Annotated in this window: 98 protein-coding genes, 4 tRNA genes, 2 pseudogenes and 5 CRISPR repeat arrays (2 of these 109 running past the window's edge); of the genes and pseudogenes, 44 read left to right on the top strand and 60 right to left on the bottom strand. The window is 68.3% G+C overall.

All coding sequences use genetic code 11. The features are described from left to right. From AB0A74_RS03245 to AB0A74_RS03235, 3 genes are all read right to left on the bottom strand, one after another. Positions 1-487: the beginning of a DUF4365 domain-containing protein gene (locus AB0A74_RS03245; RefSeq protein WP_358247247.1), read on the bottom strand. The gene continues 2,339 nt to the left of window position 1, outside the view; the window shows 487 of its 2,826 coding nt (coding positions 1-487); its start codon is at positions 485-487; its stop codon lies beyond the left edge, outside the window. A 272-nt stretch (positions 488-759) separates the two neighbouring features. Beyond that, positions 760-1,023 (bottom strand): integrase core domain-containing protein, encoded by a 264-nt coding sequence (locus AB0A74_RS03240; protein WP_358247246.1) that lies wholly within the window; start codon positions 1,021-1,023, stop codon positions 760-762. Continuing rightward, positions 1,020-1,574 carry a helix-turn-helix domain-containing protein gene (locus AB0A74_RS03235; RefSeq protein ID WP_358247245.1) on the bottom strand — a complete coding sequence of 185 codons (555 nt, stop codon included), beginning with the start codon at positions 1,572-1,574 and terminating at the stop codon, positions 1,020-1,022. The genes AB0A74_RS03240 and AB0A74_RS03235 overlap by 4 nt, the downstream gene beginning before the upstream one ends. A gap of 439 nt (positions 1,575-2,013) precedes the next feature. Between AB0A74_RS03235 and AB0A74_RS03230 the strand changes: the two genes are divergently transcribed. After that, the gene (locus tag AB0A74_RS03230; RefSeq protein ID WP_358247244.1) at positions 2,014-2,295 is read left to right on the top strand and encodes a hypothetical protein; all 282 of its coding nucleotides are present in this window, start codon (positions 2,014-2,016) and stop codon (positions 2,293-2,295) included. 21 nt (positions 2,296-2,316) lie between these two features. On the opposite strand, the gene AB0A74_RS03225 is transcribed toward AB0A74_RS03230, so the two are convergent. The 10 genes from AB0A74_RS03225 to AB0A74_RS03180 form a co-directional block, all read right to left on the bottom strand. Continuing rightward, positions 2,317-2,511: a hypothetical protein gene (locus tag AB0A74_RS03225; RefSeq protein WP_358247243.1), complete on the bottom strand. Its 195-nt coding sequence runs from the start codon at positions 2,509-2,511 to the stop codon at positions 2,317-2,319. A gap of 955 nt (positions 2,512-3,466) precedes the next feature. Then, the gene (locus AB0A74_RS03220; protein WP_358247242.1) at positions 3,467-3,970 is read right to left on the bottom strand and encodes a DUF4913 domain-containing protein; all 504 of its coding nucleotides are present in this window, start codon (positions 3,968-3,970) and stop codon (positions 3,467-3,469) included. Continuing rightward, positions 3,967-5,667: a TraM recognition domain-containing protein gene (locus tag AB0A74_RS03215; protein WP_358247241.1), complete on the bottom strand. Its 1,701-nt coding sequence runs from the start codon at positions 5,665-5,667 to the stop codon at positions 3,967-3,969. Before AB0A74_RS03215 ends, AB0A74_RS03220 begins: the two co-directional genes overlap by 4 nt. A 68-nt stretch (positions 5,668-5,735) precedes the next feature. Next, positions 5,736-7,133, bottom strand: coding sequence for a hypothetical protein (locus AB0A74_RS03210; protein ID WP_358247240.1), 1,398 nt, complete (start codon positions 7,131-7,133; stop codon positions 5,736-5,738). Beyond that, positions 7,130-8,641 (bottom strand): SCO6880 family protein, encoded by a 1,512-nt coding sequence (locus AB0A74_RS03205; RefSeq protein WP_358247239.1) that lies wholly within the window; start codon positions 8,639-8,641, stop codon positions 7,130-7,132. The genes AB0A74_RS03210 and AB0A74_RS03205 overlap by 4 nt, the downstream gene beginning before the upstream one ends. A gap of 4 nt (positions 8,642-8,645) precedes the next feature. Continuing rightward, positions 8,646-10,754, bottom strand: a complete 2,109-nt coding sequence (locus tag AB0A74_RS03200; RefSeq protein ID WP_358247238.1) for a hypothetical protein — start codon at positions 10,752-10,754, stop codon at positions 8,646-8,648. Next, positions 10,741-11,148, bottom strand: a complete 408-nt coding sequence (locus tag AB0A74_RS03195; RefSeq protein WP_358247237.1) for a hypothetical protein — start codon at positions 11,146-11,148, stop codon at positions 10,741-10,743. Before AB0A74_RS03195 ends, AB0A74_RS03200 begins: the two co-directional genes overlap by 14 nt. A gap of 211 nt (positions 11,149-11,359) precedes the next feature. Further along, on the bottom strand, positions 11,360-11,680 hold the full coding sequence (locus tag AB0A74_RS03190; RefSeq protein WP_358247236.1) for a hypothetical protein: 321 nt from the start codon (positions 11,678-11,680) through the stop codon (positions 11,360-11,362). A gap of 10 nt (positions 11,681-11,690) precedes the next feature. Then, the gene (locus tag AB0A74_RS03185; RefSeq protein ID WP_358247235.1) at positions 11,691-12,503 is read right to left on the bottom strand and encodes a hypothetical protein; all 813 of its coding nucleotides are present in this window, start codon (positions 12,501-12,503) and stop codon (positions 11,691-11,693) included. Positions 12,504-12,697: 194 nt separating this feature from the next. Then, positions 12,698-13,363: a hypothetical protein gene (locus AB0A74_RS03180; RefSeq protein WP_358247234.1), complete on the bottom strand. Its 666-nt coding sequence runs from the start codon at positions 13,361-13,363 to the stop codon at positions 12,698-12,700. 624 nt (positions 13,364-13,987) lie between these two features. On the opposite strand from AB0A74_RS03180, the gene AB0A74_RS03175 reads away from it, so the two are divergent. The 4 genes from AB0A74_RS03175 to AB0A74_RS03160 all read left to right on the top strand — a co-directional run bounded on the left by AB0A74_RS03175 (position 13,988) and on the right by AB0A74_RS03160 (position 25,198). Continuing rightward, positions 13,988-22,864, top strand: a complete 8,877-nt coding sequence (locus AB0A74_RS03175) for a LamG-like jellyroll fold domain-containing protein (RefSeq protein ID WP_358247233.1) — start codon at positions 13,988-13,990, stop codon at positions 22,862-22,864. A gap of 5 nt (positions 22,865-22,869) precedes the next feature. Continuing rightward, a complete protein-coding gene (locus tag AB0A74_RS03170) occupies positions 22,870-23,829 on the top strand; it encodes a hypothetical protein (protein ID WP_358247232.1) in 960 nt (319 codons plus the stop codon). An 834-nt stretch (positions 23,830-24,663) separates the two neighbouring features. Next, positions 24,664-24,915, top strand: a complete 252-nt coding sequence (locus AB0A74_RS03165; protein WP_358247231.1) for a hypothetical protein — start codon at positions 24,664-24,666, stop codon at positions 24,913-24,915. Positions 24,916-24,982: 67 nt separating this feature from the next. Continuing rightward, positions 24,983-25,198 carry a bacteriocin immunity protein gene (locus AB0A74_RS03160; protein ID WP_358247230.1) on the top strand — a complete coding sequence of 72 codons (216 nt, stop codon included), beginning with the start codon at positions 24,983-24,985 and terminating at the stop codon, positions 25,196-25,198. Between the two features lie 49 nt (positions 25,199-25,247). Here the strand turns inward: AB0A74_RS03160 and AB0A74_RS03155 are convergent, their stop codons facing one another. Further along, entirely contained in the window at positions 25,248-26,324 is a 1,077-nt protein-coding gene (locus AB0A74_RS03155; protein WP_358247229.1) for a C40 family peptidase, read from the bottom strand. A gap of 34 nt (positions 26,325-26,358) precedes the next feature. Next, positions 26,359-27,351, bottom strand: coding sequence for a glutaminyl-peptide cyclotransferase (locus AB0A74_RS03150; RefSeq protein WP_358247228.1), 993 nt, complete (start codon positions 27,349-27,351; stop codon positions 26,359-26,361). A 59-nt stretch (positions 27,352-27,410) separates the two neighbouring features. On the opposite strand from AB0A74_RS03150, the gene AB0A74_RS03145 reads away from it, so the two are divergent. The 4 genes from AB0A74_RS03145 (at position 27,411) to AB0A74_RS03130 (ending at position 32,534) form a co-directional block, all read left to right on the top strand. Next, positions 27,411-28,229 carry an inositol monophosphatase family protein gene (locus tag AB0A74_RS03145; protein ID WP_358247227.1) on the top strand — a complete coding sequence of 273 codons (819 nt, stop codon included), beginning with the start codon at positions 27,411-27,413 and terminating at the stop codon, positions 28,227-28,229. A gap of 16 nt (positions 28,230-28,245) precedes the next feature. Then, a complete protein-coding gene (locus AB0A74_RS03140; protein WP_358247226.1) occupies positions 28,246-28,785 on the top strand; it encodes a helix-turn-helix transcriptional regulator in 540 nt (179 codons plus the stop codon). 126 nt (positions 28,786-28,911) lie between these two features. Continuing rightward, positions 28,912-29,304 carry a helix-turn-helix domain-containing protein gene (locus AB0A74_RS03135; RefSeq protein WP_358247225.1) on the top strand — a complete coding sequence of 131 codons (393 nt, stop codon included), beginning with the start codon at positions 28,912-28,914 and terminating at the stop codon, positions 29,302-29,304. 244 nt (positions 29,305-29,548) lie between these two features. Then, positions 29,549-30,431: direct repeats of the CRISPR family, unit length 28 nt; unit sequence GGACCACCCCCGCGTGCGCGGGGAAGAC. Positions 30,432-31,241: 810 nt separating this feature from the next. After that, positions 31,242-32,534, top strand: coding sequence for a helix-turn-helix transcriptional regulator (locus AB0A74_RS03130; protein ID WP_358247224.1), 1,293 nt, complete (start codon positions 31,242-31,244; stop codon positions 32,532-32,534). Positions 32,535-32,553: 19 nt separating this feature from the next. On the opposite strand, the gene AB0A74_RS03125 is transcribed toward AB0A74_RS03130, so the two are convergent. The 7 genes and pseudogenes from AB0A74_RS03125 to AB0A74_RS03095 form a co-directional block, all read right to left on the bottom strand. Continuing rightward, entirely contained in the window at positions 32,554-33,207 is a 654-nt protein-coding gene (locus AB0A74_RS03125) for an HAD family hydrolase (RefSeq protein ID WP_358247223.1), read from the bottom strand. A 472-nt stretch (positions 33,208-33,679) separates the two neighbouring features. After that, positions 33,680-34,432: a CRISPR direct-repeat array (repeat unit 28 nt; unit sequence GGACCAGCCCCGCTCGCGCGGGGAAGAC). Between the two features lie 253 nt (positions 34,433-34,685). Continuing rightward, positions 34,686-35,042, bottom strand: a complete 357-nt coding sequence (locus AB0A74_RS03120) for a DUF6355 family natural product biosynthesis protein (RefSeq protein ID WP_358247222.1) — start codon at positions 35,040-35,042, stop codon at positions 34,686-34,688. An 88-nt stretch (positions 35,043-35,130) separates the two neighbouring features. Beyond that, on the bottom strand, positions 35,131-36,456 hold the full coding sequence (locus AB0A74_RS03115; protein WP_358247221.1) for an FAD-binding protein: 1,326 nt from the start codon (positions 36,454-36,456) through the stop codon (positions 35,131-35,133). Positions 36,457-36,480: 24 nt separating this feature from the next. Continuing rightward, positions 36,481-38,484, bottom strand: coding sequence for a tetratricopeptide repeat protein (locus tag AB0A74_RS03110; RefSeq protein ID WP_358247271.1), 2,004 nt, complete (start codon positions 38,482-38,484; stop codon positions 36,481-36,483). Positions 38,485-38,592: 108 nt separating this feature from the next. Next, a pseudogene (locus tag AB0A74_RS03105) lies at positions 38,593-38,784 on the bottom strand (helix-turn-helix transcriptional regulator); the annotation flags it as partial. A 348-nt stretch (positions 38,785-39,132) separates the two neighbouring features. Continuing rightward, positions 39,133-39,345: a DUF397 domain-containing protein gene (locus AB0A74_RS03100; protein WP_358247220.1), complete on the bottom strand. Its 213-nt coding sequence runs from the start codon at positions 39,343-39,345 to the stop codon at positions 39,133-39,135. 32 nt (positions 39,346-39,377) lie between these two features. Then, positions 39,378-40,244, bottom strand: coding sequence for a helix-turn-helix transcriptional regulator (locus tag AB0A74_RS03095; RefSeq protein ID WP_358247219.1), 867 nt, complete (start codon positions 40,242-40,244; stop codon positions 39,378-39,380). Positions 40,245-40,625: 381 nt separating this feature from the next. On the opposite strand from AB0A74_RS03095, the gene AB0A74_RS03090 reads away from it, so the two are divergent. The 5 genes from AB0A74_RS03090 to AB0A74_RS03070 all read left to right on the top strand — a co-directional run bounded on the left by AB0A74_RS03090 (position 40,626) and on the right by AB0A74_RS03070 (position 46,240). After that, entirely contained in the window at positions 40,626-40,910 is a 285-nt protein-coding gene (locus tag AB0A74_RS03090) for a zinc finger protein (protein WP_358247218.1), read from the top strand. Further along, complete coding sequence (locus AB0A74_RS03085) at positions 40,907-41,245, top strand: hypothetical protein (protein ID WP_358247217.1); 339 nt, start codon at positions 40,907-40,909, stop codon at positions 41,243-41,245. Before AB0A74_RS03090 ends, AB0A74_RS03085 begins: the two co-directional genes overlap by 4 nt. Before the next feature lie 192 nt (positions 41,246-41,437). Continuing rightward, a complete protein-coding gene (locus AB0A74_RS03080) occupies positions 41,438-41,926 on the top strand; it encodes a hypothetical protein (protein ID WP_358247216.1) in 489 nt (162 codons plus the stop codon). A 425-nt stretch (positions 41,927-42,351) separates the two neighbouring features. Then, a CRISPR array of direct repeats spans positions 42,352-43,232; the repeat unit is 28 nt; unit sequence GGACCACCCCCGCTCGCGCGGGGAAGAC. Positions 43,233-43,734: 502 nt separating this feature from the next. Then, positions 43,735-44,553, top strand: a complete 819-nt coding sequence (locus AB0A74_RS03075; protein WP_358247215.1) for a tetratricopeptide repeat protein — start codon at positions 43,735-43,737, stop codon at positions 44,551-44,553. A 604-nt stretch (positions 44,554-45,157) separates the two neighbouring features. Further along, positions 45,158-46,240, top strand: coding sequence for a VanZ family protein (locus tag AB0A74_RS03070; protein ID WP_358247270.1), 1,083 nt, complete (start codon positions 45,158-45,160; stop codon positions 46,238-46,240). 256 nt (positions 46,241-46,496) lie between these two features. Here the strand turns inward: AB0A74_RS03070 and AB0A74_RS03065 are convergent, their stop codons facing one another. Next, a complete protein-coding gene (locus AB0A74_RS03065; RefSeq protein ID WP_358247273.1) occupies positions 46,497-47,285 on the bottom strand; it encodes a hypothetical protein in 789 nt (262 codons plus the stop codon). Positions 47,286-48,207: 922 nt separating this feature from the next. Further along, a pseudogene (locus AB0A74_RS03060) lies at positions 48,208-48,864 on the bottom strand (caspase family protein); the annotation flags it as partial. Between the two features lie 226 nt (positions 48,865-49,090). Between AB0A74_RS03060 and AB0A74_RS03055 the strand changes: the two are divergent. Further along, positions 49,091-49,426, top strand: coding sequence for a hypothetical protein (locus AB0A74_RS03055; RefSeq protein WP_358247214.1), 336 nt, complete (start codon positions 49,091-49,093; stop codon positions 49,424-49,426). A 194-nt stretch (positions 49,427-49,620) separates the two neighbouring features. On the opposite strand, the gene AB0A74_RS03050 is transcribed toward AB0A74_RS03055, so the two are convergent. From AB0A74_RS03050 to AB0A74_RS03040, 3 genes are read right to left on the bottom strand one after another with little or no spacing between them, the layout of a single operon-like run. Then, positions 49,621-50,637 (bottom strand): trypsin-like peptidase domain-containing protein, encoded by a 1,017-nt coding sequence (locus AB0A74_RS03050; RefSeq protein WP_358247213.1) that lies wholly within the window; start codon positions 50,635-50,637, stop codon positions 49,621-49,623. After that, positions 50,634-55,325 carry a CHAT domain-containing protein gene (locus tag AB0A74_RS03045; RefSeq protein WP_358247212.1) on the bottom strand — a complete coding sequence of 1,564 codons (4,692 nt, stop codon included), beginning with the start codon at positions 55,323-55,325 and terminating at the stop codon, positions 50,634-50,636. The genes AB0A74_RS03050 and AB0A74_RS03045 overlap by 4 nt, the downstream gene beginning before the upstream one ends. Then, positions 55,322-56,398: an effector-associated domain EAD1-containing protein gene (locus AB0A74_RS03040; RefSeq protein WP_358247211.1), complete on the bottom strand. Its 1,077-nt coding sequence runs from the start codon at positions 56,396-56,398 to the stop codon at positions 55,322-55,324. Before AB0A74_RS03040 ends, AB0A74_RS03045 begins: the two co-directional genes overlap by 4 nt. Before the next feature lie 317 nt (positions 56,399-56,715). Beyond that, positions 56,716-58,956: direct repeats of the CRISPR family, unit length 28 nt; unit sequence GGACCACCCCCGCTCGCGCGGGGAAGAC. A gap of 340 nt (positions 58,957-59,296) precedes the next feature. On the opposite strand from AB0A74_RS03040, the gene AB0A74_RS03035 reads away from it, so the two are divergent. After that, the gene (locus AB0A74_RS03035; protein ID WP_358247210.1) at positions 59,297-59,566 is read left to right on the top strand and encodes a hypothetical protein; all 270 of its coding nucleotides are present in this window, start codon (positions 59,297-59,299) and stop codon (positions 59,564-59,566) included. Between the two features lie 17 nt (positions 59,567-59,583). Further along, positions 59,584-60,093, top strand: coding sequence for a flavoprotein (locus AB0A74_RS03030; protein WP_358247209.1), 510 nt, complete (start codon positions 59,584-59,586; stop codon positions 60,091-60,093). 3 nt (positions 60,094-60,096) lie between these two features. On the opposite strand, the gene AB0A74_RS03025 is transcribed toward AB0A74_RS03030, so the two are convergent. After that, entirely contained in the window at positions 60,097-60,459 is a 363-nt protein-coding gene (locus AB0A74_RS03025) for a helix-turn-helix transcriptional regulator (RefSeq protein WP_358247208.1), read from the bottom strand. Positions 60,460-60,986: 527 nt separating this feature from the next. On the opposite strand from AB0A74_RS03025, the gene AB0A74_RS03020 reads away from it, so the two are divergent. After that, positions 60,987-62,447: a ParB/Srx family N-terminal domain-containing protein gene (locus AB0A74_RS03020; protein ID WP_358247207.1), complete on the top strand. Its 1,461-nt coding sequence runs from the start codon at positions 60,987-60,989 to the stop codon at positions 62,445-62,447. Positions 62,448-62,521: 74 nt separating this feature from the next. Further along, entirely contained in the window at positions 62,522-63,496 is a 975-nt protein-coding gene (locus AB0A74_RS03015) for a DUF932 domain-containing protein (RefSeq protein WP_358247206.1), read from the top strand. 419 nt (positions 63,497-63,915) lie between these two features. Here AB0A74_RS03015 and AB0A74_RS03010 read toward each other — a convergent pair whose 3' ends face one another. The 3 genes from AB0A74_RS03010 to AB0A74_RS03000 form a co-directional block, all read right to left on the bottom strand. After that, positions 63,916-64,521: a hypothetical protein gene (locus tag AB0A74_RS03010; RefSeq protein ID WP_358247205.1), complete on the bottom strand. Its 606-nt coding sequence runs from the start codon at positions 64,519-64,521 to the stop codon at positions 63,916-63,918. Positions 64,522-64,533: 12 nt separating this feature from the next. Further along, positions 64,534-64,692, bottom strand: a complete 159-nt coding sequence (locus AB0A74_RS03005; protein WP_358247204.1) for a hypothetical protein — start codon at positions 64,690-64,692, stop codon at positions 64,534-64,536. A gap of 233 nt (positions 64,693-64,925) precedes the next feature. After that, the gene (locus AB0A74_RS03000; protein ID WP_358247203.1) at positions 64,926-65,054 is read right to left on the bottom strand and encodes a hypothetical protein; all 129 of its coding nucleotides are present in this window, start codon (positions 65,052-65,054) and stop codon (positions 64,926-64,928) included. Between AB0A74_RS03000 and AB0A74_RS02995 the strand changes: the two genes are divergently transcribed. The 8 genes from AB0A74_RS02995 (at position 65,053) to AB0A74_RS02960 (ending at position 72,988) form a co-directional block, all read left to right on the top strand. Continuing rightward, the gene (locus AB0A74_RS02995) at positions 65,053-65,955 is read left to right on the top strand and encodes a DNA-processing protein DprA (protein WP_358247202.1); all 903 of its coding nucleotides are present in this window, start codon (positions 65,053-65,055) and stop codon (positions 65,953-65,955) included. The two genes, AB0A74_RS03000 and AB0A74_RS02995, sit on opposite strands and share 2 nt — an antisense overlap. After that, the gene (locus AB0A74_RS02990) at positions 65,952-66,800 is read left to right on the top strand and encodes a bifunctional DNA primase/polymerase (protein ID WP_358247201.1); all 849 of its coding nucleotides are present in this window, start codon (positions 65,952-65,954) and stop codon (positions 66,798-66,800) included. Before AB0A74_RS02995 ends, AB0A74_RS02990 begins: the two co-directional genes overlap by 4 nt. A 159-nt stretch (positions 66,801-66,959) precedes the next feature. Continuing rightward, positions 66,960-68,447 carry an ATP-binding protein gene (locus tag AB0A74_RS02985; protein ID WP_358247200.1) on the top strand — a complete coding sequence of 496 codons (1,488 nt, stop codon included), beginning with the start codon at positions 66,960-66,962 and terminating at the stop codon, positions 68,445-68,447. Positions 68,448-68,480: 33 nt separating this feature from the next. After that, the gene (locus AB0A74_RS02980) at positions 68,481-69,476 is read left to right on the top strand and encodes a DUF4192 domain-containing protein (protein ID WP_358247199.1); all 996 of its coding nucleotides are present in this window, start codon (positions 68,481-68,483) and stop codon (positions 69,474-69,476) included. Positions 69,477-69,620: 144 nt separating this feature from the next. Further along, on the top strand, positions 69,621-69,806 hold the full coding sequence (locus AB0A74_RS02975) for a DUF4192 family protein (protein WP_358247198.1): 186 nt from the start codon (positions 69,621-69,623) through the stop codon (positions 69,804-69,806). Between the two features lie 233 nt (positions 69,807-70,039). Continuing rightward, positions 70,040-71,080 (top strand): DUF4192 domain-containing protein, encoded by a 1,041-nt coding sequence (locus tag AB0A74_RS02970; RefSeq protein ID WP_358247197.1) that lies wholly within the window; start codon positions 70,040-70,042, stop codon positions 71,078-71,080. Positions 71,081-71,125: 45 nt separating this feature from the next. Beyond that, entirely contained in the window at positions 71,126-71,551 is a 426-nt protein-coding gene (ssb, locus tag AB0A74_RS02965; protein ID WP_358247196.1) for a single-stranded DNA-binding protein, read from the top strand. A 486-nt stretch (positions 71,552-72,037) separates the two neighbouring features. Continuing rightward, on the top strand, positions 72,038-72,988 hold the full coding sequence (locus AB0A74_RS02960; RefSeq protein WP_358247195.1) for a hypothetical protein: 951 nt from the start codon (positions 72,038-72,040) through the stop codon (positions 72,986-72,988). A 230-nt stretch (positions 72,989-73,218) separates the two neighbouring features. On the opposite strand, the gene AB0A74_RS02955 is transcribed toward AB0A74_RS02960, so the two are convergent. Further along, on the bottom strand, positions 73,219-73,536 hold the full coding sequence (locus AB0A74_RS02955) for a hypothetical protein (protein ID WP_358247194.1): 318 nt from the start codon (positions 73,534-73,536) through the stop codon (positions 73,219-73,221). A 207-nt stretch (positions 73,537-73,743) separates the two neighbouring features. Between AB0A74_RS02955 and mobF the strand changes: the two genes are divergently transcribed. The 3 genes from mobF (at position 73,744) to AB0A74_RS02940 (ending at position 82,556) form a co-directional block, all read left to right on the top strand. Continuing rightward, positions 73,744-77,598 (top strand): MobF family relaxase, encoded by a 3,855-nt coding sequence (gene mobF, locus AB0A74_RS02950; RefSeq protein WP_358247193.1) that lies wholly within the window; start codon positions 73,744-73,746, stop codon positions 77,596-77,598. Positions 77,599-78,608: 1,010 nt separating this feature from the next. Next, positions 78,609-80,366: a CRISPR direct-repeat array (repeat unit 28 nt; unit sequence GGAACACCCCCGCTCGCGCGGGGAAGAC). A 396-nt stretch (positions 80,367-80,762) separates the two neighbouring features. After that, positions 80,763-81,116, top strand: coding sequence for a helix-turn-helix domain-containing protein (locus AB0A74_RS02945; RefSeq protein ID WP_358247192.1), 354 nt, complete (start codon positions 80,763-80,765; stop codon positions 81,114-81,116). A gap of 195 nt (positions 81,117-81,311) precedes the next feature. Then, positions 81,312-82,556 (top strand): tyrosine-type recombinase/integrase, encoded by a 1,245-nt coding sequence (locus AB0A74_RS02940; protein ID WP_358247269.1) that lies wholly within the window; start codon positions 81,312-81,314, stop codon positions 82,554-82,556. A gap of 17 nt (positions 82,557-82,573) precedes the next feature. On the opposite strand, the gene AB0A74_RS02935 is transcribed toward AB0A74_RS02940, so the two are convergent. The 4 genes from AB0A74_RS02935 to AB0A74_RS02920 form a co-directional block, all read right to left on the bottom strand. Then, positions 82,574-82,645 (bottom strand) — tRNA-Val (locus AB0A74_RS02935). 1 nt (position 82,646) lies between these two features. Continuing rightward, positions 82,647-82,718, bottom strand: a tRNA-Cys gene (locus AB0A74_RS02930). Between the two features lie 58 nt (positions 82,719-82,776). Then, positions 82,777-82,849 (bottom strand) — tRNA-Gly (locus tag AB0A74_RS02925). Positions 82,850-82,995: 146 nt separating this feature from the next. After that, positions 82,996-83,421 carry an SsgA family sporulation/cell division regulator gene (locus AB0A74_RS02920; RefSeq protein ID WP_073893954.1) on the bottom strand — a complete coding sequence of 142 codons (426 nt, stop codon included), beginning with the start codon at positions 83,419-83,421 and terminating at the stop codon, positions 82,996-82,998. 244 nt (positions 83,422-83,665) lie between these two features. Between AB0A74_RS02920 and AB0A74_RS02915 the strand changes: the two genes are divergently transcribed. The 4 genes from AB0A74_RS02915 to AB0A74_RS02900 all read left to right on the top strand — a co-directional run bounded on the left by AB0A74_RS02915 (position 83,666) and on the right by AB0A74_RS02900 (position 85,639). Next, complete coding sequence (locus AB0A74_RS02915; RefSeq protein ID WP_358247191.1) at positions 83,666-84,304, top strand: sigma-70 family RNA polymerase sigma factor; 639 nt, start codon at positions 83,666-83,668, stop codon at positions 84,302-84,304. A 56-nt stretch (positions 84,305-84,360) separates the two neighbouring features. Further along, positions 84,361-85,080, top strand: a complete 720-nt coding sequence (locus AB0A74_RS02910) for an anti-sigma factor (protein WP_358247190.1) — start codon at positions 84,361-84,363, stop codon at positions 85,078-85,080. Further along, positions 85,077-85,508 (top strand): TIGR02611 family protein, encoded by a 432-nt coding sequence (locus AB0A74_RS02905; RefSeq protein ID WP_358247189.1) that lies wholly within the window; start codon positions 85,077-85,079, stop codon positions 85,506-85,508. The genes AB0A74_RS02910 and AB0A74_RS02905 overlap by 4 nt, the downstream gene beginning before the upstream one ends. A gap of 59 nt (positions 85,509-85,567) precedes the next feature. Then, positions 85,568-85,639 (top strand) — tRNA-Val (locus tag AB0A74_RS02900). A 120-nt stretch (positions 85,640-85,759) separates the two neighbouring features. Here AB0A74_RS02900 and AB0A74_RS02895 read toward each other — a convergent pair. The 15 genes from AB0A74_RS02895 to AB0A74_RS02825 all read right to left on the bottom strand — a co-directional run bounded on the left by AB0A74_RS02895 (position 85,760) and on the right by AB0A74_RS02825 (position 97,829). Beyond that, positions 85,760-87,097: a tyrosine-type recombinase/integrase gene (locus tag AB0A74_RS02895; protein ID WP_358247188.1), complete on the bottom strand. Its 1,338-nt coding sequence runs from the start codon at positions 87,095-87,097 to the stop codon at positions 85,760-85,762. Then, entirely contained in the window at positions 87,094-87,282 is a 189-nt protein-coding gene (locus tag AB0A74_RS02890; RefSeq protein WP_358247187.1) for a helix-turn-helix domain-containing protein, read from the bottom strand. The genes AB0A74_RS02895 and AB0A74_RS02890 overlap by 4 nt, the downstream gene beginning before the upstream one ends. A gap of 264 nt (positions 87,283-87,546) precedes the next feature. After that, on the bottom strand, positions 87,547-89,136 hold the full coding sequence (locus tag AB0A74_RS02885) for a YfjI family protein (RefSeq protein WP_358247186.1): 1,590 nt from the start codon (positions 89,134-89,136) through the stop codon (positions 87,547-87,549). Between the two features lie 79 nt (positions 89,137-89,215). After that, complete coding sequence (locus AB0A74_RS02880) at positions 89,216-90,019, bottom strand: hypothetical protein (protein WP_358247185.1); 804 nt, start codon at positions 90,017-90,019, stop codon at positions 89,216-89,218. A gap of 68 nt (positions 90,020-90,087) precedes the next feature. Continuing rightward, the gene (locus tag AB0A74_RS02875) at positions 90,088-91,002 is read right to left on the bottom strand and encodes a bifunctional DNA primase/polymerase (protein ID WP_358247184.1); all 915 of its coding nucleotides are present in this window, start codon (positions 91,000-91,002) and stop codon (positions 90,088-90,090) included. 73 nt (positions 91,003-91,075) lie between these two features. Beyond that, complete coding sequence (locus tag AB0A74_RS02870; RefSeq protein ID WP_358247183.1) at positions 91,076-91,696, bottom strand: GGDEF domain-containing protein; 621 nt, start codon at positions 91,694-91,696, stop codon at positions 91,076-91,078. Between the two features lie 94 nt (positions 91,697-91,790). After that, entirely contained in the window at positions 91,791-92,219 is a 429-nt protein-coding gene (ssb, locus tag AB0A74_RS02865; RefSeq protein WP_358247182.1) for a single-stranded DNA-binding protein, read from the bottom strand. A 26-nt stretch (positions 92,220-92,245) separates the two neighbouring features. After that, positions 92,246-92,722 carry a hypothetical protein gene (locus AB0A74_RS02860; RefSeq protein WP_358247181.1) on the bottom strand — a complete coding sequence of 159 codons (477 nt, stop codon included), beginning with the start codon at positions 92,720-92,722 and terminating at the stop codon, positions 92,246-92,248. Between the two features lie 192 nt (positions 92,723-92,914). Continuing rightward, positions 92,915-93,328 carry a hypothetical protein gene (locus AB0A74_RS02855; RefSeq protein WP_358247180.1) on the bottom strand — a complete coding sequence of 138 codons (414 nt, stop codon included), beginning with the start codon at positions 93,326-93,328 and terminating at the stop codon, positions 92,915-92,917. A 63-nt stretch (positions 93,329-93,391) separates the two neighbouring features. Further along, positions 93,392-94,903, bottom strand: coding sequence for a hypothetical protein (locus tag AB0A74_RS02850; protein ID WP_358247179.1), 1,512 nt, complete (start codon positions 94,901-94,903; stop codon positions 93,392-93,394). Positions 94,904-94,959: 56 nt separating this feature from the next. After that, positions 94,960-95,301, bottom strand: a complete 342-nt coding sequence (locus AB0A74_RS02845) for a hypothetical protein (protein WP_309117771.1) — start codon at positions 95,299-95,301, stop codon at positions 94,960-94,962. Between the two features lie 86 nt (positions 95,302-95,387). Further along, the gene (locus AB0A74_RS02840) at positions 95,388-96,719 is read right to left on the bottom strand and encodes a hypothetical protein (protein WP_358247178.1); all 1,332 of its coding nucleotides are present in this window, start codon (positions 96,717-96,719) and stop codon (positions 95,388-95,390) included. Next, positions 96,716-96,976 (bottom strand): hypothetical protein, encoded by a 261-nt coding sequence (locus AB0A74_RS02835; RefSeq protein WP_358247177.1) that lies wholly within the window; start codon positions 96,974-96,976, stop codon positions 96,716-96,718. The genes AB0A74_RS02840 and AB0A74_RS02835 overlap by 4 nt, the downstream gene beginning before the upstream one ends. Beyond that, the gene (locus AB0A74_RS02830) at positions 96,976-97,554 is read right to left on the bottom strand and encodes a hypothetical protein (protein ID WP_358247176.1); all 579 of its coding nucleotides are present in this window, start codon (positions 97,552-97,554) and stop codon (positions 96,976-96,978) included. The genes AB0A74_RS02835 and AB0A74_RS02830 overlap by 1 nt, the downstream gene beginning before the upstream one ends. Further along, entirely contained in the window at positions 97,554-97,829 is a 276-nt protein-coding gene (locus AB0A74_RS02825) for a hypothetical protein (RefSeq protein WP_358247175.1), read from the bottom strand. The genes AB0A74_RS02830 and AB0A74_RS02825 overlap by 1 nt, the downstream gene beginning before the upstream one ends. A 101-nt stretch (positions 97,830-97,930) precedes the next feature. On the opposite strand from AB0A74_RS02825, the gene AB0A74_RS02820 reads away from it, so the two are divergent. The 5 genes from AB0A74_RS02820 to AB0A74_RS02800 all read left to right on the top strand — a co-directional run bounded on the left by AB0A74_RS02820 (position 97,931) and on the right by AB0A74_RS02800 (position 103,699). After that, on the top strand, positions 97,931-98,317 hold the full coding sequence (locus AB0A74_RS02820) for a winged helix-turn-helix domain-containing protein (RefSeq protein ID WP_358247174.1): 387 nt from the start codon (positions 97,931-97,933) through the stop codon (positions 98,315-98,317). A 313-nt stretch (positions 98,318-98,630) separates the two neighbouring features. Continuing rightward, on the top strand, positions 98,631-99,872 hold the full coding sequence (locus AB0A74_RS02815; protein ID WP_358247173.1) for a hypothetical protein: 1,242 nt from the start codon (positions 98,631-98,633) through the stop codon (positions 99,870-99,872). Positions 99,873-99,879: 7 nt separating this feature from the next. After that, positions 99,880-100,437 (top strand): NUDIX hydrolase, encoded by a 558-nt coding sequence (locus tag AB0A74_RS02810; protein WP_358247172.1) that lies wholly within the window; start codon positions 99,880-99,882, stop codon positions 100,435-100,437. A gap of 357 nt (positions 100,438-100,794) precedes the next feature. After that, the gene (locus tag AB0A74_RS02805; RefSeq protein ID WP_358247171.1) at positions 100,795-102,735 is read left to right on the top strand and encodes an ATP-binding protein; all 1,941 of its coding nucleotides are present in this window, start codon (positions 100,795-100,797) and stop codon (positions 102,733-102,735) included. Positions 102,736-103,351: 616 nt separating this feature from the next. After that, complete coding sequence (locus AB0A74_RS02800; RefSeq protein ID WP_358247170.1) at positions 103,352-103,699, top strand: hypothetical protein; 348 nt, start codon at positions 103,352-103,354, stop codon at positions 103,697-103,699. Positions 103,700-103,717: 18 nt separating this feature from the next. On the opposite strand, the gene AB0A74_RS02795 is transcribed toward AB0A74_RS02800, so the two are convergent. The 8 genes from AB0A74_RS02795 to AB0A74_RS02760 all read right to left on the bottom strand — a co-directional run bounded on the left by AB0A74_RS02795 (position 103,718) and on the right by AB0A74_RS02760 (position 109,486). Then, positions 103,718-104,770 carry a restriction endonuclease gene (locus AB0A74_RS02795; protein ID WP_358247169.1) on the bottom strand — a complete coding sequence of 351 codons (1,053 nt, stop codon included), beginning with the start codon at positions 104,768-104,770 and terminating at the stop codon, positions 103,718-103,720. A gap of 824 nt (positions 104,771-105,594) precedes the next feature. Continuing rightward, positions 105,595-106,344 (bottom strand): integrase core domain-containing protein, encoded by a 750-nt coding sequence (locus tag AB0A74_RS02790; RefSeq protein WP_358247168.1) that lies wholly within the window; start codon positions 106,342-106,344, stop codon positions 105,595-105,597. 117 nt (positions 106,345-106,461) lie between these two features. Next, complete coding sequence (locus AB0A74_RS02785; protein ID WP_358247167.1) at positions 106,462-106,665, bottom strand: hypothetical protein; 204 nt, start codon at positions 106,663-106,665, stop codon at positions 106,462-106,464. A gap of 102 nt (positions 106,666-106,767) precedes the next feature. Then, positions 106,768-107,190 carry a hypothetical protein gene (locus tag AB0A74_RS02780; RefSeq protein ID WP_358247166.1) on the bottom strand — a complete coding sequence of 141 codons (423 nt, stop codon included), beginning with the start codon at positions 107,188-107,190 and terminating at the stop codon, positions 106,768-106,770. Next, positions 107,187-108,377, bottom strand: a complete 1,191-nt coding sequence (locus AB0A74_RS02775; RefSeq protein WP_358247165.1) for an RHS repeat-associated core domain-containing protein — start codon at positions 108,375-108,377, stop codon at positions 107,187-107,189. The genes AB0A74_RS02780 and AB0A74_RS02775 overlap by 4 nt, the downstream gene beginning before the upstream one ends. Then, positions 108,374-108,736 carry a hypothetical protein gene (locus AB0A74_RS02770; protein ID WP_358247164.1) on the bottom strand — a complete coding sequence of 121 codons (363 nt, stop codon included), beginning with the start codon at positions 108,734-108,736 and terminating at the stop codon, positions 108,374-108,376. The genes AB0A74_RS02775 and AB0A74_RS02770 overlap by 4 nt, the downstream gene beginning before the upstream one ends. Then, a complete protein-coding gene (locus AB0A74_RS02765) occupies positions 108,733-109,038 on the bottom strand; it encodes a type VII secretion target (RefSeq protein ID WP_358247163.1) in 306 nt (101 codons plus the stop codon). The genes AB0A74_RS02770 and AB0A74_RS02765 overlap by 4 nt, the downstream gene beginning before the upstream one ends. A 4-nt stretch (positions 109,039-109,042) precedes the next feature. Further along, a complete protein-coding gene (locus AB0A74_RS02760; RefSeq protein WP_358247162.1) occupies positions 109,043-109,486 on the bottom strand; it encodes a YbaB/EbfC family nucleoid-associated protein in 444 nt (147 codons plus the stop codon). Positions 109,487-109,702: 216 nt separating this feature from the next. Here AB0A74_RS02760 and AB0A74_RS02755 point away from each other — a divergent pair, with 216 nt between their 5' ends. After that, positions 109,703-110,674 carry a hypothetical protein gene (locus AB0A74_RS02755; protein WP_358247161.1) on the top strand — a complete coding sequence of 324 codons (972 nt, stop codon included), beginning with the start codon at positions 109,703-109,705 and terminating at the stop codon, positions 110,672-110,674. 105 nt (positions 110,675-110,779) lie between these two features. Here the strand turns inward: AB0A74_RS02755 and AB0A74_RS02750 are convergent, their stop codons facing one another. Continuing rightward, entirely contained in the window at positions 110,780-111,754 is a 975-nt protein-coding gene (locus AB0A74_RS02750) for an SEFIR domain-containing protein (protein WP_358247160.1), read from the bottom strand. 314 nt (positions 111,755-112,068) lie between these two features. Between AB0A74_RS02750 and AB0A74_RS02745 the strand changes: the two genes are divergently transcribed. The 4 genes in view from AB0A74_RS02745 to AB0A74_RS02730 are tightly spaced (at most 59 nt apart) and all read left to right on the top strand, a layout consistent with a single transcriptional unit that may run on beyond the window. Further along, complete coding sequence (locus AB0A74_RS02745) at positions 112,069-112,683, top strand: TIR domain-containing protein (protein ID WP_358247159.1); 615 nt, start codon at positions 112,069-112,071, stop codon at positions 112,681-112,683. A 1-nt stretch (position 112,684) separates the two neighbouring features. Continuing rightward, positions 112,685-114,322: a CATRA system-associated protein gene (locus AB0A74_RS02740; protein WP_358247158.1), complete on the top strand. Its 1,638-nt coding sequence runs from the start codon at positions 112,685-112,687 to the stop codon at positions 114,320-114,322. Positions 114,323-114,381: 59 nt separating this feature from the next. Continuing rightward, the gene (locus AB0A74_RS02735; RefSeq protein ID WP_358247157.1) at positions 114,382-115,017 is read left to right on the top strand and encodes a hypothetical protein; all 636 of its coding nucleotides are present in this window, start codon (positions 114,382-114,384) and stop codon (positions 115,015-115,017) included. Then, on the top strand, positions 115,017-115,343 hold the 5' portion of the coding sequence (locus tag AB0A74_RS02730; RefSeq protein WP_358247156.1) for a DUF87 domain-containing protein. 2,748 nt of this gene lie beyond the right edge of the window; the window shows 327 of its 3,075 coding nt (coding positions 1-327); its start codon is at positions 115,017-115,019; its stop codon lies beyond the right edge, outside the window. Before AB0A74_RS02735 ends, AB0A74_RS02730 begins: the two co-directional genes overlap by 1 nt.

Raw genomic sequence — 115,343 nt, 5'->3', positions numbered from 1 at the left:
TGCCCTCCCACGTCACGGGCGGGCGAGTAGTGCCTGCCACGGCCAAAAGTGCGTCAAGATTGGACTGGTCGACCGTGTGCGCGCGCGGGATGAGGATTTTCACGCCTTTGCCCGTTGGGACCACCGTGTCCTGGGAGACGTGCTGCCAGTGCGAGAGACCGGTGTCGAGGTCATGGAGAACCAGCAGGTGAGGCGCGATGTGCCCCAACCAGTAGTCGACATGTTCGCGATCACGTTCGCGGAACCACCACCCGACAGGTTCGCCGTCGCCACCGGTCTCTGGCTCCTCGAAGAAGCTGCGACCGGTTTTCACCTGAGCCCCCACGATGAGGCCGAGGTCGAACCGGCGGTTGCGCACCAGCAGGAAGAGGTCGGTGCCCAGATCCGATCCGGGCGCGTCAGCAGATGGCCAGCCCAGCTGCATGAAGGCGCTGGCCACCGCCTTCTCACCCTTCTGGCCTATCTCGACTCTCTCGGGTTCGCGCACCCGTCAATTCAACATCACGCTGCGCCTGCGGAGAATCTGCCCGAACATCTGGGACCCGATGGTGGCGAACTTCCGGTAACCGTCGCCCGCGGCCGTCGGCGCAGATGATCAGGTCAAGGTTGCGGTTGCGGAGCCGGATCAGGTCAGTCGGCGAGGCCTCAGCGGGCCGTGATGGTATCGGCGGTTCGGCCGACCGTGCACAGGGTTGCGGCCACCCCGCGCTGCGAGCCGAGTAACCCGTCCTGTGCCGCTCGAAAAGTCATCGCTGCTGGTCAGGTCACATGTCTGTACTCATTGATGAGTCCGCCGAAGATGTGGGTCCGGAGCACTCTGCGGGCGTCGAGGTCGTGTGCCGTGGCGGGGTGCTGTTGGGCTTGGGGTGGTAGTTGGTGTCGTGCCTGGTGGGGTCGGTGTCGGTTGTAGTGGTCTTCGTAGGCTTTGAAGACTTGCCGTGCGTGGGCCTCTCCCGTGATCAGGATGTGGTCGAGAAGTTCGTGTCGGATGGTGCCGATGACCCGTTCGCAGTGGGCGTTCATCTGCGGTGCCTGCGGTGCGCTCTTAGTGATGCGGAGGTTGTCGGCCTGGAAGACGGCGTCGAACGTCTGGCTGTACTCCCGTCGCGGTCGCGGAGCAGGAAGCGCAGCGACTCCATGCGCGTTCCGAGGTCGGTGGCGAGGTTCCTGGCCTGCTGGATCGTCCATGTCTGTGTCGGGTGGGTGGTGACTCCGGTTATGTGCAGGCGTCTGGTGTCGTGTTCGAGGAACGCCAGGGCGTAGAGGCGTTTGCCGAGCATGGTGTCGAGGTGGAGGAAGTCGGCCGCGATGATGCCCTGGGCTTGAGCGGTGGGAAATTGTCGCCGGGTCGGGCCGGTGCGGCGTGGTGCCGGGTCGATGCCTGCGTCGTGCAGGATCCGCCAGACCGTCGAGTGGGCGATGTGGTGGCCGAGTCGGGCCGGTTCGCCCTGGATTCGGCGGTGACCCCATCGTGGGTTCTCCCTGGCGAGCCGCAGTGTGAGCGTCTTGATCGGCGCTCGTGTCGGTGGGCGTCCGGTGTGTCGGCGTGCGGAGTAGTCCCACTTGCGGGCCATGAGTTTGCGGTGCCAGGCGAGCTGAGCCAGTAGCCGGCGCGTTGTTTCGCCGAGGACCCCCGCCTGCGCGGGGAAGACGGTCCGCTCGGAAACGCACAGCAGGGCCGCGACGGACCACCCCCGCCTGCGCGGGGAAGACGGTGCTGCATGGGTCCTGCATGCCCCATGCAGCGGACCACCCCCCTGCGCGGGGAAGACCTCGTGGACGACGTCTACGACGCAAACGATGACGGACCACCCCCGCCTGCGCGGGGAAGACACACAGGTCGTCGACGAGGAGGACTTCGAGCCGGGACCACCCCCGCCTGCGCGGGGAAGACCACAACCTCGGCTACGAGAGCCAGGAGCTGTACGGACCACCCCCGCCTGCGCGGGGAAGACACTTCTTGACCAGCGACTTTACCGCGTCGGAGCTGCGTTTTGCATCGACTTGTTTCACGTGTTGGAGGCGATCCGCAGCTTGGGCGGCGCCGGGACGATGCTGATCCGGGCGACGTTCCTGCAGGACGCGACTCGTCTGTCTCGTCCTATGGTGGCTGTCGACAATAGTTTTTCATGTCCTCCCTTAGAGGAGGGCGGTCCGCAGGCCGATTGCGCGGTGGAGGCCGAATCTTCCGCAGACGGCGGTGCCGCTGCTCTGCGCGACATCGCCCGACAGCTCGCAGACGACCTCGATCATCAGTTCGGTATTCGAGCGTCAACGATCCCGGGCGTCCTCTGAAGCCACGAGCTTCGAGAACCGTCACGTCCTTCTGGCGACCTCGGCGGCATAGGCAGCCCGTGGGGCTCCTGCCCGGTCGCTCCATCGGGTCGCGATCGTGGTGCCGATGCCAAGCAGCTTGCTGAGAACGACGGCCGGGAGTTGGGAGCCGAGGTTCATCAGGGTGGTGTTGCGTCCGGCGCGGGCATGGATGTCCAGCCGCTGAAAACGGCGCATCAAGGCCCCTCGGACAGCGGTCGGTTTGGTCGGGAGCCGGGGAACAACCAGGGCAGGCGGTGGCCCTGCCGACGACGGCTTGCCCGCCTCGGGTGGCGGTGAGTCGCTGCATCAGCCTGTCGAGCGGTGATGGCAGGTCTAGCGGTGTGGTGCCGAGCAAGAGGCTCGTTCGGACTTCGATGTGGACGATCTGTTCTCGAGTGATGCGCGTGAGCTTGGAGAGCGTTTGGCCGTAGAGCAGGGACGGGAAGGCTGGCGACGCGGTTCTCGATCGGTGGGTCGCCGTAGTACAGGAGGCGGCGGACGACGGCCCATCGGTGGCCGTCCTCGATGCGACTGGCCCCGACGGCGCGCAGTGGTAGGGGGATCTCAACGTGGTGAGTGTGGCTGTTGCGGCTGATTCAGAGCAGGAACGGGCGGGCGTGCCGGGTGGTGCGGGGTTTCTCGGTCAGCCAGCGGCCGATGTCGCGTTGGGTGCAGGTGGCCAGGGTGTGGTGCTGTTGCCGCGTGGCCAGTTGGTCAGGGCGATGGCGGCGCGGACTTCGCTGCGGGCGTTTTTGGCCTGGCTGGTGGTGAGGTCGCGGCGTGCGGCGCGTGCGCGTAGCCGGCGCAGCGCGTGCAGACGGCGTTGGGCCACCCCGCTCGCGCGGGGAAGACTCCGGCGCGAACCGCTTGAGGAACTGGGTGGTGGGACCACCCCGCTCGCGCGGGGAAGACGGCTGGCTGCTGGCCTCGGTGCCGACGCTGGCGGGACCACCCCCGCCTGCGCGGGGAAGACACTTCTTGACCAGCGACTTTATCGCGCTGGCGCTGCGTTCTGCATCGACTTGTTTCATGTGTTGGACGCGACCTCATCGCCGACGATGTCGGCAACTTACGGCTCTGCAAATATCGCTGGTGGGGTTCTGGACGGCTTCCGCCTGCGTCATCAGGTCTGTGTTCCTGGGGTCGTCAGCTAGATGTGCTCATGGGTTGCCGGGACGGCTGTGGTGTCGGTGGGTGGTGTCCAGGGAGTGTGGTGGTTTTTGTCGATGCAGCGGCGGAGTGAGGTATTGGGTTCGGTGAGGCGGGAGAGGGTGGGCCAGAGGTAGTGGGTGCGGTAGTGGATGGGGGTGCTGGTAGGGCCTTGGGTGGCTTGGTAGGCGTCTTGCCAGGCGGCGAGGAGGGCGGTGAGGTCTTCGACCGTTCGGGTGTGGTGGGGCCAGCAGGGTGGGATGCGGTGGGTGGGGCCTAGTTCTTCGCGGGTGTTGAGGAGTTCCACGAAGTCGTGGAGCTGAGACCACAAGACCTCGGCGCGACTGGCGGGCATGTCGGTCCAGTCCCAGTCGCCTGGGCCGGTGCGGTCCTGGTGGCGGTTGAGGGACTCCATGGCGTCGAGGAGGTGGTCGACGGTGTCGGCGAGTTGCCGGTGTGCGGCGCGTAGTTCGGCCAGTTCGGTTGTGGGGTCGAGGGGTGTCATGAGGCTGCCGTTCGGCCCATGCGTTGCTCGGCTTGGTGTTTGAGGGCGAGCAATTCGGGGGCGTTGGGGTGTTCGTACCAAGCGTCGAGGTGGACGAGGGTGGCTGGGGTGTTGCGGTAGAGGAGAAGGGCTTGGCCGTCGGGGAGGGTGCGGAGTTGGTCGATTCGTAGGGCTCGTTCCCAGGTGTAGGTGGTGGAGCGGGTGCGGCGGTGGTCGCCGGTGTTGTGGCTGGTGGTGAGGCGTTGGGTGTCGCCGACTAGGCGGGAGAGGTCGTCGAGGGTGTCGGCTTCGGCTACGCCGCCGAGGATGAGGCGGGTGGTGGCGGAGTTCCAGATTTCTCGGGTTTGGTCTTTGCCCCAGCGTCTGTGGAGTTGGCCGAGGCCTTGGGTGGCGAGGATCATGTGGATGCCGCGTCCGCCGGAGTCGGAGACGAGTTGGCCGAGGTTTTCGGGGGCGGCGATGTTGCCTACTTCGTCCCAGGGGCAGCGCAGGGGTGGGTCGAGGCGTCCGTCGGGGTAGCGGGTCGCCAGCCGTTTGGCTTGGTGGTGGACGTGCAGGGCCAGGGCTGAGGCGAGTGGTCCGGCGGAGCCAACGCCGCCTTCGCTGATGATGTAGAGGGTTCCCTTGGAGCGGAGGAAGTTCTCGACGTCGAAGTGCTGGCCGTGGGGTGGGGAGCAGGCGTCGAGTAGGCGTGGGTTGTTGAGGGGGTCGAGGACGAGGTTGAGCGTTTGGGCGATGCCGCCGAGCATTTCGCCGGCGGTGTTGGTGGTGAGGTCTTGGAGGGTGTGGGCCCAGTGGGTGCTGGTGGGGGAGCGGTGGAGGAGGGCGATGGGTTCGTCGTCGGACCAGTGGGCGGCCCAGTCGAGGATGTCGCGCATGGTTTTGCGGCCGAGGGCGGCGGCGTGGAGCCAAGAGCGTAGGACGCGGGCGGCGGAGTCGGTGAAGAAGCTTGCGTTGGTGACGGTGCCGTCGAGGGGGCGGGCGGCGACGAGTTCGCGGGCGCGGCGGATGGCTTCGTCGGGGTGGTGGCAGCCGGTGATCGGGTTCCAGCGCAACGGTTCGGGCCAGCCGGTGACGTCTTCGGGGTCGAAGACGTGGACGGGGCCGTGTTGTGCGCGGATGCCGATGGTGGCGGCCAGGACGTCGCCTTTGGTGCTGGTGGTGACGACGGGGCCGGGGGCGTCGAGGACGCGGGGGATGATGCGACGGTTGGTTTTGCCTTGGCGGGTGCCGACCATGACCAGTTCGGCGTCTTCGTGTTGGCCGTAGAGGTCGATGCGATGGTGCACCGAGCGTCCCATGTGGACGGCGACTTCATGCATCGGTGCGCGGTGGGAGGTTTCGGCCAGTGAGGGGCGGGCTCGGTGTGCGCGGGCGCGGGCGGCTTTGGCTCCGAGCGTGCGTTGGAGTTGGCGTCGGGTGGCCAGGGTGGTGTCGTGGCGGAAGGACCGCGCGGCGAACACCACGAGGGACATGACGGTGGCGAGTACGAGCAGTTCGATGACGCTGGTGACGGTCCACCACAGGGCGGGGCTGGACTGGGGGTGTCCGAATGCCTGGCCGGGGTGGCTGGGGTCGCGCAGGAGAGCGGCGAGGGCGTGAGCCCAGCCGGTGGAGCGCCAGTGCCAGCCGTGGCCGTCGAGCCATGCGGTGAGCGCGCCGCCGAGTGCCAGGCCGGTTAGGAGGCCGGTGACCAAGAGGCCGAGTATGAGTAGGGCTGCGAGGGTGAGGAGTTGGTCGTCGCCGTGGGGGTCGCGTCGTTGGCTCATGGCGGTGTCCCGGTGGTGTCGCGCATGGTGTGGTCGGTGTCGATGAGGGGCCATTCGTGGCCGTCGCGCAGGACGACGTGGTCGACGAGGTAGGGCTTGTCGTTGACCTTCCACAGCGCGGTGCCCTGCTCCAGCAGGGGGAGCAGGGTGGCTTGGTTGTCGTCGAGTTGGAGTTCGGTGGCGGTCAGGGCGAGTTGGTCGGTGCGTTGGCGGTAGAGGATGCGGGTGCCGCAGTCGGCGAGTAGGGCGCGGCCGTAGTACTGGGTTTCGGGGGTGCCGCCGAGTAGGTCGGTGAGGCGGTGGCAGAGCAGGAGGGTGGCGTTGCCGGTGGCGCGGGAGACCTTTTGACCGGCGTTGGTGCGGGCCATCAGGGCGGGGTAGCGGTTGAGGCGCCAGGCTTCGTCGTAGACGGTGTAGCGGTGGCCGGGGCGGTGGGCGAAGGCGAGTTCGATGACCGCCTGGGTGGTGGCCATGACCAGGGCGACGGCGGTGTCGTTCGTGGTGACCCGGGAAATGTCGACGACGGTGGCGGTGTCGCGCCAGTCGAGTTGGTTGTCGGGGCGTGGGTCGTCCAGGAGGCCGGCGAGGCTGCCGCGGGTGAGGGCTCGTAGGGCGAGGCCGATGTCGTGGGTGCGGTGGCGCAGGGTGTCGGGGTCGAGGTGGTGGTGTTCGGCCATCGCGGGGGTGGGGTCGAGGAGTTGGTCGACCAGTAGGCCGAGGTGGATGGGGCGTAGGCGGTTCAGGTCACCGTCGACGTCGTGCCAGGCGGTGGCGGCGGTGAGTGCGGTTTCCAGGGCGGTGCGTTCGTCCATGGTCAGTGCGCGCTGGTCGGGGAGCAGGGTGCGGACGAGGGCGGCGAGGAGTTCTTCCCAGTGGGAGCGGACGATGGGCCACCACTGGGTGTCGGTGAGGTGTTCGGGTTTCGGGGGTAGGGCGAGGGCGTTGAGGCGGTGGGTCATGCCGGGGCCGAGGGTGAGGACGCGTCCGCCGAGTGCGTGGGCGACGGGGGTCCATTCGCCTCGGATGTCGCCGGGAACGGCGAAGCGGCGGCCGAAGGCGACTCCGCGGGTGCACAGGGTCTTGGCGAGGGCGGATTTGCCGCTGCCGATGACGCCGGCGATGAGGATGCCGGCGTCATGCAGCAGGCCTTCGGTGTAGAGGCGCCACGGGTCGAAGCAGAACGGGCTGCCGGAGAACCGTTCCTGCCCGATGTAGGTGCCCAGCGGTGGCAGGCCGACACCGGCGAGCCACGGGTACAGGCCGCGCAGCTGGGCGGTGGACTCCACGTGGGCGGGTAGGCGCATGCGGTGGGCGACGTGCCCGGAGCGGCGTCCGCGAGGTCCGAGCCAGGGACGGGGGACGCGGTCGGGCAGCACCCACGGATCGGTGGTCATCGCAGTCCCCGGGCGAGGGGGAGTGCGGCGGCCCAGAAGCCCTGGTCCTGTTCCCAGTGCAGGACGTGGGGTTCGACGCTGGATTCGTTGAGGGCGGCTTCGACGGTGCCGGCGTGGATCTCCAGCTCGTCGCGGGTGGCGGCGGTGGCGGTGACGAAGCCGAGGAAGCGGAAGTGGGCGAAGCCTTCGACGAGTTCAGCTTCACGGCGGGCGAGGTCTTCGGTTTCGCGACGGTCGGCGCGCTTGGTGCGGCGGTCGATGCGGCGGTTGAGGGTGTCGCGGGCGTCGTCGGCGCTGGCCTGGACGTCGATGCGGGTTTGGGCTTTGTGGGCGGGGAGGGGTTCGAAGACCAGGGACAGGGTGCGGCGGGTGGTCAGGCGCAGCAGGACGGGTTCGAGGAAGCCGACGGGGACGCCGGTGTCGGCGCGGGGCCATTCGGCGATCCACCAGGTGCGGTGCACGGCGTTGTCGGTGGCGTAAGTGGTGCGGGTGGTGGCGGTCGCCATCGGGTGACACATGACCGGGTCTACGCCGGAGGGCGCGCCATGGTCGCCGCCTTGCTGGTCGCCTTGGCCGCCGCCGCGCCGGTCGAGCATGGCGGTGGCGGTGGGGTCGAAGGCGGTGCGGATGACGTAGCCCAGGCCGCGTGGGGGTAGCCAGCCGCGGACGGTGAGCCCGGCGGCGCGCAGGCCGCGGGTGACGCGGGTGATCTCGGCGAACAGGACTGCCGCCGCGCCCTCGTCCCCGCCGCCGGCGGCCTTGATGCGGGCGGTGGCGCGGCGCGGGTCCAGGCGCAGCACGACGAAGGACTCGTGGCGTTGCGCGGTGCGGCCCTGAGCGGCGATCAGCTCCTCGTAGGCGGCGGTGGCGAGGCTGTGGTCGTGGGTGCCGTGGACTTTGAAGTCGCGGCGGACCGGGTCGCCGGATTCGGGGATGACCCGGTGCAGGATCTGGATGCGGGACAAGGGGCTGTCCGAGCGGCACAGCGAGTTGAGCACCGCGCCGAATCCGACCACGCGTTGGGCCTGTTCGCCGGAGTCGAGCAGGGCGAAGGTGTCGGCGCTGACCTCCAGGACCGCGACCATGCTGCCGTCGGAGAGGTCCTTGACCACGCCCAGGTCGCGAGACCGGTCCTCGCCGACCTGGTAGGTCAGGATGCGCAGCCGGGACAGGTCACCGGGCAGCCGGGGCCCGTCGAGGGTGGCTTCGTCGGGTCGGAGCCGGAACGGGCCGCCGCGGTACTCGTGTTCGCCGGTGGCGCGGACGAGCAGGCGGGCGAGCAGTATGGGCAGGAAGTCCACCAGCGGACGCCCGAACACCGGCAGCAACGCCACCGCCACCAGCACACCCGCCACACCCAACGGCACCACTTTGAGCACACCGGTGGTGTTGAGCCCGGCGACCGCGGTGAACAACGCCGCCACCAGGCACAGCAGTTGGGCCGAGGTCTTGCCCCACAGGACGCCGTCGCTGCGCCTCTTGGAGAACCGCACCCGGATCTCGGACATCTCGTCACCACCGTCCCTGGTTCTCAGCTGGGCCCAGCCGCCGTTGCGGCGGGGCAGGCTGGTGGTCGCCGTGCCGGGCAGACGTGTGGCTGGGGTAGGGCAGGTAGGGGAGTTGGTCGGGGTAGGGGCTGTCGATGGCGCCACCGGAGGTCACGCCGTCCATCGCCACCTGCCCACCCACCGCCACCACCACACCCGCGATCGCCGCATTCGCCAGCCCGGACCGCCGCTCGTCCTCGTCACGCCGCACCGACTCCACCTGCCCTGCGGGAACGTCGTCAGCGCGCCGCTGCGGCGGTGCCGAACCGGAGTTAGCCGACGCTGGTTGAGATGGGAGCACCGTCGTGGCGGACCGGTTCGCCGGGATGTCGCCCGAAGGTGCAGTCCCCTCGGCGCGAGACGGGACGGCCGAGGAGGTGCGGGTGGCCAGCATCGCCAACACGGTGGCGCTGCTCATCGCCATCGACCCCCGCCCCGCGCCCAGCACGTCACCGTCCAGCGGGAACCACTTGACCACCACGAACGGCGCGAACGCCGCCACCCCGAGCGTGCCCACCCCGATCAACAGATCCCCAAGGCCGCGTCCGGCGCCGATCCAACTCTCACCCAGCCGGAACACGACCACCGTCAACGGCTTGGCGATCACACACGCCCACAACACCGACAACCCCTTGCGCGGCCACTTCCGCAGCGCCCGCGGCCCCGCGCCACCGGCCAGCTGCAGCACCAACACCGCCACCGCCAGCACGATCGCGCCCTTGCGGAACACCAACAGCAGGTACGCCACCCCGGCGGCGACCGCGCCCACCAGGAACACCACCATCACCAGCAGCCACCCCGTGGTCTGCGTGATCTGGTCGGACCGCACGAGCTGGTGCATCAGCACGAAGAACCGCACGTACACGGCCTCGGAAGTCCCGGCGGTCTCGTCGGCGAACCAGTCCGCCACCCGATCGGAGACGAAGATCGCCAACGACACCAGCGTCAACCCGACCCCGAGCCCGAACGCCCACCGCACCACCCCCAACCCGCCCTCGGCCAGCTCCCGGGTGCGCATCCGCACCGCCGCGACCACCGCGTTGACCAGCAGGAACAGCAGCACGAGGTAGGCGCTCACCGTGCCCAGCGCACCCAGGATCGACCGCAACCCCGGTTCGTCGAAGTCCACGCCGGTCGGCTGCCGCAATGCGCCCAGGGTTAGTTCCAGGCCGGTGAGCATGGCGCGCGCCGCCGCCTCGGCCAGGCACTTGTCGAACTCGGTGGCGCAGTCCATCACGCCCCACAACTTCAGACCCGCCTCGACCACGCTCTTTCCGCCGCACAACGCCCCTAACGACGGCAGATGCCCCTGCGTGGCGCACAGCGCCTCCAGGCTGTCCCCGACCTTCCCCCAATCGACCACCGTGTCGCCGGGCGCGGTCGAGGTGCCCATCGGGACACCGTCCGCCACCGCACGCCCGGCCAGGTTCAACTCCGCCGCCGTCATCCCGGTCGGAAAGGACCGGCCGGTGAGGTAGGCGTTGAGCACCGCGCACACCCGGTCGACCACCGCCGGGTCGGTGCTGCTCGCCGCGGCCAGGGACTCGCCGAGCTGGTCGCGGGGGACGGCCGCGCAGTCGATGGTGCCCTCCGCCGCGCGGGGCCAGCGTTGCATCGGCATGCATCCGGTGTCCGCGTCCGGGCAGGAGCCGACCGCGTTGCGCAGTTGGTTGATGCGGTTGGAGTTCTGCTCCTCGGTCCACAGGTACGCCGGAGACAGCGGCGGCCGGGTCAGGCAGAACCGCCACGTCGCCCGCGGCGGCGTCAACTCCGCGCGGTAGCTGTGGACGAACGTGCACCGCAGGTCGTGGTCGTCGCGCAGGACCACCTGCTCGCCACCACACACCGCGTCTCCCGGCACCTGCGGCGACGGCCACGGACAGCTCGGCGCGACATACCACCAGCGCCCGTCCGACACCCGCAACCTCGGATAGTCCCGGTCACCGATCCGCACCATCTCAATGCCGTCGCTGACCTGCGGCGGCACCGGCGCGGCGATCGCAGGCGAGGCCATAACCAACATCACCAGCGGCCACACCACCAGCGTGCGCGCGATCCGGTCAACAACGGACATAGGGCACCCCTGTGAACCCCGCCTGCGCTCTGATGAACGGCAACGCCCTGTGGGTGTGCCCGCCGGGCAGCGTCACCGCCTCGGGAGGAGACGACGGCACCCACCGCCCGTCCCGCCACACCAACCAGTAGGTCCACAACGCGTTGACGAACTCACCCGCTCCGGTCGCGGAACCCGCCGACCGCAGCCAGAACCCGTCCACCGCCACCGCGACCCGATCGCCGTCCCACCGCTGCACCTTCACCGCAATCGCACCGAACAACGCGTGCCGATAGCTCGGGTCCTCCTGCTCGGCCCACCGCCCGAACTCCTCCGCGACCTCCGGAGCCGCGCCCAGCTCGCGTGCCGCCTCCCGCACCGACCCGACACCGGCGACCCTCCGCTGAACCAGCACCGCCAGATGCCCGGCCGCGGTAGCACTGACCACCTCGTCACTGCGCTCGCACCCACTGTCGGCAACCACCGGCGCAGACGCCTGCGACACCGACCGTCCGGTGAGAAGGCCAGCGCAGAACACCGCCGCGACCGCTGCGGTGGCCACGACGACTCTCACAGCGACACGAACTCGCCGATCCCGGCTGTGGTCGAACATCACTTCGCCCTTCTCACTGGGAGAACACGGAGTAGGTGAAGTTGACGAGGATCGACGCCATGCCCACGACCGCGCCGAGGAACACTCCGCCGACCACACCGCCGATCCCGATGCCGCGCGCGTGCTGGAAACCCAGTCGCGGGCCGACCACGGCGATCCCGATGCCGATGACGATGGCGGCCAGGCCGCCGATCAGGACGTACGCCGCGATCGAGTTGACCATCGACTCCAACGCCTGCAACCCGGGCGCGTTGCGACCGTCCTGGATGTCGATCGGATCAAACGGCCCACCCGGCTGCGCCAGCCGACCGGTCGACCAGACCATCGTGCGCATCGCACCCTCCTCACGCTCGTCGTGGTTGTTCCGCGACCACCGCGCACACCGCGGCGATCCGCTCCGCCGCCTCCCGCGCCGCATCACCGCAACGCCCGACCGGCGTATCGGCGTCGACCAGCGCCGCGTCGTACGGCATCCGCATCACCGCCTCCGCCGCGTCACCGGCCGCCGACTCCGCCGCCACGGCACGCGCCGGCCACCGGCCCGGCCGATGCGCCACAGCCACAACCACCGCACGCCCGTGCACATCCCGGCGGGTATCGCGAGCCACCAACTCCAGCAGCGACCCGCACCGCAGCAACTCCGACGCATCCGCCCGACACACCACCACCAGTACATCCGCCGCCGTCTCACACAGCCGCGCCAGCACATGCGCCTCAGCCGGACAGTCCACAACGGTCAAGCGACACACACTGCGACACGCATCCACCGCAGCCACCAGCAAATTCGGCCGCAGCGGCTCAAACGGCCGCGACAACACGACACCGCCCAACCGCACCACCCAACCCCGCGCACCCGCCTCAGTCCGCTCGTCACGCGCGGCGTGAACCAACGACCGCAACACGGGCACGGCATCCGGCGCGGCCAGCAACACACCAAGCCGACACCAATCCGGCACACCACCCGGATCGGCCGGAAGCCGCCGGGACACCCCCGGCCACAACGACCCCGACGCATCCACCACAGCGACCGGCCCGGAACGATGAGCCGCCGCCGCACGGGCCAGCAGCGCCGCCACCGTCGACCGGCCCGCACCCGCAACACCCAGCACCGCCACGACCCGACCAACCGCCGCCGTACTCCGCAACACCTCGACCACCGCCGCCCGACCACGCCCCCGCGCCGCCGCCAACCCCGCCCCAACCCCGGCGAAGCCCAAAGGCAGAGACGGAACGACAGCGGACGATCGCCGATCCCTGATCTGGAGGAGGCGTCCGAACGAGGACGGCACGGCAGGAATCGGCACCGGCTGCCCACCCCACATCCCACCCGGCCCCATCGCACTACCGCCCGTCATCGACCCGCACCCTTGAACACGGTGATCCGGACCTGCGACCCGGCAACTGGACCCGGCGGATCGACCCTGCGCTGGTGACCGCTCGACCGGGACAGGCTTACGGCACGCATCCGCTGCACCGCAGGCCTCGCCGCCTTGCCCTTCACCGCCAGGTCCGGCGCCGGCTCGGTCTTCGGCATCCACCCCACAACGTGCAACCGCCACGGCTCCCCGATACCCGCCCGCAACGCGAGGTGGCCGCTCAGATCCTCCAACCTGCCCGCGACCCGAAGGCTCTGCTCCCGCGTCAGCCACTGCGGCACCTCGGACGATTCGCCGAATTCCGGCGACGGCAACGCCAAGTCGGCCATGGCGATCGAACCGCGGACCTTCGCCGCGTACTCGGCGAGCTGCTCGCACAGCCCTTCGGCATACACCCGCCGGATCCAATCGTCGGCCACGAACCCCGCAACGGCTCTGAGGGGGTCGTAGTCCAGACCCACCAAGGACGACATCACCATCTCCCTGGCGACGAGGCCGGCATGCCGGACACCCTCGGTGAAGTAGTGGTGCGCAACCCACAGCTCCACTGTGGACGGATCCCCGATCAACAGGGCGCTCGGCGGAGCAGGCACACCCGCACCGTCGAACCCGTCGAACGCCCCAAAGTCGAAACCGGCCATGATCCGGCCTTCCCTCGCTTCCGATGCCGCTCGTCGCTCAACCGTCCACCCGGGGTCCGGAGAATGTCACGGCCGGTCCTCCAGAAAGATGCTTTTCCCATTTCGCGGAAGTCGTTCGGCGCATGTTTCCGGCATGGCAGTGCATTCTCGACCGGGTCTGGAGCGTGGCCGGGGTTGCATCGTGGGCTGTCGTACCGGTCGAGGGCGTGATGCTCGCGGGACGGCTGACCTCGGCTGTCGGGCACGCGCAGACCGCCTGCTCGGGTTCTGGCGTCCTGCATGGGTGGTGCGTCGGGGGCGTGCTCAATTCGTGATCAAAAACGCTGAGGCGGTGCACCTGGCGGTGTGGGTTGTTTTGTTCATCACGTAACACGGTTGATGGGTGGGCCAATTGCTGAGGTTGCGCGTGGCGGCCGTGCGTGGCGGTTGCCGATTTTCCGGAATGGGGGACAAGTGGTGCCCCCGGCGAGTCATCGTTGCTCCGTTTGGAGTCTTCTTGAATGCGCCGCCGTGAGGTGTGCTGTCTGCCGGTCTGCGTGCCCGCATGCGGACCGGTCGCTGTCTCTTGTGGACTCGACTGCTCATGATCGAGTTCGAGGGGGGACCGTGCGGTCTGTTCGCGGTGTGCGCGTTGGCGTCGTCGGGGTCGTGCTGGCGTTGGTCGCGTCGGTGACGAGTCCGGTCGGCGTGGCTGGTGCCGCCGCGGCGGGCGCGGTGGGGGAAGTTCCGCAGCAGGAGTGGGGCAGCGCGGCGGGGCGCAGTCACGAGGCCACGAGTGAGCAGACGCGGGCCGAGGACAAGCCGGGCACCGTGCACGACTCGCCACCGGCACCGGGTGGTCTGCCCGCGGACGAGCCGTACCCGGACCCCGAGCTGGGTAGGGACGGACCGGCGCAGGAGACCGTGGTCGAGGTCGGCGGCGACGGTTCGGTCGTGCCCGCCGAGGGCGGCGACGGGGCGCGGCGCGAGCTGGTGAACCGGCGGTCGGCGGACACCCAGGAGTTCGTCAACCCGGACGGCACGCGCACGCGGCGCGTGTTCCAGGGGCGGAAGTTCTTCTCGCGCAACGGCCTGTGGTTCCCGATCGACTCGACACTGGTCGCCGAGGACGGGGCCTGGCGGAGCCGCTCGGACTCGGTGAACAAGCGGTTCGCCGAGTCCGCGGACGCCGCCACCGTGGCGTCGCTGGAGCTGGCTCCCGGTGTCTCGTTCGGTTACGGCCTTGCTGGCGCGGCCGACGTGGAGGCACGGGTTGAGGACGCGGCCGTCACCTACCCGGACGTGCGAGCGGGCGTGGACCTGGAGTTGGAGTCCACGCCTAACGGCATCAAGGAGACGTTGGTCCTGGACTCGGCCGACGCGCCCACCGAGTGGGACTTCCCGTTGCGGCTCAACGGGTTGACCGCGTCCCTCGATGCCGGTGCGGTGGTGTTGAAGGACGGTGCCGGTGTGGTGCGGGCGGTGGTGCCGCCGGGGTTCATGGAGGACTCGGCGATCGACCCGCGCTCGGGTGAGGGCGCGCGCTCGCGTGGCGTGACCTACCGGCTCGACGGCGACGTGCTGCACGTGAGCCTGGACAAGGCGTGGCTGTCCGACCCCGCGCGGGTGTTCCCGGTGAAGGCGGACCCGAGCGTGGTGTCCAACAACGCGGACGGGTCGACGTTCGTGCAGTCACCGTGGAACGCCGACTACTCGGGCGACCCGACGTTCAGCGTGGGCACCTACGACGGCGGTACCAGCAAGGCCAACGGGTTCCTGAAGTTCGACTCGGTGTCGTCGGCGCTGGCGGGCAACTACATCCTCGACGTCAACCTGTGGCTGTACAACGTGTGGTCGTTCTCGTGCGAAGCCCGCTGGGTTGGTGTGCACGAGGTGACCTCGCCGTGGAGCTTGTCGGGGGCCAAGACGTGGCCGGGTCCGTCCTACGGTGAGGCGTTGGGGGTCGGGAGCTTCGCCAGCGGATACAGCGCCAACTGCAACCAGAGCGGCACCTGGCACAAGATCCCGCTGGGCACGGCCGGCGTGGGCGTGGTGCACCGGTGGACGCGCGGTGGCACGAACAACGGGTTGACGGTCCGGGCGTCGGAGTCCGACAGCTACGGGTGGAAGAAGTTCGCCAGCCGCAACAGCGCCAACCCGCCGTACCTGGAGATCACCTACAACCCGTACTGGGCGACCTACGAGGTCGGGGCGATGACCACGCCGGTGACCTCCACCAGCGACGGCGTCATGCGGGTCAAGGTGACCAACCACGGCCGGGACACCTGGACGCCCACCAACAACTACAAGCTGCACTACCGGGTCTGGAACAGCAACGGCACCGAACTCGGTGACGTGGCGTGGACGTCGATGCCCCACGACGTGCCGCCGGGATCCTCCGCTACGGTCGACGCGACGATCCGCAAGCTACCGCCGGGGGCGTACACGCTGCACTTCGACATGGACCACTACGGCACGACGAAGTTCAGCTGGACCGGAGTGCCGGGGTCCGCGGCGGTCGGGATGCAGATCCCCAACAAGGCCCCGGTGGTGACGTCGATGTCGCCGCCGAGCAATTACGTCTCCGAGGCGCTCAACCCGACGCTGGTCCTCGGCGGACAGGATCCGGACAACCACCCTGGCTCGGGATTGTCGTACCTGTTCAAGATCTGCGATGCGGGCGGGGACAACCTGCAGAACTGCACCGAGTCGACGTGGAGCTCCTCGCCCGCGTGGACCGTGCCGAACGGGAAGTTGGCGTGGGGCAAGTCCTACGTCTGGTACGGCATGGTCGGCGACGGGGCCGCGAACTCGCTGTGGACCGAGGGAGCCTTCCTGTCCACGCAGGTGCCGCAGCCGGCTGTCACCAGCCGACTGGGCGCCTCGTCGACCGCGCCCGGCGGCGGCGTCGACCCCGCAGTCGGCAACTACACCACCACCGCGACCGACGCCGTGGTCTCCGCGGTCGGCCCGCCCCTGTCGGTGGTGCGCAGCTACAACAGCCTGGACCCGCGCCGCTCGTCGGCGTTCGGCGCGGGCTGGTCGACCCGCTGGGACACCGCCATCACCCCGGAGACCGACGGGTCGGGCAACCTGGTGGTGACCTACCCCGAGGGCGCGCAGGCCAGGTTCGGCAAGCGATCCGACGGCAGCTACGCGCCGCCGGCCGGGCGGTTCGCCACGCTGGTGTCGGTCGCGGGCGGCGGGTGGAAGCTGTCGACCAAGGGGCACGTCAACTACTCCTTCGACGCCTCCGGCCGGCTGACCTCGATCACCGACGACTTCGGCCGCGTCCAAACCCTGGGCCGTGACGCCTCCGGTCGCCTGACCACCGCGACCGACGCCGTCTCCGGTCGCAGCCTGACCTTCACCTGGACCGGTGCCCACGTCACCCGGGTAACCACGGGTCCGGACAGCAACCTGTCGTGGGACTACACCTACGACGGCGACCTGCTGACGAAGGTGTGTGACCCGACCGGCGGCTGCACCACCTACGAGCACGCGGACGTGCTGCACTACCGCAGCACCGTGCTCGACGGGAACCCCAGCGGCTACTGGCGGCTGCACGAGACCAGCGGCACTGTCGCCGGCAACCGCGCCCCGATCGGCGGCACCGAGGCCAACGGCACCTACAGCAACGTGATCCTCGGCGCCGCGGCGGCGATGCCGGGTTCGGACATCGGGTCGGCACGGCTCAACGGGACGACCTCCTACATCAAGCTGCCCGACAAGGCCATCGGCTCCAGGGCGATGCTGACCGCCGAGCTGTGGTTCAAGACCAGCTCCAGCGCCGGCGGTGTCCTGCTGGGCACCTCCGCGCAGGCCGAGCCGAACGGCGCCGCGACCGGCAGTGGCACCCCGATCCTGTACGTGGGGACCGACGGCAAGCTGTACGGCCACTTCTGGAACGGCAACGTCACCGGCATCGTCACCCCGAACGCGGTCAACGACGGGATCTGGCACCACGCCGTGCTCACCGGCACGGGCGATCGGCAGACCCTCTACCTCGACGGCACCGCCGTGGGCACCCAGACCGGTGCGATCGTGCACACCGAGCCGCTGACCCACCTGGGCGCGGGCCTGGTCAACAGCCGCGCCTGGCCCGCCCGACCGGCCGACAACTGGGGCCGCTTCAACGGCTACCTGTCCGACGTGGCGATCTACGACCGGCCCCTGACCGCGTTGACGGTCGCCGAGCACTGGAACGCCCGCCTGCTGACCAAGGCGCTGTCGAAGGTGGTGCTCCCGGGCGGGCGCGTGGCCTCGCAGGTCACCTACGGACGCGCCCCTGACCGGGTGGGCACCCACGTCGACCACAACGGCGGCACGTGGACCGTGCAGCAGCTCACCCTGGGCTCCAAGACTTCGATGAGCTCGGCCATCGTCAACCCCGACGGCCAGTCCACGACCTACAACTACAACCCCAGCCGGGGCAGCCGGCTCAACCGCACCACCCTGCCGAACGTGGGCACCACCTGGTACTCCTACGACACCGGCGGCTTCCTCAGCGAGACCATCAACCCGAACAACGTCAACACCACACTGGTCAACGACGCGCGCGGCAACGTGCTGTCCCGCAGCGTCGGCTGGAACGACGGCACGAACACCCGCACCACCAGCTACGCCAACTACTTCCTCAACGCCGAGGACCCGCTGGACCCGCGCAACGACCGCGTCACCGAAGCGCGCGACGGCCGTTCGGCCAACAGCACCGACACCACCTACCTCACCACCTACGCCTACACCCCGTCCGGCGATCCGGCCGGCACGACGCTGCCCGGCAGCAACGCCGCGTCCCGCCGATCGACCTCGACCACCTACACCACCGGAACCGAAGCCGCGATCGGCGGCGGCACCATGCCGCCGGGCCTGAAGCGCACCGAGACCAACGCCGGCGGCGGTGTCACGACCTACGCCTACACCAGCCGCGGCGACCTGCGCGAGATCACCGACCCGGCCGGTCTGAAGACCCTGCGCACCCACGACGCCCTCGGCCGCACCACCGAGGAGAAGGTCGTCTCCGCCACCTTCCCCCAGGGCGTGGCGACGACGTTCACCTACGACGGAATGTCCCGCCTGCTCACCCGAACCGAGCCGGCGGTCACCAACGCGGTCACCGGCACGGCCCACCAGCAGCGCACCACCAACACCTACAACCCCGACGGCACGATCGCCTCCATCAAGGTCGACGACGCGGCCCTCAACGACCCCGGCCGCACCACCAGCTACACCTACGACACCTACGGCCGCGTCGCCACGCTGACCGACCCCACCGGCGCGGTCACCCGCACCGAGTACGACACGATGGGCGAGCTCACCAAGCGCATCGACCCCGTGGGCACGGAATTCACCTACACCTACACCATCGCGCGGCACCAGCTCGCCACCACCACGGTGAAGGGCTTCACCGGCGACGGAGGCGCGCCCCGCGACATCGTGCTGGAGTCCCGCGCCTACGACCCCGGCGGCCAACTGGCCAGCAAGACCGACGCGATGGGCCGCACCACCGCCTACGAGTACCGCTACACCGACAAGCTCTACTCCGACACCCTCGTCGGCTACCGCAACCCCGACACCGGTGCCACCTACGACGTCAACCTGCACCTCTACTACTACGACGGCGCCGGCAACCTCACCGGTCTCGAAACCCGGGGTGGCGACTACTACACCAGCTACACGCGCGACCTCGCCGGTCGTGTGATCGAAGCCCGCGACAGCGACAACGCCTGCCCCGGCAAGTGCGGCCACACCGGCCACGCCCGATCCACTTCCACGACCTATGACGCCAACGACAACGCCACCAGCATCGTGGTCAAATCCCCTTCCGGGGCGCGTGTCGCGCAGACCGACCACACCTACGACGCTCTCGGCCGGGAGCTGACCCGCGCGGTCCACACCGGGACCTCGACGCTGGTGACGACCACCACCCGCGACGAACTCGGCCTGGCGCTCACCGTAACCGACCCGCGCGGCAACACCCAGTCCCTCGGCTACGACGCACTCGGCCGAATCACCACGACCACCGGCCCCACCGTCCCGGTCGAAGCCAACGGCCAAGCCCCGGTCAGCGCCTCGGCCGTGACCAAGACCGGTTACAACACCTTCGGCGAGCCCGTCGACCGCCTCGACCCGCTGGGCAACGTCACCCGCACCGGATTCGACGCCGCCGGCCGGCCCACCAGCACCACACTGCCGCCCTACACCCCGCCGGGTGCGAGCGAGCCGATCACCGCCACCACGAACGCCACCTACGACGGTGCCGGTCGAGTCACCGCCACTACCGACGCACTCGGCAACACCACCAACTTCGACTACGACCAGCTGGGCAACCGGACCCGTCGCACCGACCCCTTGCTGCCCGGTCAGACCCAGCGCGGCGTGTGGACCTCCACCTACGACCCGCTCGGCGAACTGCTGTCCACCACCGACCCCAACGGCGCGCAGACCTCCGCGACGTACGACATGCTCGGCAACAAGATCACGTCGACGATCGTCGAACGCACCCCGGCACCGACCCGCAACCTGACCACCCAGTTGCGCTACGACGAGCTGGACAACCTCGCCTCGGTCACCAGCCCGGACGGCCACAAGACGCAGTACGTCAACGACGACAAGGGCAACCGCGTCTGGACCTCCAACCCTCTCGGCCAGACCAGCAGCGCCCTCTACGACGCGGCAGGCCGACTGGTCGCAGGAACCGACGCCCTGGGCGCCAAGACCACCGCCAGCTACGACCTCGCCGGACGCCTCACGGCAGCCAGCGACCTCAGCCCGACGGGAACGGTGCTGCGCACCCGCACCTTCGGCCACGACGCCGCCGGCAACCAGACCAGCCTCACCGACAGCCTCGGCAACACCACCACCCGCACCTACGACGCCGCGGGCAGGCTGACCACCATCACCCGCCCGGTCACCGGCACGACCTCGATCACCACCAGCTACGGCTACGACGCCGCCGGCAACCTCACCCGAGCCACCGACGGCAACGGCAACCCCACCATCTACACCACCAACACCTGGGGCCTGCCCGAATCCACCATCGAACCCGCCACAGCCCAGAACCCCGACGCCGCCGACCGCACCTACACCACCACCTACGACAAGGCCGGCCAACGCACACTGCTGACCAAGCCAGGCGGCGTCAGCATCGGCTACTCCTACGACCCGCTGGGCAACCTGGTCAAGCAAACCGGCGCGGGCACCGTGGCCACCACACCCGAACGCACCTTCGGCTACGACCTCGCCGGCCGCATGACCTCCGCCGGTGGCAACACCTACACCTACGACGACCGCGGCAACCTCGTCAACGCCACCGGACCGTCCGGGAACTCGTCGTCCACCTACGACAACCACAACCGACTGTCCACAGTGTCCACCGCCACGGGCACCACCAGCTACGGCTACGACACCACCGACCGCCTGACCACCGCCACCGACCCGGTCACCGGCGTCACCGCCACCTACACCCGCGACGCCCTCGGCCGCACCACCACCATCGGCTACGGCACCGGCACCTCAACCCGCGCCTACACCTACGACCCGCTCGGCCGCCCCGCCACCGACACCATCACCGCACCCGGCGGCACCGCGACCACCAGCACCACCTACACCTTCGACACCGAAGACCACCTCACCGCCAAGACCACCACCGGTCTCGCCGGCGCGGGCACCAACACCTACACCTACGACAAGGCCGGCCGCCTCACGTCCTGGAACAACGGCAGCACCACCACCGACTACGGCTGGGACGGCAATGGCAACCTCACCCGCGACGGCACCACCACCGCCACCTACAACCAGCGCAACCACCTGCTCAGCCGCGGCGACACCACCTACACCTACGAATCCCGCGGCGTGCAGGCCTCCCGCACCACCGGCGGCACCACCACAACCCTGAGGTTCAACGCCTACGACGAACTCACCACCGACGGCGCCACCACCAACACCTACGACCCCCTGGGCCGCCTGCACACCAGCGGCAACCGCACCCTGGTCTACCAGGGCACCGGCCAGACGATCATCTCCGACGGCACCGACTTCTACAGCCACACCCCCGACGGCGCACCCCTGGGCATCAAGCAGGGCACCGCCACCGGCCTGGCCGTCACCGACCTGCACACCGACCTCGTCGCCACCACCGACCCCACCACCGGAACCCCCACCAACTCCCGCACCTACACACCCTTCGGCACCGTCCAAGCCACCACCGGCACCCAGCCCACACTCGGCTACCAACACCAGTACACCGACCCCACCAGCGGCAACGTCAACATGGGCGCCCGCTGGTACCAACCCGGCACCGGCACCTTCACCAGCCGCGACACCGCCACCCTCGACCCCACCGACCTTCTCAACGCCAACCGTCACGCGTACGCCGCAGCGAACCCTCTGGGCGCTATCGACCCGACTGGCTTCAACGCTGGACTCCTGATCCCCATCGCGGATCTGATCGGCACCGCGGTCGGTGGTCAGGCCGCCCGCGGAGCGGCCGGCGCCGCCGTTGGTCGCGCTGCGGGTGCCTTCGGCTGGTCCAACTTCACGACCGGAGCAGGCGGCGTGGCCGCCTCCGGCTTGGGCTGGATCATCCCGCTGCCCGGCGACTTCGAGACCACGTACAGACGGGGGATCGACGCCTCCCGATTCAGCAGAGGGACCCGGCCGACCCGCTGCATGCGTTGGTGCGCCGACCCTGACCCCGGGCCCACGCCGCCTCTGCCCGGCCCCACGCCACCGGGCAACTCCGGTCACACCGAGACCGAAGATCATTACGGCGGCGACTTGCCGGGGTGGTTCGAGGAACGGGACGATCGAGCCCAACGCGTCCTCGACAACGCCATGACCCCGGCCACGCCACCCGGACTCACCGCAACCATCGCCGCCGGCATCCAGGCGATGATCGATGCCCTCAACAACCAGGCACGCATTGAACTTGGCATAATCGACCCGGGTATCAGCGCCGAGCCGTTTCGCCCGGAGGAGGCTGACGGACAGGGTGGCCCGGGAGGGCCAGGGGTCACCATCGACCGGCGCAAGCAAGACAGCGAGTGCGAGAGCGATGCCAACGGTGAGTACTGGAATGACGGCCGGGAGTGCTTCTACAGGACGATGAGCTGGAAGGAATTCGATCGGCTCAACAAGAAGCGTGGGCTATCCCTCCAGTCGAACAAGACTGAGCTTTTCGCTACTCGGGTCAAGGACTACTCGGCTGGCTACTTGCACGGCAAGAAGGGGCAAGGCAAGTACGATGTCCTAGTGGAGTTCGAGTTGGCACCCGGTACGACGGACAAGTTTTACGACCCGCAGCTCGGGCGCCGAGGGGACATACCCGGCTACACGCCGCAAGGCTGGCACGAGGAGTACATGACGTTGCGGAGCATCTCCGGAGTGCACCCGAGCCTTCGAGACAGCGTTGTCCACGTCAAGGCGGACGGCGGCGTCGTGTCCTACGGGCTCACGGACGGCACCATTAATCCATACTTCAACCGAAACGTACTGACCGCCAGAGTCATCGGAACGAGGTGAACCGGATGACCGACGCAAACAAGAAGCTTGATCAGCTCGTACAAGCGGCTCGGATGTCGAGCGATCTCGACGCGGTCGAGCACCTCTCGGGAGTCGCGGATCATATCGCGCATCGGCTGTCGGAGACCTTTGGTCGCGATGACTGGGAACTGTTCGTGCGATACGCGGAGGCAGCGACCTATCATCCGTCCCCCGATAGTGTTCGATTGATCAGCGAAGCTTTTGTTTCGCTGCACCGCGGTAATGTCGATTCGAAGCTCTATTATCAAGAGTGGCTCGCGCGGGTCATGGTGGACCTCGCGGATCCCGGCACCATGTCGGTGATTTGTGAGATTTTGTGGTCTGGAGTACCCGCTTGGGATTCCTCCCTTGCTCGAACGTGTGTCGACGCCCTCTGTTCGATCGGCACGGCGGAGGCGATCTCGATGTTGCGGCGCGTAGTCGTCCTTCATACTCTCGAAGTTCGTAGCCGGGCGCTCGAAGAATTCGACCTGATGACCGCCGAGGAAGACGTCGACACCGAGTTCTTTGTCGGCCTTCTATCGCACCGACTTGGTCGCAATCTCTACCGAGGGGCGGCTGGTTGGATGAGCCTTCTCATTGACGCAGTTGTCGTGGCTCCTGAGAGATCCCCATGGGCAGGGCCACTGACCGACCTGATCACCCGGTCCTATGCGCTCGCGTCCAGCCTTGATGCTCCGCTACGACTTGAAGTGGTTTTCGTAGTGGCGGATGACCGCTGGCCATCGCCCATCTCCGAGGTCACGGTCGGCGTTCACTCCGAAAGCTCAGTCGGTTCAACAGCGGTCGTTGGTGTTCCTATCCCGGAGGTTCCGCCGTCGATGCCGGGTGAGTTCCTCAAGGATCAGCTGAAACTTGCTGTGGAAATGGTTCATCTGTCGTTGGCTGCATCCAACTCCGGTCAGCTCCTGGATGAGCATCGGGAGGTTGTCGCTCGGCTCTAGTCGTGTGGCTGGACCAACGGCTACCCAGATATGTCAACGCTGTTGAATACTGGCGTTCGGGGAACCGGATGTCGGACTGGTCAAGCGATGAGTAGTTCCAAGCCCGCCCATGCGCATACCGACACCGAATCGAAAGGCTCCCACCGTGAGCGGCGGATGATCTACGTCGATCCCCATCCGTGCCCGACCACACCCACTACCTCCAGGAACGTCCGCTCGTTGGCATGAACACACGTTGCGACCGGGCCTATTCTCGGTACATGATCATACGGTCAAAACGGCTTGGGTGTAGGCGTACAGCGTCAGGCCGCTGCAGTCGAAGCGACCTTAGGCTGTTGACGTTTTGGCCGATTTGGTGGGCTGGACCGGGCAGCCGCTCTGGCGGCCGGACTGGAGCACCACCGAAGGGCTCCTCGGTCTTGCGTTGCCTGACGACTACAAGGCGCTGTGGACCACCATTCCGGCGGGGAGGTACGGGGGCACGGTGCTGGTGCAGCCGCCGACGACCAAGGGGCATGTGGGTGACCTGTTGGCGTTGTCACGGGAGACGATGGTTCGGTTGGCCGACGGCCAGGAGCGGCCGTACACGTCGTACCCGGAGTTACCCGGCCTGATCCCTTGGCCCGCTTCAGCGACCCGATGGGCGGCGCGTTGTTCTGGCTGGGTATCGAGGCGACCCGAACGAGTGGCCTGTGATCGCCTCCGGTGCGGACGGGAGTTGGGAGCGGTATGACGTCGGCGCGGTTGCGTTCCTGATCGCTCTGGTGAGGGGCAAGGTGCCGAGCAACTGCATGACTCTGAAGCCGTCGGTCGTCCGACCCGGAGGAGTGGACGGTGGCGGTCTCCAACGGGGGTGTCTGGCGGTACGACGACGAGCCGGTGGTGGAGGCGTTCGACTGTGGTGCGATATCGTGCCTGATCGACTTGGTCACCGGGCGCATCTACAGCCGGGTGCTCGCCCCGACGGCAGGGCCGCCGACCGGTCCGCCGGTGCCGTTCCAACCGGAGGACGAATGGAAGTGGCTCGCCTACTCCGACAAGCGCTCCCCGCAGGTTCGGCGCATCTCTCTGCGGGACAACGGCTGAAGCGACGACCCTGCGCAGGGATGAACCCGGTCGTTGCTACCGTGGCCCGCGTGGAAGTGGCCTCGACGTGGAGAAGCTGACTCGAGCCGAGATGATCGAACTGGTTGGGGAGTTGGCAGCCAAAAAGATCGACGGGGATCGGACGGAAGAGGTCGTGGAGGCGTTGCGGCAGTCCACCGGCCACCCGCGTATTACGGATCTTGTGTTCTATCCGGACGGCGACGGGATGACGCCCGACGAAGTGGTCGACCAGGCGTTGTCGTATCGGCCCTTCCAGTTGTAGGCGGGGCACCTTCGACGATCGAACTGGTGCATGGCCCAAGCGGCTCAACCTAGTTAACGGGGATCGGGTGGGCCGCGACACCGCGGAAGTCCCCGCCCAGCCGCACCGGCGACACCTTCACCACATCGCCCGATGCAGGGGCTTCCACCATGAGGTGACGACCCTCGTGCACGCCCAGGTACAGGGCCACGTGGTGGGTGCCCCAGAACAGTAGATCGCCGGGGCGGGCCTGGGTGAACGGCACGACGAGCCGTGCGCGGGTCAACTGCGCGTCGGAGGGGCGGGTCAGGCGGACTCCGGCCTGGGCATAGGCGTAGAGCGTCAGGCCGCTGCAATCGAAGCCGACCTTGAGGTAGTCGCCGTGCGCGTCGGCCACCCCGTTGTCGCGGACCCCGCGGGTAGGGCCGTTTTCGTCGCCGCCGCCCCACGCGTACGGGGTGCCCAACCACGCCAGCGCCGCGCCGATCGCCTTGGCCACCTGCGGTGTCCCCGCCACCACCCTGCCCGACACCCCGGCCTGCGCCGGCAGAACCACCGTGTTGCCGACGACCTGCACCCGTACCGGGCCCGCGATCGCGGTACAGGGCACCGGGTCGGTGTACGACGCGGCCGTGACAGCCTCCGCCCAGGGCTGATGCTTGGCGTACAGCGCCGCGCCCGCACCACTCGCCTGGACGACCTGCGCCAGGTCGTGGTTCGGCCGCGGATCGTTGGCATAGCCGGGAACCCGACGCAGCAACACCCTGAAGAACCCCTTGGCCGCGGCAGCCGGGTTCGTGCGGTCGTAGCCGGTGTAGGTGCTGTACGGGCCGGGCGCGATCTGCTGGAACGCTCCGACCGCCTCGCCGACCACCACGTCGGCGCGCAACGTGCTCTCCTGTATTGCGGTCTGCAACGCGATCGTCGCTCCACGCCGCACGATGCCCATCTCCCTTGCAGCGCCCAGAATCGCCTCGACGACACCGGCCTGCGCGTCGGACAGACGGACACCGCCGCTGCCCTCGACCAGCCGGGTGGAGCACGAGAGCGGATCGGCGTCCGCGTCGGCCTTGCGGTTCACCACGAGCATGGCCGCCACCAGGACAAGGGACACGACCGCGGACACGAACGCGACGAGAACCTTCATCGGTCGGCCTCCGCCGAAGCCGGCGTTGGCCGGTTCACGACCCGGCCTTCAACCGCACCTTGAAGCGGTGCGGGAACGCGCCGGTGACCCAGAACTCGTCCGGCTGCGCCGTCGCGGCGATCCCACCGATCACGCCACCGAGCCCGGCCTTCTCCGCGCGGATCCGCGCCAGACTCGCCACAGCGGTCACCACCCCGCGGGCCGGGTCCACACGCACCACCCAGTCCGAGTTCGCGACCAACGCCCACACCTGCGCCCTGCCCTCGGCGTGCACACACGCCAAACCGGCCAGTCGCTGTGCGGCGACCCAGTGCCCGGTGATCCGAACCGAGCCCAGTTCGACCAGGTTCTGCGGATCCCGTGTCACCAACCGGTTCGTGCCGTCGCTGAGCACCACGACCTCACCGGTGAAGCACGCACCCCACCCCGCGCCGACACGGGCCCGACGAATCTCCCGCAGGGACACCGGATCCCGCAACACCGCCACGTCTCCATCCACCGCGAACTGCCACACCCCGGCCGGAACCCGGGCCAACCCGCCGGCGTGCATCCCATCCGTCAGGTCGGCCTGCAGCCGCACGCGACCGTCGTCCGCACCGACCGCCCTGACCGCTCCTCCCGCCACCGTGACGACCGCCTCCACCAACTCGCCACCCACGGCAACCAGGCCACGACTGGGCGCACCATCGGTGACGACCATCCCGACCACCCGTGCGGACACCACCGAGACCTGGGCGGCCTCCCACTCCCGTGAGACCGAAACACTCGACGTCGCATCCGAGCCGCCGACCGGAACCTCCGGCCCAGCCTCGCACGCCACCACGACCGCGACCGCCGATGCCGCGACCACCAGCCGACGTGCCGCTCGTATCTTCACCACAGCGCACCCCTCCTGCCGATACCGAGCACCGACGGTCATCCCGCAGCCGGCAGATGTCACTGCTCTCGCGGCGATTAACCGGAATTCCCGAATCGCGGAATCGATGGCCGGAGGTGGCTTCTCTCGTGAATCGGAAAAGGTGCCCAATCGGGGCGAGTCGGTTTACCTTCGCTTTCGAACAAGTCGTTTCGGGTAAGGGGGAAGTCATGGCGGACGTCGCGCGACTTCAGGAGATTGCCGAATATCTCGCCGCGACGGGCGCAGTCGCCATACGCAGGGAACTCCGCCGCACAGGCACCACCCAGCCATGCCCGCGCCCGGCCACTCGGCTAGGCGGCCACCGCGCCGAAGCGCTCGTGCACAGCGCCATCACCACAGCGCTCGATCAGCTCAAAGCCCGCAAGCACCACGAACCCGACCTCATCACCTCAGCCGACATCGAATGGGTCATCGAGCCGATCGGCGGAAGCCACAACCTCGCCCGCGGCCTCCCGGCCCACACCGTGTCCGTCGCCGCCACGCTCGATGACATCACCCTCGCCAGCGCCGTCGCCGAACCCGCCACCGGCAGGCTCTGGTCAGCCGGCTTCACGCAGGGAGCCCGACTGCTCGACTCCCGCCACGGCACCCACCGGCTCCCCGTCCGCACCGGATCCCAGAGCAACCTCAACCACGCCTTGGTCGCCATCGGATTCAGCGCCGACCCGACCCAACGCCGAAACGAAGCACGTCTCGCGGTCCGCCTCGCCACCAAGGTCGGCGACCTGCGCCTCATCGGCTCACCGGCGCTGACCCTGTGCTGGGTCGCCTCCGGAGCCCTCGACGGGTTCTACCAACACCGCCCCAACCCCACCGCCTGGCGGGCCGCGGTCCTCATCGCGCGCGAAGCCGACGCCGTCATCGGACACACCGCCACCGGGCACCTACTGCACGCGGCCTCACCCGCCATCGCCGCGCAACTCACCCACGCGCTGACCACAGCCGGCGCGACGGGCCTGACACAGCCGTCCGACCTCAGCGCCTGACCGGGGGAGCGCCGCCATGCCTTCGCACAACACCGACATCCCGCTGTTCAACCCTGCGGCCATGACCTTCCACCGCAGGCGCGCCCGCATCACCCAGATCGCACTGGCCAAGCGGATGTCCATCCACGACAACAAGATCTACCGGTGGGAACGGGGCATCACCCCCATCTCCGCAGCCGACCTCCGCCGCGTCTGCCACGAGCTGCGCGTCGTCCCCGCCCAACTCCAACACCTGCCCGACGGCCCACCCACCATCACCGACCTACGCAGCCTGCGCGCGATCACCGCGACCGACCTCGCCCACCGCCTCGCGCTCAAACCCCACCGCCTGGCCATGTGGGAACAGGGCTACCTCGGCCCCGAACCAGGACCCCTGCTCGCCGCGATCATCGGCATCAGCGACCAAGCCGTCGACGACTACGAACGCACCGGTGACCTCCCACCCGCCCTCGCACACCGCCTGTCCCGAGCCCTCCACATCACCCCCGCCCTCGCCGCCCACGCCTTCACCGCCTCCCGCGCCACCGTCACCACCACACACGCCCGCGCAGCCTGACACCCGAGCACCCCTATTCGCTATTCGCGCAATTCGAATACGACGACAACCTTGCCCGAGTCCACAACATGTTCCGAAACTCGAACCACGACACCCACAGTCGAACGTTCCCAGAGGAGCCGGAACATGCTCACCACACAATTCACCCGCACCGTCCCCACCGTGCAGTCCCCGGCCGCCATCACCACTCCGCACCCCCATGCACACCCCAGGGCATGGCAATCCGCGTTCCTCCCACAGCACCACCCCGACCTCGCCGTACACGACGGTGAACCACGCCACGGCGACTACCTCGAACGCCTACTACAGGTCCTCGAGTTCATCGCACGCCAGGGCAGGCCACTGCGCCTGTCCCAGATCTGCGCCGAACTCAACCTCCCCATGACCACCGTCCACCGCCTGCTGATCACCCTCTGGAACGCCGGACTACTCCACCGCGACATCAAACGCCGCTACACGCCCGGCACCCGACTGGTAGCACTCCTCAACCACCAGCCCGACGAACCAATCGCATCCTGAGAGCGCCAGCAATCGCCAGGCAGGTACACCTGCCTGGCGATTCGTGTTAGCAGTCAGCTTCTGCACTCAAGTTGTCCAGCTCCGAGCCACCCCGCTTGCACGAGGAAAGTTGGACACTCGACTCCCGCGGCCTCCAGAAACGGGCCCCGCGTGCGCAGGGAGCTCGGCAACCTTCAAGCGCGCCACGGCGGCCCCGGACAACCCCACGGAAGACCACATCCTGACCGTCGTCGCGTCGGGCGAGAGACCACCCCCGCGTGCGCGGGGAAGACCCGTCCGGCTGGATGCCCGCGGGGTTCACGTACGGACCACCCCCGCGTGCGCGGGGAAGACGGAAGATTCGTGCGGCGCTTGCGCGCCCGCGAGGGACCACCCCCGCGTGCGCGGGGAAGACGTCAACCCGGCGATCCCGGCCGCCACGATGGCCGGACCACCCCCGCGTGCGCGGGGAAGACTGCGACGTGGTTGTGGATGTTGGCCTCGATGAGGGACCACCCCCGCGTGCGCGGGGAAGACTGGCTTGGGTCGGCCAGCCTCGCGGCGACCTCCGGACCACCCCCGCGTGCGCGGGGAAGACTTGACCGCGCCCAGAACACCGTCCCAGATGCCCGGACCACCCCCGCGTGCGCGGGGAAGACGGACCAGTCGCGAGCGTCGATCAGCAGCGCCCGGGACCACCCCCCGCGTGCGCGGGGAAGACCGGTACTCGGTCAACGACGGCTTCGAGGTGATGGGACCACCCCCGCGTGCGCGGGGAAGACAACCGCTCGATCGCGCCCCGCGCGTACCGGCGCGGACCACCCCCGCGTGCGCGGGGAAGACTGCCACAGCCGCGCCAACGACACCCTGCTGCGGGGACCACCCCCGCGTGCGCGGGGAAGACGGCACCGTCACACCGGACGGCCTGTGCCGCTACGGACCACCCCCGCGTGCGCGGGGAAGACGCGAGACCGGCACACCCGACCCGATCAACCAGCGGACCACCCCCGCGTGCGCGGGGAAGACCAGGCGCTGGCGGCCGTACTCGCCCCGCATCCGGGACCACCCCCGCGTGCGCGGGGAAGACAGCGCCCCTCACGGATGAAACGCGTGCAGGCACGGACCACCCCCGCGTGCGCGGGGAAGACCCTTGATGACCAGGCACTCTACCGCGATCATCATCGGTTTTCGTTTAGCTTCACTAGGCGTAAAGACGGTGTCGGCGACTTGAGGCGAGCTCGGCTGGGGGACGCCTTGCTGGCCTATGAGTCCTGACTGCCCGCGCGCTCAATCAGGGCCTGGTGTCCGGGGCCAGGACAAGCGCATTGGCGAGGTGGCTGAACGGTAGCTGATTTAGTACCGCTCCCACCTCGCCGATGCTTGCCACCGTCGCCTTCAAGCAGGTTGCCGTGCTCGGCGTCCGGCCGAACGTCGAGCACAGCGTGCGATGGTCCGGCAGCCCGCCCCTCACTGTGGAGGATTCTCTGGTTGGTTGGTTCGGAGTTGCGCGAGCCACTGCAGATCGCGGGGTCTCGTGGCAGCGACGCGGTGAGGTGGTCGATGCGGAGCGGGCGTTGGATGAAGGGTGTTCGTCCAGGTAGAGGGTGATCAGGAGTGGTCCAGTGATCTGGGGCGTTCAGTGGCGGCGGTGTCGGCCGTGGCCGCGACGCGCTTCGACCTCGCAAAGGTCAGATCCAGCTTTCTGATCCCGATCGGTCGGCGTCGTGCGTTGCCGGTACCGCGTCCTCGGCAAGGCGGTCGAGCTCGAAGCGGTGTCTCCGGGGGAGGAGGCAAACCGACGAAGGCCGGCATTTGCCCCCCGCTTGTAGCGACTCTCTAATGCCCGCTGAGGCACGACGGCCCGCTCACCTCCGAGACTTCACCGCACTCACGCCGTACCCTTACGCAGTGCGTGTATCTGATTACGCACTGCGTTCGCGTCTCCCGAAGAAGTGGTGATGACCGAGATGAGCGGTTCCGATGGTGGACACGAGTCTGCGGATGCTCGTCTTCGCCACGAGATCAAGACCCGCCGGGAAGCGGCGAAGCTCAGCCAGGCCAGGCTGGGCGCGTTGATCGGGTACACCCGCCAATACGTCTCGTTGGCTGAGCGCGAAGGACACAACCTGCCCTCCCTCGAACTCGTCACCGCGATCGACGACGCGCTCGGTGCCGGCGGCGCGTTGGTCTTGCTGCGGGACGCAGCCCGACGGACGCGGTTGCGAGCACGCACCGTCAGCGCACCCGACCAAAACAGAACCGTCCTCCCGGTCGCCGACGAGCTGAGCTACGACGACGACATCGTGCACGTGGCGATCCCGCGCCTACGCCAAGCGCTCGATGCTCTTGACATGCCCGACGACGGACCGGTGCGACCGATCGCGACCTTGCGGTACGAAGTCGAGCGGCTGAACCAGCATCGCTTGAACGCCCGCTACGTCGACATCGTGCGGTGCGTACCCGACCTGCTCGCCGAGTTGAGCAGGGCTCGGCAACACGGCGATGAACGGCACAGGGGCGAAGTGGCGTCGGCGTTGACGCTCGCCTTGCGCGCTGCGGACGGCGTGGCCTTCAAATTCCGCTACTTTGACCTGTCCTCGCGCATCATCGATCTCATGCGCGGGTTCGCCGCCGTCGCCGAGGACCCGCTGCTAGGTGCCGTGGCTGCCTACGTGCGGACGGAGACCTACTTCGCCAGCGGCGACCTCACCACCGCCAGCCGTGTCCTTGAACAGGCGATCGACCAGGTCCGCGTGCACAGCCGCGCATCGGCGGCGGCTCTCGGTGCCCTGCACATGCGCGCAGCCGTGGTGGCTGGGCGATCGATGCAGGCAGACAGGGCCCGAGACCACCTCGCCGAGGCTCAACGGGTCGCCCACGGCCTACGCGAGGACGTCTACCACGGCACAGCGTTCGGACCACTGTCGGTCCGCATCCACAAGCTTGCCGTGGCTGCCGAAGTCGCCGACGCGACCGGTATCGAGCACGCGGCGAAGTGGCATCCACCCGACCACCTACCCGCCGAACGCCGATCCCACTACTACATCGACCTCGCCCGAGCACAGACCTTGCTGGGACGCCCGAGCGAGGCGTTCACCTGCATCCAGACCGCCAAGAGCATCGCCCCGCAGCACACCCGCGGGCACCCTCAGGTGAAGCAGGTCCTCGGCAACCTGCTCAGCACGTGGCGGCACGCAGACGGGCGACTCCTCGACTTGGCGGTGTGGGCGAAAGTCGACCGACGTCGGTAGCCGGTCCGCAGATGCCGCCTTACGACGCGGTCGAACTCACGATCCCAGGGAGTTCCATGAGTGAGTCGATCACCCAGTCCGCGTTCGCGCGTACAAGCGGGTCGTCGGCCCACAGGAACCCCCACGGACCGCGCCGGATCAGCGCCGTGCGCAAGCCGGCCTCCCTCGCCGGAACGATGTCGTTGTCGCGGTGATCGCCGACATAGAGCACGCTCTCGGGAGTCCGCTCGGGGGTCATGGCGACCACCCGGCCAAAGAACTCCGCCGAGGGCTTAGCGACACCCCATTCGCCTGAGGTGGCGATCCGGTCCACCGGCAGCGCCAGCTCGCGCAGCAACTCAGCAACCCGGACCGTCTGATTGCCTGCGATGCCGACCCACAGACCAAGGTCCTGCAGCGCGGCCAGGGCTGGACGGGCGTCCGGGTACAGATCCTCCTCATCGATCAGCTCGCCCTTGCCCGCCTGTTCCCGCAGGAGACGCTCACGTCCGACGTCGAAGCCGGGCTTAAAGTACGCGAAGGTCTCCGAGTTGTCCCGACCAGCGGCAGTCACGGCACCCAGCACCGTCGAGAACGTGTGCCGGGAGACCCCGATCCAGTCCGCCCAGGCACCCCACTCACGCGAGTCGTCCAGCAGCGTCTCACCCACGTCGAACACCACCGCAGAAATCACGGACTACACATACGGCATCCACCTCGTGTGCAGCCAGTCGAGCGTGGCGAGGCACCGCTTCGGCTCGCCGAGAGTGCCGCCGAAAGGCACCAGATGACGTCACGGACGGGATGACCGCCGCTCGACGGCGCTCGGCTAAGCTTCGACAAAGGTTCTGGAACCACCCGGTCGAACCGAGCGCGGCGGCGATCACCTCCCGAATGCGTCCGTGGTGCTGCCGCTGGGTCGTCTGTTACCGGGCGTAGGGCCGAGGCCGATGAGGCAGTGCACGGTCTGGTCGAGTCGGGTTCGGCCGCGGATCACGGTCACCGAGTAGGAGTACTGGCTTTGCGGGACTGTGTCGCACCGGGACATGTCGGTGCCGGGGAAGTTCTCGATGGACCGGTAGTGAGCCTCGAAATTCAGGCAGTCGACTTCCGACACTCCCGAGACCGAAGACGGCCCCGTGTCGAGTACGAGCTCGTGCGCGGCCGGACCACCCCCGCTCGCGCGGGGAAGACACCGCGGCCGGACAGCCCTTGCCGCAGGAACCGGGACCGTCCCCGCTCGCGCGGGGAAGACACGGCAACGTCGTGATCGGGTTTGGCAAGTCGGGACCAGCCCCGCTCGCGCGGGGAAGACCGCGCCGAAGAGCTGCCCCAGCAGCGGCAGGACGGACCAGCCCTGCTCGCGCGGGGAAGACCGACCAAACCGACCTTGATAGCGGCCACTCCGGGGACCAGTCCCGCTCCCGCGGGGAAGACGACCCGCTCGACCACCCGGCCGTCCTCGACCCGGGACCAGCCCCGCTCGCGCGGGGAAGACCTTCCCGATCGCGGCCTGGACGGCGATGAGGACGGACCAGCCCCGCTCGCACGGAAGACTTGGTGGCCGCAGCGTCGGCGGTGGACCGGTTCGGACCAGCCCCGCTCGCGCGGGGAAGACGTGATCCTCGGCGGCGACGCGGATGTGGACCGGGGACCAGCCCCGCTCGCGCGGGGAAGACGTAGCGCTGATCGGCGCCGGTGTCGCGATCGCCGGACCAGCCCTGCTCGCTCGGGAAGACCTGGCTGTGCAGCACGACAAGCTGTCGCTGGACGGACCAGTCCCGCTCGCGCGGGGAAGACATCCAGCGCCGACCCTTCGGTGAATGGAGGGGACCAGCCCCGCTCGCGCGGGGAAGTCGAAATCGTGTGGGTGTCGGACGGACACGAGATCGGACCAGCCCCGCTCGCGCGGGGAAGTCACTTCCTGGCCAGCGACGTTACCTCGAAGGTAGCCGGTTTTCGATCGGTTTGCATCAGTATCGACCCTTGGGTGTGGCAATCGAACGCCATACCGAGCTGGCGGGATCGAAGACGACCTTAGCCTGATGCTCCTCGTCTTCACGGCAGTGATTGCTTACTACCTGTCGAGGCCTGAGGGTGTTCAAGCGCGTCAACGCGGCGGCTAGCCAACGTCCCGAAGACGTGGGCTAGCCGCCAGCGTCGTTGTGGGGTTTAGACAGGCGGTTGGGTTAGCGAGCAGATCGTGTGACCTGCGTTGTCGACGAGGAGGTTGGGTGATTTGCGGACGTAGTAGGCGTTGGTGACTCCGCTGTTGGGGTAGAAGGGGACCGATCCCCACGGTTCCACGCAGCGGTGGTAGCTGTGGCCGTTGCTGTGGTCGACCCGGATGAGGATGAAGGAGTCGGCGCAGTGGTTGTAGAGGGCTACCGCGCCGTTGTGGTGGTCGGGGTTGACGTGGTGGTAGCCGCAGCGTGCCTGGGTGGCCGAGGCGTTGACGTTCAGTGTCAGCACCAGGGCCGAGATGGCTGTGGCGAGCGCGGTAGCGGCGCGAGCGGTCGTCGAAGTCATGTGATCGCCTCCAGGAGATGACTTGCTTGGCGACCACGAGAATCCGGCGCAGTGACGGGCTGCCGTAAGTATTCGAATACTCCGAATACTAAGGAAGCGCTGCAGGGGACTTCGGCTCTGGGGTTCGGGTGCTGCGAAGGTAGATCGTTCCTCCGGACGTGGTGACCAGCTCCTGGGCTCGGCGGTTGTGCTCGACCATCTGGCTGACGATTTCCGGCGAGTTCGCTGGAGCGGTACGAAGCACAGCGAGCAGGAAGATAAGCGGTGTGATGGGCACTTGGAGCTGTGGTGTGCGAAGCCTGTCGCGGAGGAGGGGGTAGAGGAGGACCAAACCACTGTCGCCGAGCGCTTCGCGGTCCACTTCGGACAGTACTTCCGTGACGATCTCCTCAATGGCGTCGTCGGGTACGAGAAGGTTGTTCCACGGGTGGGGGTTCTGCCACGGGCCGATACGGCGGAGGAGGGCGACGTCGTCGGCGATGCGGTTGAGGAAGTCCCAGTAAGTGGTGTCGGTCATGTCGGCGCCGACCGTGGGCAGGCCGGTGAGCAGCCGTGCGTCGTCCGGCTCGGCCGGAGGGGTGAAGAAGTGGGCGATTTCCAGGACATAGGTCCAACCGCCGTCATCTTCAAGCTTGGCTTGGCCTTCCAGGTAGTCGAACCGTGGCTCGGCCACGAGGTGCCGTTGGTCGGCCAACAGGTCAGCCAGGCGGCGGTAGCGCAGTCGGTAGACGCGGGCGTGGGTCGGTGCGGGGATGAGACGCAGCGTCGCTTGGACGATGGTGCCGCGTTCGCCGTAGCCGCCGCGGACAGCGTCGAAAAGGTCGGGTTCGGCGGTGGTGGAGCATGTGTGGAGGGTGCCGTCGGGGGTGACGACGTCCAGTTCCAGGACGTTGTCGGTCTGGGCGCCGTGGTGGTGGCTTGCTCCGCCAAGTCCTCCGACGGACAGGGTGCCGCCGACCGAGAGTTCGAGGTAGTCGGTGAGGACCGGGGGAGTCGTGCCGTAGGCGAGCGCGGCCGTGACGACCTGGCTCCATGTCGCGCCGGCTTCCACCACGATGTGGTCGTCCGCGATGTGGTGAATGGCGTTCAGGTGGTTGATGTTCAGCACGATCCCGCCGGGTGCTTGAGCCTGGCCGTTGGTCGAGTGCCCTTGAGCACGAGGGACCACCGGCAGTCCGTGGGTGCGGGCGAAGCGCTGGATCGCGATGACGTCGTTGCGTGAAGCGGCGTGTGCCACGGCCAGCGGGCGGCTGAGGACCACCCGGCCGAAGTCCTCGCCGGCCCAGTCCAGGTCGCTGTCGTCGATGGAGAGGACTCCATCAAGCACCGGAAGTGGGATGTCGCCGCTCTGTGGTGATCCGTGGACGAAGAGGCGTTGCCTCGGGTCGTAGTGTGTCGCGATCCGGTCGGGCACTCAGACACCTCCACTGGCGGTCGGTCAGCCTGCCTGGCGAGGCGTCGGTACGTGCTGGTGATCCATCGCGTCGAGGTCCGCACGGATGCGTGTGGCACGCGGGTCGCCGAGTGCCTTGAATTGGTGCAGCGCTTCGGTCCACGCCTGATGCGTTCGTTCCCGGTCGCCCAGTTCAAGATAGCGATGGCCAAGCTTGCGGCGGTACTCCGCGTGTTGCCAGCGGTCCGCTGCTGTAGTGCTGGCGTCCAACGCCTTGTGCAGGTGGTCGAGCGAGGCGGCGTGGTCGCCGAGGCCGCGATACACCTCGGCCATCTTGTCCAGCGCGCAAGCCTCTGCCTGTGGGTCGCCGTGGGCACGAAGAATGGTGATGCTCTCGTTCAACAGTGCGAGTGCTTCCTGGTGTCGGCCGGCCGCGCGTTCGGTGTCAGCCAGGTAGGACGCCACGATCGCCCATGCCCACCGATCTTCGTGTCCGGTGCAGAGCCGAAGCGCTCGTCGGTAGTACTCCGCCGCCGTTGAATGCTCGTCCTTCACTTGCTGCACCCTGCCGACTCCGACCAGACTCCAGAAGTTCTCGATTCCCCCGAGCTGAAGCGCCGCGGCTTGCTCGAAGCTGCGCTCGGCATCGTCCAAGCGGTGTTGCGTGAGGAACGCATTGCCGAGGTTGATGAGGATCCACGCTTGGCTCGTGCGGTCACCTCGTCGGCGAGCTTCCTCCAGACACGCGGTCAGCGGCCCCATCCACATCACCCATGGGCGCCGCCAGTACAGGTAGTCGCCCATCACCATCGGCAGACCGAACGCCACATCGTGAAGCTCGGCTGCCAAGGCGTGCTGGACCACGGAAGGGAGGTTGGCCAACTCGGCCTCGAACCACTGAAGCGCTTCCTCCCCGGAGTCGAATCTACGGGGTTGTGGCATCGGCGACGTCGTCCACCGGTCGACCGAGACCTGTGGTCGCTTGGGCGACATGGCCCCGTTCGCCACCGCAGCGGAGTGGAGATACCAGTAGAGCAGACGCCGTTCGGCAGTCGCGGTGTCCGCCGGTGTTTCATCGGCCGCGAGGCGTTCGAGGGCGTAGTCGCGGACGAGGTCGTGGAACCGGTAGCGGCGGACGCCGGCCTCCTGGAGCAGGTGAACGCCGACCAGCACATCAAGCATTCTGCGCACTTCGTGTGGTTGACGGTCCGTGATCACAGCTGCCGCGTCCGCGGCGAACTCCCGGCCCGGGTGCATGCCCAGCAGGCGGAACAACCGCTGCTCCGCAGAGTCGAGCGCACGGTAAGACCACGAGAGGACGGTGCGGACCGCGCCGTCCACCTCAGGAGGCGACAGCACGTCCAGCCGCTCACCCACCTTGGCAAGATCGTCCGCCAATCCGGTTAGCGTGAGGTGACGACTAGCGGCCACGCGTTCAGCCGCCACCCTCAACGCCAATGGGAGGCCACCGCACAGCCGCGCGATCCGCTCGGTGGCGCTGCGCTCCGCGTCGACCCGCTCCGGCCCCACCACTTCACGCAACAACGCGACGGAGTCCGCATCGTCGAACATGTCCACAGTCAAGCAGTGCGCCCCGAAATGTACTGCCAGATCAGACAGGCGCCGCCGGCTGGTGACGATCACAAGACAGCCCGGAGACGCCGGGATCAACGGCCGGACCTGTTCGAACCGGGCGGCGTTGTCGAACACCAGCAGCGTCCTCGTTCCGTCGAGCACGGTTCGAAGGAGAGACGACCGCCAGTCCACCGTCGCCGGGATCTCGGCACCAGGAACGCCCAGGGCCTTGAGCAGATGCTCCAGCACCTCGTGGGTCCCGATCGGCTCGCCGTCAGCCGAGTGCCCGTGCAGGTCGACGAACAAAGCGCCGTCGCGGAAGCGGCTCTTCACGTAGTGTGCCCATGCGAGCGCGAGGGTTGTCTTGCCTACCCCAGCGTGACCGTCGAGCGCGATCACGTCCGCCGCCGTTGTGCTTGAGTTCGACCCGAGCAGTCGCTCCAGCTTCTCGAACGCGTCGGTACGACCGATCACACGAGGAGCCGGCGGGAGCTGCGCCGGTCGCACGGGCACTTTGCGGTGTGGTGGCTGCTCTGCGGCCTGGAACAACTCGACGAACCGGCTCCCGGTGTCGAACGCGATGTCACACGCCCGAGCGAAGTCCAAAGTAGGGGGTTTGTGCCCGTTCTCGACGTTCGAGTAGTGACTCGGGCTGTACCCGACGCGGTGTGCGACCGAAGCTTGCGATGTACGGCCCCTCGCCGCTCGCAGCTCCTGAGCGAACGACCCGCGTAGCGCAACGCCGCCGTGAATTGCCTTCGTGTTCTCCGTCATCGCCGACTGCCCCCACCCGTTACGACCCCATCACGTCTACATGATCAGGAAGTCGCGAGCGCAACTGCTGATGCTCTGGACTCCTCCCCCGAGAAGTCGAGGATAGGTGGAATAAAACGCCGTTTCGCGCTCTTGGAGCATGAGTGCCTGTTCAGGTGATGTTGTCGCTCTCCGTGACAGCCTGACGTGCTCGGACCTCGAGGGGACGAGCGACAACCACCGCCGCCACCCGGCACCAAGGCGGACGCACGTCTTGCCCTGAATATTCGATCCGCCGAGAGAGCGACGAGACCACGGCCGACCGACGATCCGCGCGTCGGTCCCGCCGTGACGGTGGCGCCTCTCCTGTCACGGTTTGGCGATCGCACCGTCGAGGAAGGCGCGCCATGAGGGCCCGCTGAATGCCAGGACCGTGGGGTGTGGGCACTTGGAGTCCCGTACACCGATCATGGTTCGAGACCTGCCGATCAGCACGCAGTCACCGTTCGACGTGGGTTGGCTGTGGCTGGACTTGCGCCAGCCGGTGAACTCCGTGTCGAGGGGCGTCGTTGGCTCGTCCATCAGCTACGTCCTTCCGGTGTGCTCCTCGCCGGTCACGACGACCGGGACGCACCCGACAAGAACCTCAGGAACGGCCTCGCCTCGTCGGGCGTCAGCCCCGCGTCACGCTGTTCATCCCACAGCTTCAGGAACTTGTCGACGGTTCTGGCGTCGGTCAGCACTTCCAGCCCGTCGTGGCTTTCGACTCGGACGATGTGGATCGTCGGATCGGCGGGATACTCGAAGACCGCGTACTCGGCCTCTTGCCCATGGTAGTAGCCGTGGCTGAACGGAACGAAGATCAAGTCGACGTTCGGGCGTTCGCTGACGGCCAGGAGGTGCAGCAGTTGGTCGCGGGCACCCGGCATGTTGCTCATCCTGCTCAGCGCGGCCTGGTCGATGCTGAACTGGAACTGCTGGTCCACGTGGTCGAGGACCTGTTGCCGCTGGAGTCGCAGGGAGATGAACTCCTCGATCTCGTCGTCGCTGTAAGCCGGGCGTACCGAGCCGTAGAGGTGGCGCATGTAGTGCTCGGTCTGTAGCAGTCCCGGGATGATCATCCCGGCGTGTTCACGCCTGGCAGCAGCCGTGCCCTCCATGTCCACGACCTTGCGGAGGCTGTCGTCCTTGAACTTCCAGCGGAAGTCTCGCTTGGGGGCTGAGACGCGCCCGAGTTCGAGGTGGGCCGTGATCGTGCGCCGGTCGTCCGGGCCCGGCTCCAGGACGTCGAACAGCTTCTCCAGGTCGCTCGGCTGGACTCTGATGGTGCCCTGCTCGGCGTTGACCACCTTCGACTGCGACCAGCCGCACCGCTTAGCCACTTCCTCCTGAGTGAGGGCTCGGTCGGCACGCAGACGTTCGAGGCGACGACCGGCGACGAGCTTGTGGACGAACGGCGGCATCGGTCCGCGACCGGTCACTAGGTCAACCTCCGGTAGGCCCTGTGGGTGACTCGCCGGACCGTAGCAGACTGCCGTTCGCCCGACCGGGCGGATATTCGACCTGAATATTCAGATCAACGGCCTCAGTGTGGCATGGTCGTGGCGATCCGACCGGCAGTGATGCATGGGAGGGAATGTGAATACTCGAATTTACCTAGAGGCTGACGGTCTCGATACCCCATGCCGCCCTGTCCGCACCCCAGTACAGCGCGCTCGACGGGTTGCCAACGGTAGACCACCGGCCCGTGCAGTGTTGGGCCGACTCCACGCCAGCGAGCCGGTGTATCCCCGACAGGTTCGTGTCGTTCCGAGTTCTGCCGAGGCGCAGACTGGACCGGCGACGAGCGGTCGGCGGTTGTAGTGGCTACCCGGGCGTTTCGTTGGTTGCCGTACGCGGGCCGGCGGCACGCGATTCCACTGCGGCTGGTGGCGTGCGAAGCCGGCGAGACGCTGTGCGGCGTCGAGGTTGTCGTTCCGCACGATCCGCCGCCTACCTTCCCCGACGGTTGTTGGCCTACGTGCCCGGCGTGCGACGCCGAGTGGAGAAGGTTCGAGCGGATCACGCCGTTCCCACCGCCCAGGAAGTCCAGCGACGCGGTGGGTCAGGTGCGGGCGGTTGCCGGGCATTCGGGAGGTGGGCGGTGACGTTGACGAGGGACAACAACGTGGTGTTCCGCGCGGTGATGGGCGAGATCCTCGCGCATCTGCGCCTCGCTTGCGAAGTCGCGTTGGATGGCGACGATCGCGCGGCGGCATCGGTTGCCCGCAGGGAGCTTCCGGGGTTGGTGACCGGTCTGCAGGAGTTGCTTGCAGGACACGAGCCCGATCACAACGGCCACTGCCGGCGTTGCCGGGCGTGGTGGTGGCGGCGGAAACCCGTTCCGTGCAGAGAGGTCTTGGCCTTCCGCAGGGCGCTTCTGGGCCAGCCTGTGACACGGGCCAAGCACCGCTTGCGCAGCGAAGATCAGCATTCCCGCTGATCGGAAGACACCGGAGGCGGGGCATGCCCGCCTTTCGCCGTGCGAGCGGTTCCAGCGACGCGCACGGTCGGATCGACCGCTACCGGGGACCAGAGTTTGAACGCCCAGGTGAAGCGGTTCCCAGATCGGCAGGACACGCCTCGTGCCCCGCCGACCCACTACCAGCCGAAGAATTGAGAGCGGAGTGGCGTCGTGGTCCTCTACCGGGATGGTGTGGCGGCAAGCATCGGTCTGCAGGTTCCCGCGGACGTACCGGTTCGCCTGTGCGGGAGCCTGGCATCCACGATCTTTCTCGTGATCGGGGACCGTTGCGAGATCACGTTGGATCCGGTGCACGTGCGGGCGTTGGCGCAGCAGTGCGCCACGGCGCTGAAGGACTCGACCCTGGTGGCAGCCGCCGAGGAGGTCTTGAGCGGCGTCTACGACGCCGGTGCGCAGGCCCGGACCGCAGCAGAGCGGGCGCTGCGGCAGGCCGAACGCGCGGAACAGGCGAAAGCGCTTGTTTCGGCTGAGGAAGCGCGTAACGCGGCGCAGGCGGCCACTGCGGCGGCGCAGCGGGCTCAGGCAGCCGTCGAAGCAGCCTCCGAGGCGATGCAGGACGCCGACCGTTCAGCGATAACGGCGGAGACAGCAGCCGCAGCAGCCAAACTGGCGGTCGAGCGCGCCCGCTCCGGTCGATGAACCGCGTCCCTCGTCTGCCGGCTCCGACTCGGAGAGTCCAGCCACCCGCGCCAACATGGTCGGCAGTCGATGCCACCAAGACGGAGTCCGGCCGCAGTGTCGGCGGACGTTGTCGGCCGCTTCCCGCCGCAACGTGACCGGGCGCGCTTGGCGCCACCGCGCGCGGGAACCCACCGCGCGGGTTGCGGGTTGATGATTGGTCGAAGTCCTCTTCTGGTGTCAAGGTTTCGATGGCGAAACGGCCGATGTGACGACGCTAGTAGTCGCCGGTTGCTTGAGCTGTGCGTGGCTTGTTCCAAGCTATGCAGGCGACGAGCAAGCTCGCCACGGCGACGACGAGCGCGACGCAGCCTGCCGCTGTGCTCCTGGGCTACGCCCATCTGTCGCGGGAAACGGCCAGTACGTTGCCTTCGGGTACGGCGTGCGGATAGCCCTCGCCCGCGCTGGGAAGACAGGTTGCGCGAGCTGAACTGACGTCGCCAGGCGGACCACCCCCGCTCGCGCGGGGAAGACCGGCTGTTCGAGACCGGCAACGGGCGGGTCCCGGGACCACCCCCGCTCGCGCGGGGAAGACTCCTCCGCAGGGATGCCGAGGGTCTCCGCGAACGGACCACCCCCGCTCGCGCGGGGAAGACGTGCCGTCGGCGACCACCCGCCAGTCTTCGCCGGGACCACCCCCGCTCGCGCCGGGAAGACCAACCCGGCGACGAGTCCACGGTGCCGCTGTCCGGGCCACCCCCGCTCGCGCGGGGAAGACGCGGTCTCGAAGCCGGGGGCGAGCCGGACGGTGGGACCATCCCCGCTCGCGCGGGGAAGACGAGCCGCCGCGCAGCTTGGTCAGGATCGCGGCCGGACCACCCCCGCTCGCGCGGGGAAGACCGCAAGGTCAGCAAGGCGGGTGCTCGCGTCAAGGGACCACCCCCGCTCGCGCGGGGAAGACCGCGTGGGAATCCGCCTGCATCTCACGGTCGGTGGACCACCCCCGCTCGCGCGGGGAAGACAACCCCCGAACTGCCCAGCTCACGGTTGTGAGCGGACCACCCCCGCTCGCGCGGGAAAGACGCGCTGACGCCCAGCGAGCTGGACAACGTCCTTGGACCACCCCCGCTCGCGCGGGAAAGACAAAGGCCCCACGATCGGCTTGTTGTTCGTGTCGGGACCACCCCCGCTCGCGCGGGAAAGACGTCGGGTCCTCGTAGCCGAGCGCGGCGGCCAGCGGACCACCCCCGCTCGCGCGGGAAAGACTTGCAGACCAACCTCGAGCGCGTCGTACCGCGCGGACCACCCCCGCTCGCGCGGGAAAGACACTTCTTGACCAGGCACTTTACTCGGGCGGTGGCACATTTTCGATCAGTGGTATCGGCGTTGCCCCTGCGTGAACGCCTTTCGGAGCCCTCGATCCGAGGTCGGCGCGACCGGATGTGCGTGGTCGTGCGAGATTGACGGTCGCGGCGGCTTCATCGGCTGCAATGCACGTTGAAGGCTCCTTTGGTGACCACGTGGACGTAGGACTCGGCTTCGGCGAGCAGCCTCAGCTGCTCGCCGGTGACTGCGCTGCAGACAGTCCTGTTGGGCGAGCACGGTGTAGGGGCGCGGTCGCAATTGAGGTGCGATCGTCATGATCGTGTAGAGGTCGAGGAGGTCTCCGATCATGAACGGAGACTTGTTGGTGCGCCGAAAGTACCGCTGTGCTCGCCGGTCGAGGTGGCGTAGCAGTGGAGGAACGCCTTGCCAGCGCCACGTGGCACCGCGGACGGCTTGGCCGCACGCGACGGCGTCTGCAGACGACAACGGCGCTCGGTTGCCGAGTGCAGGCCCTGGCCGCGCAACGCGGCTGGGACGCGGCGCTCTGGCAGCTCGCCTGGTCGGCGAACATGTTCCGGCTGCGCTGCGGCCACCTCCACGACAACGCCACGGCCTGGCTGGCCGCGGTCGCCGCAGCGGACCGGACCAGCGCGCCTGGCGTGCGCGCGGCCTGCCGGCTGAACCTCGGCCAGACCCTGACCGACCTCGACCGCATCGAGGAGGCCCGTGAGCATCTGACCCGGGGCCTGACGTTGGCCGAGCAGGCCGACGACACCCGGACGGCGGCGTGGATCCACTCCTGTCTCGCCCAGACGTGGGCCCCACAAGGCGACAACCGGGAAGCGGTCGCGCACGCCACCGACGCCCTGGAGCTGTGTCGTGCGCTGGACAGGCCGAGGGACATCGCCCTGGCCCTGGGCAACCTCGGCTGGTTCCAGGCCCAACTCGGCGAGTACGCCGACGCACGCTCCTCCTGCGAGGACGCCCTGGCCCTGGTCCGGCAACTGTCCCTGAGGGAGGGCGGGGAGGCGGAGACGCTGGACAGCCTCGGCTACATCGCCCACCACACCGGCGACTTCGCCGACGCCGTCCGCTATTTCCAGGAGGCACTGGACCTGGCCCGCGACATCGGCAACGCCAACCTGGAGGCCGAGGTCCTCGACCACATCGCGGAAACCCGTACAGCACTGCGACAACCAGCCGAGGCCCGGCAGGCATGGGAACGCGCCGCTGAGCTGTTCCGCACCCAGTTCCGCCTCACGGAGGCCGAGCGCGTCGAACGCCGACTGCGCGAAACACCACCGACGACGGTGCGCGGGTAGGGATCGGACGCTCCGACCGCCTTGGTCCACTGCCGGCCACCCCACCCGCACACGAGGTTGACCGGGTCGAACCCGGCGCCGGTCGAGAACACGCCAGGGCACCGCCTGCGCACGAGTCCGGCCCACCCACCTCGCGGACTCCGGCCAAACATGCCTTTCTTCGCCGGCCCCAAAATCCCTGGTGATCGACCACTCGGCTATCTCCCGCTGCCCGGCGAAGGCGCCGCCGCGCTGTTCCAGGTGATCAATTGCCATGTCGCCTTCCTATCGGAGGCAGCCGCGACTCGGACCGGCGTCGCTCGGAGTGTCCGCCCAGGGCACCGCAGGCGCCCTCGGGTGAGGCTCGCCGAAGTCGGCGATGTCGATGGTGCGGCTCGCGCGACGCAGGCGCCGTCCATCAGCCACCCCTTCGGCCGGAGGCTGCGACCGCGACGTCGAACCCGGCCACTCCAGGGTTCAGCCTCAGCTGAACGAGTGACGCCACGGTCCGGGCCGCACGAGCCGAGGGTCCGCCCATCCCGAGGGTCGCCTTCCCCGCGTCGGGTTTGAGCTTTCCCGTCCGGTGATAAAGAGCCGCTAAACAGTCGTCGGTGAACGGGTGGACATGCTGGCTTCGTACGTCGAGTCGGTCCGAGCGGGCTTCCTGGCGTTCGTGGGGGTCGGAGCGCTGGTGCTGCTGCCCCTGGTCGCGCTGCACTACCACCGCTTCGGGCGGGTGGAGCCGCGCCGGGCGTTCGTGCTCTACGGGCTGCTGGCCTACGGGCTGGTGGCGCTGGCGCTGATCTTCCTGCCGTTCCCCGACCCGGGCGAGGTGTGCCGCGGCGAGCGGATGCTGTCGACCACGCCGTTCCAGTGGGTCAGCGACATGCGCAACAACATGGCGGCGTACGGGCGGTCCGGCCTCGTCGCGATGGTCACGTCCACGGCGTTCCTCCAGCAGGCGTTCAACGTGGCGCTGTTCGTGCCGCTGGGTGTGGTGCTGCGCCGGTCGTACGGCCGAGGCCCGCTGGCGGTGGTGGCGATCGGGCTGGGGCTGTCGCTGGCGGTCGAAGTGGCGCAGTACACCGGCAACCTCGGCATCTACCCGTGCCCGTACCGGATCGCCGACGTGGACGACCTGATCTCCAACACCTCCGGGGCGCTGCTGGGTTGGCTGCTCGCGCCGATGGCGTTCGTGGTACCGGCGGTGCCGGGCGCGGACGAGTCGAGCGCCCCGCCCCACACCGTGACGGTGCCCCGGCGCGTGGCCGGCACGGTCGTGGACCTCATGGCGTTGCTGGTGGTCGGCCGCCTGGTGGACGGCGTGCCGTGGGTGCTCGGCGCGGCCGTCCTGCTCCGCGTGGTGCTGCCCGCCGTGACCGGCGGCCGAACCCTGGGCGGTTGGCTACTGCGCTACCGGCACGTGCGCGAGGACGGCACGCCGGCCCATGTGGGACGCCTGGCGCTGCGCGAGCTGCTCGGCGTGACGGGGCTGCTCGCCTACGCGGCATTGCTGTCACCCGACTCCGGCGAGCCGTGGGGCCTGTGGCTGGACCTCCTGGTCGTGGCGGCGGTCCTGCTGGGCACGCTCGTCGTGCCGGCCTTCCGCAGGGACCAACGGGGATGGCACGAGCAGGCAGCGGGCACGCGGGCCGCCGAGACGGCCCGGCGCCGGTTCCCGGCGGGAGAACCGGCTGCGGGGAGCTAGACGGGTGCCCTGACCGCCCTCGCCGCAGCGGAGGATGCTCTCGGGTGCGGCCCAGCGTCGCGCGGTGCGGTCTTGGAGGCAGACGTGCAGTGGCGTGCCATGTGGTCCAGCAGGTCGCGGTTGCAGTGGGATTGCTCGCCGACTGGCGGGACAGGCTCGGTCCGTGCCGGGCGGCGGACGTTCGTATTAGCCGATCCGCGACCGGCCCTGGGTGCGTGGCGACTCCTTTGTACGATCGCCGTCCGAATCGTGTAGCTCAGTGACTCTTGCCCGGCAGGACTTCCCGTGTCGTCGGTGGCAGGCGACGGCGCGGTCCGGCGTGGCTGCGCAGTGCCCGGTCGAGCGCTTCGTCCGAGGTGTCGAGGTAGAGCCAGAAGTGGTCGATCGTGCACAGCAGGAGGGCACCGTGTTGTCGCCGGAGGAACGCGACCAGCTTCCACGGCGCTGTGCTGATTCCGTCCCGGGACGGAATCAGCACGATCTCGGTGCCGGTGTCGTGTTCGCCCGTGTACTTGTTCTTGGCCTGGGACCGCCCTGTGGCGAGTTGGATGTGCCGGACATCGTCCCAGCAGACGCTCGCGCGTTCGCGGCCCAGTCGCATCTCCACCCCGGTGTCGTCGAGGGTCAGGGTGCAGCGTCGTCGCGATGCCAGCAGCACCCCGAAACCACAGGCGAACACCGCGAGCCACGCCATCAGCTCGGTCGGTCCATGCAGGTCGTGATCCAGGTCGACGCCGAACCACGCCTCCAGCCCCAGCAGCGCATATGACATGGCGACGACGGTGGCGAGGGGTGCGGCCAGCGTCTGCCACCCAGCCGCCCATCCCTCGAAGTGGGTGGCGTGAGCGGTCGTCCGGACGCCGCGGTCGGGCCGGTAGCGCGTCACCCAGCGATCTCCGGCGAATCGGGTGAAGGCCGTGGACAGTCGGGCCGTGGACGTCGACAGCGACAGCATGTCCACCAGCGCGAGGTCCCGGTGGACGCCGCCGCCGAGGCGGAGACTGAGGTGGCGGGGACCGGATGACTGCCGGAGGAACCGCGTCAAGCCGACTTTGTCGATGTCGTGCCACGACCTTGCCGTGCCTGCTGTAGCGCAGTCCCGCCCTGTCCAGCCGCAGCCGCACCGGGTAGTGGGCGCATACCAGCAACGCCAGGCCGGGGACGGCGCACACCAGCGCGGTCACAGCCGCGACCACTGCCGCCACGCCCGAGGCAGGAGCTGTCAAGGTGACCAGCGGAACGATGGCGATCGCGACCAGCGCGGCACCCAAGGCGCGCAGCGCACGCTGGTTCGTCGTGAATACCTCCACCTCTGCCGCCGCCTCGGACGCCCGCTGTTCCTCGACGTCCGGGCTGCCCACGTGGGCCGCTCCGGCGAAACGGCGCAGCGCGTCATCGATCTCGGTTGGCCGAACCCACAACTGGCGCGTCCGCACGAAGACTCTTTCCTTCTCAGTGCCACCGCGTCCCGGCCCAGGCGTCCACACCGTGGGGCGGGGCGGCGGGATGCCGGGCCGGACCGTGACCACGAGACCGAAGTCGCCGCGCCGCAGAGCGGTCAGCTGTACCCGCTCCACCTCGACCCAGCCGACGGCCCAACTGCGGCGCCGGCCGCGAAGGACCATGCCCTGAGCGCCGATGTCCAGGGTGTGCGTGTGGGGGAGCCACACCTGGACCGCCCAGCCGGAGAGCATGAGCAGACCGGCCGCCGCTATGGCGTAGGGGGATGCGCTCTTCCCGTCCTCGTCCATGCCGAGAGCCAGGACGACGGTCGCCGCCACGATCACGAACGCCATGAGCGCTTTCTTCAGTCTGGCGTAGGCGGAGTGGAACACCGCAGGAGCGGCGGGAACCGGCTCCGCCTGTGCGGGCAGCGGTAACCGCAGGGGCACGGGCCGCGGCCCGGGGAGGCTGCGGGCCAGGACGAGATCTCCCTCACCGCCGGTGAGCCAACGTTGCGGGTTCTGCGCCGTGCCCCGGCCGCGCACGTAGTCGGCCGCGTAGGCGAATGCCTCTTCGACGGTGACCAGGCCGTCACCATCCCGGTCGGCAGCCCCGGTGCGCAGCCCTTCGACCAAGCCCGTGGTGAACACCGACCCGCCGGACGGGTCGCCCTCGTAAGCGAACTCGTACCCCCGCGAGGCGGTCAGCACCGCGAGCCCGCTGCTCAATCCGCCCAGCTGCACCGACGTGGCATCGGTGACGGCCTTCGCCCGGTCGTGGGCACCGCTGAAGCAGCAGTCCAACACCAGCACCCGGCCATCCGCGCGACAGTCGGTCATCAGGTCACCCAGCCACGAGGCGGGCAGTGCCGTGGAGTGCACCCGGCTCTTCCGGGTGTCGGTCGCCGCGAACCCCAACCTGCCCCTCAGGTCCAGCACACCGTGGCACGACAGGTAGACCAGGACGAAGTCATCGGCGACCCGGTCAGCCAGGAAATCCTCCACCGCGACGCGCAACTCCTGAACCGACCGGTTCACCAGGCGGGTGACCTCGAACCCGCCGATCGCGGGATCGGCCAACGCCCCGCCCAACACGCCCACGTCCCACGACGCTGCTCCGAGCGGGCACAACGCGGCATCGTCGTAACACCCGGTCCCGATCAACAGCGCGAATCGACCCATCGCCGCCCCTCACCTCTCCGTCACGACATCGCCCGCCACCACGCTGACGCAACACATCACGCCTCCACGACACTCGACCAACCAGGAACACCCCCAGGCCGACACCCTCGACCGCCTCGGACGCCCGTACGCCGCGCTGGTGCGGCGACCACATGCGTTCACCGGCTCGGCGACCGCCGGGCGATAGCCTGGTCCCGGAACGACTCGGACGGAGGCTCCGGCACTGATGAGCGAGACCGATCCGCACATCCACGTCGAGCGGAAGGTGCTGGACGCCGGACCCACTGTCCGCAACCTGGTCTCGTCGATGCTGGGGCGCGTGACCGACGCACCGAGCGTCACCACCACCGGCTGCGGACTTCGGGTCCCCTACGCGATGACCTCTCCCCGTCCGGAAAGCGTCACCTGCCTCGCCTGCCGAGAACACGCCCACCGGGAGTACCTGCGCTTGGCCGACCGGTTCGAGCGCCTGGGCCCGACGCCTGACAGGACCATCACCGAAGACCAGGTGGCCGAGGCCGTGGGACGGCTCCGGGACTTGGCGAAGAGGTTCTCCGGCTGATGCGGTGACCACAGGGGTTGGCCCGGTCAGCTGGCAAAGAATCCACCAGCAGCCGACACACCCGGCGAACGTCGGTGGTCAGCGCCCCAGGCCGGCACGCGGATACCCGTACGAGCGGACCACGCGCGACCCCAAGAGCAGGACCGCACGCGACACGGGAAGTCGGGAGAGAGAGTCGGTTCCGGTCCGAGGCACTACGCGAGGTGATCCACGCCAAGGGCGTCGAGCCGCTCGACGATCCGGGCGATCGTGCGTCCCTGGTTCCGGTACGCGACGCCGTCCCCCTGCGGCGCATGGACCCACCTGTGGTGCAAAGCGACCACACGCCAGCGGTCGTCGAAGACAGGCGAACCGGACGAACCGGCTTCGGTGTCGGTCCAGTACTGCACCACCCGGTCGTCCACGTGCCGCACCAGGTTGTGGTGCAGGGCGATCTTTTTCGGAAGTCCCATCGGGTGCTGGATGATCGCCACCCGGTCGCCGACGTCCGGCACCGCGCCCTCGCGCAGCGGGAGCACGGGCGCGGTGTCGGGCAAGGGCTCCGCCGCCGTGATCACAGCGAAGTCGTCCTGCCGCTCGCCGATCGCCGTGGCGGGATCGCAACGCACGATGACCGGCTGGCGGAGAACGCCGCCGGTGTCGAATTCGTAGCCGAACTCGGCGTCGACCCGGGTTGCCCGGCTGCCGTTGGGCCACAGGACGTGGTGGTTGGTCAGCAACGTTCGCGCGCCGACCCGGAAAGCTGTGGCGTGGTAACGCTTCCCGCCGGCGGCCACCCGCAGCCGGCACACCGCTTGGGCGCGGTCGACGCCGTGTTGGAGGAAGGCGATGTCGAGCAGGGTTTCCTGTGCGTCGACGATCTGGCGCTCGTCACCCGAACCGTGCCAGGTGAAGTCGTCGCCGCGCGAAGGGACCCCGGTGACGGGCGTGTCGGCGAGCAATTCGCCTGTGCGTTGCTCGAGCACCGGTCGGCTCCGTGCAGCGGCGCGCAGCAGCTCGGCCAGCACGAGGTGCATGGCGGCCTCGTTCATCACCTCGAACCAGAGTGTGCGGGCGGCCTGGTTCCACCGGATCGAGCCCGGGGACAGCCCCGCTTCCCGTACCACGGACTCCACCTCCGACTCGCGGTAGATGGTGACGCTGAGCGCGTCGCGCAATTCGCGGAGCCGGACGTCTCTCCAGTCGAGGGGGTGGTCCAACAACGACGTCATGGCGTCCTTTCCCAGCCGGTGCCGAGGCAGATGAACGGGCGGCGCAACGGGTCGGCCGCGATGGCGTCGGCGAGTGCTTCCGCCATCGGCTTCCCGGTCGCGAGGCCGCGGTAGAGGTCTCGCATGGCGTCGGCCGCGGCGGAGTCGCCCAGCCGGTTCGTCGCGGCCACCACGGTGTGCGAACCGGTGACCAGCAGCGCGCCCGCGAAGCCCAGCGCTTCGTCACCGGGCCGGACGCGGTTGAGCGCCAGGTTGTCGGCAGCGAGCACAACAGTTACCGGAGGCCGCTGGAGACTGCGCACCTCGTGCGCGTACAGCGGCCCGTCGGCCAGTTCCAGTCGGGAGAACAACGGATTGTCGGGAGAGTGGTACCCATGGGCGGCGATGTGGACCAGCGAGGCCCCGTCCATCGCCGCGAGAGCCTGGGAGGTCGTGGGGTTGGACAGCACGTGTGAGTCCGGCAGCAGCGCGGCGAGTTCGTCCAACTCCCGGACGGCCGCCGGCAGACCGGGGCCGCGGACCAGGACGACGCGACCGGGCGTGAAGCGTGGGTCGGCGGTCTCGGCGCTCAGCCAGGCCGTTGCCGAAGGCGCCACGACGACCGGCCGTCCGCGCAGCGAGGGCAGAGCGGACCAGGGCATCACGTAGAGCGCCCCGGTAGGGACGATCACCAGGTCGCGGTCGCCGATGATGTCCCTGATCGGGGCCAACAGCAGGAGGTCCAAGCGCTCCGCCTGACGGCGTGCGGACGAGGCGATCACCGAGCCCAGCGGGGAGGGCAGGTGGTCGGGAGCCAGAGCGTTCAGGTCGGCGTGCAGCCGCTGAGCATCCTCCGTCGCGGTGGCGGCCGAGCCGAGCGGCACCACCGCCGCGCCGCCGTCGGTCACGACCAGCGCCACGAGGTCGTCGCCACTGGCGACGTAGCTCACCAGCGCGCGGTCGCCCAGCCTCTCCCGCACGTGTCGCATCTCGGCCACGGGGCGAGACCCCCGTAGCCCGGTCGCCGACCATCCGAGCCGAGCCAGGTCGCGCTCCAAGGTTTCGATCCGCCCCGCGACCTGCTCGACGGACCCGCCGTCGAGCAACAACCGCTGCCGTGAGCGGTTCAGGGCGCGCAGTTCACCGAACCTCTCCGCCGACTCGGCGTCCTCGGGCGGGAAGGGCAACAGGTACCGGTAGGTCTGGGCCCTCGTGCGCTCCAGCCACCGGAACAGCACCGCGGGATCGCGGTCGTCGAGCGCCAGGCCGACGGCGAGCTCGCCCAGTTCACTGCCGTGCGTCGTGATCGCGGACTGCATGTCGAGACTGCCGAGGTGGACGCGCGTTCGAGCCAGTTCCTCCAGTCCCCGATCAGCAGCCCGGAGTGCGCCGGCGCGGTCACCTTTGGCCCGGGCGATCTCGGCCCGGCACAACCAGTACGTCATCCGCGTGGTGATCGGCACTCGCGGGCTCGGCCGGCGCACCCGGCTCAGCAACGCCGAGGCGTCCTCCCAGGAGCCCTTCGCGAGGGCGAGCCGTACCGCCAGCAGCCGCGCGGTCATCGCTTCATCGGGCAGCCGGGCTTTGCCCAACTCGTCGGCCAGCTTGAGCGCGCGCTCGACCGTCGGGGCGCGCAGCGGTCGTCCCTCCAGCACCAGCATCGTCTCGGCGCGGGCTCTGGTCAGTCGAGCCACCAGGGACCGCCGTCGGTCGCGGAGGCGGACGAAGCGGCGCTCGGCGAAGCCGGCCAGAGCACGCGCCTCCTCGGCGGCGCCGTAGAGGAGGCTCGCGGCGGCGGCGGTCAGCTCGGCGACAGCGATGGTGCCGATCATCCGCCTCGTGCGGAGCTCGGGCAGCACCTCCTGGAGCAGGGAGTTCGCCTCATCCGGCAGGCCCGCGGCGACCAGCACCTGGGCTTGGCTGACACGCAGGTCCAAGAGCAGGCCCCCGTTCGGTACTCGGCGGTAGACCTTTTCCGCTCGTGCGTACCACCGGAGTGCGGCGGGCAGGTCCCCGGTCTCCTGCGCCAGATCACCAAGGGCCTCCTGGGCGACCGCCGCGACATGGGGGAGGCCTCGCCTGGCCGCTACCCGCGCACACTCCTCCCAGGCGGCGATGGCGCCCGCTGTGTCGTGCCGGTCCCGACGGGTGCGGGCGCGGTACATCAACTCCCGCAGCGATGCGGGTTCCTGCGGGCCGAGGTGCGGCTCAGCTCCCGGGCCGGTGCGGGAGCTGAGCGCGTCCGACTCCGACTGGTAGGCCTCGACGATCGTCTTGAACACGTCGGACGGCACGTCGCTCTCGAACCGGACCGACAGCTCGGTGCCCACGGTGTACCGGCTCTCCAGCTCGCTCAGCGACCGGTTGTCCGACGTGCCGAGTTCGGCGTCCAACCGCTCGGCCTCGGTCGTGGGCAACCCCAGCGAGACCAGCGCGGCCTGCAGCAGGCGAGGCGAATGCTCGCCCACTTCACCCGCGAGGTCCCGCAGCAGCCCCGGAACCTCCTGGATGTCCCGCAACGGGAGTTCCCCGGCGATCTCGACCGCCTCTTGGACGCTTTCGCGCACTGCCTTGTCGCCCAGCGGCATCCCGTAGTGCCGCTGTTGGAGCAAGCAGACCAGCAAGCGCAGCCGACTCAGCAGGTGCGGCGGGGTCCGAGGGAGGCCACGCACCTGCGCGAGGGTCTCGCCCAGCTCGCGCTTGCCGTCCCCGGCCCCGTCGACGTGACGCCGCAGGCGTGCGCTGTGCACCGTGAAGGCGACGAAGGCCGTTGTGGCCCCGGCACGTCCGGCGCGTTCGCGGCCTGCGCGGGCGACCTCCAACGCCTCCGCGTGCCGGTCGAGCAATTCCAGCGCGCGGACCCGCAGGTCGACCACGAGCAGCGAACCGTCACCGGTCTCGGCGACGTGCCGGTCCAGTTCAGCCAGCGCCTCCGCGGCCTCATCACCCGCGAGGAGTTCTCCGGCGCGCCGGGCGACGACACCGCGTCGCACCTCCGTATCCGCTTCACGAAGGTCCTCTTCGGACACCGTCAGCGTCGGCGATTTCGCGGCAAGGTAGACCTTCGCGGCAGCGGGAAGTTCGTCCACCGACGACACGAGGGTCGTGAGCGCGGCGTCGTCCCACCGGTCGTCCAGAAGCACCCGGTCCTGGCCGAGCATAAGTCGGTGGTAGAGCTCTTCGGCCCGGGCGGTGGCCCCGTCACGTCCCCGGTAGAACTCGATCGCATTGCGGTGGATCTGCCGCACCGCCGCGGGTTCGTCCTCGGCGAGCCGACGGAGCATTACGCGGCGAACGTCCGCGCGGTGCACCACCACACGGTGGTCGGCGGACCGCTCGACGAGCATCGCCTCCCGGGCGAGCCCGTCGAACAGGTCCCGGGCGCGGTCGGGAGCGCCCACGTCGACCCCGCACGGCTCGGCCAGCACATGCCGGATCAGCTCTGGCGTTATCCGGCGCAGAGTGAGTCCGGGATGCGCGATGCGCCGCACGTCCGGGTCCCGGATGTGGCCGAGCAGTCGCCGATACAGTTCACCCTCGATCGCGCCGCGGTGCAGCGCGATGTCGCGCAACGCGTCGTCCTGCGTACCTTCGCGCACGACGCCTGCCGCCAGCCGCAGGGCCAACGGACTGGTGCCCACCACCTCGACGATGCGCCGCACGTCCGGCTCCCGGCCTGGGAGCAGGTCGCGCAGCAGCGCGAAGGCATCGTCGCGGTCGAGCCCGGTGAGGCGGACCTCCCGGCCGGACAGCTCGGGCGCGGGCGACCGGCCGGCCACCACAAGCGAGCTGACATGGCGGCGCAGTGCCTCGTGGAAGGCCGCGAAGCGTCGCCGCACGTGCGGATCGCGGCGCTGGACCTCCTCGAAGGTGTCGAACACGACGACCAGCCGGCGCGTCCCGACCAGCGCGCCCAGTTCGGTCAGCATGTCGCCGACACCGAGCGGCGCGAGCGAGGGCTCCGCGGTCCGCAAGACGTCATGGCACCGCTCGGCCAGCCGCGCCGCGTCGTTGCCCGGTCCCAGCTGCGGGGCGAGCTGGCGCGCCATCGCGGCGACCAGGCTGGCGGGGTGGTTGGGATCCAGCGCGCTGTGGTCGAAGTTCAGGTAGCAGACGACGTGGCCGTTCGCGGCGGCGTCGAGCAGGTGCCGAGCGACGGCCGCCGACTTGCCGATCCCGCCGATCCCGTGCACCACCACCGGCCCCGCCCGGTGGACCAGGTGCTCTTCCAGCACCCGCAGCAGGTCGGCGCGGCCGACGAAGTGATCGCCGACCAGCGCGCGCAACGGGTCGAGCAGCTCCGCGACGCCCAGGTGCCGGGCCAAGTCGTCCGGGCGCGGCACGGCATCGCCGCACCACCGCGCCAGCCATGCCACTGCTCGCAGCCGCGGTAGGGACAGGGTGTCCAGTTCGACCGGTTCGTCGATGCCGATGTACTGGTCGATCGCCCACTGACGGTCGTCGGTTGGGCGGCGCGGTATGCGTGACCAGGCGGCACGCAGCTCAGCCCGCGTGGCTCGCCGGACCACCGCCCGCCGGACGGCGTCGTTCAGCTTCCAGTGGAAACCGCCGTCCCGAGTGCGCACCCGGGTGGAGTCGGCGAAGAGCATGCTGCCGTCGAGCACACCCAGCCAGTCCAGCTCGTAGTGCGACACCAGCGCCGCACGCAACCGCGCCTCCTCCGTGCCCAGCAGGGCCTCCACGGTCACCAGGCACCTCCCTGGCCGAAGTGGGCGTGCGCGGTCTCCGCCACCTTGCGTCCCAGCAGGTGCAGGTCGGCCGGGTCGGCGTCGGCCAGCACCTCGGCGACCAGCTTGGCCACCTCGTCATCGGACAGCTCACGGCCGACGTGCTCGGCGACGCCGCTGAAGAAGTCCTCGACGTGCGACAGCGTGACCTCCGCCAAGTCCTCGTGGCGCAGGTGCTCCAGCACGGACGGTGCGAAGTCGCCGGGGTGACCGGTGACGATCAGCCGGGTGTTCGGCAGCTGCCCGCGTTCGACCTCCGTCGCCAGCCGACCGACCACTGCGTGCACACCGGGGCGCACGTGCGGCCGGTCGAGCCCGTCGACGAACAACCAGCGCAACCTGCTGGGCAGTGCGACGAACCGCCCCACGAACACCTCCACCAGCTCACGCACCGTCCTGGACTGCTCGGTGTCGAGGTCAACGTCGAAGTGCGCGGGCAGCCCGAGCCTGCGGGCCAACGTCGCGACGAAGTCGATCGGCGTGACCTCGTCGTAGAACTCGTCCTCCAGATCGACGATCCGGAGCTCGCAGCGCAGGTCAGGATCCTCCGCCAGGTGCTGGATCAGGTGTCGGCTGTAGGACTTCCCGGTCCCCGACCGGCCGGTGATGGCGAGCACCGGGTAGTCGTGGCGGATCAGGTCGACGAGGTGCAGGCGTAACGCCCGGCGGTCGAGGAAGGCTCGGCGGTAACCGGGCCCCATCAACAACGACAGGTGGCGCTCTGGGGGTGCGTACCAGCTCGGTGGTGCCGTCTGCGCGTCGAGCACGGCGGAGAGGCGTGACGAGGCCGCCGGTTTGCGGTGGCAGATTTCGCGCACGAGCAAGGCGAGCACTCCTGCACGGGCGCATTCACGGGTCACCGCAGGCCATAGCTGATCCGCCGACTGCTCCCAGTGGATCCGGTACGGCGGGATGCCCACGACCGCGCAGAGCTCCCGGATGTCGTGGCCGAACGGATAGGCGTCGGACAGAGCGTCGTGCAGCAACCGCGCCGTGCCATCACTCCAGTCGGGGTGATCAGTCCAAGACGCCATAGCGGGAGCATCGTCGCACCTCGCCGGCGGTCATTCGGAAACAGCTCTCGGCACGTCACCTGATCGGGCTATGGCGAGCCTTCGGGCGCGGCTTGTGGACCCGAATTCTGCGGATTCCTGCGGGCTCCCGACGGAATCCGGGCCGACATCACCAGACACAGACCAACCGACGACCCGGCCGTGTTCCTACTTGCTCTTGTCTGTGGATCGGAGAAACGTGGCATCGGTTCAACCGTTGGCGCTCGAAGGAAGCCTCCCCGCCCGGGCCGCCCGCGAGCGTGCATGCACGGGTCCGGGGCGGGCGGCTCAGCGGCGCGGGACTACCCCCGCTCGCGCGGGGAAGACGTCGTGCGCGAGGCCGCCCGCTACCTGGAGATGGGACCACCCCCGCTCGCGCGGGGAAGACCTGCTCGGCCTGAGTGCAGCAGCTGATGCCGCCGGACCACCCCCGGCTCGCGCGGGGAAGACGCGGGTGCCAGGTGATCGGGTTATGCGGTCGGCGGACCACCCCCGCTCGCGCGGGGAAGACCCACGCAGCACCCGCAACGCGGTCGGCGCACCCGGACCACCCCCGCTCGCGCTGGGAAGACGTCGTCGGGCCGTTCGTCGTGGCGTTCCTGGCGGGACCACCCCCGCTCGCGCGGGGAAGACGCCAGCTCGGCGAGCCAGTCGGAGCGGGACACCGGACCACCCCCGCTCGCGCGGGGAAGACGCACCCTCGACGCCGATGGTGGAGCCGGTGTTGGGACCACCCCCGCTCGCGCGGGGAAGACCGCAAGGCGGTCAGGTCCGCCGTGGTCGCCGAGGGACCACCCCCGCTCGCGCGGGGAAGACTTTAACGACGCCAGCAACATGAGCCACGACGTGGGACCCCCGCTCGCGCGGGGAAGACTGCTGCACCGCGTTCTTCTCAATCCGCCACTCGGGACCACCCCCGCTCGCGCGGGGAAGACGATGTCGAACACCGCGCGGGAGCCCTGCGTCCCGGACCACCCCCGCTCGCGCGGGGAAGACGTGCTTCACCGCCAAGAACGCCTCCGGAGCCGGCGGACCACCCCCGCTCGCGCGGGGAAGACACGATCTCCTCCTTGCGCAGGCCCGCGCGCAGCGGACCACCCCCGCTCGCGCGGGGAAGACGCAGCCGTGATGAACCCGTTGTTGCCGGACGACGGACCACCCCCGCTCGCGCGAGGAAGACGTTGGTGTGCGCGTTGCCGGGCGACGTGCGCTCGGGACCACCCCCGCTCGCGCGGGGAAGACTTGGAGTCGTGGCGCGAGGACGACGCCCTCCGGGGACCACCCCCGCTCGCGCGGGGAAGACCAGCCACCGGAAGTGAGGACCCGATGCCGAAGCGGACCACCCCCGCTCGCGCGGGGAAGACGCGATCTGCTGCTGGCGGCGCTCGGTCAGGGCCGGACCACCCCCGCTCGCGCGGGGAAGACGGGCCGGTAAGGGTGCGGCCCACCCCCACGGCCGGACCACCCCCGCTCGCGCGGGGAAGACTACACCATTTGGACGTATCGTCCTTACGTTCGGGGACCACCCCCGCTCGCGCGGGGAAGACGTGAAGACACTCGCGACCATGCTGGAAACCGGGGGACCACCCCCGCTCGCGCGGGGAAGACGGCCCTGTATTCGAGTGATCTTCCTGAGGTAGCGGACCACCCCCGCTCGCGCGGGGAAGACCGCCAGCAGGACGTCAACGAACACCGTGGCGACGGACCACCCCCGCTCGCGCGGGGAAGACATGAGCGGCGAGCGGTCGGCGGTGGATGCCGCCGGACCACCCCCGCTCGCGCGGGGAAGACCAAGAGCGCCGGATGGACGAGGCCGTGACCCGGGGACCACCCCCGCTCGCGCGGGGAAGACCGTCCCGTGTCTCGGCTTTGCCGTCCGGCACCGCAGGGTCTGCGGCGGCGGACCACCCCCGCTCGCGCGGGGAAGACGCCAGCAGTGGCGGCAGCTTCCCGGCCAGTCGGGGACCACCCCCGCTCGCGCGGGGAAGACATGGCCGACCTGCTCACCCAGGTGCTCCAGGTGGGACCACCCCCGCTCGCGCGGGGAAGACTGGGGCTGCCATTGGTTTGCCCAGGTGAGCGGCGGACCACCCCCGCTCGCGCGGGGAAGACTCCGCGACGTCCCGAGCTGCGGTGTCCACCAGGGGACCACCCCCGCTCGCGCGGGGAAGACGCCGGGGCCGGGGTCGTGGCCGGGATCGTGTGGGGACCACCCCCGCTCGCGCGGGGAAGACGAGAAGGTCTTCCCCGCCGGCCGCCGGCCCGCCGGACCACCCCCGCTCGCGCGGGGAAGACCGTCCACACCGGTGTCCCGTTGTAGTCGCCCGTCGGACCACCCCCGCTCGCGCGGGGAAGACGGCCGGAAGGTCAGCGGGGAACGGGTGGTCACGGGACCACCCCCGCTCGCGCGGGGAAGACCCACACGATGCGGTGCGGCTGGTCCAGCGCGGCGGACCACCCCCGCTCGCGCGGGGAAGACACCCCGTGGCCCGCCGGCACACCACGCGGCCCGGGACCACCCCCGCTCGCGCGGGGAAGACACTTCTTGACCAGCGACTTTACTCGGCCAGTGGCAGATTTTCGATCGGTATGCATCGCGTAGCCCGAGGCGGCGGGTCCCGGTGTCGCCTGCGGCGAACTGTCGCAGTCAAGAGCCTGCGTCCGAGACAAGTGCCGTACGAGTCTGAACTATGGACCATCGTTACGATGACACACAGAATCGGAAGCGCAACAGCACGTGACTGCCCATTCCTGCCGGGCGCGCGTCGATTGGAGCTGTCATGGCCGACGAGTACCGGCCTGTCGGTGAGACGGCTGCGGCGGGAGCTGAAGGCTCTTCGGGGTGATTGAGCCATAGACGACCCGGACACGGTGTTGTCGGTGGGGGAGCGGCTTGATCTGTCGGGTTTGCCGGAAGGGTTGCGTGGGCGGCAGGGGCAGTACCACCTGGACAGCGCGTGGGCGCATGCCCGGCGCGAGCGGGACGCGGAGGCGGTGATCCACCTGTTGGAGGCGGAGAGGATCGCGCCGGAGTTGCTCAGGACCGGGCATGTGGCCCGTGGTGTGGTGGAGGACTTGATGGGCCGGGAGCGCCGTCATGCGGTTCCGGGGTTGAGGGGGTTGGCGGGCAGGGTCGGTGTGCTCGGGTGACCTCGTCGGGTCGGTGGGTGTATCTGGTGGCGTCGGCCGCGCCGCCGGTGTTGCGGATCGAGGGCATGGTCGAGTTGCTGCTCGGCGTGCGGTGGAACGTGGGGGTGATCGTGACGCCGACGGCGGCGCCCTGGGTCGACGTGGAGGCGATCGGCGCTCGGACGGGGTGCCTGGTGCGGGTGGCGGCGCGTGCGCCGGGTGCGGAGAAGTCGTTGCCGCGGGCGGATGCGGTGGTGGCGGCGCCGTTGACGTTCAACACGGTCAACAAGTGGGCGGCGGGGTTCAGCGATTCCGTGGCGTTGGGTGTGCTCAACGAGCTGTTGTCCGCGGAGGTGCCGATCCTCGCCGCCCCGTGCGTGAAGGCGTTGTTGCGGGCGCATCCGGCCTATGGCGAGAGCATCGCCAGGTTGAGCGCCGCCGGGGTGACGGTGCTGGACCCCGACGCGATCACCAGCCGCGGGCCGGACGGGCTGGCCGCGTTCGACTGGCCGCGCATCGCAGGCGAGCTGGAACGGCTCATTAGCTAGACGTCACGCTGTGCCGTCGCCGGTTTGCGGCTCGGTGTGTCCGCGTGCGCGGAGGCGGCGGCGCAGTTCGTTGATCAGTGCCAGGTCGTCGTAGTCGCTGAGTTGGCGCAGGGCGAGGGGTGCGCCTGCTTCCTCGGGGGTGAGGAAGCCGTTGGCGACGAGGACTTCGAGCAGCGGCTTGTCGAGGAAGGCGGCGAGGGTTCGGGCGGTGCTCGGGGTCATCGCTTTGCCGCGTTTCCAGTCGGTGAGGCGGCTGCGGTGCACGCCGAGCGCGCGGACGAGGTCCCCGTGGGTCGCCCGGCGCGCGGCCAGGTTGTCCTCGATGTACGCCCAGAGGGGCGGGGTGGTGTAAGGCTCGCTGGACAAGGGTCTTCCACCTGGTTCGGATCGGATCGACGTTGTGCTGGTCGGCACCGGGCACCGTCCTCTTCGCCCGGCTGATGACGGTGTCTGCTCGACGACAGGTGCGATGAGCGTTCCGTCGCGGCCACTGTGTCCGGTGCTGCGAGCAGCGCATAAGGGGGCAACTTTGTTGCGGGGGCATTTGCCCCTCACCCGAACGGGGTGGGTCCTCAGCCGACTCGCGCCCGATGAAACGCCAATGGGTGATCTCGCGGTGGGGCTGGCCCTGTGGTCCGTGGCGGACGGGGTCGGCACACGCTGGACGGCGGCGGGGGCCGTGTCAACCGCGGCGCGGGTCGGGTTCTGCTGCTTCCTCCCTTCGGTCGGGCAGAACCCGGCCCCGCGCTGAACGCGGTGTGACACGACCCCCGCCGCCATCCGGGGTGCGCGAGCCCCGCCCGCCACGGACCACAGAGCCCGGCGGCGGTCGGAGCGTGTCCAGGGACCGCCGGTGGAGAACGCGGTCCTTCGTCTGTCCGGAGGAGCTTGTCGTGGCTGCCATGACGTGGAAGAACACGCGGTTCGAGTTGTTGGATCCGCGGACGCTGTTGACCGACCGGAACTCGCGCACGATCGTCGACATCGAGCAGGACAACCCGGACCTGTACCGCAGTGTCCGGGAGCACGGGGTGAGCATCCCGGTGATCGCCAACCCGACGCCCGAGGGCGGGATCCGGGTCCGGGACGGGCACTCGCGCACGATCATCGCGCGCTCGATGGTGGAGAAGTTCCCGGTGATCCCGGTGTTGGTGACCGAGTCGGAAGACGTGGCCGAGTGGCAGGTGCTGCGCGACCACTGGTTGGCCAACGAGGTCCGCAGCGGCTACACCACCGCCGACCGGATCAAGCTGTTCGAGCAGCTGACCCTGTTCGGCCTGTCGACCGAGGACATCGCCACGCAGCTCAGCATCGTGCCCGAAGTGGTCGAGGCCGGGTTGAAGGCGCGGCGCAGCAAGGCGGTCACGGCCACGTTGTCCGAGTTGCCGCAACTGAGCCTGGAACAGGCCGCCGGGCTGGCCGACTTCGAGGACGAACCCGACGCCTACGACGAGCTGATGACGATCCTGTCGGCCGAGCCGGAGGCGTTCGACAACGAGCTGGCCGAGTGGCGACTGCGCCTCGAACTGCGTGAGGCATGCGAACAGTTGAGCCGGGAGTTGAAGGCCTCCGGTGTCGTGGTCGTCGGCGAGGTGCTGCCGGTCGGGGCACGGCGGCTGGACCGGCTGCACCGCAGCCGCGAGGACCGCACACCGCTGAACGACGACCCCGCCGCGCACTCCTCCTGCCCGGGGCACGCGGCGATCGTCACGTCGAACAACGTCGAGGGCGTCGCCACGCCGGTGTTCGTGTGCCGGGACTGGGAACAGCACGGCCACGTCGACAGCTGGAGCCCGACCGGCACCGGCCTGGTGAAGGAGGAATGGACGCCGGAGAAAAGCGCGGAACGCGCCCGGGTGGTGCGCAACAACAAGGCGTGGCGCGCCGCCGAGACGGTGCGGCGCAGGAAGCTGGCGGAGTTGTTGCAGCGCAAGACCCCGCCCCGGCTGGCCGCGCAGTTCCTCGCCCACAGCCTCACCACGGGCGGCCACGAGCTCCGGCGCGGCATGGAGACCCAGCACCGCTTCGCCCGCACGCTGCTGGGGTTGAAGGAACCCAAGCGCGACAAGCCCGACCCGCTGGTCGCCGGGTTGGGCAAGGCCAACGTCAACCAGGCCACCATGGTCAGCCTGGCCGTGGTGCTCGCGGCGTTCGAGGCCTCCACCAGCGTCGAGACGTGGCGTAACCCGACGCGGGAGCAGAAGCGATACTTCGCCGCGCTGGCCGATTGGGGCATCCGGCTGCACTGGGTCGAGCGGCTGGTCAACGACCCGAGCGCCGACGCCGACGTCGGCACCGACACCGAGCTGGACGCCGATATCGGGCCGGTCGAGGACTTGAAGCAGGCGAGCTGATCCAAAGAAAAGCCGACACGGGCTCGGGCCGCACAGGCCCGAGCCCGTTCCCGTGTACGGAAAGGACAACGACGATGTACCTCTCACCAGAAAGCACTCATCCGGGCAGGCGCAGCGCCTGGCACCAGGTCGGGACCCAGGTCACCGGGCACCGCAGCGCGATGAGCGCCTTGGAGGCCGCCGGATTGACCGGGTGGAGGATCCGCAAGCTCGCCCAGATCGGTGTGGAGGACACACCGGACGGGCCATTGCGCGTCGGCAACCCCGACCAGGTGATGCTCGTGCGCACCGACCCGGCGACCGGCGCCACCCGCTACCTCAGTTCGGTCGGAACCGGCTACGGGGTGCGGCAGAACGAGGACCAGGCCGCCCTGCTCGACGCCCTGGTCGCCGAGTCCGGCGCGGGCGGGTTCGCGCACGCCGGCGCGATCGACGAGGGGCGGCGCACCTTCGTGACGATGAAGCTGCCCGACACCGTGACCGTCGCCGGTGTGGACCCGGTGCAGCTGTACCTGGTGGTGTTCAACTCCCACGACGGCAGCGCCGCGTTCCGGGTCAGCCTGGTGCCCTTCCGGGTGGCGTGCGCCAACCAGCTCCCGATGGTGATCCGCGGCCAGGTCGCCTCGGTCGCCATCCGCCACACCCGCAACGCCACCCTCGACATCAACGACATCCGTGCGAAGCTGCGGCTGATGTACGACTACGCCGAAGCGTTCGAGGATCAGGCCAAGCGCATGATCGCCGCGGACCTGTCCACCGACGAGTTCCGCGACGTCGTCGAGATCGTGTGGCCGGTCAACGACGCCACCGCCTCGCCGCGGGCCCGGTTCAACGCCGACCGCCGCCGCGGCCAGCTGATGCGGCTGTGGACCGACGCCGGAACCCAGCACAACATCCGCGGCACCCGGTGGGCGGCGCTGCAGGCCGTCACCGAATACCTCGACCACTACGACCCCGCCCGAGACGACCACACCCGCGCGTTGCGCGTACTGGGCGGCAGCGGGGTCCTCAAACGCAAACAGGCGGCCTTCGACCTGCTCAGCGTCTAAACCGCCGTGCGTGCCGGGGCGGGCAAAAGCACTGACTGCGCATCCGCACCCACTCCCCGAACGCTACGCCGACTAGGAGGAACGCGAACGTCGGTTCCGGGAACGCGCCGGCAAAGACGTCGCGATCCTTCAGAAACGACGCGGCGGCGTCACGTCCCCGCTGGCCCTCTCCGCCTCCGCGAATGACACCAGCAACCGCATGACGCCAAGGGCGCCACCATGAGAAGGACACTCATACACCACTACCAACGCTGCAACGCCCATCCCGTACATCTGGTCCTACGGGATGGGCACCAACCCACTGCAGGCGCGTGCTCATCGACCCAGCCGCGACACCCTTTACCGCAGTCATACTCAACGTGCCCGACCCCACGCGGTGGACACGCTCGAACCCCACTGGTATTCGACCGCTGGGCTATCTAGCCCAAAAGTTCCTTGAGAGCCATTGATAGCCCAACGCCTTTGGCGTGTCGGATCCGCTTGCCCGGCTCCCGATTGCCCCAAATCTTGGTGCCACTCCGACTGTCGCTGTTGTCATACTGTCGATCCAGGTGGTCCAGGCGCAAGATGTCGGCCTCGGTCATTGGCGTCGCAGTGCAGTCCTGTTCCACTCTCGTTGTGCCGTCAGGCCAGCGCGTGAATTCTTCCCACTCCCAGACTTTCGACAAGGTCCCGTCTTCTTGAAGGACCCAGTAGTTCTGCTCGTGGTATTCGATCGCTTTCCCGGCTTCCTGGGATTCGATGTGATGATTGGTCCTCCGAAGAACCCAGTGCGGCCCGATCACGCGCTCGCTCACCTGAACCGTCCTTGTCACCTGCGCCACCTCGGTGCGGAGTCCAAGGAGTCCGGCACGTCGCGTCACGGTGTCAGGGACCGACTTCTGTTTTCTGCGAGTCCGCTCCGGGATCGGGGTGGAACGACATTCACGCGCAACTTTCTTGGCATACTGTATCAGCCGGTTGAGATCCAGTTCGGTTTTGTCGTAGCTGTCCCGCGCCCGCGCGGACCCGCGTGCATCGGCCATGTCGGACTGCGCCTACTTGCCGCTTGTCTTCGGCTGGTTGCTCGCGTTCACGCCCTGCTCGATGCCGTCCTTGCGCTTGTCCCGCTGCTGCTTCGATTCCATCTCGGCCTGCATGGCGTCCTGGACCTTCTCAACGATCGCTGGCGGGTCCGGGGGGAGTGAGATCGGCATGCCAACTCCTGGTTTTCGTGTGTCCTACAGTTCTTCGCGAACCGTTCAACCCGAACCATCGCCAGAGTGGTGGTGATCGTTACTGGGATAAGTCGTCGAGTCCGTCGGCAACTGTGCATCTCAGTCCCCGTGGCTCGCCACCTCCAAGTTGAACAGTTCTACGATCCTGCTCCGGTCCAGGCGCTGGACAAGGCGACCGTCGGGTTCACCGCCGCGTCAGCCGGCGCCACCAATCACATGCTCACCGACTCCGGATGCCGCGCGGACGAGGCGTCACACTCGCCTCCGCCCCGGCTGGCGTCGACTAACTCGGCCAGTTCGATAGCAAGATTACCGGTCAAGTAAGTGAAGGTGTGGATCATGTCGTTGAATCTATCGGAACTGTATGCATTGTTGTACGTCAAGCGCGCCGCCGAGCCGCTGGCTCCCGCCGTGCACGACTTCGTCGCCACGGTCGGTGTCGTCGAGGCCGCGGCCTCGATCCGGGCGGGCACGGCCCCGGCCGCCGTGGTCGCCGAGGTCAACCGGCCGGACGCCGACATCGGCCCCGACCTGGAGGCCCTGGACCGCGGCGGGGTACGGCTGCTCACCCCGGAGGACACCGAGTGGCCGCGGGAACGCTTCGCCGCGCTGGAGGAAGCCGGGTCGGTGCCACCGTTGGCGCTGTTCGTGCGCGGCGACGCCTCGCTCGCGGCGGTGACGTGCTCGGCGGTGACCATCGCCGGGTCCCGGGCGGCCACCGGCTATGGCTGCCATGTCGCCGGTGGGTTCGGGTTCGCGTTCGCCGGGGCCGGGGTGACGGTGGTAGGCGGAGGGTCCTACGGCATCGAGGGCACCGCCCACCGCGGCGCGCTCACCGCCAACAAGCCCACCGTGGTAGTGCTGGCCTGCGGCGTGAACCAGGCCTATCCGGCCGGGCACGCGGCGCTGCTGGAGAACGTGGTGAGGCACGGTGGGCTGCTGGTCAGCGAGTACCCGGTCGGGGCCGCGCCGGTGCGATACCGGTTCGCCGCGCGCACCCGTCTGTTGGCGGCGTTGGGCGGTGCGACGGTAGTCGTGGAAGCGGGCTGGCGCAGCGGCGCCCTCCACCTCGCCCGGACCGCTACATCGCTGGGGCGGCGGGTGTACGGCGTGCCCGGACCGATCACCTCGGCGGCCTCAGCGGGCGTGCACGAGCTGCTGCGCGACGGACACGCGAGGCTGGCCACCACCCACGCCGACGTCGAACTCGACTCCCTCCCGCCCGACCGGGAGGGGCCGTGACCGAAACCCCGCTCGTCGAGGCGGCGCTGGCCGCGTTGCGGCGGGGATGGCCGGTATTCCCGGCGCTTCCCGGGGCCAAGCGTCCCGCCGTGCCGGACTGGGAGCACCGGGCGTCCACCGACCCGCACCGGATCGCCCGGTGGTGGGCCGAGCACCCGCACACCAACCCGGCCATCGCGACCGGCCCGGCCGGTCTGGTCGTGCTGGACCTCGACGACGGTACCGGCCACGGTCACCCGGTCGCCGGGCACGGCAAACACACCCTGGCGCGAGCGGCGCGAGCGGCGGGGGAGCGGGTGCCGTGGCACACCTACACGGTCCGCACACCGAACAACGGCCTGCACCTGTACTTCACCGAGCCCGCCGGCACCCCGCTGCACAACACCCAGGGCAGGCTGGGCCCGCTAGTGGACACCCGCGCCCGTCACGGCTACGTCCTCGCCGCCGGCGCACGAATCGGCGAAGGCCGCTACGAACCGGTCCTCGACGTCCCCGTCGCACCCCTGCCGCGCTGGCTGGCCGACGCGCTGACCCCACCCGAACCTACCGACACCCCGGTCACCGTCCGGGACGGCGACCTCGGCTCCTACCTGCGCGCGGCACTGGCCGACGAAGCCCACCGCGTCCGCACCGCGCTGCCCGGAACACGCCGGTTCGCGTTGCTGCGCGCCGCCGCGCGGATGGGCCGACTCCCGGGCCTGGACGAGGCACTGATCATCCAGACGCTGCGCGCCGCGTCCGACCGGCACGTGGCCGACGGCGCCTACAGCGAGAAGGAACGCCAACGGGCCATCAGCGACGGCATCACCTGGGGCCGCCGCCACCCACGCCACATCACGCCCTGAGCCCTGTCCCGCCAGGGGCGCCCGCCGCGACCCGAGACCTACATCAGGGCGGTGTCCGGGGGCAACAAACCGCATTCGCCCCCGGACACCGCCCTGCTGTCCGCACGCCTCACCGCCGCAGCCACCCCCGGCCGCATCCCTCTCGACCAAGGAGAAGCCATGTCCACCGTCCGCACCGTCGTCCTGCACGGATTGACCGGCCACCTGCTCACCCTCACCGCCACGCGGGCCGACGGTCCACGCCCCACCCTCACCATCACCGGCAGAGCCCGCAGCGACGGCGGCGAGCTGCGCGACCGGGTCCGCGCCGCCCTGGCCACCTCGACCCCCAGACGCCGGGACTCCTGCGTCGAGGTCGCGCTCGATCCTCCGGAGTCCGAACCCGGGGCCGCCGCGGTGGCGGTCGCGGTGCTCGCCGCCACGTCCCGGGTGCCCGCGCGGCGGCTAGCCCGCACCGCGGTGCTCGGAGAACTCGAACACGACGGCACCCTCAGCACCACCCCGGGAATGCTGCCCGCGCTCCAATCGGCCCGCGCGCACGGCATCCGCCGGGTCATCGTGCCCGCCGCCGCGCTCACCCAAGCCGCGCTCGTCACCGGCATCGAAGCGCTCGGCGCACGCACCCTGGCCGAAGTCGCGGCCTGGCTCACCGGCGACGACACCGCCCTGCGGCACCCGGCGGCACCTGCCCCGCCCGTGTCCGACGACCTCCTCCCACCGACCCGCGCCCTGGCAGCCCCGCTGTCACGCGCGGTGGAGGTCGCCGCCGCGGGCGGGCACCACCTACTGGTCGAGTCGCTCGACAGCGCGGGCACCCTGCCTGCCGCGCGCTGGCTGCACCACCTGGTGCCCGACCTCACCCCGGACCAGCAGCTCGAACTCGCCGCCATCCGGTCACTGATCGGTTCGCGCGAGGACGCGGCCGTCCTGGTCAGCACGCCGCCCCTGGTCACCGTGCACCCCAGCGGCTCGACCGCGTCACTGATCGGCGGCGCCCTGCCTGGCGCGGTCAGCCGAGCCCACCGCGGCGTGCTCGTCGCCCCCGAACTCGACCAGTTCCCCGGCAGTCTGCTCGCACGACTCCGAGCCGTACTGCGCTACCGGGCGGTCCTACTCGTGCGCGGCGGGCACCCGCTGCGCTACCCGGCCGGCTGCCAACTGTTCGCCACGTGCACCCGCACACCGGGCACCCGCTCGACGCTCCCGCCCGAACTGCTGGACGCGCTGGACATCCGGCTCACCCCGGCCCCAGGCCACCCCGCGACCATCCGCAACCCGCGCACCGACGAAGCACACCAGGTCGAGCGCGCGCTGGCGCACGCCCGAGCCCGCGTCGCCACCGCCCGCACCCGCGCCGCCGACCGGTGGCGCGAAGCCACCCCGCCCGACTCCACCCGCGAGGTCACCAACGCCGCCGTCCCCGCCGACGCGCTGCACGAGCTGACCCTGCCCACGCGGGTCACCGCGCCGCTGCGCCGCGCCCGCGAAGCCGGGGCGCTGACCCGCCACGGGTTCGACACGGTCCTGCGGCTGGCGTGGACCGCCACCGACCTCGACGGCAACGACCGACCCGAACGCCACCACGTCGAACAGGCCCTCGCCCTGCGACAAGCCACACCCGACAGTCCACACAGGACCACCTGCTGATCGCGCACACCGCGTCCAGAAAGGCGATCTCCGATGACACACGACACGCACGGCGGCAACCAGCGACCCCGGCCCGACACGGTGCCGACGGTGACCGACCCCGGGAAGCTGATCGCCGCGATACCGCACCTGCTGGGGTTCTACCCCACCGACTCGATCGTCGTCATCGTGCTGCGCGACGGCCACGTGGACTGCACGCTGCGCACCGACTGCCCCGCCGACCCATCCCGCTACCGCGCCATCGCCACCCAACTCGCCCACCGCGAAGTCCGCTCGCCGCAAGGGGCACGCGCCGTCGTCGTCCTGGTCGGCACACCGGTGCACCACCACGACCTGGCCCACCACCTAGGGGAGGAGTTCACCACCGCCGGCATGCCCGTGCTGCTGTTCGGCGTCCCTCGCATCGCCCGCGGCGTCCCGTGGTTCGACTACGGCCACGCCGAACACACCGGTGTCCTCCCGGACCCCACCGTGTCCGAGCTGGCCGTGCGCGCCGTCGCGAAAGGCCTCGTCACCCAGCCCAGCCGCGACGCGCTGGTCACCCAGACCGCCCCGGACCCCGACCACGTGCTGACCCGACGCGCCGCCCTGCTCGACGCCGACCGAGACCGCCTCGACAACCAGTGGCTCACCGCCCGAACCGACCCGATCCGCCGCGCCATCGAACGGATCACCAACGGCGACGAGCGGTTCTCCGACACCGACATCACCGCCGCCTGCCACGCCCTGACCATGCCAGGAGTGCGCGACGCGTGCCTGTCCCTGCCCGGCGGTCCCCACGCCGAGGCGGCGGAAACGCTCTGGTTGATCCTCACCCGCACGTGCCCGCCACCGGAGAGTGCCGAGCCTGCCGCGCTGCTGGCGTTCAGCGCCTACAGCCGCGGCGACGGAGCCCTCGCAGCGGTCGCCCTCGACCGCGCCCTCACCGCCAACCCCCGACACAGCCTGGCCCGCCTGCTACGCCACGCCCTCGACCGCGGCATCCCGCCCCGGCAGATGCGGAAGCTGATCACACCCCCGGCGCTCTGACACCCCCAACACTCCACGGCCGCGCGCCGTTCACACGGCCCACCCATGCCCACAGCCGACCACGAAGAAGACCGATGACCTCCGACGACCGCACCCCGCCCCGCCCGGCCACCGGCCGCAATTTGGTGACCGGCTGAACCGGCGGTGCTGCCGGCCATGTACGCCTACATCCGAGGCGACGGGGCCCTGGCGATGATCGCGCTCGACCGCGCACTGGACGCCCGCCCCGACCACACGCTGGCCGGCCTGCTGCTGCGCGCGGTCAACCGCGGAATCCCGCCGACCGAACTCGCCGACATCGTGGACGCGTCCCGCGAATGGGCGCTCTGAAAACCCAGCACACGCACGAATCGAGCGCGGTGCCCGCCGCGCTCGCGTGTTCTACAGGGTGCTGGCGGTCAGGGCAAACAAACCGCGTTTGCCCCAACCACCACCACCCTGTCCGCACACCCCGCGCGGCGGGCACCACACCCGATCCGCGCCCCACAACCAGTGTCGGGGGCAGGGGAAAGCGGTCCACCGATTCTGCTTCCGACCTCGACCACACGTGTTGAGGCGACACCATGAACCAGCACGACACCACCGGCCCGCGCATCGACCAGGCACCCCAGGAACTATCCGACCCGGGCAGCCTCATCGCATCCATCCCGGCCATCATGGGCTACCACCCGACCGACGGCGTGGTGCTCTTCGCGCTCTATGAAGGCGCGATGCTGCTCACCACCCACTACCACCACAACGACCCCACCAACCGGGCCTTCGCCACCACCATCGCCGAAAGCGGCAAAAGCTTCTCCGGCGCAGCCATGGTCGCCTGCATCATCGGCGACACCGACGGCCCACCGCGCCACGACCTGCTCGCCGCCCACCTCACGGCCGCCTTCGCCCGCAACAACCAAGAACTCGACGTATTCGGCGTCCCCGACATCAGCACCGGACAACGCTGGTTCCAGTACGCCAACCCCGGCCGCGGCGGCGCACTACCTGACCCCGACGGCACACCCCTACCGCTGGTCGCGGCACGCAACCAGGTCGTCTACCCCGATTCGGGCTCACTGCTCGCCATGCTCGAACCCGACCCCGACGACGCACTCGCACGACGCAGCGCACTGCTGGACTCCATCGCCGGCCGAATGGCCCGACACCCCGACGAAGAACAGCCCGAACAGCTGTTCTGTCTGGTGCAACGCGAAGTCCAACGCGCCGCACACCGCCACGAACCCCTCACCGACCAGAAAACCGCGGACCTGGCCTACGCGCTGTCCAACCTCGACGTGCGCGACAGGTGCCTCACCTTCGCCCTGGGCGAGCACGCCGCCGCAGCCGAACGACTCTGGACCGACCTGGTCAAAACCTGCCCCGCACCCGAACGAGCCGAACCCGCCGTCCTGCTCGCCCTGTTCGCCTTCCTGCGCGGCAACGTCCTGCTCGCCGTCCTCGCACAACGCCACGCCGAGAACACCGTCCCCGGCCACCGCATGGCCACGCTGATCGGAATGGCACTGGACAGCGGAGCCCCCTCATCGATGATCCGCACCCTCGCCGAACGCGCACAACAGCGATACGGCGAAGCCACACCCCAACCCGACACCACCCAAGCCTGACCCCAGCCCGAGACACCACCACGAGATCCGAAAGCGAGCATCGACATGGCCGGCGACACCACCCTGACCATCATCGGACGCCTCACCGCCGACCCCGAACTGCGGTTCACGCAAGCCGGGACCGCCGTCAGCAACTTCACCATCGCGTCCAACCCCCGCACGTTCGACCGCACCACCGGCGAATGGCGCGACGCCGACCCCCTGTTCCTGCGCTGCACCTGCTGGAAGCAGCTCGCCGAGAACGCCGCCGCATCCCTGACCCGAGGGTCACACGTCATCGCCCACGGCCGACTCCGCCAACGAACGTTCGACAAGGACGGCACCCGGCACACCGTCACCGAACTCGACGTGGACGACATCGGCGCCGCCCTCCGCTTCGCCACCGTCACCATCACCAAAACCGACCGCGCCAACACCCCCGCGGCCACCCGCGAACCAGTGACGGTCGGCGCCGACGAACCGGACTTCTAACCCCAAGTCCCGCGCTTCCGACGAGGTGACGCGAACCCGGACCGGCCGCCCCACACCCGTACCCGTGGGGGCCGGGCCCCGTGTTCACCTCACGCCCGGGAACGCCCGGAGGGGCGGCGCAGTGTATGGGCCGGCACCGCCCTGTCAAATCACCGCCCGGAACGATTTCAACCCGCACAAAATCCGTGGGGCCCCGCACCCCACGGATTTTGCTGAAATCGTCCCGGGCGAAGCGCGTGATTTGACAGAACGACACCGGCCCGCGGACAGGGAACTGCGGGCAGGCCAAGGCCTGCCCTTGCGGTACGCGCCGCCCCGCCGGCCATTCCCTCGCAGGCCACACCATTCGCAACCACGGCAATCACCCCAACGTGAAGCCGCGAACCATTGAATCGGCCATTCCCCGTCGATACGATCGAATTGCAGGAAAACACCGGAAAGGCCAAGTCGGCACCGACGCTCAAACAATCGAGAAAGCGGAAAACAATGACCGAAACCGCCAGCTTCTCCCAATGCCTCACCGAGGTCACCACCGCCGTCCAACGCGGCGACATCACCCGCGCCAAGCGCTACGCCGCCCACCTGCTCGACCAGCTCGACGACACCACCCACCACATCGTCGCCACCTGCGTCAACACCATCGAGCGCTACCCCGAACGCGCCGACATCCACCTACGCGCCCGCTGGAAGTCCACCACCAACGACACCCACCGCGCCGTCATCGCCGCCTTCGGCACCGCCTACCTGCAACGCGACCCCCGCCCCACCACACCGGGCCAGCGCCCCAAACCCACCCCCGCACCCCGCGACCACCACACCGAGACCCGCCCCGAAGCCCGCCGCACCCCCACCGAAGAAGACCGCGCCCGCCTCCGCGCCCACGACCGCGCCGAAGCCCAAGCCGCCGCCTACGCCGACCGCGCCGGAGTAGACGACCAACCCCCACCGGCCGGCGTCTACGCCAGTGGCCTCGACTACGACCGCGCCGCCGTCCCCACCCTGCGCGGCACCCCCTGCGTCCGATGCTGGCTCGAACGCACCCCCGCCGACCACCGCACCCACAGCGACGACGGACTCTGCGGCGAATGCCGCGACAAAGGCCGCACCGGCATCCCCGAGCTCCCCGCCGACCACACCCGCGCCGACGCCGTCGAAGCCCGCTGCACCTTCCTCACCACCACCTACCCCAACGCCCGCGCCCTGCTGATCCGCTGGTGGAAGACCTACGCCACCCCCGCCGACCGCATCACCATCACCGACTGGGTCCACCGACACCCCCTCCCCGACACACCCACCCCCGCACCCCGCACCGACACCACCGCCGACACCGACCCGGGCGAGCAGTGCACCCGATGCGGCTACCCCCGCGCCGACAACGCCCCCGACACCCAGTGCGACCACTGCCGCGACGCCGACCACACCAACGCCACCGCCTGACCCGCCACACCCCCCGGTGGACCGCCCCGGTGGACCACCGGGGGTCCCCACACGCCGAGCCGGGACTGCCGCCCTCGCGCTCCCGCCCCGCCCACCCCCAGGGCCGCCCCAGGCGGCCGGACCACGGAGCCGCGCCCGCTCGTTCCTCACCGGGCCCGGCGCTGCCCCTCCCCGCCACACCGCCACCAGCGTGCACCGGCACCGCCGGCGAACACCGGCCCCTCAACCGCTCACCGTCCACTCCGGACAGCCCCATCCTCGAAGCCGTTGACGGACACGCCACCCGCCAACGCCTTCAACACCCGAACCCGCCCCACACTCACCCCCAACAACGACGCCACCGAACCAACCGACTCACCCAACCCGAGCAACTCGACCACCGGCACCGCCGACGCCACCTCATGCCGCCCACGAAGCTCCTCATGCTCATAGAACAGCTCAACCAGACGACCGATCCGGTTCTCCCGCTCCCGCAACACTTCCTGCCGCCGCCCACGCGCCGCACGCGCACGCTCCCGCGCCGCAACCCTCGCCGAAGTCGAACCCATAGCCCCGACACTAAAACCCCCCAACCACCCCCTCGTCCGAGACCGCCCCCACTTCACGGGTCCCACCCACCGGAAGCACACCCGACCCACCAAGATCAACCGGCACGCACACCCAAGAGACACCTCTGGCACTCCGCAGTGCGCGGACCCGTGAACCTCGCACAGCCGCAGCCACGAGCCACCGACACGAGCACCTAACGTCGGCGCATGATGGCGCTCAAGGTGCTGCACGCCGGCGACGGCTACCTGTACCTGATGCGCCAAGTCGCGGCCGGAGACACCCTCCGCCAGGGGCGCGACCCGCTGACCGCCTACTACCACCAGGAAGGCAACCCGCCGGGGGAGTGGATCGGCGCCGGCACCGCCGACCTCGGCATCCAGGGCGAGGTCCGCGAAGACCAGATGCAGGCCCTGTTCGGCGAGCGCCTGCACCCCGAAGCCAACACCCTCATCGCCGCAGCGCTCGCCCAAGGCAAGACCTTCACCAACGCCGCGGCCGAAGTCCGGCTGGGCCGCAAACTCGCCCAGTACGACAACACCGTCCCGCTACTGACCGAACTCCGCGCCGCCTACGACCGCTTCGCACACGACCACCAGCGGCGGCCGAGCATCCAAGAACGCCGCGACATCAAGGAAAACGTCGCCGCCGCCCTGCTCTCCCTCAAAGACCCCGACCGGACCTGGTCGGACACCGAAATCCGCACCTACGTCACCAACGAACTCGGCCGCGCCCGCCAACCCGTCTCCGGATTCGACCTGGTCTTCAGCCAGCCCACCAAGACCGCCGACGTCCTCTGGGCCCTGGGCGACCACCACGTCCGCACCGCGATCGAAGAGGCCCACCACGAGGCCGTCCGCACCGCCATCGCCTACCTGGAATCCGAGGCCGCGTTCTCCCGCACCGGCAAAGCGGGCATCGCCCAGATCGAAACCACCGGGCTGGTCGCCACCGCCTTCACCCACCGCGAATCACGCGCCGGCGACCCCAACCTGCACACCCACGTCGCCGTCGCCAACACCGTGCACTGCACCGACGGCCGCTGGCGCACCCTGGACTCCCGGCAACTCCACCACGTCGCCGTCTCCGCCTCCGAGGTCTACAACGCCGCCTGGGAACGCGGCGTCACCCGCCGCCTCGACGTCCGCTTCACCACCCGCCCCCGCGGCCCCGGCAAACGCCCCGTCCGCGACATCGCCGGCGTCCCGGAGGAATGGATCGCAGGGTTCTCCCAACGTCGCAGCCAGGTCGAGCACATTTACAACCAGCTCGTCGCCCAGTACGTCTGCACCCACGGCAGCAGCCCGCCCCGCACCGTCCAACTCAAGCTCGCCCAACAAGCTGCCGTCACCGACCGCCCCGACAAAGGCGCCCTCAAACCCCTCCACCAACTACTCGCCGAGTGGCGCGACCGCGCCCACCACATGCGCCCCGACCTCGACATCCAGACCGTCATCCACGACGCCGTCCACGCCACCCCCACCCAACCCACCCCGAACCAACCCGACCTCGACACCCTCGCCACCACGGTCATCGACGTCGTGTCGGAATACCGCGCCACCTGGACCGTCTACCACGTCCGCGCCGAAGCCGAACGCCAACTCCGCGGCGTCCGCTTCACCGACGAACACCATCACGACACCACCGTCGAAACCCTGACCCGACACGCCCTCACCCACCACTGCGTGCGCCTGGACCCCGACCCCGGGCCCACACCGCAACTGCTCACCCTCTCCACCGGCGAGTCGGTGTTCCAGCGCCACGGCCAACTCCGCTACACCAGCCACACCATCCTCGATGCCGAACAACGCCTGCTCGACGCAGCCCGCACATCACGCGGCCCAACCGTGCCCACCGGCACACTCAACGCCGTCCTGCGCCGCCTACAACGTCGACGATCCCACCGACACTCCACGCCCGTCCTCAACGCCGAACAGCGCGACCTCGTCCGCTCCTTCGTCTCCTCCGGCAAGGCGCTCGCGATCGCCATCGGCCCACCCGGCTCCGGCAAAAGCACCGCCATGAAAGCCGTCGCACACGCCTGGGCGACCACCGGCGGACGCGTCATCGGGCTCGCTCCCTCCGCCGCCGCGGCCAGCGTCCTGGGCGACGTCCTCGACGTCCCCGCCGACACCCTTCACCGCCTCGTCCACACCCACGACAACGGCCTGCCCGTCGACATCCGCCACGGCGACATGCTCCTGGTCGACGAGGCCGGAATGGCTGGGACCCGCATGCTCGACCGCGTCACCACCCTCGCCACCGAACGCGGTGCCGTGGTGCGACTCCTGGGCGACTACCGCCAACTCACCGCCGTCGAAGCAGGCGGCGCACTACGCCTGCTCCACCACGACATAGGCGGCACCCAACTCACCCAACTCCACCGCTTCAGCAACCCCGACGAAGCCAAAGCCATCCTGCAGATCCGCGTCGGCGACCACCGCGCCATCACCTGGTACACCAACAACGAACGACTCCACGGCGGCCCCCAGCCAGCAATCCTCGACCAACTCTTCACCGCCTGGCGCACCGACCGCGCAAACGGCCACACCAGCATCATGTCCGCCGACACCAACGACGTCGTCGCTGAACTCTCCGCCCGCGCCCAAACCGAACTCCGCGCCACCGGCGACGTCGAACCCACCGGCATCCTGCTCCGCGACGGCAACCTCGTCGGCCGAGGCGACACCATCGTCACTCGCCTCAACAAACGCACCCTGCGCCCACGCCTGCACGACCACGTGAAAAACGGCGACCTCTGGACCGTCCTACACCGCAACCTCGACGGCAGCCTCAAAGTCCGCCACCAGAAGCACCGCGGCACCATCACCCTGCCCGCCCACTACGTCAAACACCACGTAGAACTCGGCTACGCCGCCACCATCCACCGCACCCAAGGCCTCACCGTCGACATCAGCCGAGCCACCCTCTCACCCGGCGCCACCAGAGAACTAGCCACCGTCGCCCTCTCCCGAGGCACCAACCAAAACCACCTCTACCTCGACACCACCCAACTCCTCACCCCCGACGAACCCACCACCCTCCCCGGCGACCTCTACTACCGCCACCGCCAAACCCAAGCCACCCAAGGCGCCCTAGCCACCATCCTCAACCGCGAAGGCACCGAACCCTCCGCCACCGAAACCCTCCGAGAAGCCCAAGAAGCCCCACACCGCTTGGACACCCAGGTCCCGGAATACGAACACGCCCTCGCCGTCTACCACGGCATCGACCACAAAACCCAAGCCGAAAACTGGGTCACCGAAGCCATCCCCGACCTCGCCGACCACATCCTCTCCGACGAAGCCTGGCCAGCCCTACGCGCAGCCCTCCACGAAGCCCACGACACCGGCCACAACCCGGTCACCCTTCTCCGCCAATGCACCCACGAACGCGAACTCCACACCGCCGACAACATCACCCGCGTCCTACACCACCGCATCACCACCTACCTGGACGACAACCCAGCCCAAGACTTCGACAACGGCCTCATAGCCCTCGCTTCGCTACCGCCCTGGATCCCGAACCCACCCTCCGGCGACCAGCCCGAACGCGACCGGGAACACGCGGAACTACGCACCTGGCTGCACATCAAGGCCCAACACATCACCGACCGCATCAACCACCTGACGCAACAAGCACTGGACTCACATCCGAGATGGCGCGATTATCTTGGTCCACCGCCCGACACCGCCGTCGACCACGAACGGTGGAAACAACTAATCCGACACATCGCCGCGTACCGCGAGCGCTGGAACCTGCCCGACGCTCTTCCCGGCCTTCTGGGGCCAGAAGGAAGAGGAAAACAAGAACGCGCCCGTCGCTGGCTAAGCAACATGCTCGGTGCAGCTGCAGCCCAGCAAGGCGCGAACACCTACCTCGCGAATGCCAAGCCACCAACGCCAGACAGTGACAGTCCCAACCTGACCAAGATGCGAGCCCGAGCGATGCGGATCGTCAGCGGAACCAACGAACGAGCCAAGCAACAGCGCTTCTCGGCGACCGAGTCCATCGACGGCACAGGCGCCCGATTGCCCAAACCGCAACCGAAAAGGACTCTTTGAACCGGACACTCAGCCGCCCCGCGAAGCCCGCGCTCAGGCCATGCTGTCGCAGACTCGAGCCTCCTGATGGGCACATGCGGACGGTCCCGTCCGATCCGAGACGGGTTCGTTCCCCGCCGACCAATGATCGCGCGTAGCTCGCCACATGAAACTGATCACTCCGTCAAGACCGACGGAATCGTGAAGTTCGGGGAACATCCGTCGGCACCTCGGCGTCAGCCAGCCCATCGGACAGCCAGGCGTATCACTTGTCTCTGTTACTTCAGTGCTAACTGAATCGGCCCTCCGAGGGCGGAGAGGCACGTCGCTGCAGACAAAAGATCAAAGCACTGCGTCCCCTGATCGAGTGCATCGCCGGACCTGTTGCGGTGATACTCGACGAGAGCGATCGGTGTCCGTTCTAGCCTGCCGAACGTCCTGACAATCATGAGCGAGGGAGTGACGCGTGGCTGTTCCGATCGACCTTGACAAGCAGCTGGACAAGGCGTACGAGAACCTGACCGTACCGTAAATCCTGGACGCGCCGGTGGCTGCTCTCGCGGGCGTCAGTGAGGGCGATGCGGAGAAACTGGCAGCCGCCTTCAACATCAAGACGGTCCGCGACTTGGGAACGAACAAGTACTTCACTCTCGCCTCGGCCCTAGTGGATTTGGACAAGATCGCTCGCTAGCTGGCTGCTCGCGCGGATTCGCGCGCGGCCTAAATCGATCATCGTCGATGCTCGTGGGCAAGCACCTCCCGTAGGAAGGGCACGTGTTCACCGCTGACGGTGACCGCGACCAACACCGCTCGTGTAGGGAGTTCGGCTGGGTGCTAAATCTGTTCGGCACCCAGCCGGATGACTTGCGCGTTCGCGGTGCGCAGCAGGAAATGCCCCTTCCCGTCACCCGACAGCTAGCCCATCCCCTCGCGGGAAGACGCCACCTCGGACAAGTCTCGACGTCGTCAGCAGAACCACCCTGCTCGCTCGGGCAGACGCGGGCATGTGCGTGCCCAGCCAGTCGATTGCCGGACCACCTCCGCTCGCGCGCGAGGAAGTCGATCCAGACTGCCTTCGCCTCGGCGGAGCGGACCACCCCCGCTCACGTGGGGAAGACCGGCTTCACCGTGGGGTGCGCAACTCCATCGACCGGATCACCCCCGCTCGCGCGGGGAAGACGGCGGGTTCGACGTCGCCGACGGCCTCATGTAGGGAACACCCCCGCTCGCGCGGGGAAGACGGCCATGAGCCGGACCGCTACCCGTGCGGCCGGGGACCACCCCCGCTCGCGCGGGGAAGACGACATCGACCCACAGTCCTACTACCCGTTCCCGGGACCACCCCCGCTCGCGCGGGGAAGACGACATCGACCCACAGTCCTACTACCCGTTCCCGGGACCACCCCCGCTCGCGCGGGGAAGACTGCGGAAAGACGACCCCGCCAAAGGGTGACTTTGGAACACCCCCGCTCGCGCGGGGAAGACCGGTCGCGCCGTTGGCGCACAACGGCATGGTCAGGGCGATGGGGGTGTAGCAGCCCGGAACACCCCCGCTCGCGCGGGGAAGACATCCAGCGGTTCTTTGCGTCCCCGTACGGAGGGGGAACACCCCCGCTCGCGCGGGGAAGACGGGCACCCAGTCCAGCGGGATGTCCACGTCCCGGGAACACCCCCGCTCGCGCGGGGAAGACAGCTCCACAGTGATGTCCATCCCGCACCACGTGGGAACACCCCCGCTCGCGCGGGGAAGACTGGCGCGGCCAGATCATGGACAGCCGGCCGCAGGGAACACCCCCGCTCGCGCGGGGAAGACCGTACCTACCTATATCCGGTGGTTCGCTGGACGGGAACACCCCCGCTCGCGCGGGGAAGACGGACGCGCGGTGACGGGCGAGATGTACGCGCTGGGAACACCCCGCTCGCGCGGGGAAGACCGGCTCGTTGATCCACGACCCACCCACCACGTGGGAACACCCCCGCTCGCGCGGGGAAGACGACAAGCCGCAGGACTGGGTTCGCCTGAGCGAAGGAACACCCCCGCTCGCGCGGGGAAGACCGGATCACCTGGCCGACGTAGATCAGGTCCGGAGGAACACCCCCGCTCGCGCGAGGAAGACTGGGACACCCCTCTGACCTGCGCAAACACCTATGGAACACCCCCGCTCGCGCGGGGAAGACCACCGCCCCGATGGACACGGCCGCGTCCATGACGGAACACCCCCGCTCGCGCGGGGAAGACTAGATGCCGGTGATCTCGATGAACGGGCTGACCGGAACACCCCCGCTCGCGCGGGGAAGACTCACGGACGCTCCTCGGTCAGCGGCGGCCACTTCGGAACACCCCCGCTCGCGCGGGGAAGACGACCTGCCAGTCCCGCCAGCGGAGCCCGCGCTGGGAACACCCCCGCTCGCGCGGGGAAGACGACACCGCGACCCTGAAGCTTCTGCCCACCCTGGGAACACCCCCGCTCGCGCGGGGAAGACCTCGACTGGCTCGACGGCCACTGGCGGCACTACGGAACACCCCCGCTCGCGCGGGGAAGACCACCAGGGGGTTTTCCGGGGGCGGCCTCACGGTGGAACACCCCCGCTCGCGCGGGGAAGACGTCGGGCGTCGTGTTCACGACCACGCCCGGGAGGGAACACCCCCGCTCGCGCGGGGAAGACGCCTCGCAGTAGCACCGCCCCTGCTCGCCGATCGGAACACCCCCGCTCGCGCGGGGAAGACTGCGCCACGCGCACCGACGTGGCGACGTGGCCGGGAACACCCCCGCTCGCGCGGGGAAGACACTTCGTGACCAGGGAGTTTACGTGAGAGTTGGGCGTTTTTCATTCACTTTGGTGTCGCGCGCTCACTGAGGGCCGAGTGTGCCGTGCGCGCGTCTTTCCAGGTTTTTGGCGCGCAACGCGCTGTCTGCGGTCTGTAGCAGCTGAGACTGCTGTGGAGTGCAACCGAGACGGCGGGGGTGCCTGGTCATGGTGAAAGCACGATGTGGGTCATCGTTCCGCGGACAGGACGAAGGAGTGGTTGAAGCTGCCCTTCGGTCTAGCGAGCCGGATGCGTCAACGGTTCGGTCCCGGACCCCGGGCATTGACCCTCACCACTCCGAGAGCTCGCCGCTCGCGCCACCTGCCTGTCGGCCGTTTGGGGTAGCGGGCGCTACCCTTCGTCGGCGACCTGCGGCGTGGTCCAGGTCGTCGCGCTGGTCGTTCGGGGGTTAGTGGTGGAGGCTTCCAGACCCGAGGTGCGCGTTGTCCTGCCTGATGAGGTCGTTGCGTGTGTGGTCGCGATAACGGCAGCGGTGCGTGTGCTGGTTGAACGGGCACCTGTTGATCCTGACGCGTTGCTCACGGCGGAACAGTTGGGAAAGTTGCTCCAGCTCTCGCCGCGGACGCTGAAGGATCAGGCCGCCGCTGGCGTCTTGCCGCACCACCGGTTCGGCAAGCACTACCGGTTCTCCCGGAGCGACATCAGCGCGATCTTGCGGCTGTCCGAGCACATCGGTGCGCCGCAGCGCAGGCGCCTTCACGTCAGTTGACGGGGGGCGCGGTCATCGCGATGTCCAGTGAAGGGAGTCCGCGTGGCCTACGCGGAGAAGGAGAACGAGGGTCCCACTGGCTGGCGGGCCCGGTACAGGCGGCCCGACGGCACGTTGGGGAGCAAGTCCGGCTTCACCGGTTCGAGGGAGGCGGTCGCGTGGGGTCGTGATCAGGAAGCGTTGATCCGGCGCAACATGTGGATCGACCCGCGGGACGCGGAGACGCCGTTCGGCGAGTTCGCCGAGGAGTGGTTCGAGGCGGTGTCGCCGCGGTTGGAACCCACGACGTCCTCGAAATACCGGTCGCACCTGGACAACCAGTTGCTGCCGCAGTGGCAGGCGTGGCCGATGATCGGAATCTTTAACGGTTACGTGGAGATCGAAAAGTGGGTCTCCGAGCTGCACGAGGAGTACGCCGAGTCGTCGGTGGCGTCCTTCTTCGCGACGTTCTCGACCATCCTCAACGCCGGAGTCCGATCGCGGATCATCCCGGCGAACCCGTGTTACGGCGTGCGGGTCACAGCGGGTGCGTTCGAACCCGACCACCTGGTCGCCAGTCCCGTCCAGGCGTTGCGGGCGGCGATGCGGCTCTACCGGTCCGAGATGGGACTCGCCGGGTTCACGCTGTGCCTGCTCGACTTCTACACCGGTGGTCGGTGGGGCGAACTCGTCGGCCAGGAGCGACACGAGTACGACGAGATCAATCGCGCCATCGGCATCAGGCACCCGCTGAAGGAGATCAACGGTCGGCTGCTGAAAGCCGGGAGCGCGGTGACCGCCGAGGACGGCGGAACCGGCGTCGCCGTCGTGACTCAGATCACGCCGAAGCGTGCGAAGGGGAGGAAGGCGGGGCGGACGAAGACGCCGGCAGGGACGCGGTGGGTGCAGCTGCCGCCGAGTATCGCGGTGTTCTACGAGCAGTTGCTCGACAGCCATCGTCACTCGTTCGTGTTCCTCAGCCCGGAGTGCACCCTGCTGCGCCGGTCGAACTTCCGGCAGCGGTTCTGGCGGCCGGTCTGGGACGGCAGGAAGCCGGACGACCCGAGTGCCGATGATCACGTCCCGGCGATCATGCCGTGGTTCACCTTCCACGAGGGGCGCCACAGCCACGCCACCTGGATGGCGGAGGACGGCATCCCCGAGGTCGCCCGGCGAGCCAGGCTCGGCCACCGGATGAAGGGCATCGCCAGGGTCTACGACCATGTGACGAGCGTCATGGTCGCCCAGATCCTCCACGCGATGGAGGCGCGGTGGGCCGCCTCACTCCTGGCACTCCAACCGGGCGAACTCACCGAAATCATCGGATGGTTCCCGCACCTCGGGCCCTACGTCCGGCACCTGTGGGACGACGGAGCGGCGACGGTACACTCCGGATCCGCTCCATTGATCTTGCACTACACGCAAGAAGCCCGGCCTCAAGATCGAGGACCGGGCTTCTGACCTGCGTTGTTCTCTTGTGGACGATACTGGGATTGAACCAGTGACCCCTACCGTGTCAAGGTAGTGCTCTCCCGCTGAGCTAATCGTCCGAGGCGGAGACGGGAATCGAACCCGTGTACAGGGCTTTGCAGGCCCTTGCCTAAGCCACTCGGCCACTCCGCCAAGATTCCTGAAGGCTAGCACCAGGAAGACTGGCCTGAGCCCAAGGGGCCCTCTGCCGAGCGGATGACGAGACTCGAACTCGCGACCCTCACCTTGGCAAGGTGATGCGCTACCAACTGCGCTACATCCGCATGCCCCGTGATTTCCCGGACCTTTTACCCTTTTGGGGTCTTGCCGTTCCGGTCTCTCTCGGTGCAGGAGGAACTTTATTACATCCCCCCACGCGGGATCAAATCGGGGGGTGCCCAACGCCCCCGCGAGCCCGCTACCAGCACTTTTAGGTCAAGTCGTTCGAGATCAGGTGGGTCAGGGCCTCGTCCACGTCCACCCACAGGTGCTCGTTGCCGGGCACGACCACGTCGTAGGTGCGGTCCAGGAAGTCGGCGAGCTCCTGGGCGGACGCCTCGAACATGGCGTGGCCGGACGGGGAGCTGAGTTCGATCACCACGACCTCGGGGTCGTCGGCGGCCGGGCGGATCCGGACGTCGCCGTCACCCGCGTCCGCGATCAGGCCGTCCGCGAGGAGGTCGCGGGCGAACACCCACTCGACCCAGCCGGCGCGGCCGGTGCGGAACGCGGCCACCACCGCGTACGGATCTTTCGTGTCATATCGAAGCTCCACTTGCACCGGAACGGCAGGCGTCCTCGGTGCCAACAGGTCGAACACCGCTGTTGAGCGGAGCGTCACGTGGTCGTTGCGCATCGTCGTTACCCACTTCTCCCTTCCCGGTCAAGGAAACGACCGGATTCTCTAGTTGTGACGTGTATGTGGCGAGGAACGCTCGACATCGGGTGGTTTATCACCCATCCGGGCCAATGGGACTCCGGTGGGCGACCAAGTCGCTGCGTTGCGTGTCCGTGCCATCTGCGCCGCACCACATCTTGCTGGGTTTAACCTGAACCCGGTACCGGCTGTTGCGCGAATGTTGGACGTGAGGACAACTCTGGTGGCTGACTCACCCGCTCCGGCGCCCGGGCCGGGACCCGACGGGCGACCTCCCGACGCCGTGCTGGTCGAGCGGGTGACCGCGGGCGACCGGGCCGCGTTCGGGGAGCTCTACGACCGCTACGCCCGCCCGGCCTACTCGCTGGCGCGGCGCGTGTGCGTGGACCCGGAGCTGGCGGAGGACGTGGTCCAGGAGGCGTTCCTGGTCCTGTGGCGCAACCCGGCCGGCTACGACCCGTCGCGCGGTGGCTTCGGGACGTGGCTGATGACCGTCGTGCACCACCGGGCGGTGGACGCGGTGCGGCGCGAGGACACGCGGCGGCGGCGCAACGTGCCGTTGACCGACGAGGTGTCCGAGCACACGGTGCCGCCGACCGAGGGCGCGGACCACGCGGCGTTGACCGGTGTGGTCGGCGCGGAGGTGCGGGCGGCGCTGCAACGGCTGCCCGAGGACCAGCGGCAGGTGATCGCGTTGGCGTACCTGGGCGGCTACACGCAGATAGAGGTCGCGGCGCTGACCGGCATCCCGCTGGGAACGGTCAAGTCGCGCACGTTCGCGGCGATCCGCAGGTTGCGCACGTCACTGCGGTCGGCATGGGCCGGCGAGACCGGCGGCGAGACGACGGGAGCACATCGGTGACCGGGGAGCGGAGGGACGACTGGTGCCCTCAGGAGGAGCTCGCGGTCGGTTGGGCGATGCACTCGCTCGAACCGGAGGAGGAGGCGCGCCTGCGCGCCCACCTGCCCGGTTGCGCGCGGTGCCGGGAGACGGTCCGGGCCACCGAGGAGGTGACCGCCGCGCTGGGCGGTTCGGTGCGCCAGTACGACCCGCCGGCACGGCTGCGGGCACGACTGATGACCGCCGTCGAGCACACGCCGCAGGAACACGTCGCGCCCGTGGTGGCGCCACCCATCCCGTTGGACCGCAAGCGTTCCACCGCTCCGCGCCTGCTCGCCGCGGCGGCGGCCGTGGTGCTGGTGGCGGGACTGGTGTTCGGCGGGGTGCGGATCGCGCAACTCGGTGACCAGGTGGCCGCGCAGCAACAACGCGTGGCGCTGCTGGACGAGGCGCTGCGGATGGCCGCGGACCCGAGCACGAACCGGGCCGTCCTGCGCTCGGAGACCGGCGACAAGCTCGGTGTCCTGCTGTCCGGCGAGGACGACGCGATGGTGATCGAGACCACACTCGCGCCGAACAGCGCTTCGGACCAGGTCTACGTCGTGTGGGGCGCGAGCACGCCGGACCCGGTGCCGCTGGCGACGTTCGACGTCGAACCCGGTGGCGGCCTGGAGCGCCTCGCCTGGAACAGGGAAGCGCACAAGCACCAGCTGTTCGCGATCTCGCTGGAACCGGGCCGCACGGCCCCGGCGCGTCCGACGAACAAGCTCGGTTCCGGCCAAGTGGAGGCATCGTGAGCGATGATGGGCAGGTGACGACCGAGCAGGACGACAAGGCCGCCGACGGCCACCGCCACTGGTTCCGCCGCAACCCGGCGCTGAACCTGACCTACCGCATCGGCGTGGGCGTGGTCGGCGGCCTGGTGCTGGTGGCGGGCGTGCTGATGATCCCGTACCCGGGTCCGGGCTGGCTGGTCGTCTTCGCGGGCTTGGCGATCCTGGCGACGGAGTTCGAGTGGGCCGGCCGCGTGCTGCGCTTCGCGAAGCGGTACTACGACGCGTGGGTGGAGTGGCTCAAGCGCCAGAACCTGGTCGTCAAGGCGCTGGTGCTGGCCGCCACCGGCTTGGTCGTCGCGGTCACCTGCTGGGTGCTCGGGGCGTTCGCGCTGGTCGGGGGCTGGTTCGGCCTGGAGTGGCCGTGGTTGGCGAGCCCGATTTTTAAGTAGCGGGGTTGATGTTGTAAGGTATGGCCACACCGCGAGAGCGGGGCAGGAAAACCGAATAGGGGCGATTAGCTCAGCGGGAGAGCGCTTCGTTCACACCGAAGAGGTCACAGGTTCGATCCCTGTATCGCCCACACCGCAAAGATCCCCTCTGACCAGCACGGTCAGAGGGGATCTTGCTTTGTCCGGGCACGCTGAAGTGGCCGCGACCACACCGCCGTAGCAAAAGTGGTAGCAAATCGGGTGTTTCTAAGTCAGACGGACTCCTCGACGGGTGGCGGCAGGAACAGCCCGCCGATGTCTTCGGCGGCCTGCTGGTCGAGGTCCGGGATGTCCGCCGAGTAGGTGTCGAGGGTGAAGGCCACCGTGGCGTGGCCCAATCGGCTGCTCACGATCTTGGGGTGCACTCCAAAGCGGAGTGCGATCGTCGCGTAGCTGTGACGTAGGTCATGCAGCCGGATAGCTGGCAGTCCCGCCCGGTCGACCAGGCGGTTGAACTGCTCGGTGATGGTGTCCGGGTAGATCGGCCGGCCGTCCTCCCAGCAGAAGGCCAGCCCGTGGTCCTGGTAGCTGTCGCCCCAGTCGGCCTTCTCCGAGTCGAGCCGCTTGAGGTGCGCTCGGAGCGCCTGGACGGTGAACCTGTCCAGGGCCAGCGCCCGCCGACTCCGCGCGCTCTTACCGCTGCCGTCCCTCACCGCGCCCGCCGCTACCACGCGGGTCGACGTCATCCGGACGACCGCCGCGTCCAGGTCGAGCGCGGCGCGCTTGAGCCCGCACAGCTCAGAGCGTCGCATCCCGGTCGAGGCGTCCAGCACCCACAGCCCGAACAGCCGGTCGGTGCTGGCGACCTTGAGGAACCGCGCCATCTGCTCCGGGCTCCACGTGTTGTGTGAGCGGCGGGGCACCGTGGGCGGCTTCACGCCATCGGTCGGGTTGCTGCTGAGGTACTTCCAGCGGACCGCCGTGCTCATCGCCGAGCTGAGCATGATGTGCACGCTCTTGACGGTCTTGGCCGCGAGCCCCGGTTCCGGCTTGGACGGCACGCGCCCGACCTCGTACCGCCGGACCGCCTTGCGAGCTGCCGCGTAGGAGACGCCCACTTTGTCGGCGATGTCGCGCCGCCGGATCTCGCGTTTCGCGGTCAGGGCGTCCAGCCAGAGCTGGTACATCTCCCAGTTCGTGTTCCGCTTCCGGCGACCCTGCGTCAACAGATGCTCGTAGAGCGCCGCGACGACGGAGGGCAGGAAGTCCTGGATCGGCCGCTTGCCAACCCACGGCAGGACGTACGCGCGCGCCAAGGTCTCGTAGTTCGCCGCGGTGGTCGGCTCGGTCGAGGTGCGGACGTACGGGAACCACGCCTCGAAGAAGTCGGCCACGGTGGCGCGCGTCGGCTTCACGTAGGTCTCGGTGGCGATGGCGGCCTTGGCCTCGTCCATCGCCTCCCACGCCTCGTCTTCGGTCGCGTAGCCGCTCTTGGTGATTCGCTCCCGCTCGCCGGTAAGCGGGTGCTTCGGGCCTTGGAAGGCGTAGGCCCACTTGTGGCCGCGCTGGAACACGCTGCCGTTCGGCCGCTTCTTGCGCTTCTTGGTCACGCGGCCTCGACCTCCGGGACGTTCAGGGACTCGGTGAGCAGGGCGCGGACGACGTAGACGCGCCGGCCGTACCGCTTGGTGGGGAGCTGACCGGCGTTCGCGTAGCGGTAGGCGGACGCGCGGCTCAGGCCCAGGAACGTCGCTGCTTCGGGAATGGTCATCAGGGCGGGCTGGTGCTCGGTCACGGTGACTCCTCCGACCTGGGCACGCGGGCGCTGGACAGTTTGGACAGAATGGCCACATTGGGCCTCAACGGAGTGTTTGTACTGCTCAGCGCCCGTGTGCGTGATCTTGGAAGTGATGGACGGTTTTGGACAGAATCTGGACACAAAGCGGCGGTGGCGGGCGCGCGAGTTCGAGCGGGCGATTTCTGTCCGAGTTGCGTCCACTTCTGTCCTGATTCACCGCGTTCACGGAAACCGGCGCTGACCTGCGTAAACGACCTGCGCTCATCCGTTCTGGCCATTCTGTCCAAACTGGCCGGGGGTGGAGCGGTAGCGAGGGTGGACGTAGTAGACCGGGCTGGGCTTGCGGCCGGGGCCGCGCCGGTCGGGCGGCTGGGCCATCCGGATGTGGCCGTGGTCTTCGAGCACCGCCAGCGCGGGGTCTATGTCGGCGACCTCGCGGAAGTGCCCGCCACGGTTGGCGCGGTAGGCGTCGCGCCTGGTGAAGCTGGTCGGCTTGGTGCGCTCGATCCAGGTGAGCAGCGTCCGGGCCTCATCGACCTTCGGGTTGCCGCCCATGCGGTCGAACGCGGCCAGCGCGTGGGCAGCGGCGTAGTCGCCGAGCTTGCGGGCGCTGGCGAACGTCTCGGCGTCGATCGCGCCCGACCAGCCGACTTCGTGGTGCGCGAGGTGCAGCAGCGCCGCCAGGCGGGCGGTGAGTCCGGCCTGCTTGCCACCCCAGTCGCCCAGGTATGCCCAACTGCCGGTGATCGGGTGCAGCCGCGGCTCGATCTCGTCTTGCAGCTCGGCCATGAGGTCGTCCGCGTCCGGAGTGAACGGCAGAACGGCGGGGTCGGTCCAGTCGGCCAGCTCGCGCACCAACGCGCACAGCCGCGACTCGTAGACGTCCGCGACGTGAGGCGGCGCGGGCGTCGGCCGGGCCAGCCGGCTGCCGACCGTGTTGACCGGCAACGAGTACATGATCCGCGCAAGCAGACCGCTGCCCCTGAACAGCTCGTTGCGACCCAGGTTGTCCAAGATGATCGGCTGAATGGTCAGACCCAGCGTGATGGACGGCTCCTCAACGACCGTCGACTCCCGCCCCTGCCGGTCGACCAGGTGGAGGTCACCGGCGTGGCCCTTGAGGAAGATCTCCAGGTTGGGCGTTCCCGAGTACCGCCCGCCGATGGTGGCGAAGATGCCGCCTTCGGCGGACAGGATGGCGATGCGCCCGCCGTGGTCGGCGAGCAGCGAGCCGACCGCTTCGGGCGTGGCGTCGTCGGCGATGAGCCGCGGCACGATCGGCATCGCGGTCTTGTCGATGTCCATCGCGGCGTTCACAGCGGCTTCGAGCGCAGCGTCCCGCGAGGCTGCGTCGGCCGCGAGCACCGCCTTCTCGGCGCGCTCGGCAAGTTCGATCGCGGTCCGCCGGCTGATCCGTGCGGCCTCGATGTCCGCCTTGGCCTGTTGGACGAGTTCCTTCTCCACCAAGCGGATCGGCCGCGTCATCGCCTTGAACACGGCTGACTTCCGCGAGGCGGGCGGCAGCACTACGACGGTGTAGAGGTTGACGGGCTCGTCCCATCCGGGCCGGATCTGCACCCGGACGCGCCCACCGGCAGCGGTGGACAGGGCGACCAGCGCGAGGCACCCGGCAAGGTCGGGCGGTGTCTGGGTCGCTTCGGCAACGGCGGACACGTGGTCAGCCATCCAGGCAGGCAACGCGTCGACCGGGAACGGCGGCACGTCGCGCCCGCCGCCGAGCGGGACGGGCGGCTCCCAGTCGTCCCGCGCGACGTCCAGGGCGGTGTCTTGGGGCGCGTCCGGTACCGCACGCAGGACGCGCGCGGTACCGGACTGCGGGGTGGTGCTCATGCCGTTTGCCTCTCGGATTGCTCGTCGGCGTGGCAGTGCAGAGACGTTGCACTGTGGCGTCCGCATGACTGGGTCGTGCTCATGCCGCAGCGCTGAACAGGTTGTCGTCCGGCCAGCGCGCGAGGCGGGCCAGGTTCTTGTCCGGGCCGTAGGTGAGGAATGTGCCGTCTGCGGTGTCGACGCCGAAGACTTCCGCGAGCTTGCGCCGCCGAGCCGAATTGAGCCGTCCGAGGTGTACGGACTTCCAGGAGTCGGGCCGCCACTCCGGTTTCGCGGCGTGGGCAAGGCGTTGGGCGGCCCGGGATTCCTTCCACTCCGTCAGGCCGTGCCTGCAGATGGGACAGGTGTAGTTCTTCGTCGTCCGCATCCGTTCGAGCTGCGCGATCGTCGGTACCCATCGGCAGGGCACGCACTCCACACAGCCGCCGAGGAACAACACGTCGAACTCGCGCCAATACGGCGCGATCACGGCGGGAGTCAGACCGTTTTGAGCGACGACCGCGACCGGGACACCGAGCTCACGGACGCCGGAGAAGTAGGTCCGAGAGTGTTGCAGCGAGGTCACACCCATGTCGTTGCCGAGATCTGGGTTGAACAGGTCGGGTGCGACGGCGAACAAGCAGCGGTGTTCTCGTCCGGCCACGAGCTTTGTCAGCCAGGTGTGCCAGCGATCCGCGTTGATGGCACCCTTCGCCGAGAAGCAGCCGTTGTCTGCGGCGAACCACACAGGTTCGCCGTCGTCGCCGGTCAGCGGTTCTCGTCCCTCTGCCGGTGTGGTCATCTGGCCCAACTCCATGCGTGCGCCCGTGCCCGGGTGGTCTATCCAGCCGCGACGGAGGACCTCGCGCACCGCTTCCGAGCTGGGGTTGACGAGGTAACGCACGGCTCACCCCTCTGACTTGTGGTCGAGCGCAACGGAGCAAGGCCGGAAGGCCTCTGTTCGTGTGATCTTCACGCCGCTGCACCGCCCCGCCCGTGCTCTAGCCGACGCGGGCGGGTGCCGCCGAGGCGCAGGCCGGATGTGATGGTGGCGGTCACCTGGCGGGCGTTGCAGTCGCAGTCGCCGTGGACCATGTGCGTGGCGGCTTGCTCCAACATGGCCGTAGCGGTGAGGGAGTCCAGCTCGTTGCCCGCGACCAGTTGGCCAAGGCTGAGCGCGGCCTGGAAGAGGGTCTTGTTGTGACGGCCTGGTTGGGCCGCTGCGACCTTGTCGCACTCGCCGCGCACGATCGCGTCCAGGTAGCTGCCGGGCCGCGTAGGAGCGCTCTGCTTGGGCGCTGAGACGGCCGCTGACGGCTTGGAAACGAGTGCCTGGACCATCCAGGTGGGCAGGATCGTGGGCGGACGGTCGTCGGTGCGGGTGTAGGTGCCGGTCGGCAGGGTCGAGCCCGCGGCGACGACGTAGCCGCCGTGTGCGCGGGTGTCGATGAGCCAGCCGAGTCGGCCTGCGCTGTTGCGCAGCGGCGCACCGGTCGGTGCGCGGAAGTACAGGTGCGTGCCGCCGGACGGCGTGCGCACGGTGTGAGTGGCGGGGACGGTGTTGCGGGAGCGTTCGGCCAGCAGCGCCAGGACTTCGGCGCCCGTGGTCACTCCGAGCATGTTGAAGCCATCCGGTGCTGCCTGGTCGGGCTTGGCGACGTCCAGGTCCACCACCACGAGACCGGATGGGCCGGTGGCGATGCCGACGTTGTGATTCGGGTGGCTGGTCCAGAACGCCTCGACGCGGCGGGTGTCGGTGGTGGCCTTGGCCTGCCAGTCGGCGACTGCGGGGCGCTTGCCGAGCGGTACCAAGGGGAAGACGTGCCAGCCCTGTTCGGCAGCGTTCAGCGCTTCGGTCAGGCGGGCGCTGTCGGCTCGATCGGTCACGGCGGTTCTCCTCCTTCCGTTGTGGGTGGTGCCGTGGCGGGGCAGGGGAGTGGACACCTGCCTCGCCACGGGGTCAGGCGCTCTCGCGGTCGTCGTGGTCGCGCAGCCGGCCGGCGGTGGGCAGGCTGGTGAGTCGTCCGCCGCGCTTGGCCGCGTACATCGCTGCGTCGGCACCGGCGAGCAGCGCCGACAGCGACACACCGCGTGCCGGGAGGGTGTGCGCGCCGACGCTCGCGGCGATCGACAAGCGCACGCCGTTGACGGTGATCGGCATGGCGAGCGCGGCCCTGATGGCGTGGGCGCGACGCCCAGCCACGTAGCGTCCGCGCTCGCCGGACGGCACGCGTCCCAGCCACAGCGCGAACTCGTCACCGTGCAGCCGGATGGGCAACTCGCCGGGCAACCGCGCGTCGGCCAGACGGCTGGCCAGCGTGCGGAGCACGTGGTTGCCCGCCGCGTGGCCGTGCGTGTCGTTGACGGCCTTGAACTGGTCCACGTCGATCAGCAGCACACCGACCGCGCCGCCGCGTCGGGTCCGGGAGGCGTGCCGGGCCTGGATCTCCAGCGCGTCGCGGTTGCCCAGGCCGGTCAGCGCGTCCAGGTGCACGCGCTTGAACAGGTGCACGGCGACCGCGGCGGTGGCGGTCCAGCCGGTGGCGGTGGTGGCCACCAGGATGGTGCTGGTGGTACTCATCAGGGTGTCCTCTCGAACCGGTAGGTGAGGCGGGAAGGGGTTGCGGGGCGGCCGATTCGCCGGCAAGCAGTTGCCCGCCCCGCAACGTCCGTTTTCAGAACGGCGGCTCGTTGTTGCTCGGGGCGCTGTTCCAGGCGTCGTTGGTCGGGGTGCTGGTGCGGGTGGCCTTGGTGACCTTCGCGGTGGCCGACCGCAGCGACGCGCCGATCTCCGTGACGTCCAGCTCCATGACGGTGCGCTTCTCGCCCTGGTCGGTCTCGTAGGAGCGCTGGCGCAGCGTTCCGGTGACCAGCACGCGGGCACCCTTGCCCAGCGAGCCGGCCAGGTTCTCCGCCGGCTGCCGCCACAGCGTGCAGCGCAGGAACGTGGCGTCGCCGTCGATCCAACGGCCCTGCTGCTGGTCGTAGCGGCGGTCGTTGGCCGCGACGGTGAAGTTGGCGACCGCGATACCGGACTGGGTGAAGCGCAGCTCCGGGTCGGCGGTGAGGGTTCCGGCGACGGTGACTTCGGGAAGACCAGCCATGATCGTTCTCCTTTGTCGGGTCTGGTTCAGGCGCGGACGTGGTGCAGGGTCTTGGCGTCGATCAGCCGCTCGGCCACGTGCTCGATGCGGTCCCAGTGGCGCGCGACCAGGCGTTCGGCCTCGCGGTCGACGGCCCGGTACAGGGGGCGCTGGTTGCGGGGGATGCGCCTCAGGCACTCCTGGACGAGGCTGCGGTCCCACTGCGAGCTGGCGTCGATGTCGTGCGGCCAGGAGGCGGGCGGCACGTCGTGCCGGTCCAGCCACACGCGTTCGGCGTGCGCTCCGGCGAGCAGGGCGAGGGCTCCGGCGTGCTCGCCCTCGGGGTTGTCGCGGAACTCCATGTCCACCCAGCCCTGCCAGTGGGTGGCGTCCGCCGGCCAGATGCGTGCTTTGGGCACGCGTCCGCCGGTGGTCAATGCGATAACCGCGTGCGCGGCCTCGTGGTGGGCGACAACCGGCAGGCTCAGGTTCTCGATCCGCAGTGGGGTCTGAGTCGGGGCCACCGAGCCACCTCCTATCTCACTCTGAGTAGTCGGACTTGGGTGTGACGGGTCGAGTCAGCGCGAAGCTGACTTCAATCAGAACGGTGTTACGAAACAGTTTTCGCGCGCGCACGCACGCGCGCACGCGTTGGGTGGGAGTGCGGACGCCTGACGTCAGATGACGTCACGTGACGTCAGGCGCTCACCCCCTCACTACGCTGCGTTACGGGCGCGCGGGCGGTAGACGGTCGCCTTGCCGTCCGTGCCGACCTCCTCCAGCACCCCGTCACGCACCAGCGAGGCCAACTCGCCCGACAGCCACGGGCGCCCACGACCGAACGTCGCTTCGGCGTCCGGGAAGTCCCGCACCGTGAACTCCGTCCGCCCCTGCGCCACGATCCGGTCCACCAACGTCCGCAGGATCTGCCGCGCCTCCCGCCGCGTCGGACGCCCCTGCGGCAAGTCGATGCCCGGATCGGCCGGCAACTCCGCGTCAGGGTGGATGTCGACGTCCGGTTCGTGCTCCGCTGGCAGCGCCACCGGCCGGTCCTCGGTGTCCGAGAGCTGCCGGGAGTCCCAGTCGTCCAGCGACACCGGACCGCCCTCCGCCGCGCGGTTGATCGGCACGACCTCGCCTCCCTTCCCACCACCCCGCGTCGTCGGCAGTTCCAGCAGCTTGGCCGTGGACTCCTACAGCGGCGGCCGGACGTCGTCGTGGGCGGCGATGACCGCGGCTCGCTCGGTGTCGGTGCCGGTGAACGTGCGACCGGGCACCACCAGGCGCTCCTCGGGAACCCCGGGCACCTCGAGGTAGTTGCAGCCGACCCGCCGGTTCTTCCACCGGTCCGGCCGCGCACCGGCCTCGATCACCTGCTCGGACAAGGTGAACGCCGCGTCGGTGATGTCGTTGACGCCGAAGCACCACACGCCGTCGATCTGCGACCGCACGTCGGTGTTCATCTGCCGGAAGCTGGCCTTCTGCAACGACAACACCAGCGAGATGCCCGCCGAACGGCACTCCTGCGCGATCCGGGTCAGCGTCCCCGCGTCCTCCAGAACCCGCGTGGCCTCCTCGACCCACAGGATCAGGTAGGGCATCCCGTGCTTCTCGAACACCTCCGGGGTCCACTCGTCGTAGCCCCACCGCCCGAGCTGGGTGGCGCGGTCGGTGATGACGTCCGGCACGCGGGTCATGAAGTCCTCACACTGCCGGTGCCCGATCACGGTGTGCGCCTTGTCGCCCAGGAACGCAACGCTCTGCTCGCCCTTGGACGGGTCCAGCACGATCAGGTTCACGTCACGGCGGGTCAGGATCTCCGTCCAGCAGTTCTTCGCGCCGCCCGTCTTCCCCGCACCCTTCATACCCTGCACGATCAGCGTCATGGCCTGCCGCTGGCTGGCCTTGTCGCCGGGGAAGAAGATGCGCTGCGGCTCGTTGTCCTCGTACACCCCAGGCACCACGGCTTCGGCGATGCTTCCGCCCGGAGCGGACGGGCCGGGCCACGGCCGTGGGTGCCGCAGCACGTCCTCCGGCACGATCGTCATGGTGGCCTGCGACAGGTCGTCCGGGTCGCCGACGATCCGCACCGCGCCCTTGTGCAGCCGCAACACCTGCGCGATCTTGTCCGCAGCCGCCTGCACGTCCTCGACCGCGACCTGACCGGCCGGGAGCTGCAACGGCGCGGTCACCTTGTTCGGCGCGACCTGCACCTCACGCGTCCGGACACCGGCGAGCTTCACCTTCTCGAACAACCCGCCGACACCGCCGTTGTCGTCGCCACCGCGCAGCACGCGCCGGATGTTCCAGGACAACGCCACCCCAGCCCCGCCGTACAACCACAAGCCCAGCAACGGGTTCTCCCACGGCGCGGCGATCGCGCACGCCGTGATCCACCCCGATGCCACCGCCGTGGTCGCGGTCGCGTGCGCCCGGGTGATCGCCGAACGCGCCTTGCCGACCGTGTACGTCAACCCGGTCAAGCCCGCGCCCAGCAACGACAACCCAGGCGTCAACCACGGCAGGTACTCCGACTCAGCCATGAGCACGTGCGTCAGCGCACCCGCCGGCCACATCGCGCCCGTCACGGCCCACTGCGCGGCGAACGGCGCGACCCGGCTGCCCCAGTAGTTCCGCGGCACGTAGTAGCCCATCTCGCCACCGCCGGGCGCGAGGTCGCCGCTGCTGGTGTGCTTCTTGGCCATCTCGGTCACTCTCCTTCCTGCGGTTACCTCGCGGTCCCGACAGCGTCTTTAGCAGGTCAGTCGAACGTGAACTGGCGCTTGGGCTTGGGCGGCTGGTCGTTGACGAAGTGCTTGTGGAAGCTCATGTACGTGCGCCGCAGCGACGCCACCGCGACCTCCACCGCGTCGGCCGACCGGTGCAGGTGCCCCGCGACGAACTTCGCCCGCACCCGCGAGTCCAGCCCACCCGCCTGCGGGTTGGTCGAGGGCACGAACCGCAGCACCGCCTCCAGCTCCTCCGCCGCGATGTGCAGCTCGTTGTAGAGCGGGCGCAGCAGCCGCGCGCCGTTGTTGCAGTAGTCCCGGATCTGGCTGGTGGAGAAGAACTCCGGGTCGCCGAATGCCAACTGTCCACTCACGACTTGTCTCCTCGTCGTCTCGTGTGGCCGGGTTCCTGACCGACCGGGCGACGGCACCCACCACGCGGATGCCGCACCCTGACCGGTCAGGCCACCCGCTCCCGCTCGGCCAGCACCGCGTCATAGACCGCCTTGCGCCGCTTCCCACCGACCGACAGCCCCGCCTGGCGAAGCCCGTCGAGCAACCCGTCACGGGTCAGCCGGTCGCCCAGCTCGGCCGCGACTCGCCGCGCCACCGGCATCAGATCGGTGATGTCCACCCCGTCGACCACCACGGGCACCTGCTCTGTGTCCTCGGTCGCCACCCGGTCGTCACGACCGGCCAGCCGCAGCCACCCCAGCCGCCGCGTCCGTCCGCCGCTCCCGTCCGACTCGACGTTTCCGCTGGTTGGCCGCGACCCGGTCGCCGCGTGCGCTCGCTGCCGAGCGAAGTCCGGACCGAACAGCATCGCCGCCGCACCGACCACCTGTTCGGCCTCCCGGATGACCGACTCGGCCTCCTGCCGCCGCCGCTGGTCGGTGACCGCCAGCCGCTCGGCCACCACGCGACCGAAGCGCCGCCGTGCCCGCCACCCCAGCGCCTTGCGCTCGGTCGCCCTCTGCTCTGCAACCGCCAGCGCGTCAGCCGCGTCCGTCAGACCGTGCCGCAGCGCGGCCGACCACGCCCGGTACGTCCAGCATGGGTACCGCAACCACCGCGCAGCCCCGAACCGCGGGCGCCGGGACGGCAGCCGACCCGCGCTCGCCAGAGCCTGGCGCTGCATCCGCCGCTCCCGCGCCTCCCACACCGAGACACCCACTAGCGACAGCACACCAACGGTCGGGTCACCGGAGTGCGCCCAGTTCGAGGCGCCGGCGTAGCCGACCACGCCCCACATCAGCGCCCGCTCGACCCACGCGGAGTCGTCCCGCTCGACCCGCCGCCCGTCCGGCGTCGTCACGGTCACCGGCTGCCGCGCGAGGTGCGCCAGCCGACCGCACACCAGCCCGATGCACTCGATACCGGTGGCTGCCGCAGCGGCCAGCAGCGCCGGCCACCCCAAGCGGTCCCGGAACAGCCCGAACTGGCCCCACCACGCGCCCGCCATCGCCAGCACGACCGGCACCACGATGAGCTGATCCGCCAGCCGACCACGCACCCGAGCCACCCAGGCAGCCCGCCGCGCCCGCCGCTCGGCAGCCCGTGCCTCGCGCTGCGCCTTCCGCTCCCGATTGTCGGCGTCCTTCAGCTGGCGCAGCTTGCGCTGGTCCTCCAGCCGCGCCAGGCGCTCAGCCCGCTTGTGCTCGGTCCGCTCGCGCTCCAGCTCGATGTTCGCCCGCCGCACGTCCACGTCACGGGCAGCCGCAGCGTCGGCCCGCCGGATCTCCGCCTCGGTGCTCGCCGCGATCCGCACGGCCTTCCGGTCGGTGAGGCTCATCGCTCGTCACCCCGCTTCCGCGTCGGCCGCACCGTGACCGTGCCCCGCGCCAGCGAGGCGAACTTGCCGCGCACCATCACCTTCCACACCGCCAGCACCGCGACCACGTAGCCCGCAGCGCCCGCTACCACCACCGGCATCCACCCGACCGGCAACACCAGCCAGGCGACGAACACCGCGAGGCCAGGCCAGAACAGCAGCTTGACCAGCGACCACAGCAACGAGAACGGCAGCAACGCCAAGGAACGCACGCGCATCACGCACTCACCCCAGCCGCGTCCAGACCGGCCAATACCGGCTCCAAGCAGCGGTTTAACTCGCCGCACACCACCCGCACGGCCTGCTTCGCCACCGCAGTGACCGGCACCCCACGCACGAACTCCGGCGTCGGCAGCAACTCGACCGCGATCGGCACCCGCATCGCCAAGGTGGGCAGCAACGCCGGCCGGTCGTTGTCGTACGGGTCCGACCACAGCACGTCCCCGCCGAACATCTGCCGCTCCCGCTGCCAGCTCCGCCAACGGAAGTCGGCCTGCCGGGACACCTCGACCGGCAGCGCCGACACCAGCGTCACCTCGAACGCGAGGCGGTTGTCGTCGTCCCAGTACGGACGCACGTCGCGCACCCGCTTGTCGGTGAGCACATACCCGGGCGACATCACCGGCGGCAGCGCGGTCAGGATCGAGGCGATCGCGAAGCTCTGCCGGTCGTCCTGGTCGATGCCGTAGAAGTGGCCGCCCATCTGCAAGTACGCCTCTAACCGCGACCGCCCGTTGCTCGCGGCCTCCCGGTCCCCACGCTCGTCCACGCGGAACGCCTTCACGGAGCTGGCCATCACGCGGCCTCCTCGTCGAAGTCGGAGGACTGCTTGGTGGGGGAGGGGAAGGGCACGACGTCGGCCTGGTCGAACGCGGGGAAGAGCCGCGGCCGGATCTCCGCCTTCTCCTCGTGCGACATCGACAGCCACGACGTCGGCTCGGCCACGCTCGTCGGCACGCGGGACGGCAGCTCGTACTCGTCGGACTGCTCCTCGAACACGTCGACCTCGACGTCCAGCAGCTCCCGGAACTGCTCCCGCCTGGCGCGGGAGGCGAAGCGAACGATCTGCATCGGATCTCCAAGTGGCTTAAGTCAGCTCAAGTGACTTGAGACAGTAAGGCTGAGTGGTCACGAAGTCAACGGGTGGCTTAAGACAGCAGTAGGCTGGGGAAGTGAGCCAAGACACGGACAGCGGCGCTGACCAGCGAAGTCGAGTCGAGATCGCCGATCTCCTGCGCCGCCGCATCGACGCAGGCGACTACCCGGTCAACGAGCGCCTTCCCAGCTACCGCGAGCTGGCCAAGTCGCTGGGCGCAGCGCCGAACACGGTGGGGGAGGCGGTGCGGCTGCTCGCCGCGGAGGGTCGAGTCCGGATCAGGCGCAACGCCGGTGCCGTCGTGTGCGACCCGTCCGAGCGTCCGACAACGGTCGAGGAGCAGGTTCAGGAGGCGCGCGCCGGCCTCCTCGACGTCCAGGACCAGCTGCGCACGGTCCGCCAGGCGGTCGATGCCCTTGAGGATGCGGTGTCGGACCTCATCGGGCGCTTGCCGAAGAGCTGAGGTCGGAGACCGGGTGCACACTGCCATCGTCTCCTCCGTTTCGCGGTTCGCGGCTTGTTGATGAAATGGAATCGCGAAACGGAAAGCGCAAACAGGGAGATCGAGGGATACAGGAGGGAGACGGCGCGGGGGAGGGGATAAGGGAGGGATACGACTCTTGGCAGGGGGACTGAGAACGTGCAAGGTGCACTTGTAGATCGGCAAGGGGGTGAGGCGGGTGAACAGGCTACGTGACGAACGTGAAGGTCGAGGCTGGAGCCGTCCCCGCGCTGCCGACGAGCTTGAAGGAATCGCACACAAACGCGGAATTCCCGTGACCGCGTCCCGCGACAGCCTTATCCGCTATCTCCGCGAGTGGGAACACGGCCGCAATGTGCCGCAACAGCCCTACCGCGACCTACTCTCCGCGCTCTACGGGAAGTCCTTGGACGAGCTGGGCATCGCCACGTCCGCGCCTCAGGCCCGCTCAGACGTGGGCCTGATCTACGCGACGTCGCTGCTAGAAGCGGTCGATGCGGTAGCTCATCTCGCGCGGTTTGACGAACAGCGCCACCCCGGCGTGGTAGCCGGCCACTTCTCCGAGGAGGCCATCTACGCCGCGTGCCTCGACTGGCTGTTCGGGAGCGTCCGCAACGACCTGACGAACGGCGCCGGTCGCGTCGTCCACCGCGACGTGGAAGAGGTCGTAGCCACAACCACGATGTTCGACGGCCTAGACCGCACCTTTGGCGGCGAGCACAGTCGCGCCTTGGCGGTGAAGTACCTCCGCGAGGTCGTCGTCCCGCGGCTACACGGCACCTACGACGAAGCTGTCGGCCGCTCCCTCTTCCAGGCCGCCGCCGTGCTGTGCGAGGTTATCGGCTACATGGCGTATGACGATGACAAGCACTCCTTGGCCCAGCGCTACTTCGTCCAGTCGCTCCGCTTCGCCAAGGAGGCCGGCGACTCGGCGTACGGCGCGTACGTGCTCAACACCATGAGCCACCAGGCGTTCTACTTGGGCCACACCCGCGAGGCGCTGCGCCTGGCGCAAGTCGCCCGCCAGGGCTACACCGGCACCCACATGCCAGCTGTCCAAACCGAAGCCGCCATGCTCGAAGCCCGAGCCCACGCAGCTCTCCGCGACGCCACGTCGGCAACCCAGGCGCTCCAAGACGCCGAACGCTTCTTCTCCTTACACAGCCCAGACGACGCCCCGAACTGGGCCGCGCACTGGACCGATGTGGTGTTCGCCAGCTTCGCCGGCCACGGCTGGCTAGACCTGGGAAACCCAGCAGTAGCTCGCCCGCACCTGGTCGCAGCGGCGCAAAGCGCGGCCGGTCAACCGCGCCGGGTGGTCTTCAGCTCCGCGCAGTTGTCCCGCCTGGCCCTACTCGAAGGCGACATCGAGCAGGCCATCGCCCACGCCACCGCAGCCACGACCGCGGCTACAACCGTCAAGTCCAAGCGCTCCCAACAGGTAATCCGCGACCTACGAGCCGAGTTCACTCCCCACGCCAAGGATCGAACCGTTGAGCACTTCCTCCAGCAAACAGCCCTCGAACCCCCGAAGTGAGGCAACCTTGACCAGCGGCACTCCCCCGAAGAGCTGCCTCGATCCCGTCCAGCTTGAGGCAGACATCGCCTCGGAGGGATCGCCCGAAATCGAGTTCAATCCTGGCGTTGCTAGCCGCATTGCCGCGAAACCGGTGGCTGCCGGGGCGCTGATCCGGAATGAAGCGGGTGAAGTGTTGTTCGTCGTGCCCAATTACAAGCCAGTCCTGGATATCCCCGGCGGCATCGCTGATCCGAACGAGTCTCCACGGTCGGCATGCAAACGGGAAGTCGAGGAAGAATTGGATATTGAGTTGCGCGTTGGTCGACTACTCGTCGTCGACTGGGTACCACGAAACGGCGTGTGGCGGGACAGTCAACAGTTCATCTTCGACGGCGGTGTGCTAACAGATCACGACGCTAATCGGGTGTCGATTCGTGATGAAGAGATCAGTGGCGTGCGTTTTTTTTCGCTCGATGCGGCGGCTGATCACGTGCGTCCGTCACTACTCCGCAGGCTAGTGCTCGCCACCGATGCAGCGAGTTCAGGTCAGACGCTGTACGCCGAATTTGGGCGCTTGATGTAGCGCGCCTACGTGGCGGAGAACTTTGAAGTTCGCTTAGCTCGGTGTCCAAAGTGGGCACTGCCGGTCGGCTGTTGACGGCTGAACTCGGCGCGCCGGTGGCCTACACCTGGACCCTCACCGGACAGGACGTCGGAGAGCCAGGCTGAGTTCGGTGTGAGAGAGGGTTGACGGCACTTGCATCTAGCGCCATGCGTACCCGTTCGGCATGTTGCAAGGGTAAACCAGCAAGGGACTGGTACGTTGAAGTCCACTTGCGACCACTTGAAGTGGGTGTCGTCAGAGCTAACGGAAGCGAGGGCATCGATGGGCACTCCTCATAGCTACCCCGGGAAATTTAACCCTCTCTCTAGAGGGCCGGTGGACCACGATCTGCGTCGAGCCTACGAGCAGAGTCAGGTTCGAAGTGTAATTGATAGTTACCATGGTAGGCTGGACGCGTTTGCGGAAGGTGTCCAAAATGCCATCGACGCAGTCGAAAAACGCTGGTCGGACTGGTCACTCCCAGAGCAGGACGAGGATGAATTCGGCGATAACCGCCCACGTATTCGTATCATATTGAACTTCGACGAAAACGCTCTTGAGATCATCGACAATGGTACCGGCATAGAGCCGGACAAATTGGAGGACTTGCTCGAGCCGTTCGTCACCGATAAGCGGGCATTGTCGATGCGCGGTCATAAAGGAGTGGGTACGACATTTCTCGCGTATGGTCACCCCTATTTTGAGATTCACACCAAAACTGACTCCATGAGTGAAGCCGTCGGCTATGCAATTAGCGGTGGTCGTGCCTGGGCTACTGGTGATGCGTCAACGGGTGCGCCTGACTATATCCTAACGGAGAAAACCCATCCAAGTCTGACGCATTACCGTAGTGGAACTTTCATCAAGGTTGGACTCAATGACAAGACGAGCTTGCGGTCGCTCCAGCGAGTTCGGCATAACAGTGCCCTCATGTGGGCTCAAGTTCTAAGGTCTACAACTGCTGTGGGTAATGTTCGTATCGATCCCATGGATAGGGCGGCGTCGCCAGCTTGGATGCAGCATATTGAGATCTCGCTTGAGCATCCACTCGGGAAAGAATCTATCACCTTCTCGTTCCCGTTTCCGAGCTCGGCGACGTCCGGCATCGACGCTAAAGAGATGCGATGGCTCCAGCGGAACCCATCGGCGCGTCGCGAGTATGACTTGATTTATATCGAACGAAATCATGTCGCTCTAAGAGAGTTGCTTCGAGATGAACTTGCGGAATTGGAGAATTCCGACGAGGATGATGCCGCTGCAATCGTCGAAGCGTTCAATGATTACGAGGTATCCGTGTACGCCTCGCTCGCGTACAAAAACACATTCTATGACGAGCAGTTCAAACAACTGATCGGGAAGCCGAATGCTGAGCGTCTTACCCTGACGCCCGGCGTAGGTGGCGGGGTTATGGTTGCTTCTGTCGGAATGCCCATGGGGGCGCTACAGTCCCACCTTTCTCCGACCATGCAACCGCAAGAGCGCAGGCGCTACTTTCTGCTAGTCCACTTCAATGAGAAGTACTCCCCAGATATCGGCCGTAAGACGATTCCTCAGGCGGTTGAGCCTCTTGTTGATTGGCTCGAGCGTGAACTTCTAAAACTTCTACGCACTCAAGCGAAGCGACTTTCTCGTGATCGGGAGGCCGGGAGTCGCCCGGGTGGCGCATCTCTTATTACCGCGTCTCAGGAACTGAACGAGTTGATTAAGCGGATATCAGACCTCGAAACATTCGATGATGAGATGACTTTCGGAGATCTCGTGCTCCAACGGTCGCCTCATTGGGAACCGGAAGTGATGGCAGTGTTCACTTCCTTGCTAACCCTTGGCGTGCTGCCTGGCTACAAAATTAGAGCTATGCCGGGGGCTTCGAGTCGTTATGATGCTCTTATTGACTACCGTCTTACTGCTGGCGATCAGGACGGCCTTCCTGATCAGTTTAGGGTCACTGACCACGCACTCACCCATTCGGGCCTAAACCTGACAGGGCTCTGGCTTGAGTTCAAGCAAGACATTAACGCCTTTATCGAGGATCTGGACAAGGAAGATGGCGAGCCTTCAAAGAAGTATTTCAATCACGTCTCAGTGCTGGTGACCTGGTCCGTGAGGCCAATTTCGAGTGATCGCTATGGGATTGAAGCAGTTGATTCCACTAACAAGAAGGAGCGAACGTTCGTTGCGTCCACTCACTTCTTGCAGGCCGACGGAAATGATCACAAAGTGGAGGTGATCTGCCTCCAGCAGGTCATCTCGACGCTCTTCGGCGATGGTGAAAGTTGAGCTACCGGAGGTGAGTGTTTTTCTGTGAAATTGGCGAAGTATCGGACAGAGGCTAGAGTGGCTAATAGCCGTTCGTCGAAGCCGCGCTGCGACTGGTCGCCATAGGCGATTTACAACGCGGACGGATGGAGAATTTAGGTTCGATCAAAAATCGATCGATGCCCGGTGGGCGGAGTGAATGCCCACGGACCTCACCCCATATTCCAGCAGATGTCGAGGTTCTGAGGCCATCAACCCGCTCCATACAGCACGGTAGGACAGCAGCCAAGCTGGCCCGAACGAGGCAAGGTGACACGGACCCCCTGACTCGGCGGAGTCTGCTGTTGCCTCTCGTATCGGGAGTTCGAAGAAACCACAAGTCCGATCCCTGGATCGCCACACCGTCAGCCGCACAGAGATCCCCCCTCCGACCAGCACGGTCAGAGGGGGTCTTGCTATTCACGGCAGAGGGAATCGTTGATCTCTGATGGCGGGGTGTCCAAATGCCCGCTCTGTCGCAGTTTCAAACACATGACGACAAACTGGTCGGGTTGATTTCCCGCTGAGGAGGACTGCCGCAGCGAAGACCACAATGATAGGCTGACGTCGTCAATGGCCCCTATAGGGAGGCAATCTAATGACCACCAGTGATCTTACTGGAATTGCGCTCGCACTACTAGAAAATTGGCGCAACTTCTTGCTTGCTATTCGAGACGACGTAGAGGAGGAAGGCGAAGGACTGGCCAACTTCATAGATATAGTTGAAGATGGCTTGAGTGCTATTGATTTCGGCAGCCACGGAGACATCGAGCTTGCGAGTGTTTTACGACTCGTGGTAGAACTCAATGGCCTGATGGTAATTGGCTTAGAAGAACCGGAGCACCACATAGTACTGGATGCACACTCCGCAACCATGATGCGTCTCGCGAACCTGATGCGCACACGCGGATACCGCTACACCCTACCGCGCGTGAAACCACGGTAGCGCGCACTTCACGTTGGTCTAAAACAGCGTAAACTGTTCGGGGTCAATGCCATCTTCGCGGGCTGCATTTCGTTTCTCGATCGACCACACGACCTCACCGGCAGGGAGCCCATCTGGTGAGCCGAACCACCTTACGCGGTCGTCATTAATGCGGGCCATTACCTCTTTCCATGGAGCTTTTGGAAGGCGTGTTGCAAGCAATCGATCGAAGGCCCTGCGATCAATCAGGCGTACCACGAAATCCTTCCTAGCTGCAATGTCGACGGCCTCGCGAGCACGATAGGAAAAGTGGTCAGCTGTGGAGACCACAATACCTTTTTCGGAGCCACCAAGTACAAGTGTTCCAAGAAGGTTGCGGACCGTGCTCACGGGCTCAACAGAATCAGGATGCTCGCGACGTTTTACCTGGACCAGCCATGTAGACGTCTCCGACTCTACGAGTACAACATCTACGCCGCCGTCGTCGGGGCGGCCGACGTGCTTTACGTCAGCGTATGCCCCACTTGCCTCAAATACTTTCGCGACCAGCTTTTCAAGGTAACTAGGGTGCACCGAGTTATAGAGATATGGATGCCTGCGAAACCACTGAGCAATTTCCTCAAGAGTTCCGGCCGGGGCCACAGTGTCAAACTCTCGTGTTTTTGAGTTGACGATCGCCAGTCGATGCTTGTCGAACAGGTCCGCCCGGATGTCGTAGGTTTCCTGCCTTAATTCCACATGCTCCCAGTGCTGGCAATTTTCACAGTTGCTCAAGCTTGCCTGAGCTCGAAAGCTCGGCATCTCGTCCGGATGGTCTTCTAAACTAAATTCATGCTTCAGCATCTTGATTCGACAGAAGGGGCATTGGCCAGACCGCACCCCCAGTTCGGATAACTTTGCTGTCACTAGTGATTTTTTTCGGGTGAAACCTCTGAGCTGAGGAAACAGCCTGCGTGGCACTTTTGTGCCATTCAGTAATGCATCTTTGTCGAACGTTGCCTTCTCGTGAAGGGTCTCACCTCCCTCCGCGATCAACGTGTCAAAATATGGCGAGTAGGTCGATTGAAATTCGAATGGGCCGCCTGCTGACATCGCATCCTCCGTCGTAAGACCGTCCGGGGTCAATCCTAGCGCGTCTTGGGAAGTGCTGGCACTCCAGCTTGGGGTGTTTGCCAGTTTGCGCCCAGAGGACGTTGTACTCCGCTTAGTGAGTGGCGTGACGGGGAGCCCGGGTGCCTGTTCCTGCGTTTGCTTCTCTCCCGACGAGCCGTGGAAGCTTTGAACGGGAACTCGTTGCCCGCCAGGTCCTATCGCTGAACTTGGAGTACAACGTCCACAACCCATGCGGCCCGACGCTCAGGGCGCTCCTCGCACAGCGCAGGCCGGCGGCACGAGGGCACCCGATTGCTGCTTGACTCCCCGCCGTAGACACGTCAGCAGACCACGACATAGGGTCCTGATGGACCACGGCTCTTGAAGGTGACCTCAAGCGTCGGCCGAGAAACCGGGATGAACTTCGGCACTGCCGTCTGGTGGCTGAGGTGGTAGCCGACACAGAACTCGACCTGGTTCAACTCTGGTGTACCAGTGAGGTCGACCCCCTGCGTAGCCGCTGGTCAGGGTGATACCAGTGAGCTTTGGGCGAACAACTGGGACATGCACGGCACCGTTCACACCGAAGAGGTCACAGGTTCGATCCCTGTATCGCCCACAGTGTGTTTTACCTGGTCAATGGCCTGTAGACGATCATCGTCTGCAGGCCATTGGTCGTTCGTGGGAGCAGAACGGGAGCAACTGATCTTGACCACAGTTGCTGCTTCGAAGTGGTCACCACGTCGTGCTCCCATACTGCTCCCACCGGGCCTGCAGTCCTGCCTATGGGGTGCCAAAAGTCGGCCATGTGCTCTGGCCTGCGGTTAGGCTGCTGTGGGTTCGTACTCGTTGATCGGGCTGCCGAGGATTGGTTGGCGACGTGTCGACGTGCAGCTCGGCTCTGCGATCGGCCGGTCCGGTCGTGGGGGTGCGAGTTGCCGGGCTTGGTGCGGTCTGCGGTGGTTGTAGTGAGCCATGTAGTGCTGCAGCACTGATCTCAGGTGGTGTTCGTTGAGGATGAGTAGTCGGTCGGTGGCTTCGCGCCTGACGGTGCCGACGAATCGTTCGGCGTGGTAGTTGGCTCGTGGGCTCCGTGGTGGGATCTTGTTGACCTGGATGTCTGCGCCGGAGAAGACTGCGTTGAACGAGGCGGTGGATTGGCCGGCCCGGTCGCGGATGAGGAACCGGAAGTCGTCTGTCCGGTCGGCGAGATCCATGAGCAGGTTGCGGGCTTGTTGCGCGGTCCAAGGGCCGTCCGGATTCGCGGTGGTGTCGAGGATGTGCACGTGGCGGGTGGCGAGCTCCATCACGAAGAACACGTAGACCCGCTTGAGGGTGATGGCGCAGTCGACGTGGAGGAAGTCGCAGGCCAACGTGCTCGCGGCCTGGGCGCGGAGGAATCGTCGCCAGGAGGTGCCGGTGTCGCGCTGGGGCGCGGGCGGTACCCGCAGGCGCTTGAGCACGCGGCAGATGGTCGAGGCGGCTATCCGGTGGCCGAGCTTGAGCGGCTCTCCCTGGATCCTGCGGTAGCCCCAGCCGGTGTTCTCCCGGGCCATCCGCTCGATCAACGCCACGACGGCGTCGTCGACCGGTGGACGGCCGGTGCGGTGGGGCTAGGTCCACTTCTTCGCGACCAGGCGCCCGTGCCGGCGTAGGAGGGTGCCTGGTGTCTCCAACCGGTGTTGCAGTAATCAGCCGGGTAGGAGTCGCACCAACGCGGCGAGCACCGCGCGATCGGCCCAGTCCAACCGCGGGCGGGGATTGGTTCGGCGCAGCACGGCGACCTCGTGCCGCAGCACCGGCAACTCCACGTCCTTGGCCGCGGAGGACCGGCCGAGCAGAACCAGCCAGTCACCGAGTCGGGCGAAGATCAGGTACAGCAGTCGTAACGCCACACCCCACGATCATGCCCTGGTGGTCCAGCGTGCGCGATCGCCGCAGCTCAGCAGCTCAGTGCAGAGTTCTGGCACCCCACAGGTAGGAACAGGTGCTCGTGGTCAGTTCTCGGCCGGTAGCGCCTTGTCGGGGTCATCGAGGGGGAGGGTGATCGACAGGCCTGACGTCGAGGTTGCGGTCAGGGTGGATGCCTCGACGGTGAGTTCACCGAATGGGTTTGACTCGGACAGGTAGCAGACCCAGATCAGCGAGTGGTCCTCGTCCAGTCGGGCGAAGAAGCCCTCTGAGCCGTGTGAGCCCTCGCCGGCGCACGCGTAGCCGCCGGGAACGCGGATCTCGCTGGTGATATCGATCGAGGTCAGCCACTCGGGGTCTTCGGCCAACAGTTCGCCCAGGTCGAAGGGTTCGACGAGGCGCAGACCGCGCTCGTCGGCCTCGACGGCGTAGGAGCGGCCGTCGGCGAAGTAGAGGCCGTCCTCGATGGGCAGGCGGGCGGAGGACCAGAGGGTGGTGATGTCGCTCATCTGCGTCTCCTGCGCCGTCCTCCGCCGCAGCCCGGGGGCAGGGCGGTGGGTCGTTGGTCCAGGCCGGTGTTGGGGACCGGCTCGCCGTTGAGCCTGTTGCGCGGGTCGCGGAAGCGTTCCTGGAACTTCTCGGCCCACGTCTTGCCGGTGGTCGACTCGGGGTGCGGTGCGTTGGGGTCGACTCGCTGGACACCTACCGGCACGCCTGCCTCGCGTGCGGCGTCGAGGCGGCGGTTATCGTAGCTGACGAGCTGCCCGTCGATCTCTATCACGTGCACCGGCGAGCGGTTCCAGTCCCACTGGCCGTTGCGCATCGCTTCCGCGTAATCGTTCTGGGTGATGCTGCGCTGGGAGAAGTTGATGTCGTTGGGGTCGAGGAACTCGATGTCGCTGGTCTCGGTGAGGCCGAGCGCGTCGCTCCACCCGGTGGGGTTGTGCACGTACCCGTGCGGAGACGGCCCGCCGAACAGTCCCAGCGGATCGGGGCTGGCGTAGCGGGCGGCGAGCGGGTCGTAGTAGCGCAGGTAGTTGTAGTGCAGCCCGGTTTCGGCGTCGTAGTACTGGCCGGGGAACCGCAACGGCGTGTCCGCGGCGCCGACGCGGGCCGCGGGCAGACCCCACAGCGTCGACTCCTGCCGCCACACGGGCATCCCGCGTTCGTCGACCAGGTCCGTCGGCGTACCCACGATGTCGGTGACGATCGAGTAGAAGCGCTCGTCGACCCAATCCTGGCCGATGCGCGCACGTTCGGTCTGGGTGAGCGGCCGGAAGCTGTCCGGGGCGAACTCCCACGTCGTGGCATGACCGGCCGAGTGGGTTTGCTCGGCCAGGACCGAGCCGTCCCACGTGAAGTCGACGCGTTCGGCCACCGACCCGTCGGGGGCGAGGCGCAGCTTCGCGATCCGGCGTCGCAGCGGGTCGTACCGGTACGACCACCTCGTGCCGTCCGGTGTGGTGACCGCGACGAGGCGGTCGTCGGCGTCCCACTGGTAGTGCCAGGTGTCGGGCTTGCGGGACAGCCGCTTGCGCTGCCGCAGCACGACGCGGCCCTGCGCATCGTGTTCGTAACGCGCGTCGCCCGAAGTGCGCACCAGGGTGCCCGCGTGGGTGGTGTCGGATGTGGTGACGTTGCCGGCTGCGTCGTAGGCGTACCTCTCGCGCCATCCGGGTCCTTCGACACCGGTCACCCGTCCCAGGGGGTCGACGCGGTAGTTCCGCGACGGGCGGCGGTGACTTCGGCGGCGACGTTGGCCCAGGTCTCGCTGAAGGCGCGGATGACGGGTGGGTCGCCGGCGAACCAGTCCAGTGCTTCTTTGAGTGGTTGGACGTGTTCGATGAGCCAGGAGACGCCGTAGGAGGCGACGGTGCCGACGGGGTCGATGACCATGGAGAGGACTTCGAGGCCGACGCCGATGGCGCCCAGGCCTGCGGCGACCCAACTGCCGTCGGAGATGCCCTGGGCGAGGTCGCCTGCGGATTCGGCGATGCCGATGCCGGTGACGGCGGTGGTGTCGCTTTGCGGGGTGGCGACGAGGGGGTTGTTCACGTGGTCATCCCGTCGAAGCGGGCGGACTCGGCGGTCTCCTGGGCGTCGTAGGCGCGGGAGGTCTCGCGTAGCTTGGCGGCGTTGTCCGACACCGCCTCTGCGGCCTTGGTCAGCGCTTGCACGCCCATGTCCTCGAAGGGTTGGAGCAGCATGGCGAAGGGTTGGCAGACCACGCCGTAGGCGGAGTCGTTCATGGCCACGCTGCGTGCGGCGTCCGCGGCGGCGCGTAGCCGGTCGGCCAGGCCTTCCACGCGTCCGGCCAGCGCGGCGATCTCGCCGGTGGCGGCCTCGTAGCCGGTCATCGCGTCACCTCAGGTAGCTCTCGTCGGTGAAGTCCCCGTCGTCGCCGGGACGGCGACGCGGCGGGGTGAGCGGTGCCTCGGGCTCCGACTGGGGGAAGTTCCGCTCGGCGACCGCGACGATGTGCTGCCCCGAGGGGGTTGCGCCCACGGTGTCGCCGACGATGCGTGCCAGTTCGGCGGGGTAGGCGGCCTGGGCTTGGCGCATCGCCTCCATCACGGCCGCGGCGATCTGCTCGGGGCGCAACCGGCTCACCCCGTCGGTCATGGTCACGGCGCTGGGGATGCCGTTGGAGCCGACGGTCACGCTGACCGCGCCGCCCGCGGCGGACCGGGTGATGGAGATCCGGTCGACCTCCTGCCGCATCGCCTCGTAGCGGGCGGCTTTCTCCTCGGCTTTGCGCTCCCAGTCGTCCGCCAAACGCTGCGCGTTGGCCAACGGATCGGTCATCGGCTCCCCCTCCGGTGACAAGACGATCGAGCCACGCTACTGCGCCTGGGACGACCCGCCGGGCCGGTCCGTTCCCAAGATGACCGGTTCGGCCCAACCTGTCGACCTGGTTCAGCGCCTCCCACGATGCTCTGTACGGATGCGTGGTCGCCGCAATTAGCGGACACTCTCCGTAGTCGTGTTACTACACTCCCGTCTCGCGACGGGAGGTATTCCATGATCAACGAATTCGAAGAGTTGGTGTCCGAACTCAAGTCGCTGAGGCGCGGGCGGGGGCTGGACGCACCCGACCTGACGATCCGCACCGGGCGTCGACTCCGTGTCGTACTCCGCCTGGATGAGGCGTTGAGGCCTGATGAACTTCGCAAGGGCTTGGCGCGGAGACTGGAGGACGTAGCGGCCGCACTGCCCGACGGTCCGCGCCAAGCGGTGCTGATCGCCTACGGCTTGACGGAGAACAGCGCAGGCGCGCGGTTCTTCAAAAAACGCGTCGAGTTGCTGGCGACCCTCATCGAGCGCGACGCCAGGACGGCCAGCAGGCGGATCGACGAGGCGTTGACCATGCTCGCCGAGGTCGCCCTCGCCGGCTACCGGGAGCGGCCCGGTAGTGCCCTTGAGGACATCCCGCCGTGGCGGACCTCGATGCTGCGGACCGTCGTGGTGCTCGACCAAGGAGTGCCCGAGGTCTTCGAAACACGGCGGATCGTGACATCCGTCGAGGGCTTGGACGAGATCGAGTTGGCCGCATCCATCCCGGCTGTGTCGGATGGGCGAGGGTCGGCGGAGAACATGGGGTTCGACGTCTTGTACGGGGGGACGGTCCGTGCGCGCAGCCGAAGGTCTACCAGCCGGGTTGCCTACTCCCTCAAGCTTCCGCATGGCCTTCGGCGACATGCGGAGCACGAGTTGTTCTTGCGGTTCCGGTTCGCCGACGAGCGCGCGATGAGGCCCTTCTACGTGTGCACCCCCGAGTTCCCCTGTGAACGGTTCGAGTTGCGCGTCAAATTCCCCTCGGTGGCCACGACGGGTCATGTGTGGCGGATCGACGGTCTCCTGCCGTTCGAGGTGGAAGACGCGATGGCGCAGAGGAAGCCGGTCGCGGCGGACGCTGCCGCCGAGGTCCACTTCGTGTTCACGAACTTGGTCCCCAACCGATCGTATGGTGCGGCCTGGGCCTTGGCCTGGTGACCGTGCAGCGCCTGCGGGGTTGACCACCGCCGAGATGGTGGCCGGCGGACATGATCCTGCTCACCGCGACCGGATCAGCCACGGAGCGAGCCGGGTGTCCCACACTCACAGCAGCACAGGATTGCCCAAGGCGAGGTTGAGGGCCGCACGGGGGAGGCCGCGCGGCCCTCGACGCAGTGGTGACCCCGTGACCCCGAGGCGGTAGAACTCCAGACGCAGCCGCCGCACACCGGTGACGTCCAAGTCCAAGTCCTGTGGCATCCCCCGCGCCACGGTGACTTCCGGGAGCGGTCGGTTGTCGAGGTACACCTGGATGCGGCCGACCTGGAAGTTCTCGGTCGTGTCGTCCTCGACTCCGAGGATGGCGGTCAGCCGGCGGTGCACCCGGCCCAGATCCACTTCGAGGAAGCTCCGTCCCGGGAATGCGGCCGCTGTCCGGCGCAGCACGATGCTCTCGCTGTAGTGGATCCCGTCGATCCACGCCTCACCCGTGTGGACGTCGGCGCTCGTCGACAGCGCGGGCAGCCCCGCTAGCAGGATCTGGCGCTTTTCCCGCAGTTCGGCGACACCACCACGCCACGGGCCTTGGGCGGGCATCGGTACATCGCCGACACCGGTGATCGCTGCGATGAGGTCGGCTACCCCGGTCTCACTCAACTCGTCGACGTGGAACCTGGTGGTCGAGTAGGGGTTGAGGAAGGTAGGCACGTCGTCAACCGATCCGCCCTTCAGGACCACCGGCAGTATGCGTTCGGTCCAACCGGCGAGGTCCTCGGTCAGCAGGTCGAGGATGATCGATGCCTCGAACTTCGCCCCACGCCCCTCATGCGACGGCGAGCTGCTTTCCGTGCGTCGCCTGAGTTGTGGCGATGCGATGACCATGATGAAGTCGGCGGACCGCATGTGCTCGTTGGCCCACAGCGCCCAGTTGCGCCGCTTGTCGTCGTACCAGCGGTCGAGGTGGACGGCAAGACCCACGTCGACGCGCAGGAACTCGGCGAATTGCAGTACTTGCATCTTGTGCGGCGGTGAGTCGTGCGCATAGGAGATGAAGACGCGAGGTGCCCTCTGATCCGACATCGGTTCTCCATGTTCGGCAGGGAGTTCGGTGGCTCGGCTGAATTGTGGGCTCGACTGTGCTGTGCCGACGGCCCATGTCGTCAACATGTCGCACTTCTGTCCCGATGTCATCCAGTCGGGCGTCGAGACGTGTTCGCGATGTGTGGGCGGGGTCCACTGGGCCCTCTCGTTTCGACTGTTCGGCATATCGGAAGGCTTCGAACGGACCTGTGGCGTCCCTTCTTGTGCGGCCGATCTTGACCGGAAACTGTCTCCATATTGTCGGATTTCACCCGTGTTCGCGGTGAGCGTGGTCATCTACCATCGGTTTCCCGATGATCGAGCCCGAAGGAGCGATGGCGCGGGTGTACGAGTACGACGTGTTCATCAGCTACCGGCGGGAGGGTGTCCAACTGCCCGCCTGGTTGCGCACCCACTTCTACCCCCTGCTCGTCGAGTCACTGGACAACAGCACCGACCGCGAGGTGAAGATATTCTTCGACGAGCGGGTTCCCGGTGGCACCAGTTGGCCGATGGTGCTTCGCTCGGCGCTGTCGCGCGCGCGGATCCTGGTGGCGATCTGCTCTCCTAAGTACTTCACGGACGAGTGGTGCTTGGCCGAGTGGGAGACCATGGCCCAACGGGAGCGGATCTCCGGGATGGTTTCACCGGAGGTTCCGCTCGGGTTGATCTACCCGGTGATCTTTTGCGACTCCGAAACCTTTCCGGAGTTCGCCCACCAACGGCGGTTGCAGGATTTCCGGCCGTGGAACGTGTCCTTCCGGCAGTACGACACGACCATCGAGTACATCCGTTTCAGTCGCGAGGTCGAACGGGTTTCGGTGGAGCTCCTCCAGCACATCGAGAACGCGCCGGAGTGGCGAGCCGATTGGCCGGTGGAGACCCCCAAGCCCGATCCGCCGGGCGCCTCCCGCCTCCCGAGGTTCTGACGTGGCGCCGGGCACCGTTGTCACCTTCTACTCCTACAAAGGCGGTGTAGGTCGGAGTTTCACCTTGGCCAACATCGCGGTCCTGTTGGCCCGTTGGGGCCACCGCGTGCTGTGCGTGGACTGGGACCTCGAAGCGCCGGGTCTGCACGACTACTTCCGGCCGATGTTGGCGGGTCCTCCGACCGGAGGTGTCGTGGACCTGGTCGACGACTTCCTCGCCGGCCAGAACCCGACCACCGACCACGTCACCCGGCTGCACGGCGTCGGTGCACTTCACCTCCTCGCTGCCGGCCGCGACGACTCCGACTACGTCTCCCGGGTGCAGCGCCTGGACTGGGAGCGGCTCTACGACCAGAAATTCGGCACCTATCTGGAGAGGTGCCGCGAGCAGTGGATAGCCGATTACGACTACGTGCTCATCGACAGCCGTACGGGCATCTCCGACATCGGCAGCATCTGCACCGCCCACCTGCCGGACCGTCTCATCGTCTTGTTCACCGCGAACGACCAGAGTATCGGGGGTGCGGTCGACATCGCGCGGAGGGCCAACCGCGCTCGCGACCGGATGCCGTACGACCGCTCCCAACTGACCGTCCTGCCCCTGCTCTCGCGGTTCGACGCTCGCGAGGAGTACGCACGGGCCGACGAATGGCGCCGAACTTCGTTGGAAGCGACGAAGGAGCTCTACCGCAACTGGCTCGACCGCGAGGTCCCCGCGGAGCTGATGGCCCGTCACCTGACGCTGCCTTACGTCTCCTACTGGAGTTTCGGCGAGCAGTTGCCGGTGCGGGTCGAGACCAGTCCGACTGCCGACCAGGTCAGCTACTCCCTGGAAACGGTGGCGGCCGTGGTCGCGCACCACTTCGACCGGACGGATCTCCTGCGGGAGAACCGCGACGCCTACGTGGCCGCGGCTCGCGCCGAGAACCGCGACTTCGCCCTCGACCTGCGGGTGAGCAGCCCTCGGTCGATGCTCGGGTTCGCCGGCGAGTTGATCGACGAGCTGGACCGCTTGGGCGTGCGCGCGAAGCTGTCGCTGTCGGGTGAACGATCGCTGCTCACCGAGACGGAAGACGACGCGCGCCACCTGTGCCTCATCGTGGACCGCACGGTGAGCCGCTGGCAGACCGCCCAGGCGGAGCTGTTCCTCCACCGGACCCTCGGACAGGACCGGCGGGTCATCCCGCTGTTGACCGCCGACGCCGAGGTAGACTCCCTCCCCGGCTATGTGCGGAACCTGCGCTTCCTCCAAGTGGGGGCCGTGCGCAATCCGGTCGACGTGGCGCGTGATCTCGCCGTGCAACTCAAGGGCGTCGAGCCGCCCGAAGTCGCCCTGTTGATGGTTCTGTGGCGTGCCATACGCGCGGAGCTGAGCCCGGCGCGCTGGGAGTTGGTGGACGAGATCCTGCACGACCTGCGCAACGCCGTCGCCGACGGCGCCGGTGCACAGGCGCGAGAACTGGCCGCCGACCTGGCCACGGCCACGAAGGCGCGCTCGTCGACCGCGGACCGCCGTCTCGTCGGTCCCCCGCCGAGCACCGCCTCGCTGATCCAGCTCACGGTCAGCGAGGTCCAGAACGGGGTGCACGACCCGGACGACCCCTCCGAAGGTCCCGCCTCGGACCGGACCCGGCTCTGACCCCCACGACCACCGGCCGCGACCGCGCGGCTGGACACCACGGTCCGGAAGGACGTCGCATGACCGATCGTTTGGGGCACACGCAGACTGCCGCGATGCTGGCCTTGATGGTGCTCGGCCGGGCGGTGTCTAACAAGGAGTTGGAGGATCACGTCGGGTTCAGGCTCAGCGGCCAGGAACGGATCGAGCTAAACTCCCTGCAATTCGTCGACAGCCACAAGGAAGGCAGCCTCTTCGTCCACAAGCTCACCGCACGCGGACTAGAGTGGTGCGCTCAAGAGTTGCGAGCGAAAACCCCGCCACCGCCGGCAGCGCGGAGCAGGCTCGTCAGGCCGCTGTACGTACTGCTCGACACGCTCGGGCAGTACCTGCGGCACAACGGTCTCCACCTGACCGATGTGTTCGGCGCCCACGAGGGGGATCTGACCTCCGAAGAGATCCAGCACCGGATCATCACGGTCTACCGCGGGTTGGCGCGGGCACCGCGTGACTGGGTCGGCTTGGTCGAGCTGCGGCCCATGCTCGGCGACATCCCCGTGGCGGAGGTCGACGCCGTGCTGAAGGAGCTGAGCCGCACGGGGCAGGCCCACCTGGTGCCCGAGTCCAACCGCAAGGCGCTCACGCCCGCCGACCACGAGGCGGCCATCCGCATCGGCGGTGAGGACAACCACCTGATCTCGATCGAGGCTTCGTGATGGACCACTTGTCCGTGCTCGCGAACTTGCGCCTGGACTGGGCGGACACACCCGACCACGTGTGGCGGGAGTCGCCCTACCACGTCGACGGCATGCACGCGGACGCCATGGCCGCCGCGGAGGTCGGCATCCGCGACGCCGAGGCGAGTGAGGGGCCCAGCCCGATCGGCTTGGTGCTGCAAGGGCAAAAGGGGATCGGCAAGACGCACCTGCTCGGTCTGGTGCGTCAACGCGTGCACCGAGCCGGGGGCTACTTCTTCCTCAACGACATCACCGCGGGCGACGCGTTCTGGGAGAACACCGTCGAAGCCCTGCGCAGGGGTCTG

The organism is Saccharothrix sp. NPDC042600, assembly GCF_040647305.1.
GTDB lineage: Bacteria > Actinomycetota > Actinomycetes > Mycobacteriales > Pseudonocardiaceae > Actinosynnema > Actinosynnema mutabilis.
Note: the sequence above shows the minus strand (reverse complement) of the source record. Positions and strands in the feature narration are given on the sequence as shown.

Coding starts and splice junctions, on each gene's coding strand:
- AB0A74_RS02995 (WP_358247202.1), top strand. CDS start 65,053: ATGTCGTTGAATCTATCGGAACTGTATGCATTGTTGTACGTCAAGCGC.
- AB0A74_RS03120 (WP_358247222.1), bottom strand. CDS start 35,042: ATGACTTCGACGACCGCTCGCGCCGCTACCGCGCTCGCCACAGCCATC.
- AB0A74_RS03050 (WP_358247213.1), bottom strand. CDS start 50,637: ATGACGTCGTTGTTGGACCACCCCCTCGACTGGAGAGACGTCCGGCTC.
- AB0A74_RS03200 (WP_358247238.1), bottom strand. CDS start 10,754: ATGTCCGTTGTTGACCGGATCGCGCGCACGCTGGTGGTGTGGCCGCTG.
- AB0A74_RS02960 (WP_358247195.1), top strand. CDS start 72,038: ATGACCGAAACCGCCAGCTTCTCCCAATGCCTCACCGAGGTCACCACC.
- mobF (WP_358247193.1), top strand. CDS start 73,744: ATGATGGCGCTCAAGGTGCTGCACGCCGGCGACGGCTACCTGTACCTG.
- AB0A74_RS03010 (WP_358247205.1), bottom strand. CDS start 64,521: ATGGCCGATGCACGCGGGTCCGCGCGGGCGCGGGACAGCTACGACAAA.
- AB0A74_RS02780 (WP_358247166.1), bottom strand. CDS start 107,190: ATGAGCGACATCACCACCCTCTGGTCCTCCGCCCGCCTGCCCATCGAG.
- AB0A74_RS02735 (WP_358247157.1), top strand. CDS start 114,382: ATGACCGATCGTTTGGGGCACACGCAGACTGCCGCGATGCTGGCCTTG.
- AB0A74_RS03205 (WP_358247239.1), bottom strand. CDS start 8,641: ATGTCCGAGATCCGGGTGCGGTTCTCCAAGAGGCGCAGCGACGGCGTC.
- AB0A74_RS02920 (WP_073893954.1), bottom strand. CDS start 83,421: ATGCGCAACGACCACGTGACGCTCCGCTCAACAGCGGTGTTCGACCTG.
- AB0A74_RS03240 (WP_358247246.1), bottom strand. CDS start 1,023: ATGAACGCCCACTGCGAACGGGTCATCGGCACCATCCGACACGAACTT.
- AB0A74_RS03015 (WP_358247206.1), top strand. CDS start 62,522: ATGTACCTCTCACCAGAAAGCACTCATCCGGGCAGGCGCAGCGCCTGG.
- AB0A74_RS02795 (WP_358247169.1), bottom strand. CDS start 104,770: ATGTCAGCAGGCGGCCCATTCGAATTTCAATCGACCTACTCGCCATAT.
- AB0A74_RS03210 (WP_358247240.1), bottom strand. CDS start 7,133: ATGACCACCGATCCGTGGGTGCTGCCCGACCGCGTCCCCCGTCCCTGG.
- AB0A74_RS02980 (WP_358247199.1), top strand. CDS start 68,481: ATGACACACGACACGCACGGCGGCAACCAGCGACCCCGGCCCGACACG.
- AB0A74_RS03130 (WP_358247224.1), top strand. CDS start 31,242: ATGACCGAGATGAGCGGTTCCGATGGTGGACACGAGTCTGCGGATGCT.
- AB0A74_RS02840 (WP_358247178.1), bottom strand. CDS start 96,719: ATGAGCCTCACCGACCGGAAGGCCGTGCGGATCGCGGCGAGCACCGAG.
- AB0A74_RS03100 (WP_358247220.1), bottom strand. CDS start 39,345: ATGGACGAGCCAACGACGCCCCTCGACACGGAGTTCACCGGCTGGCGC.
- AB0A74_RS02830 (WP_358247176.1), bottom strand. CDS start 97,554: ATGGCCAGCTCCGTGAAGGCGTTCCGCGTGGACGAGCGTGGGGACCGG.
- AB0A74_RS03190 (WP_358247236.1), bottom strand. CDS start 11,680: ATGCGCACGATGGTCTGGTCGACCGGTCGGCTGGCGCAGCCGGGTGGG.
- ssb (WP_358247196.1), top strand. CDS start 71,126: ATGGCCGGCGACACCACCCTGACCATCATCGGACGCCTCACCGCCGAC.
- AB0A74_RS03220 (WP_358247242.1), bottom strand. CDS start 3,970: ATGACACCCCTCGACCCCACAACCGAACTGGCCGAACTACGCGCCGCA.
- AB0A74_RS03140 (WP_358247226.1), top strand. CDS start 28,246: ATGCCTTCGCACAACACCGACATCCCGCTGTTCAACCCTGCGGCCATG.
- AB0A74_RS02985 (WP_358247200.1), top strand. CDS start 66,960: ATGTCCACCGTCCGCACCGTCGTCCTGCACGGATTGACCGGCCACCTG.
- AB0A74_RS03135 (WP_358247225.1), top strand. CDS start 28,912: ATGCTCACCACACAATTCACCCGCACCGTCCCCACCGTGCAGTCCCCG.
- AB0A74_RS03155 (WP_358247229.1), bottom strand. CDS start 26,324: ATGAAGGTTCTCGTCGCGTTCGTGTCCGCGGTCGTGTCCCTTGTCCTG.
- AB0A74_RS02940 (WP_358247269.1), top strand. CDS start 81,312: ATGTGGATCGACCCGCGGGACGCGGAGACGCCGTTCGGCGAGTTCGCC.
- AB0A74_RS03225 (WP_358247243.1), bottom strand. CDS start 2,511: ATGCGCCGTTTTCAGCGGCTGGACATCCATGCCCGCGCCGGACGCAAC.
- AB0A74_RS03145 (WP_358247227.1), top strand. CDS start 27,411: ATGGCGGACGTCGCGCGACTTCAGGAGATTGCCGAATATCTCGCCGCG.
- AB0A74_RS02760 (WP_358247162.1), bottom strand. CDS start 109,486: ATGACCGATCCGTTGGCCAACGCGCAGCGTTTGGCGGACGACTGGGAG.
- AB0A74_RS02955 (WP_358247194.1), bottom strand. CDS start 73,536: ATGGGTTCGACTTCGGCGAGGGTTGCGGCGCGGGAGCGTGCGCGTGCG.
- AB0A74_RS02800 (WP_358247170.1), top strand. CDS start 103,352: ATGACCACCAGTGATCTTACTGGAATTGCGCTCGCACTACTAGAAAAT.
- AB0A74_RS03180 (WP_358247234.1), bottom strand. CDS start 13,363: ATGGCCGGTTTCGACTTTGGGGCGTTCGACGGGTTCGACGGTGCGGGT.
- AB0A74_RS03070 (WP_358247270.1), top strand. CDS start 45,158: ATGCTGGCTTCGTACGTCGAGTCGGTCCGAGCGGGCTTCCTGGCGTTC.
- ssb (WP_358247182.1), bottom strand. CDS start 92,219: ATGGCTGGTCTTCCCGAAGTCACCGTCGCCGGAACCCTCACCGCCGAC.
- AB0A74_RS02850 (WP_358247179.1), bottom strand. CDS start 94,903: ATGGCCAAGAAGCACACCAGCAGCGGCGACCTCGCGCCCGGCGGTGGC.
- AB0A74_RS02870 (WP_358247183.1), bottom strand. CDS start 91,696: ATGAGTACCACCAGCACCATCCTGGTGGCCACCACCGCCACCGGCTGG.
- AB0A74_RS03040 (WP_358247211.1), bottom strand. CDS start 56,398: ATGGCGTCTTGGACTGATCACCCCGACTGGAGTGATGGCACGGCGCGG.
- AB0A74_RS03170 (WP_358247232.1), top strand. CDS start 22,870: ATGACCGACGCAAACAAGAAGCTTGATCAGCTCGTACAAGCGGCTCGG.
- AB0A74_RS02765 (WP_358247163.1), bottom strand. CDS start 109,038: ATGACCGGCTACGAGGCCGCCACCGGCGAGATCGCCGCGCTGGCCGGA.
- AB0A74_RS02755 (WP_358247161.1), top strand. CDS start 109,703: ATGATCAACGAATTCGAAGAGTTGGTGTCCGAACTCAAGTCGCTGAGG.
- AB0A74_RS02825 (WP_358247175.1), bottom strand. CDS start 97,829: ATGCAGATCGTTCGCTTCGCCTCCCGCGCCAGGCGGGAGCAGTTCCGG.
- AB0A74_RS02970 (WP_358247197.1), top strand. CDS start 70,040: ATGAACCAGCACGACACCACCGGCCCGCGCATCGACCAGGCACCCCAG.
- AB0A74_RS03000 (WP_358247203.1), bottom strand. CDS start 65,054: ATGATCCACACCTTCACTTACTTGACCGGTAATCTTGCTATCGAACTG.
- AB0A74_RS02745 (WP_358247159.1), top strand. CDS start 112,069: ATGATCGAGCCCGAAGGAGCGATGGCGCGGGTGTACGAGTACGACGTG.
- AB0A74_RS02835 (WP_358247177.1), bottom strand. CDS start 96,976: ATGCGCGTGCGTTCCTTGGCGTTGCTGCCGTTCTCGTTGCTGTGGTCG.
- AB0A74_RS02910 (WP_358247190.1), top strand. CDS start 84,361: ATGCACTCGCTCGAACCGGAGGAGGAGGCGCGCCTGCGCGCCCACCTG.
- AB0A74_RS02885 (WP_358247186.1), bottom strand. CDS start 89,136: ATGAGCACCACCCCGCAGTCCGGTACCGCGCGCGTCCTGCGTGCGGTA.
- AB0A74_RS03055 (WP_358247214.1), top strand. CDS start 49,091: ATGAGCGAGACCGATCCGCACATCCACGTCGAGCGGAAGGTGCTGGAC.
- AB0A74_RS03235 (WP_358247245.1), bottom strand. CDS start 1,574: ATGGCCCGCAAGTGGGACTACTCCGCACGCCGACACACCGGACGCCCA.
- AB0A74_RS02750 (WP_358247160.1), bottom strand. CDS start 111,754: ATGTCGGATCAGAGGGCACCTCGCGTCTTCATCTCCTATGCGCACGAC.
- AB0A74_RS03005 (WP_358247204.1), bottom strand. CDS start 64,692: ATGCCGATCTCACTCCCCCCGGACCCGCCAGCGATCGTTGAGAAGGTC.